The following is a 115,343-nucleotide window of genomic DNA, read 5'->3' as shown; positions in this document are numbered from 1 at the left end:
ACTAGGGGCCATATACACTGGGGCAATCTATGGTGGCGCTTTCGCGGCCATATTGGTAAATACTCCCGGCACACCCTCTGCTATTGCGACTACCTTTGATGGTTATCCTCTGGCAAAACAAGGTAAAGGGGCTTTAGCCATCTCCTTGGCAACCTTAGCTTCTGTTGGCGGTGGTTTAGTCGGTGGTTTAGCTTTGTTATTCCTTGCTCCCCCTCTTGCCGAAGTCGCATTGGCATTTGGCCCATCTGAATATTTCTGGATGGCCGTATTTGGCCTTACATTGATTTCCGCATTATCCGTTGGCAACACGCTAAAAGGCTTAATAGGCGCTTGTATCGGCTTATTGCTTTCTGCCGTTGGCGTTGCCGTTGTTGGCGGTGATGTACGCTTTACTTTTGATCAAGTTTCCTTACTTGGCGGCATTGATCTTACCTCTGCCATCATTGGTTTATACTGTATCCCAGTCATCATTGATTTGGTGGCTACCAAAGCGCCACACTTAAAATTTGAATCCATCAAGGGCCAATCTTCATTAGCGGAAGCCTTTGGGCTGATTTTAAAACGTAAATTTAATCTGTTACGCAGTTCTGTCATTGGTACTGTGGTGGGTATTCTACCTGGCGCAGGTGGTTCCATTGCGGGTTTGGTGGCGTACACCGAGGCGCGTCGTAGTTCAAAAGAGTCTGAAACATTTGGTAAGGGTGCTCCAGAAGGCATAGTGGCAACGGAATCTGCCAATAACGCCACGGTTGGCGGTGGCTTCATCCCTACTTTGGTTTTGGGTATTCCAGGAACACCACCAGACGCCATTATTTTGGGTGCATTGCTGGTACAAGGTATCAAAACAGGGCCTTCTTTGTTTACCGATCAAGGCAGCATTGTTTATACCTTTATTTATGGCTTAATCATTGCCACCTTACTCATGCTCCCCGTGGGATTGATCTTAGGTAAATACGCCTATAAATCCATCTCTAAAACCCCAAAAGAGCTTTTGGTTCCTTGTGTGGCCTTCCTGACCGTGATAGGTAGTTATGCCATCCACAGCAACCCACATGATACTTTCGTAATGTTTGTATTGGGTATTGTCGCATGGTTCTTAGCGAAACTTGGCTTCAGCGCTTCGCCAATCGTATTGGGTTTGGTGTTAGGTAAAATCGCCGAACAAGGCTTTGTACAAACCTACTTAATTGGCTCTGCTCAAGGTCGCACATTAGAAATGTTCTTTGGTCGTCCTATCTCGATCGGCATCATTATCTGTTGTGTTATTGCCTTGTTGTTCCCAATTTTAGCAGCACGAAAACAGCAAAAACGCGAAGTCATTGAAGAACCAAGCAATAAACCCAGTGTTCTTATCTTTATACTGGCATTGGTTGCCGCGGGTGTGGTGTTATTCAATGATACGAAAAACATGTCCATTTTAGGCGCTGTTTTCCCATCCTACATTGCTGGTGCTATGATTTTCTTATCCATAGTATTATTTGTAAAACTGGCAATTAAGAAGGACGGATTTAATCAAAATGCTAGGCTTCTGCCGAATAAAAGACAAGCAGGCGTTTCCTTGGTCATTTTATTGTGGACAATTTCCATGGCAAAATTAGGTTTTGGCGTAGCAGCTACAATCGCTTTTATTACCATCATGTTCATATCCACTTTTGAAAAGCAAAGGCCCATACGCATTATATTAAATATAATAATCTCCATACTCATTGTTTTATTATTCTATTTTGTTATGAAAGAAATATTATTATTAAGATTACCTAGCGGGTTGCTTTTCTAATATAAATTAAGAAATAAAACTTTTCTTACAGCATTAAGAGTGACTTGTTTACCAGAAAGATCGTGTATTATCACCCCCGATAAAGCTGTCTTTTAAATAATCTAAAAAACAAGTCACTCTCGCTGATATATTTAATTTTTCCATATATACCGCATATATATCTGCATTGGGTGTTTCGTATTCTTCTAATGCTATTTCTAACTTTCCTTGTCGTATGTATTTTGCCAAATCCCACTCAGCTCTCATGACCACACCATGACCATCCAAAGCCCATCGCAAAGCGATTTCACCATCATTGGTAACCAGATTACCTTTCACCTTGATAACCTCCTCATTATCATCTGAATTAAATCGCCATGCAGTGGCAACTTGTTGACTTTGTTTGATAACAATACAGTTGTGTTCCAATAAATCCGATGGAAAATCAGGTTTACCGCGTTTTTCAAAATAGCTAGGAGAGGCGCAAATAAGACGACGATTAGGGGCAATTTTTCGAGCGAATGCACGTGAATCAGGCACAGTTCCAAAACGTATGCAGACATCAATCGACTCATCAGGAAGGCTGATAGGCCTATCAGTCAACATCAACTGCACTTCAATGTCAGGGTATTCATTAATAAATTCAGACACTATGGGAGCGATATAATTTCGTCCAAAACCCAAAGGTGCATTGACTCTTAATAACCCCTTTGGGGAATCACGCCTTTTCGAAACAACAGATTCCATTTCATCAATTTGACTAACAATGTTTTTAACATATTTTAAATATATCTCACCTTCGTTCGTTAAACTTAATCGTCGGGTGGTTCTATTGATTAAACGCACTCCCAAACGCGACTCTAAATTTGAAAGACGCTTTGTAACAGCCGAAGGCGTTAAATTTAATTCACGTGCTGTGGAAGATAAACTCCCATTACGAGATAAGGTAATGAAAAAAGTAAATTCTGATAAGGTATCCACTTATTCCTCCGGGGAAAGACTGAATTTCCTTATATTCTAACCTTCCTGATTAATAAATACTAAAATTAATCCATCATTTTTGTAAGAAAGAAGTTAATAAGGAGGCTTTGATGAGTCACGAAAACTCAGTTGAGTATATGTCTGACATCATGACAAAGTTTACAAGTTATATTGGTAAACGTCTTCCACGCGATGTTAAAAACAAGCAAGCCGAACTGCGTAAAAAAGAAAAAAATCCCATGGCCATCGAAATCTATGACACCATGGCAGAGAACCAAGAAGCAGCGGACAAACTAGATCGCCCAAGTTGTCAGGACACAGGAGTCATCCAGTACTTTATTAAAGTAGGAGCTAAGTTTCCTTTACTGGGTGAACTGGAAGATATTTTACGCAATGCCACTCTGGAAGCCACACGTAAAGGCCCACTTCGTCACAATGCCGTGGAAACATTTGACGAAAAAAATACCGGTACCAATGCTGGTTCCAAGATCCCTTGGTTAGATTGGGACATAGTGCCCGGTGAAGACACGGCGACAATTGAAGTCTATATGGCCGGTGGTGGTTGCACTTTACCAGGTTCAGCCAAAGTACTGATGCCAGGTGAAGGTTACGAAGGCGTTGCCGACTTTGTATTTGACGTCATTACATCACGCGGCATTAATGCTTGCCCTCCTCTACTGGTGGGTGTGGGTGTCTCCACTTCAGTGGAAACGGCGGCACGTCTTTCAAAAAAAGCCATTTTAAGACCGGTAGATACGCGTAATCCGAATGCCAAAGCAGCACTTATGGAAGACCTTTTAGAGAGCGGTCTAAATGAAGTAGGAATCGGCCCACAGGGCTTAACAGGTGATAACACAGTAATGGGCGTTAATATTGAGTCCTCCGCTCGTCACCCTTCCACTATTGGGGTAGCGGTATCGACTGGTTGTTGGGCACACCGTCGTGGCACCATCAAATTTAATCCAGATTTAAGCTATGAAGTATTGTCTCATGATGGAGTCACCCTATGAGTAAGAAGATTCTAACCACCCCAATTTCTGACGAAGCCTTAGCTGAGCTGAATGTTGGCGACATTGTGTATCTAACGGGTCATCTTGTCACTTGTCGTGATGTTGCTCATCGCCGTTTGATTGAGCTAAAACAAAAATTACCCGTTGATATTAAAAACGGTGCCATTTTTCACGCAGGCCCCATCGTCCGAGAAAAAGAAGACGGTTCTTATGAAATGGTTTCCATTGGTCCTACAACGAGTATGCGTATGGAAAAATTTGAGCGCCAATTTATCGCCGAAACCGGTGTCAAACTTATCATAGGTAAAGGTGGCATGGGCGAAGAAACGGCCAAAGGCTGTCTCGAAAACAAAGCGGTTCACGCCGTGTTTCCTGGTGGTTGTGCCGTCGTGGCAGCAACCAAAGTAGAAGAGATTGAACAAGCCGAATGGAAAGACTTGGGTATGCCTGAAACCCTTTGGGTTAGCCGCGTTCGTGAGTTTGGCCCCCTTATTATTTCCATCGATTCAAAAGGTCGTAATATCTTTGAAGAAAATAAGAAAACCTTTAACGAACGTAAAGGTGCCATTTTGCAGAAAATTCATGACCAAGTAAAATTCATCAAGTAACTTAACTCTTTTCACGCCATCTTACTTGATGGCGTATTTTTAAGATTCATCAGCGCTAACTGAATCTTTAACAAGCATACTTTGAAGCCATTCAATTTACCTGACACCAAGCTGTGTTAAAATCTTCCCCTGTTCCAGCCGCAAGAGCGGTGGCCAACAATCATCATTTACTATTTGGAGAAGACAACATGCGTCAATATACGCTGAAATTTGTACTGGCTATGATGGCCACTTTACCTGCTCTTGCTTTCGCCCATCCAGGGCACGAACATACGAACAGTTTTTTGTCTGGTTTTTCTCATCCATTAGGCGGTCTTGATCACTTACTCGCTATGGTTGCCGTTGGTATCTGGGCGGTAAGCCTAGGTGGCCGAGCGGTTTGGACGGTGCCTGCCGCCTTCGTTGTCACTATGTTAATTGGTGGTGGCTTGGCTGTCGCTGGCGTCCACATTCCATTTATCGAACAAGGCATTCTATTATCCGTTGCATTCATGGGTATTATGCTATTGGCCAGCGTAAGATTGTCTATAACAAGCTGCGCAGCCATTGTAGCTGCTTTTGCAATATTTCATGGCGCTGCACACGGTTTGGAAATGCCGCTAAATGCTAACGGCGTTCAATATGCAACTGGCTTTGCCATCGCTACTGCAATGTTACATGCTACGGGCATAGCATTTGGTGCTGTCGTTGCAAGTATCCAAGCGCCTGTTATCAACCGAATTGCAGGCAGCTTGATTACTCTAGCAGGTGCTTTCCTCGCCTTTGCTTAATTCTGTTTCATGAGGTTCATAACCTAGCAAACGGCGATTACCTTCTATTCGGTAATCGCCGTTTTTCATTTACTAAATACATTAATTAACAAAAAGATGGGTTATTAAAGAAAGGAATTAATAATATGCTGTGAGAAGGTTTGAATTGGAAAGGAAGTTGAATTGAAAGGCGCAATCCTCAAGCAACCAATCGCTCTAGGTATTGTCGTAATGACCTTCTGTTTGATTATACTGTTAGGCGGCTATTGGACTCAGACTTCTATTAATACTTTTCGTCACCAACAATCCTCCATATTAAATGGCTTATCTCGCTCACAAGCTTCCGCACTAGAGCGCCGTTTGGCTTCGGCATTCACCTCCGCGCAGATTTTGTCTTATGAAGTGGAGCTTCATAATGGTCAATACGCTTGGTTTGATTCTTACGCTAATCGCTTAATGCAATCTATTGGAGGTATTGAAAATATCCAACTTGCACCACAAGGCATTATCACCAAAATCTTCCCCCTACATGGTAATGAAAAAGCCATTGGTCTGGATATCATAAACAGTGCTCCCTATCACGAAGCCACACAAGATTCTATTGTCAGTAAAAAAATGACTGCTATTGGACCAGTCCCTTTAGTTCAAGGAGGTGTTGCTGTCATCAGTCGCGCGCCCATTTATCTCAACCGAGATACACCCAAAGAGAGCTTTTGGGGCTTTGCTTCTACTCTAGTGTATCTAGACAATTTGCTGAAAGTGACACAACTCAAAGAACTTGCACAAGATGGTTATCAATATGAATTATGGCGCCCTCACAATGATAAAAAAGAACGCATTACCTTATCTTCTTCTCAACAAGCATTAGAAGGCCTTCGCTCCTCCAGCAAAATAGTATTGCCTGTAGGAACTTGGACATTAACCATCAGCCGCAATATTGGCGATGAACTAAGCGCCATTCGAACTAATGGCTATCTGATCACGGGATTAGTCGGCCTCCTCTTGTCTAGCGCATTATATGCCCTATTAATACAACCTTTGAGGCTCGCTAAGCAAGTCCGAGAGAAAACCATTGCACTTCAAGACATGGCTTATCGTGATCCTTTAACAAGCTTACCCAATCGCCGACATTTGCATGATAACTTACCTAATATCCTTTACAAAAATCAATTACTTAGCCGCATATCAGCCTTTATCTACTTTGATCTGGATAACTTTAAACGCATCAATGATACCGTAGGCCATGACATTGGCGACCAAGTATTAGTCATTATCGCCAACCGCCTAAACACCTTAAGAGGAATTTCTGATCAGGTAGTCCGCCTTGGTGGAGATGAATTTGGTATTTTATTGGGAGACGTACAAAGCAAAAAAACGGTACGAGAGTTTGCTGACAAAATTCTGCGCACGGTACACTCCCCCATTAAACTCAATCACAGGGAATTTACCTTAAGCACAAGCTTAGGTGTCGCTATGATTCCAGAACACGGTTATGATCTGGTCACTATTATGCAAAATGCCGATATGGCTCTATATCACGCTAAACAACTGGGTAAAAACCAATACGCTTTTTATACTGAAAGCATGAAAGTCAATACCCACAACACAATCAAAGCAGAAGACGACTTATCTAATGCTATGAAAAATAAAGAGTTTGTATTATTTTATCAACCACAATTTGATCTTGATACGAATCAGATAATAGGTGCAGAAGCCCTTATTCGCTGGCAACACCCTGAGAAGGGACTTATTTTTCCTAACGATTTTGTTCCTCTTGCAGAACACACGGGTGAGATAGTTGAAATGGGCTATTGGGTAATTGAAACCGCTATCCAATATCTTGCAAGACGTAAACAAACCAACCAGCCAAACATTACCATGCACATCAATCTGGCGTCACAACAACTGGCTGATCCTAAGTTTGTTGAACACGTAAAATACTGGCTCAATAAATATCAAGTGGAAGCCAAGTTATTGGGATTTGAAATAACAGAAACAGACATTTTAAAAGACATTGAATTGGCCAAAAGTTTACTGCAAGATCTCAAAAACATGGGCGTTTATATTGCTATAGATGATTTTGGCACAGGCTACTCTTCCCTCGCTCAATTAAAAAACCTACCAGCTGACTTAGTCAAAATTGATAAAAACTTTGTTCGCGAGCTTTTGGACAATGAAGATGACCGCAACATAGTAGAAGCCATCATTGCCATGGCGCACAAACTGAATTTGAACGTCTTAGCAGAAGGCATAGAAACACAACAACAATGGCGAATGTTAGCAGAATTCCAATGCGATTATGGGCAAGGGTTTTATGTTAGTAAAGCGGTGTCAGAAGCTGAATTTAATCGCGCTCCGAATTTGATTCACCATTAATTTTCTCTTTCAGCCCCCCTTACTGTCCAACATAAAAAAGGCTCAAATAGCGAAATATTTGAGCCTTCCATTTAGGGTAATCAACAATTAGGATGCCAAACAGATGGCGCTTCCATGGTTGTGAACTTCCACCAACTCTTTATGTAAACTGCAAATGGCTTTTTCGTAATCTTCTTCATCAATGACAAACTGCATATCCACCTGGCGCATAGATTGGTGCATCGCCAATACGTTTACCTCTTGCTCAGCAATGGCTTTTACTGCTTTCGCCAGCATCCCCGTGGTTTTCATATCACTACCAATCGCCGAGACGATGGCCACTTTGCGTTGCGTGATTTCTGCATCTTCAAATCGTTCGCTCAATACCTTCATGACACGTTTCAAGGTCTTTAGGTTAATGGCCAAGTAATGAGTAATGGTGTTGGCATTAATGTCTTTGGCAATAATGTGTGCATTAAACTGATTCAAGACTTTTAAAATCTCGCCATCAAACTGATCAATCTCACCTGCCATGTCTTGGTCAAATAATTCAACAGCAAACACACCGCGACAACCCGCAATGATCTCAACACAAGGTGCATCGCTAACATAATCACCTGTGATCAAGGTACCAGTATGCTCAGGCTCAAAGGTGTTCTTAACGCGCAGTGAAATACCACTTTGACGTAAACCTTTCGCCGCTTTAGGATGAATGGCTTCCATCCCCAAGTTCGCTAACTGATCTGCCACATCATAGTTAGTTCGACCAATCGGCACAGCATTGGCTTCACCAACCAGACGTGGGTCGGCACTACTCAAGTGAAATTCTTTATGAATAACCGCTTCATGAGCTTTAGTGAGTACAGCAATACGACTGAAAGTCATTTCACTATAGCCACGATCAAAGGTCGACATCAAGCCTGTCTCACTGTGCGCATAGCCTGTCGCAATGGGCAGCTCTTTGTTCAAATCAATGTCTTTAAAAGCATCCACAATCCTTTCATCCAAAGACATGTGAGAAGAAGTGTTCCACCCCGTCAAGTCAACAAACACAGCATTAACACCGTCTCGCTGCAATAAATGAGCAGTATTCCACGCACTGTGCGCTTCACCGATACTGGCCAGCATTTCTCGCACGGTTGCCAAATGCTCACTAATGGAAAAGTGACCGTGCTGACAAAGACGATGTAAGTCTTCCAAACACTCTTGTGCATCCTGTAAACGGCTACCCAAGAAAGCATCGGCTTTATCGCGTAATTCGCCAGCTTCAAACAACTCATGATTGATTGCCATCATGGCGTGACGTACTTCTTGCAATGCCGGGAACCAATGATTTTGCTTGCGCTCTTTGGCAAACAAAGCATACACACCTGCGTCACCCGTTTTCTTATGCTCCAGGAGCTTATCCGTCATACCGCCATAAGCGGACACCACAAAAATTCGGTTGTACAAACTGTTTGTTTGCACTGGTTTAAAAATAATATTATCTCGAACCGAACAGTAGTCACTCATGGACGTACCACCGATCTTCTCAACTGTATGTTGTCCCATTACCAATCCAATATTATGTTGGGGTCACCCCCAAAAGTAACAACGTAAAAAATTGCCGCTATAGTGTCACAAGGCTGTAAAAATTTTAAGCACTTTTTACCATCATTTTTGCGGTTTGTTCACTTTTTCAATCCACCAAGAGTACTTATTATCTGCAACCAAAAGTACTTAGTATTTGCAACCAAGAACGTCTAAGTTTTTGACTGATTTTATCCGTGATTTTGGAATTGAACTCGCAGATGAATCGCAATACTTTACAATATATCAAAGAAACAAAGCGGCTGCCCTAAAACAGAGATTAAAGGTGATCTTTTTTTGAGCAAAAAAATAAAAACGCACCACATCATTACTTTCCCTTGTTCAGAGGCGTATGGAAATTCTCTAAAAGCTCTAAAAAAATAGATTTTTATAACGATTCACTCATCAAAAAAATGCACAAAAAAGAGTCGAAAAATAGACATCATGACAAAAAAGACGCTTTTTCTATTGCATCTAGTCGTTAAAATTCGGAGAATCCGCCCCCTAATCGAAGATGAGAAAAATTGATCACTCGACTTGTATCAATGAATCTCGTTTTGCCTTGCTCCATTGAGGTCAAGACATCAACACTCTTCCTTCGATAAGCGAAATAGGTTTTAACAAAATAGAGATAACTATGAATAATAAAACATCAATCCAAGGCTCTTGGGCTAGCCGTTGGATTTTCATTCTGGCAGCAACAGGCTCAGCGGTGGGTCTAGGTAATATCTGGAAATTCCCTTACATCACAGGTGAGAATGGTGGCGGTGCATTTGTATTAGTTTACCTAGCCTGCATTCTGTTAGTGGGTATCCCAATCATGATGGCAGAAGTTTTCATCGGTCGTCGTGCACGTAAAAATCCAATTAACGCACTAACCGACGTGGCTGCCGAATCAGCCGGCTCTAAATCTTGGAGCATCATTGGTATGATGGGCATGTTGTCTGGCGTCTTGATTTTTTCTTTCTATTCTGTTGTTGGCGGCTGGGTGCTGCATTACATCAAAATCATGCTAACAGGCGAAATGCTTGACATTACCTCAGATCAAGCAGGCGCAGCATTTGGTCGTTTGCTTGAAGACCCTGCAACATTACTATTATGGCACACCCTGTTTAGCATCATGACAGTGGCCGTAGTGGCGGCAGGTGTCAACAAAGGTATTGAAACAGTAACTCGCATTATGATGCCTGCTCTATTTGTTTTATTGCTTATCCTTTTAGGTTACGCGACAACAACGGGTAGCTTCGGTGACGGCTGGAACTTCATGTTCCACTTTGACTTCAGTGCGTTAACATGGAACTCTGCTCTGATCGCTCTAGGCCATTCATTCTTTACCCTATCCTTAGGCATGGGAACCATCATGGCATACGGTTCTTATATGACAAAACAAGCGTCTATTGGTAAAACCGTATTGACCATAGGAGCTTTGGATACTTTGGTCGCATTAATTGCTGGTCTTGCGATCTTTCCAATCATCTTCTCAAATAACATGGATCCAGGTTCGGGCCCAGGCCTAATGTTCATTTCCTTGCCAGTTGCTTTCGGTCAAATGCCATTTGGTCAGTTGTTCGGTACTTTATTCTTTGTGCTGGTGGGTGTTGCTGCCTGGACATCCGCTATCTCACTACTAGAACCCACTGTGGCTTTCTTGGTAGAGAAGTTCAAATTGAGCCGACTGACCGCGTCTATCAGTTTAGGTATCCTGGTTTGGGCATTGGGTATTGCGTGCCTAGGTTCATTCAACTTCATGTCTGAAGTGACCTTCTTCGGTAAAAACACGTTCGACTTCTTAGATTACATCACAGCTAACATCATGCTACCGCTTGGTGGTATTTTGATTTCACTGTTTGCTGGTTGGGTAGTAAAAGATAAGTTCGCTCAAGAAGAACTGCAATTATCAACAGGCATTTACAAGCTATGGAACATCTCAATGAAGTTTACAGCCCCTGTCGCCGTTGCCGTTGTTCTCTATTTCTTGATCAATCCACTGAGTTAATCAACCAGATACCTGGTAAAAAATGCCGCTTATCTTTCTTGATAGCGGCATTTTATACTTGATTGTTGATATTCATATTGAGCGCAACGCGTAGCTTTCACTGGCATTTTGTATGGACTGTTTAAAGTCTGCCGCCGTTTTAGACTGGGACAGTTTAGTCCAAATCATTTCATGAAAGTAAAAAGCCACTGTATTGATAGCGGGTTCCACCACGGCAACCAAACCACCCACTAGAAAACTTCCAGTAATCAGGTATGCCACAGTAAAGGCGATCGAAAAATGCATCACAGCAAATGTAATAGTTTTAGTCATAACAATTCCTCCCATTTGATTTAATTTTTATATTAGAAGGAAAAATAAAATTCTTAAAATTTATTAATTAAATTACTTTGATAGTTTTTATTGTATCTTAGATAAACAAGTTTGCACTCCATCCCAAACCTCAGAAACCACTTTCACCCATTCTACTGGTTTGCTATCTTGCGTTGCCAGCCAAAATCCAGCCCCCAACGCCACGGTATGTCGCCGCCAAGCAGCCATTTCCATTATCAACTCTTCAGCACGGCTTGATGAATCGTTTTCACAAAAAGCCAGTATGGTGTTTGCTTCTAGGTTCTCCACCAATGATGACCACTCAACAGTATTAGCACACGACATCACCACTTGACATCGCACACCTTTATCCAGAAATATGGCTGCAGCCAAATACCCCCAAAGCAGCTTTTGGTTACTTAAACCAAGTATCAAAACACTCTTCTGTGCCTTATTTTGCTGCCCCTTCAAACTGCTAACTCGATCCAATAAACAAGCAGTCAAAACCGCTTCAACAAAAGATAAGGATGCGCCTCTATTCATTCTTTCCAAAGCAGGCAATAGCCAATCGCGAATAGCGATCTCCGCTGGATATTGAGAAAAAACTTGCCGATATAATTGTTCTATCTTGGTTGCATTCATCCTTTGCGCCGCCTGAATAAGCTGAATTCTGAACGCTTGCCATTCGCTGTCCGATGAGAGAGTTGAGGGAATAGAATCTTGTTCATTACTTTGATCCAACAAAGCTCGCACCTTACTAACCGCTACCCCCTGTTGAATCCATTTCAGAATCGCTTCAACTCTTAGTATGTGGCTGTGGTCGTAAAGACGATGGCCTTTCGTTGTCCGTTTCGGTTTCAACAAGCCATAGCGGCGCTCCCAAGCGCGCAAGGTCACTGAATTCACCCCAGTTTGTTGAGATAACTCTCGAATAGGAAATAAACCGCTTGCCGATGCCTCTGCTAACTTATTGTCCTGCAGTTTCTTTTCGGAAGGTTTTCCATCTGCTTCATTCATTTCACTGTCCACGGGTCTCATACTCATTGTTTCAGTTGGGAAGACCGCTCATAACGAGCAAACTTCCCATACTGGTCTAAACTTAAAACACCAACAAAAACTATACAATTTCTTTTTTGTATAAGTTTATTGATTTTCCTATACAAAAAACTATATTGTATAAGAAAATATTTTGCAGAGGCAAAAATTCATGGATACATCAGCCACTCAACAACCAGAACTTAAGCAATATGATGTCGCCATTATCGGCGCTGGTTTAGCAGGCAGCTTGTGCGCCGAACAATTGACCAGAGCGGGTTTATCTGTTTGCGTGTTAGACAAGAGTAGAGGATCAGGTGGGCGAGCAGGCAGTAAACGCATTAATGATACAGATAGCTGTGAATTGGGAACGCCCTTTATTCTCGCCAGCCAAGCTTCTACACAAAGACTATTTGAGCAATTAAGTAAACAAAATCTAGCAAGCCCTTGGCAGCAAGCCAGCTCAAAAGAAGCAATCGCCTACGTTGGTACCCCTAAAATGAGTAGCATTACGCGTCATTGGTTACACCATGCTCATCTCATTACCAACACCAAGGTACATCAGCTGGATAGAATCAATAAAAATGGTGAACGGTACTGGGTACTTCGCAATGATAAATACCAAAGTTGTGTATTAGCACCTAATCTCATTATCGCCACACCGGCACATCAGGCAGCCATGTTACTTGCCACCAATGCTGACCTAGCAGTGTTGTTATTGCGTGCTAATCAGGCTTGTAAAGACTATTTTTCTCAGTGGTCCATATGGTTGGAAACGCAAGCAAGTGATTTAAAGGCATTAGTAGAGCCCAAAAAATCTTTTATTCAACGTATGGTCAAAGACAACCATAAGCCTGCTCGTAACGGTCAGCATAATGATCGTTGGGTCATTCAAACTTCAGCCGATTGGACGGCTGAACACCTTGATCAAGATAAGGAGTGGATTGCTCAACAAATTTGTAAAGAATTTGCGGAACATACAGAACAGAGAATTTTGCAGCGCGGTGAACCGCATCGCTGGTTCTTCAGCCGTTATGCGGAAAATCGCGGCAATAAAACCTTCGCCTGGTCGCCAGAAAATCAAGTTGGTCTTGCCGGCGATTGGCTTTGTCAAGGAGACGCTGAAGGCGCATTGATAAGCGCCCTAACTTTAACGGATTGGATCATTGAAAGCTCAAAAGGCCAGAACAGCAAGCTTTAAGGAGAGTTAATATGTCTCATTCAGTTACTCATTCAACCCAAGATCACAAAATACCAGTTGGCATCAGTGCTTGCTTACTGGGCGACAATGTACGCTTTAATGGTGGTCACAGTCGCTCCTATTACTGCGACCAAGTGTTGGGAGACTATTTTGACTACCAAACCTTCTGTCCAGAAGTGGCGGCTGGATTTGGCACTCCACGTCCAACCGTTCGTTTAGAAGGCGATCCAAATCATCCAACCATGACCTTCACCAAAGACATGAGTGAGGATCTAACCGATCGTTTTGTAAAAGGCAGCGCCGATTATCTTGATAAATTGTCTCATTTAGACGGTTACATAGTGATGAAAAATTCTCCTAGCTGTGGCATGGAGCGTATCAAGGTATACCAAGCAAATGGCCACCCTCACATGCAGCGCAGTGCTGGCTTGTTTACCAAGGCCTTAATGGAAAAATACCCATTATTACCGATTGAGGAAGATGGTCGTTTGAATGACGCTCATTTGCGAGAAAACTTCTTGCTGCGCGTATTTACGCATCATGACTTTCGACACAGTGTGCCTGAAGAACCCAGCATGCATGATTTGATTGCCTTTCACAGTCGTTATAAATACATGGTGATGGCGCACTCTCAACCCGTTTATCGCGAATTAGGTCGATTATTATCAGGCAATGATCCAAGGCCAATCCAGGAACTAAAAGAGATGTATTTTACCAGGCTCATGACTTGCCTTTCTAAACCCGCAAAACGTAAAAACCATTGCAATGTTTTAATGCACCTAGTGGGCTATTTAAAACACAGTGTGGATGTATCCGTACGAAAAGACATTCTTGATGTTGTAGAGCAATATCGTCGTGGCGAAGTGAATTTAGCAACACCGATTGCCTTATTACACCACTATCTAAAACATCACGGCAGCGAATACATTAGAAAACAAAGCTATTTAACACCTTACCCAAGCCCATTGGGCATTCGTAATACAGTATAACTCTGCCTAATGAGCACAAGAGGAACGCAAAGTAGTATGAAGATCCAACATCTTGTTTGGCTAAGAAACGATCTGAGAATGTTGGATAACCCAGCACTTTTCAATGCATCCTTACAAGGAAATGTGGCTGTGTTATTCACAATCACCCAAGCACAATGGCAAAAACACAATGAGTCAGCGGCTAAAACTGGCTTACGCCTTGGTTTGATGGACAATCTTTGCAAAGATTTGGCGCAGTTAGGGATTCCGGTTCACTATATTGTCGCGGACTACTTCACCGAACTGATTGATAAAATTTACACTCTATGTGAGCAACTTAGTATACAACACTTATGGTATAACCAAGAGCTTGCCCTCGATGAAGCCAACCGTGATAAAACGGTGCAACAAGAGCTGCTTGAACTCAGTATCACTTGCCATCCACAAGCTGCCGATTTAATTGTGTCGCAGGCGGTGCTGAGCCAACAAAACACCTCCTTTAAAGTCTTTACGCCCTTCTTTAAACGCTGGCTGAGTCTGTTGTCTCAACAAGACCCAACCCCTCTTCCGGCTCCTGCACAACAGGGCAATGCGTTATCGGTCCAGCCTATACCAAAGCTTGATAAGTACAGCTTTCGAGATGACCTATGGCCTGCGGACCTAACCATTGCTCAACAAAAACTCTGGCAATTCTGTCGTCACAAAGAACGGCATTATGATAGTGACCGTGACTTTCCAGCCTTACCTGCTACCAGCACATTGTCACCTTATCTCGCCCTAGGTGCACTCGGGCCAAGACAATGTCTGCAAGCCATACATGATACTTGTGCTCGTGAAAATAGAGCATGGCAAGACAGCACTTGGTTAAAAGAGCTAGCTTGGCGAGACTTTTACAGACAACTCATGCACCACTTTCCAAACCTCAATAAAGGCATGCCATTTAAACCAGAAACCAATGCCATTATTTGGCAAGATGATGTTCAATCGTATCAAGCTTGGTGTCAGGGCAATACTGGCTTCCCTATTGTGGATGCAGCAATGCGTCAACTCAATCAAACAGGATGGATGCACAATCGTTTACGTATGATAACCGCCAGCTTCTTCTGCAAATTACTCTTTGCGGATTGGCATAAAGGTGAAGCCTATTTTATGCGTCAGCTTATTGATGGAGAGTTTGCTGCCAATAATGGCGGCTGGCAATGGAGCGCCTCTACAGGTTGTGACGCTGCCCCCTATTTCCGCGTCTTTAATCCAACAAGACAGTCAGAGAACTATGATAAAAATGGCGATTTTATTCGTCGCTTTGTACCAGAACTGGCCAAGCTAGACAGCAAGTCCATCCACAATCCGAACTCACAACAAAGAAAAGACTGTCATTATCCAGAGCCAATCCTTGACTATAAACCCGCTCGATTAGCGGCTATTGCAGCCTTTGATAACTTAAAAGAACTCGCATAGCGCTTGCTCAGACAGTATTAACCAAGAGAACCTATAACAGTTCGGCCATACTCTTTCGATTTTTTCATCCAACTTCTATACTTTGAGCTGTAATAATTTTAAACTCGGCTTTCATAGACGCAATGAAACCTCTATAATCCGCTTTTTTCTGGATCCGAAATTATTATGTCAACACCACAACACCTACATGATGTTCTCGTTCATCTAAGACGCATTATTCGCGCAACAGATTTACAATCTAAGCGTGTCGTTAAAGCCTGTGGATTGACGATACCTCAAATCATGGTTTTGCGCTCAATTGAGGAGCTAGGTGATGTAACAGTGCGTCGTATTTCGGACAGCGTTTCTCTAAGCCAAGCCACAGTGACCACCATCTTAAATAGATTAGAAGACCGCAAATACGTGGAACGCGTTCGAGCCCAAAAGGATAAACGTATTGTTAATGCGCGCTTAACTAATCTCGGTAAAGAAGTATTGGAAACCACTCCACCTTTGTTACATGAAAAGTTCATTAATGAATTTGAAGCATTAGAAGGCTGGGAACAAACGCAAGTGCTGTCTTCTTTACAACGCATTGCCATGATGATGGATGCAGAATCTCTTGATGCCGCTCCTTTATTGGACATCAATGCACCGGATTTACAATAAACACATTGCCCACTAAGAAGCTTCAAATCTTAGTCATCTAAATTATTTTGAACCTTAATAAAAAATGGCCACCTTATATCAAGGTGGCCATTTTTCTCTCGGTCGCTATAAGGAAGTCCTTATTTTACAACCGACTATTTCAGGTTCAATACGTCTTGCATGTCATACATACCAGCATTTTTACCTTCTAACCAATGAGCGGCACGAACGGCGCCTTTAGCAAAGGTCATTCGACTGCTGGCTTTATGTACAATTTCAATGCGCTCGCCTTCTGTTGCGAACCACACACTGTGTTCACCGACAACATCTCCTGCACGTATGGTTTCAAAGCCAATTTCTTGCTGAGTACGAGGTCCAATTTGCCCTTCACGACCATACACAGCACATTCTTTTAAATCACGGCCCAATGCATCAGCAACCACTTCTCCCATACGTAAAGCTGTACCAGATGGAGAATCCACTTTATGACGATGATGCGCTTCAACGATTTCCACATCGTAATCATCACCTAAAATTTGCGCTGCGGTAGCAAGCAGTTTTAAGGTCAGGTTCACCCCCACACTCATGTTAGGCGCAAACACAACTGGCGACTGTTCTGCAAAACTTTCTAGGGTGGCTTTTTCATCATCCGTCAGACCCGTTGTCCCCACCACAATGGCTTTTTGATGTTGCGCACAGAAAGCGGCATTTTCCAAGGTTAATGCAGGCGTGGTGAAATCGATCAAGACATCAAAATCATTCACACAATCTGCCAAACTGGCAACAGCAGCTACACCTAATTTTCCAATACCAGCAATTTCACCCGCGTCCGCACCAATTAAGCTACTGCCTGGTTTTAATACAGCTGCGCCAAGTGACACGCCTTGCATATCAGACACAGCCATAACCAGATTTTTCCCCATGCGCCCAGACGCGCCAATTACTGCTACTCGCATTTACTCTACCCTCAAAATTCATTGCGCAAACCATAGCAAAAAAACCTGAAAAACTCAGCCTTTATAATGGCTAAAAAGCCTAAAAAAGGGAGCAAATGCTCCCTTTTTTAGGCTTTTTTTATTAGAAAATTTCATCCGGTGCTAGGTCGTCCAACATAGACTGATCAAACTCGATCACCCCATCAGAAGGAATATCGTCAATAGAATCACGCATCTGAGGGCGCACATCATTTTGTTTAATCACAATTTCTACACGACGATTGGTTGCTCGATTTGCCACACTGTCGTTCGGCACCAAAGGTCGAGTATCGGCAAAGCCCGTTACGGAGAAACGGTTCTGACTTAATTGCCCAGTAGAAAATAATTCTTCTGCAACAGAGATAGCACGTGCCGCCGAAAGCTGCCAATTGGAACGAAACTGTCGACTTTGAATCGGCAGGTTGTCTGTATGACCCTCAACTGAAATGGTCCCTTGAATGCCAACCAAAACATCACGTATCAAATCAATCACAGGAATAAAGTCGTAATTCAGTTCCGCTGACCCAGAATCAAACGACCCTTGATCTTTAATTCGTATGGTAATGGTCTCTTCTTTGGTCTCTATTTCAACCGTTCCTTTAGAAATTTCTTCACGTAACACAGAGGCAATCTGTTGCGCGTCCCCTTCGGTCTCTTGAATCTTCTTCTCACGCTCAATATCCGCTTTGGATTTATCAACAAAAGTTACAGGTGCTGGTTGACCAGAATCTTCCTGCTGATTTAGTTCAGCCGTTTCAGGTTTACACAAGACTTCTAAAGTATTTTCCGGCTTGGAATCAACTTTTTGCCTTACTTCATTAATAGGCGTAGGTTCCGGCTTCGCTGGGCTGAATTCCTGTGCAATGACCGAAGTCCCCATTGGAATAGCGTCGGCTCTAATCTCTCGTTGCACACCAAAAGCCATTCTTAATGAACCAGCGATTTGTTTGAACTTAATGACATCCATTTCTGAGAAAGAAAGCAACAGCACAAAGAAACACATTAACAACGCCATTAAGTCAGCAAAAGTGCCCATGTAGGCAGGAAGGCCTTCTTCGCATTCAGGACAATCTTGTTGTTCTTCATCACTCATGGTGGAATCCATTTACTACTTAAAATTATTCGCGCTCAGCACGTTTACTTTCTGCCAAATAGGTCTTCAATGCGCCATCCAAGATACGCGGATTTTGACCAGACTGAATGGCCAATAGAGCATCGAGTATCATACGCTGACAAATTAACTCTTCATCAGCTCGCGTCATCAATTTCGCTTGGATAGGAAGACACACCATGTTGGCTAACATAGCACCATACATAGTGGTTAGGAGTGCGACAGCCATTGCTGGGCCTATGGCTTTAGGATCATCCATGTTAGCCAACATTTGTACCAGACCAACCAAGGTACCAATCATGCCCATTGCCGGCCCCACATCACCGAACGCTTTAAAGACTTTTGCGCCCTTGGTATGCCGATAATAGGATTGATCCATATCTTTACTGAGCTGACTTTTGACCACATTACTGTCGTGACCGTCCACCAGCATTTGAATGCCTTTTGATAAAAAAGGATGGCTAACTTCTTTGCCTTCCAAAGACAGTAAACCGCCTTTACGAGCTTCATCAGCCAAACCGTAGACTTCATCAATCAAAGTATCCAAAGGAACACTTTTAAACATGAAAGCTTTTGCGGCGACTTTCCCTGCGCCTAGAAATTGTGCTAATGGATATTGCATTAGCACAACAAATGTCGACCCTACTATTACAATCAAAACTGAAGCGGTATCTATAAACATACCGGCGGAGCCACCAACAAAGATGGCTGCGATGACAACAATAAAGGATCCAACAAGTCCTATTAACGTTGCGATATCCACATACGTCTCCTAACAAAAAGCGTTTTTCTAACTGGTACAATCGTGATTCTATATGAAAGAATAAGCTTCAACGGCAACTTCTTGCATAATTTTTGTAATTTTCATCAATTCTCTCTCGAACAGTAAGCTTTTTTCTGTTAAAAAACGTAGGTTTTATCAAGAGTAACTAACATGTCACGTAAAAACAGTGTCCGCTACTTTGAAGAAAACCTTGGCGAGCTTGATGCCTTGGTCACTCAACTTGAGTCAAATCAACTTTCTCTTGAGGAAGCCCTAAAAGCTTTCGAGAAAGGTGTTAAACTCAGTCAAGAATGTCAGTCCGTTCTCACCCAAGCCGAACAAAAAGTTCAGATTTTACTTGAAAAACAAGATGGTGAGCATTTAGAAACTTTTGACCCGGAATCCAGTTCGTGACCCTAGACGATTTTTCACAATTTGCCCGCCGCCGAGTTGATCATTACCTCACACTACATCTTGACCAATATGTCCCTGCCACTCATCTACAAGAAGCCATGGCTTACAGTCTTTTTAATGGTGGCAAACGTGTTCGCCCCATGTTGACCTATGCCGTGGCCAGTTTGTTTGATGAGATAAACGAGCTAACAGATGCTAGCGCCGCGGCCATTGAGTCCATTCATGCCTACTCACTCATTCATGATGACTTACCCGCTATGGATGACGATGATCTGCGTCGTGGCAAACCCACCTGCCATATTCAGTACGATGAAGCGACTGCTATACTAGCTGGTGATGCCTTACAAACCTTCGCCTTCGAACTGCTAAGTCATTCACAACATACCAACGCTAACGTGCAACTTCAATTAATTCAAGAACTTATTCACGCATCTGGGCGACATGGTATGGTAACAGGACAAATGATCGATCTTATAAGTGTAGGTCAAACTATAGACAAAGATGCGCTACAACAAATGCACCAACACAAAACTGGCGCATTAATTCGTGCCAGTATTCGTATGGGCGCCATCAGCGTTGGCATACAGAATTCAGAAAAAATGCAACAACTTGATCAATATGCCAATGCCATTGGTTTGGCTTTTCAAGTACAAGATGACATTATCGATATCACTAGTGACACAACGACTCTTGGTAAAAAGCAATTTTCGGATGAACAAGCCAATAAGCCCACTTACCCTAAATTGCTGGGGTTAGAGGGCGCACAAGCCTTTGCCAATACTTTGCATCAGCAAGCATTAAACGCCATTTCTCCCTTTGGTCAGTCGGCACAACCATTAGTTGAGCTTGCTAACTATATTATTGGGCGTAACCACTGATATACTTATCCGCCTTTTTAGATTAATTTTGTGACCAAACCTGTGCCCATGTTTGAAGAAATACCGACAGCGCGACCCATTACTCCCTTACTTGATCAGGTAAATTCACCTGAAGATTTACGCGCCTTTAGCAAAGACCAACTGCCTCAACTCATTCATGAGCTGAGAGAATTTATGCTTTACAGTGTGGGACAAACAGGGGGCCACTTCGGTGCGGGACTTGGCGTAGTGGAATTAACGGTCGCTCTGCATTATATCTACCATACACCTGAAGACCGTATAGTATGGGATGTTGGTCATCAAGCTTACCCTCATAAGATATTGACTGGGCGACGTGAAGCACTGCTTAAGATCCGACAAGAAAAGGGTATTTCAGGTTTCCCTAAACGTGAAGAAAGCCAGTACGACACCTTTGGTGTCGGACACTCAAGTACTTCCATCGGTGCCGCTTTAGGTATGGCACTGGCCGCCAAACAATTCAATACAGGTCGTAAAGCCGTTGCGGTGATAGGTGATGGCGCCATGTCTGCTGGCATGGCTTTTGAGGCGCTAAACCACGCAGGACACGAAAATGCTGACATGCTAGTCATTCTTAATGATAACGAAATGTCTATCTCCAAACCCGTTGGCGCCCTATCTAGCTACTTTGCCAGAATTTGGGCTAGTAAAACCTATGACAGCATTCGCAAAGGTGGTCAAAAAGTCTTTTCAGGACTTCCGTCGGCGCTTGAGCTAGCTCGCAAAGCAGAAGAACATATGAAAGGCATGGTGTCCCCTGGCATGATGTTTGAAGAGCTTGGCTTTAATTATATTGGCCCAATTGACGGTCATGATATTGATCACCTACTCACCACCATCGCCAATTTAAAAGACCGTGAAGGCCCACAGTTTTTGCATGTGATTACCAAAAAAGGCAAGGGGTTTGAGCCCGCTGAAGGCGACCCAATCGGTTATCATGCCATTAATAAAATCGAACCTGATCCGGTACCAAACAAAGTCAGCAGTAAACTGCCAAAATACTGTAATGTATTTGGTCAATGGGTTTGTGATGCCGCTCAACAAGATGATAAATTGGCCGCGATCACACCCGCCATGAAAGAAGGCTCTGATCTAATTGCCTTCGCTGAACGTTTCCCAGAAAGATACTTTGATGTGGCCATTGCCGAACAGCATGCGGTTACTCTAGCCGCCGGTATGGCTTGTGATGGTGTAAAACCTGTGGTGGCCATTTACTCTACCTTCTTACAACGAGCCTATGATCAATTGATCCACGATGTTGCACTGCAAAACTTAGATGTTTTGTTTGCTATTGATCGCGCAGGCCTGGTTGGTGAAGACGGTCCAACTCACGCAGGCGCTTATGACTTAAGCTATTTGCGTTGTATTCCCAACATGGTGGTTATGGCTCCTTCGGATGAAAACGAATGCCGCAAAATGCTGCAGACTGGTTATCAATATCAAGGCCCAGCAGCCGTTCGCTACCCTCGTGGCACTGGCCCTGGTGTCGACATTGATGAATCACTGGAAACCATTACTATAGGTAAATCTCGACAACTACGCGAAGGCCAATCTGGCGTTGTCATTTGCAGCTTTGGCCGTCCCACATACGATGCCCTCGAGGCTGCTGAGTCACTGGACGCTAGCTTAATCGATATGCGTTTTGTGAAACCTTTAGATGAACAAGTCATATTGGAGAACAAGGCAGCTAAGTTATTGGTCACAGTAGAAGAAAACGCCATTATGGGTGGAGCAGGCTCCGCTGTAAGTGAATTCTTATTAGCGAATAACATTCATGTTCCTGTTTTGCATTTAGGCTTACCGGATCAGTACGAAGAACACGCCAGTCATCAAGCTATGCTGAAACGAGTAGGTCTGGACTCACAAGGTATTATTAATAGCATCAAAACGAAACTGGCCAGTTTCAACTGATGGTTCGTTTCAGTCTGCCCCATCTTAAATAGTCAGTGTTTTAATACTATTGCAACCCCATCAAAAAATCCTCTGCGTCTAAGTACACAGAGGATTTTTTGATGCTTTTGAGCTGTCGTAATCCAATTAACAACAACGGATAACAATTAGAAAGTATCAGAATTCCTTTCTCCCCATTCCCCATTCCCCATTCCCCATTAAACATAATCCTCATTTATGGTATGAACAAACTGACCGCTGCTTTTTATCAGTTTTTATCCAGCTTGAATCCGTTTGGTAAATAAATCCTATACCTGAATAAAGAAATCGTTTGCATTAATACGAATATAAATGATAATTACTTTTATTATACTTAAAGGTTATGAACTTTGCATTTGAATCTACCTCTCGCAAATCATGTTTTTCGCTTAACTCAATTCAATAAGCGTTATCTCATAGTATTAGCCGTGTTAAGCGCGTGGCTGCTCCCAGACTTTCAAACTAGGGTAACGGGTGTACTTTCAGATTCCTTTTTACAGGTATCCGCCTTTGTTGCTGCCACCTTGGCGATTTACTACGGAATGATCCACCATATCAACACAGCCGGATGGCAAAATTGGATCAATCAAAAAACGCATCGAGAAATACTCTATGCTGGGCTCATGGGGATCTTGCCTGGATGCGGTGGTGCCATTGTAGTGATTACCCAATACACCAGAGGAAAAATTGGTTTTGGCGCAGTGGTCACCGTACTCACCAGTACTATGGGAGACGCTGCTTTTCTGCTCATCAGCCAGCGCCCCCAACAAGCCTTTATAGTGTTGCCCATCAGTCTGTTAGTCGGCATTGCGTCGGGAGTTATTACACAGAATTTCTTGCCCTGCCCACGCCCTAAACAAGACTCTTATGATGACAATATGCTAGGTAATCAAACAGACAAAAGCGAAGATATCCAAACAACATCAATGGATATTTGGGTAAGTCGTATCAACATCGCCTTTTGGTGCTTATTGATCCTTCCAGTCACACTGGTGGCACTATTGTTAGCAATGCAATATGACGTCAATCTATTGCTTGGATTTCCAGATCAACTAATCGAAGAAATGGGCGCCATCGCAGGTTTTACTTGCCTTCTATTATGGGTATTGTCAGCAAAAACCGACCATTTCCGTGAACTAACCAAAGAAAACGACAATCGCCTCCCTAAGCACTGGCTACGTAAGGTGGCGCAAGATACTCAATTTGTTACCAGCTGGGTCATCGTCGCTTTTTTAAGCTTTGAACTGTTAAATCACTATTTTGGGAACAACTTCATTGCTTTGATTAAAGACTTCGAAAGTAACAGTGTGTTTTTCGCTGTCATTATTGGATTGTTACCCGGTTGTGGCCCACAGATAATGATAACGGGCTTGTATCTTCAAGGTGCGATTCCGCTGTCAGCCCAATTAGCGAACGCCATAAGCAATGATGGTGATGCCTTGTTTCCCGCTATTGCATTGGCTCCAAAAGCGGCGTTACTGGCTACCCTTTATTCAAGTATTCCAGCGCTAATTGCGGGCTACGGCTACTATTGGTTATTTGAAATATGACGTTATATCAATTCACTTCACAAGAATATTGTAACTCACATCTCAAAATAGGCTGATCTGGGCTTGTGTCAGTTTGAACGGTAAGCGCAAATCACCTCGATTTGGCGATGAAGATACTTGGTTTTACGACCTAAAACACGCTTTCGCCACTTCCTAAAACGGGAGGCTTGCATTTCTGAGCGCATTAATTCGATTACTTCTGATTCAGACAAGCCGTACTCTTTAATAATGGCTTCAAATGGCGTTCTGCCTTCCCACGCCATTGCTATGACCTAGGAGATATCAGGTTCAAACAAATTCATCATAAAGAGCCCAACGTTCTCTGTGAAATAGCTTAAAAATGGCAAATATTCTTGAATCAACTTAGCAACACCAGCTTTTTACATCCATCAATATAACAATCCGAAAAAACACCTAGGAACAGAATCTCTTGCCCATAATTTGAAACTTAAAATAATCATTCTCGTCCTACCCTAAAGTCATCAGCCACTTATCATCTTAATGAACTCATCCTTCATCGCTTCTTAAGCGCATCCCATAAACCACTACAATTCTTCTGGAAGCCTTTCTATCACTCAGCTTGAAGCTTAAAGCTTAAAGCTTAAAGAAAAACATTACAGCTCTAAACTAGAAGTCTAGTTAAAAGTGATAACATCCGCTCAAAATGCTCTTTAAATCAAATAAATAAGCCATTTTAGATACATATAATCACAACAAAACCCGTCAAATATTTGATATATAAAGATTAGAGATGTAAATTAATAGTCATCACTCCATAAAAACGAACCTAATATTTCATAAGAAATTTTCACTAAAGGACACAAAAAATGAAAAGTAAATTACTGCTTTCTGTCGCCTTTTCTTTGGGCACGACAGGTGCATTTTCGGCTCACCACGAATGTGGCAAAGTCACGATTGCAGACATGAATTGGAGCTCAGCTTCTCTCATCGCGAATGTCGACAAATTCATTCTTAGTAATGGTTTTGATTGTGATGCAGAGTTGGTGCCTGGCGACACCATGCCAACGGGTACTTCCATGATAGAAAAAGGTCAGCCTGACATTGCCCCAGAACTTTGGACTAACTCCTTTAACGCCGTGCTGAACCAAGGTGTTGAAGAAGGTCGTTTAAAGCTGGCAGGCAAATCTCTCTCTGATGGCGGTGAAGAAGGTTTTTGGGTTCCTGCCTACATGGTGGAAGAAGACCCTGAACTGGCGACCATTGAAGGCGTCATCAAACACGCAAAAGAATTCCCTCACCCAGAAAACGATGAGGTTTCTGGCTTTTATGGCTGTCCTGCGGGTTGGGGTTGCCAAATTTCTGGTGGTAACTTATTCCGCGCCCTTAAGCTTGAAGAAGCGGGTTTTGAACTGATTGATCCAGGTTCCGGTGCAGGTCTTGCGGGTTCCATTGCCAAAGCTTATGAGCGTAAAGCGCCTTGGTTTGGTTACTACTGGGCACCAACAGCCGTATTAGGTAAATACAAAATGGTCAAAGTCGACTTTGGCTCTGGTGTCAACAAAGATGACTTCATTAACTGTATCGCGTTGGCCGATTGTTTAGAACCTAAAGTCTCCATGTATCCACCTTCTCCTGTGTATACCATCACCACAGATGAATTTGCTAACAAAGCACCTGAGGCCTATGAATACCTTAGCAAACGTTCTTTCACCAACGAGCAAATGAATGGCTTATTGGCATGGGTTGAAGAAAACCAAGCTGACGGTCAATACGCTGCTGAAAACTTCATGTTTGAACATGAAGACATCTGGTCTCAGTGGGTCAGCAATGATGTAAAAGACAAGCTGCTAAAAGCACTTGATGATTTATAAGTTTTCCTGATGCAAACCATCACGAGCAAGCCTACTCCTTGCTCGTGATTTTTCCTTCCTGTTTTAATCAAAAGAATACACTATGGCAGATCAATCATGGCTCACTGAATTTCCCGATATGAGCCGCAGAGAACTTTTGGGAATACGTAAAACCTTGGACGGTGCTTACCGTGACTTTTCTCGCACCTATGGCGATCAGATTGAAGCTTTCTTCGATCCCTTACTGAGTTTCCTAGTATGGTTTGAAAACCTATTACTCAATACACCTTGGTGGTTGGTGCTGGGGATACTTACAGGTCTAGTGTACTTTATGAGCCGTTCTTGGAAACTGAGTCTTGGCATCACCCTTTCTATGTTGCTGATTGGCTATTTTGGCATGTGGGATGACACCATGCGCACCCTCAGCATCATCACCGTCTGTACCTTCTTGGCCATCATATTAGGCATTCCGGTCGGGATTTTGATGGCTCGTTCCAAAAGGGCACAATCCATTATCACCCCCTTATTGGATATCATGCAGACCATGCCGGCCTTTGTTTACTTAATTCCTGTCGTCATGCTGTTAGGTATAGGCAAAATCCCAGGCTTAATTGCTGTGGTAATCTATGCTATCCCCCCCGTTATTCGCTTGACCAATCTCGGTATCCGCTTAGTGCCCCATGAGACTTTGGAAGCCGCAACCGCCTATGGTGCAACGCCAACACAGCGTTTGTTTGGTGTTCAGCTACCACTTGCTATGCCTACCATAATGGCAGGCATTAACCAGACCATTATGATGGCGCTGGCTATGGTTGTCATCGCTTCTATGATTGGCGTGAAAGGATTGGGACAACCAGTTCTACAATCCATCAACAATCAGTATTTTACCGTTGGCTTACTTAATGGATTGGCCATTGTCGCTCTCGCCATCATGTTTGACCGCGTGTCTCAAAGCTACGCTAAACGTACCCAAAAACACCTAGGAGGCGATCAAAATGGACATTAATACAACGCCATTGATTGAAATCGAATCCTTATATCAAATATTTGGTACCCATTCTGAAAAAGTCTTACCCAAAGTAAAAGACGGCATGAGCAAAAGCGATGTGCTAGCGGAAACGGGTCACACTGTAGGTTTACGAGATATCAACTTGTCAGTAAACCGTGGAGAAATCTTCGTTATCATGGGTCTATCCGGCTCAGGTAAGTCAACTCTTATTCGCCATTTCAATCGTCTAATCGACCCAACGGCCGGTAAGATCAAAGTAGAAGGAGACGATATTCTCACTTTGAGTCCGAAAGACTTAATTGAATTTCGACGCCATAAAATGTCTATGGTATTCCAACACTTTGGTTTAATGCCGCACCATTGCGTTCTGGATAACGTGGGTTATGGCTTGTCTATTCAAGGCGAAAAATCTGCAATATGGAAAGAAAAGGCTAAACACTGGTTAGAAGCAGTTGGCTTAGAAGGCTATGAAGATCAATATCCCTCGCAGCTATCAGGCGGTCAACAGCAACGTGTCGGTCTGGCGCGAGCACTTTGCACCGATGCAGAAATTCTCTTGATGGACGAAGCCTTTTCGGCACTGGATCCATTAATTCGATTTGAAATGCAAACACAACTGATTGAACTACAAGCTACACTTCAGAAAACCATCATCTTCATTACTCACGACCTTGATGAAGCACTGCGACTTGGTGACCGCATTGCGGTATTAAAAGACGGCGAGATGATTCAAGTCGGCACGCCAGAAGACATCATACTGAACCCTGTCGACGATTATGTACGCGACTTCGCTAAGGACGTTAATCGTGCAAAAGCACTCAAAGTCAGCCACATAATGAATAAAGATTTAAGCTTAGTCATTGACTGTGAAAAGGCAGAAGATCTCATGCCTGCCTTTACCAACCATGAGTTTATCATTTGGACCCAACAACAAACACTGCAAGGTGTGATTAGCCAGAATCGATTACAGGCCTATTTAGCACGGCAAGTAAACTCTCCTTTATTGCATCAAACCAGTGTGACAAAGAAAGAGTACCTGCAATTTGTCTTACCACTGGCATTGAAAGCCGATCACGATTTATTGCCAGTACTGGATGCAGACAACAAGGTCATAGGCAGTTTATCAAACGAAGCCTTATCCCATGTTCTTAGTCCGAGTTTTGATGCTTCTTAAAGCACAGAGCTAGGCAATGTTTCGATCATAAAGATACCAAGCATAAAAAAGGAAGCGCATGCTTCCTTTTTTGAGGCTTTCATAATTACAGGCTGATTAAAGCCAAACCAAATCCGAAATGATGTTGTATCTCGTTGGTTATAAAATCCGTTGGGGTTTCTTTTGAAAGCCTGGCTTAGACAAGCGCCACACAATGCCCACCAGCAAAAACACCACATGAAAGGCAATTAACAATAAATAAGCATCGCCAAAACCGGTTTCTCTGGTTACTAAATTAGAACTTAAAAAGGAGGCGTTAATAATATTGATGCCAAAAGTAATGGCAGCTAAGGTAGGTTGAGATCGAAATGCAATCATAGCCAACAGGCTACTGAACATGGCTATAAAAATACCACCCATAGGCAAAAAAATGGACAATGTTCCAGACACCAATGCCACGATAGATAAAGTACTCATAGTTTTCCGTCCCTATTTTCTTACTTCTACTTCAAAAGATATTAACCTTGACACAAAAACGATTAATGTAAGTCAACTTTTGCATGTTTTGAGCACATTTACTTGAAAAAGCTAACCTAAATCAACGAATTGTTCAAAATTAATACAATCGATACTACTGCGAACGTTTTACATTTGCAACTTTAATTCATAATTAAGCCATTATTGCAATATATCGATACATATTATTACGAAATAATTAGAAAACGGAGATAAAACAATGCCCTTTACAAAACGTAAAAGGAGTAGTCGTATCTTATAGGGTTTGCAAAGCCGAAATTAACGCCTGCATTTCTTCATCAGTACCAATTGTGATACGCAGATAGTTACCAATACGCGGCTTATTTCCAAAGTAACGAACCAATATCCCCTGCTCTTTTAGGGACAAATAAACATGCTCTGCTGACTTATCAGGATGAGTCGCAAACACAAAATTGGTCGCCGAAGGTAACAACTCGTAACCCAATTCACTAAGCGCTTTAACCGTATATTCGCGGGTCGCAATAGTCTTATCACAGATTTCTTGCAAGTAAGCAGTATCTTGTACCGCTGCGGTTGCACCCGCCAAAGCAATACGATCAATTGGGTAGGAGTTAAAAGAGTTTTTCAGACGCTCCAAACCTTCGATCAAATCTGCGTGTCCAAAAGCATAACCGACGCGAATCCCCGCCAAAGCACGAGATTTTGACATGGTTTGCACCACCAAAAGGTTAGGATATTGATTCACCAAACTCACCGCACTTTGCGCCCCAAAGTCCACATAGGCTTCGTCCACCAAGACCATGACATCTGGATTGGCTTGCAAAATCACTTCGATATCCGCCAATGGCAACGCTTTTCCAGTTGGCGCATTAGGGTTCGTCACCACCACTCCCGATACATCTAAGCCTTGATAATCCTCTGCGACAATATCAAAACGATCGTTCAATGGAATTAATTTAGGTTCGATACCATATAAGCCCGCGTAGACTTTATAGAAACTGTAAGTGATGTCCGCAAACGCCAGTGGCTTACCGCCAGCAAAATAGCCCATAAAAGCCAAAGCCAAGACTTCATCCGAACCATTACCGACAAACACTTGATTGCTCTCAAGTTGGTATTGCTCAGCAAGCGATTGTTTTAAGCTCATGCAATTTGGGTCTGGGTAAAGTCGTAGGCTTTCATTCACCTCAGCCGCCATAGCTTGCAAGGCTTTTGGAGACGGCGAGTAAGGGCTTTCATTAGTATTAAGCTTAATGTACTTCTTATCTTGTGGCTGCTCACCCGGCACATAAGGGTCAAGGGTAGCAATTTTATCTGTCCAAAAACGACTCATTCCAGTCTCCAATTCAAAGGCCATCGCCTTATCAACATCAACACCATAAAAATAAGGCCTCAATTGAGGCCTTATTCATTATCTTACTCTAACGCAGGCCAAACTCAGTCTTGAGGACGCATATGCGGGAACAACAAGACATCACGAATGGATGGCGCGTCAGTAAACAGCATCACCAAACGGTCAATACCAATACCTTCACCAGCGGTTGGCGGCAAACCGTATTCCAACGCATTGATGTAGTCGGCATCGTAATGCATGGCTTCATCATCACCCGCGTCTTTCTCTTCCACCTGACGACGGAAACGCTCTGCTTGATCTTCAGGGTCATTTAACTCTGAGAATCCATTTGCAATCTCACGACCACCTACGAAGAACTCAAAACGGTCAGTGATGAATTCATTATCATCGTTACGACGCGCCAATGGCGATACTTCCGCAGGATATTCTGTAATGAATGTCGGCTGATCTAACTTATGCTCAGCAGTTTCTTCGAAGATTTCCGTCCACAGCTTGCCCAAGCCCCAAATCGGTTTCACATCGATTTTCAGTTTTTTCGCCACTTCAGTGGCTTTCTCAACGGTTTCTAGATCGTCTGCGGTCAATTCTGGATTGTAATGCAGAATCGATTCCAACATAGTCATTCGCACAAATGGCGCACCGAAATCGTATTCTGAACCTTGGTAAGTCACCTTAGTTGTGCTCAAAACTTGCTGAGCCACTGTGCGCAACATGTCTTCTGTCAAATCCATTAGATCTTTGTAGTCCGCGTAAGCTTGGTAAAACTCGATCATGGTGAACTCAGGGTTGTGACGAGTCGATACCCCTTCGTTACGGAAATTACGGTTAATTTCGAAAACACGCTCAAAGCCACCCACGACCAAACGCTTCAAATACAGCTCAGGAGCAATACGCAAGTACATATTCATGTCCATCGCGTTGTGATGTGTAATGAAAGGACGCGCTGTGGCACCACCAGGAATGGTTTGCAACATAGGCGTCTCCACTTCCATGAAACGACGATCTTCTAAGAAGCGACGAATGGTCGAAATGATTTTTGAACGCACTTGGAAGGTGTCACGTGATTCTTCATTCACGATCAAGTCCACATAACGCTGGCGATAACGCATCTCCATGTCAGACAAGCCATGATGCTTATCCGGCAATGGACGCAAAGATTTGGTCAACAACTCAGCCGACTGCATATCAATGTACAGATCGCCTTTACCAGATTTGTGCACTGGCCCTGTGACACCTATGATGTCACCCAAATCCCAGGTTTTTTGCTCTGCTAACAGCTCAGGACTCAAGGCTTTGCGGTTTACATACGCCTGAATCTGACCAGACATATCTTGTAGTAACATGAAGGCACCACGATTACGTACGATACGACCAGCAATGCTGACGTTATGATCTTTCTCTTCCAATTCCGCCTTTTCTAGATCAGCAAATTCCGCTTGCAAATCCACTGCATAAGCATCACGTCGGAATGTGTTAGGGAAGGCGTTACGCTGTTCGCGAAGTGCTGCTAGCTTACCACGTCGTTCCGCCACAAGACGATTATCTTCAGATTGTAAACTGCTTTCTGTGTTTTCGTTTGCCATGATTTTGCTATCTACTCTTTAAACTTTTTCAAAAATAAGTAAGGGCGCTGGTTACAGGCCTTGTTTCAAACTTGCGACGATAAACTGGTCCAAATTACCATCCAACACCGCACCCGTATTCGAGCTTTCCACGCCAGTACGTAAATCCTTAATACGTGATGAATCCAATACGTAAGAGCGAATTTGACTGCCCCAACCTATGTCTGACTTGCTGTCTTCAACCGCTTGCGCTGCTTCGGTACGTTTCATCATTTCCAATTCGTACAACTTGGCACGCAATTGTTTCATCGCAAAGTCTCGGTTAGCGTGCTGTGAACGCTGATTTTGACATTGCACCACAATACCGGTTGGCACGTGGGTAATACGTACCGCAGAATCTGTGGTATTCACATGCTGACCACCCGCTCCAGAGGAACGATAAGTATCTGTACGTAAGTCCGCCGGATTAATATCAATTTCAACATTGTCATCGATCTCAGGAGAGACAAACACAGACGCAAAAGACGTATGACGACGGTTACCTGAGTCAAATGGGGATTTACGTACCAAACGATGCACGCCCGTCTCGGTTCGCAACCAACCAAATGCATACTCACCTTCAAAGCGAATGGTCGCCGACTTGATGCCAGCGACCTCACCGGCAGAGACCTCTACCAGATCCACCTTAAAACCTTTGTCTTCCCCCCAACGCAAATACATACGTAACAACATATTTGCCCAATCTTGGGCTTCTGTACCACCAGAACCCGACTGAATGTCTAGGAAAGCATTGTTGGCATCCATTTCTTTGGAAAACATACGGCGAAACTCTAATTTGCCCAGCAAATTTTCTAGGTCAGCCAATTCAAGTTCAACTGCTTCTACAGAATCTTCATCGTTTTCTTCAACCGCAATGTCTAACAATTCTTTAGCATCAAGCAAACCATTGTCCATACTTTTTAAAGTATTAACGACAGCCTCTAAAGATGAGCGCTCTTTGCCCAGTTTTTGAGCGTATTCTGGATCGTTCCAGACATCGGGATCTTCTAATTCGCGATTAACTTCTTCTAAGCGTTCTTTCTTTGCATCATAGTCAAAGATACCCCCGAAGAGTAAGGGCACGTTCAGTTAGGTCTTTTATTTGTGAAAGTATCGGGTTTATTTCCATATTGGCGTCAATTTGCTATAAACAGTGTGGATAAAATTAATTCGGAATTGTAACGAATTTAGTCGCAGCATAAAATGCCATTCGCTACTCAATGATGGAAAAACTGACCATTTTTTGTGGGCCTTGCTATCAACTGGAGTCAATATGGATAAGCCAACTGTTTCAGTCGCCATACTGGGACAAACTTACAAGATACATTGTCCGAAAGGACATGAGGCAGAATTAAAAGAAGCTGCTGAGTATTTAGACAATCAAATGCGTGAAATCAAAGCCAGCGGTAAAATCGTTGGCCTGGAAAAAATTGCTGTCCTAGCTGCATTGAATATTACTCACGATATGCTTTCAGGCCGCAAATACGCTCGCTCTAATGAACAGCAGCTAAGAGAGTTAACCTCTCAGCTTGATGCCGCACTTGCACATGACGACAAAGTAGCGAACGAGTAAGCGGCCATATATAAAGTAGCGCTTATGTCCTGTTCATTTGAACAGGACATAAGACACAGAAACGAAAATTTTCATACAGCTCAGCAAAGCGAATGGCTCAGCCCGTGATTTTTATTAGCACTTGCTCTATACTTCACTGGTTTCCTGGGTTGTGCGTAGCGGCTTAACGCCCTTGAGCCTATGAGTAATACCCTGGAAAAGGCCTGCTGGTTTGGTGTGCATGTCCGTGCGTCGGAAAGCCTAAAGAATCACAGCTTTTTCCACCTTGAACCACTGGGTTCAAGGCCAATAGTCGAAACGGCAACTTGGGAAACCCTTTCATGACCAACACAACACTTGATCGTCAATCGCTTCGCCAATCCTTACGCCAGGCAAGACGACAATTATCCCCACAGCAGCAAGATCAAGCCGCGCAAACATTACTTGAACAAGCCTTACAGTCGCCTTGGCTGCAAACAGCAAATCGTGTTGCCTTATATCTTGCTAATGATGGAGAAATTTCGCCGCACCTGATATGTGAGTATTGTTGGCAACATAAGATAACAACCTATTTACCTGTGGTTCAGAATGAACACTTACAATTTGCACTATATGACGCTAACAGCTTGTGGCGGGACAATCGTTTTGGCATTGCAGAACCCATCACATCTGAATATGTTAAGCCAGATGAACTTGATCTAGTATTCATGCCATTAGTAGGTTTTGACGCACAAGGGGGTCGTTTAGGCATGGGAGGTGGTTTTTATGACCGCAGTTTTGCCAATAAAAAATCGCAACAAAACCCCTTGCTCATTGGTCTAGCACATGACTGCCAACAAGTAGAAAAACTGCCTTTAGAAAATTGGGATGTTCCATTGGAAGGGATACTGAGCCCCAGTCAACGTATACAAATCTAATCTATTAATTAGCCTAGAAGGCTAAATTGTAAGCAATGGAAAAATACAAGCTACGTGGTAGGTCTTCGCCACTGTTTCGCTGCGTACTATAGGCTAAGTCTAAATCCAAGCGGCGAAACAGTGTTGTGCCCATGGTCATATAACTCAACTTGCTGCCAGCTTCATTTTTTCGATAACCCAAACGAATACCGGGAAAAATAAGATTATCGCTGAAATAGGATAAGGATATTGTATTCCATTGATATTTATCTCCAACGGGATCTGCCACTGAATTTACAGCGTGTGAAACCGCAATGGACCAATTTTGATTGGTAGACATGATCGCGGCATCTACCGTCAACTGAGCTTTCATTTTATAAGTATCATTTAAACTAAGCTGGCCATTCTCTGCTAATCGACCAATGGCGTTGCATTTCGACAAAGCAGATCCTGATAATCCATCACAATTGCCAATCTCATCAAAATCAAATTCCGGTTCATTGATGCTGGTCACCGTTGCACCTAACTGATAATTTTTCGCCGTCCAGATGGCTCCCAGATCAATACTGACATTTGACTGAGCATTCTTGCGACTCATAAAAAAGTCATCAAAAGCATCAGAGACATCGTCGTCCTCGCTATTAAGTAGAGCAACCTCTTGCCCTAATCCCATACTGTGAAAATTCAGCTTCCCTCCCACTACCCAAACACCGCTCACAGGCCGTCCCAGAGATTGGCTATATCCCACACCAAAGCGATAATCAGTTACCTTCTTCACATGAACAGAAGTATCAGAAGCAAGCACAACCTCTGAACCAGAGGTGCCCTGTACAATATCATCCGCTAAAACCCCGACACGATTCACAAATGAGGCATCCGCATCCAAAACAAAAGCCCCACGATTATTCGTTTTATAAATAATGGGAGTGAAAGGAGCTTGTACCGAACCAGAGAATTTCACATAGGCTGTCTTACCTATATCACTTAAAATAGCATTGGCTTGGTTGATAGCAGCCTGAGCATTTGCGGCATCGGTGTAAGTCGCATCAAGAATATCTTCCAAGTCTTCAACTTGATCCTCAAGATCTCCTACATCACCCACCTCAAAACCAATATTTAAAGGCCCCAAAAATCCAGCTCGCAGACTTGAGATATTTGTCATCAAATAAGGGGCAGCAGGATTAAATGAGGAGGTAATTAATGACTGACGGTTAGCATAACTTCCGAGTACAGTACTGCTTCCTGTTGGAGAAGAAGCCATTGCTCCTGTGCTTATTACTCCCATTAATAACAATAAATAGCGCATCAATGTATCGTCCAGTTAGAGAAACATACCTATTTTCGCGCTAAAAAAAAGCCGAAAACCTTAACAGGTTATCGGCTTTTTTCCTGATACTTTACCCATTAAAATGCTGTGTCGTAACTTAATGAAAAGTAAGCACTTCGTGGTATTTCATCACCATCCTCGTCTTCAACAGTATCAGTTGCAACAGCGACATCAAGGTTGAGGCGTTTCAAAATCGTTAAACCAGCAGTAACATAACTTAACTCAGAACCCGCCATATTTTGACGGAAACCTACGCGCAAGCCTGGCAAGAAGTGAGAATCACCATAGTAAGACAAGGAAGCCGCAGCCCATTGATATTCGTCACCCACAGCGTCTTCTACTGGGTTAGTATCGTAAGACATACCTAAAGTTATTTGATCCCCGGCAGTACTAATAGCTAGATCTAGGGTAGTTTGCATTTCCATTACATATTTTTGACCAGATGTCACTTTACCCTGATCAATTAAATTTTTAGCCGCATCACAACTTCTACTTGAGCAACTTGAATCTAATGTGACACCATCAAACTCTGGTTCATTAACATTCGCAAGCGTTACACCAACTTGATAGTGATGAGATACCCAAACAGCCCCTAAATCAATACCTATACCAGTAGATTCAACCGCACCATCATCTATAGCATCTGATATAGCGTCACCAGCATCAGTATCCTCATCATCCAACGAGACTAAAGCTCGACCCATAGATATATTGTGCATTGTCGCTTTAACGCCGCCCACTAGCATACCATGAGAGTTTTCCCATAATGATTGGCTATATCCAAGTCCTACTGCAAGATCTACCGCAGTTTGAGCATTAAACGAAGTATCTGTTGATACATTTGCATCCACATCGTTACCAACCTGTTCAATATTTGTGGTCACATCTCCTGCAATTAGATTCGCTTTTGTTATTAGTGAAAGACTAGCATCTAACATAAACGCGCCATTAGTTTTAGTTTTATATATAACTGGCATAAAAGGCACTTGCGTACTTGCAGAAACTTTCACGTAAGCATCTTCGGATATATCAGCAAGAATATCCTCAACATCCTGAGCAGCTTCCTCTGCTCTAGCTCTAGCCTTAGTTTCTAAGTCATTAACTGAAGTCGCATTATTGACTAAATCAGCATAGTCAATATCAACTATATCTTCAATTTCCTCGGCACGATCAGAGAGATCACTGACATCTCCCATTTCAACACCAGCACCAATAGGACCGACAATACCAAAACGGAAATTGTCATCGTCTTGTTCATTAACCATTAAAAAAGGCGCCGCAGGATTGCCTAATGCCGTAGCAAGCGCACGCTTATTAGGAGAGCTACTGAGAACGAAGCTGGAGCCAATAGGTTGGTTAACTGGCATGGCCGCCATGGCCGCTGTGCTTAATAAACTGGTAGAGAGAACAAGCAATTTTTTCATGATCAAATCCTTCAAAAAATCATACAAGTCATGCAAACTGATTACACATTAATAAGAAAATATTACATTTGAGGAAAAAGTAAACCCAAAATTTACACAATACCGACAAAAATCGCAGTATTTAGGGACTTTTTATGAAAGATATAACAGCTCATAGAAAGGTGACTCAAAGTCCTTCATTCACTCTCTTATATAGAAAATATCACAAAGATATGGATATCAAGCATTATCCAACGTCAGTTGATGACGCAATTTTTCCAAATCTTCCGGCGTATCAACACCGTGGGAAGGCAAACTGTCAGCAATGGCCACTTGAACCTTTATTCCTTGATGCAAAAATCTAAGCTGTTCCAGTTTTTCCCAACGCTCTAAGGGCGACATGGGCAGTTCAGCGTATTTGTTTAGCAAGCTGGCGCGATACACATACAAACCAATATGGCGCATCACAGGTAGATCCAATGGCAAAAAATCTTCCGCCGCTTGATTGCTCTGAGCCATTTTTACCAAGCCATCCCTATCATAAGGAATCGGGGCTCGACTGAAATACAACGCACGTTGTTTGGCATCACACACCACTTTCACCATATTGGGGTTCAAGTAATCTTGCATATCATCAATGCGACAGGCCACCGTCGCCATTTCCGATTGCGCATCTTGTGCCAAGGCGTTCACTGTCGCATGAATTAATGCCACAGGAAGAAAAGGCTCATCCCCTTGCACATTAACAACAATTTCGTCACCAGCCCACCTCATATGAGAGGCCACTTCCGCTAAACGCTCGGTACCATTTTCATGATCATCTCGGGTCATCACCACTTGAGCACCAAAAGCGTTTGCGGCATCAAAAATGCTTTGATGATCTGTCGCAATGGTGACACTTTTAGCGCCTGCTTTTAGAGACAGCTCATGAACCCATTGCAAAACAGGCTTGCCGCCTAGGTCAGCCATTAGCTTTTGCGGAAAACGCTGAGACGCAAAGCGCGCAGGAATCACAATGTGAAAATCAGGTAAACTTGCGGCATCAATCATCATGACGTTCAAACTCCGGTTGTTGGGCTAATTCATAGGCGGCTTCTAAAGGCATTCGTGATGCTAAAATCAAGTCGGCAACCTCTCTTGCCACACCTTGCCCTGCCGCTTTCGTCAGCACCAAAGAACAATGACGCAACAATAAAGTGTGCGCATCCGCTGGACACATGGCTAAGCCAACCTGTGGCATAACTTGCAGATCGATCACATCGTCTCCTACATAGGCAACCTGTGCCGCTTCTAGGTCAAGCTGCTGAATCAACTCTGCGAAAGCAGCGGCTTTGTCGTGGCAACCTGGGTAAAAATGCTCGACCTTTAAATCCTGCATGCGTGCACGCAACGCCGGTGAATCTTTCGCGGTAATGACAGCGACCTTGACGCCCCACTTAGGCAATAACTTCATGGCAACGCCATCTTTAACATTGAAGCGTTTGATACTTTCACCGGCCTCACCATAAAGAAGGCCGCCGTCCGTCAGCACGCCATCCACATCAAATACCACCAGCTTGAGAGTCTGTAAGCGGGTTAGTATAGATGGCTCTGAGGTCAGTATGGGGTATTGCGCAAGCAGAGCGTGATCCATCATGATTTACACACTCGTGTCCAATGTTTCAAAGGTTTTCACTAACTCATCTAGCTGCTTCATTTGCTTCAAGAATGGCGCTAGCTTACTCAGTGGCAAAGCACATGGACCGTCACATTTGGCGATATCTGGGGTTGGGTGAGTTTCCAAGAATAAACTAGACAAGCCAAGCGACATACCTGCGCGAGCTAATTCAGTAACTTGTGCACGACGACCATCCGCCGAATCTTCGCGACCACCAGGACGCTGTAATGAATGGGTCACATCGAACATCACTGGGTAATCGAATTTCTTCATTTCACCAAAGCCCAACATGTCCACTACAAGATTGTTGTAGCCCATCATGGTGCCGCGCTCACACAGCATCAGTTTGTCGTTACCCGCCTCTTCACATTTTTTCAAAATGTGCTTCATTTCATGAGGCGCAAGAAATTGCGCTTTCTTGATGTTAATGACAGCGCCGGTTTGCGCCATGGCGACCACTAGGTCAGTCTGGCGAGACAAGAAAGCAGGCAATTGTATAACATCTGCCACTTCTGCCACAGGAGCGCACTGATAGGCTTCATGCACATCCGTGATCACAGGCACATTAAAAGTGTCCTTGATTTCTTGTAATATTTTCAGTCCCTCTTCCATGCCTGGGCCACGGAAAGAAGTGATGGAAGAACGGTTGGCTTTGTCAAACGAGCCTTTGAACACATAGGGAATGTCCAAGGCTTGAATAACTTTTACGTGTTCTTCGGCCACCTTCATCGCCATATCGCGAGACTCTAATACGTTCATGCCACTAAATAAAACAAATGGCAAATGGTTGGCAACTTGGATGCTATCGCCGATGTTAATGATTTTAGATGTTTGTGACATAAGCACTCCTGTAAAATTCTATTTAGCGCGATTTGGCGCGATCAAGGATCGTAAATTGCGATCAGCGATCGTAAATTTCTAATATACCTGACACCTTCTGTTGGTCATTCACCACCACCAAAAGGGTAATTTTATCCTTCAACATGCGCTCTTCTGCTTCCACTATCATGATATTTTCATTAATGGTTTTCGGGTTCGCGGTCATTAGGCTGCCGATCTGTTTATGCATTATGTCCTGTGTGTCTTGCAGCATAGCACGACGTAAATCCCCGTCAGTAAAGACACCCAAGAGTTCATCCTCTTGTTGAACCAAGACCACCCCTTTGCGTCCCTGTGTCATGATATTAATGGCATCTTTCATGGACGTATCTGGCGAACAAATGGGCAGATTGTCTTTGTGCATTATGTCTTTAACACGGGTCAAAAGCTTGCGACCTAGGCTGCCACCTGGGTGAAAACGGGCAAAATCATGCGGCTGAAAAGAGCGGCACTCCATCAGCGCCACCGCCAAAGCATCTCCCATGGCCGTGGTCATGGTAGTAGAAGTGGTGGGAGCAAGATTGTTTGGACAGGTTTCTTTATCAACAGAGATATCCAGCACACAATCACAATGTTTGGCTAACGTGGATTCCATGTTACCCACTAAAGCGATGCTTGGATTGCCAAAACTCTTAAGGGACGGCAACAAACGCATCAACTCTTCGGTTTCACCAGAATAACTGATCAGAATCAGGGTGTCTTCCGCCTGAATCATCCCTAAATCACCGTGAAACGCTTCACCAGGGTGCAGGAAAAAGCTCGGAGTACCAGTGGAAGCCAAGGTCGCCGCTATTTTCTTACCGATGAGTCCAGATTTTCCCATACCACAGATAATGGTTCTGCCCTTACTGGCGAGAATCATACGCACCGCGTTGGCAAATTCTTCGGTGACTTGCGAAGCAAGGTTGGCAAGCGCTTGTGCCTGAGTGGACAAGGTTCGTTGAGCACTGGCAATCAAAGCATCCGTGTCGGTACTCATAGAAGATGGGACTGTCATAATTCCTCTCTGCTGATCAAGCCGCTAAAAAGTGGCCTTATTATACAGGGTCACAGCAGACAACCAAAACAAAAAGAGCGCCACAAGGGACGCTCTTTATTCTGTCGATTAGGTTGACTAGCGAAGACAATTTGAGAAGGTATCTGCCATGCCTTCTAAGAAATTGTAGTAAGCCTCACTATTCAGGGTAACTTTGCCACCCAAAGGATCCAGAGGTGCAGTGTTAACTTTAGAACCATCCAATAAAGCCTTCACAATAGCTGGGCTGAACTGAGGTTCACTAAACACACACTGCACTTGGTTGTCTTCAATCATATGACGCAATTCAGCGACTTTTTTCGCACCCGGTTTCCGTTCAGGACTGACCGTGATTTCACCAACATGGTGCAAGCCATATTGTTGCTCAAAGTAGCTGTAACCATCGTGAAAAACAATATAAGGAACATCATGCACTTTCGCCAAAGAAGCTTTCACTTGCGCGTCTACCGCTGAAACGCCTTGTTCAAATTTAACTAAGTTGTCCTGATAATAACTGGCGTTTTTGCTGTCGATGGCTGACAAACGTTGCGCCACTGCGGCAGCAAGAACTTTGGCATTATCCGGTGATAACCATACATGAGGATCAACACCTGAGTGGTCGTGTCCTTCATGTCCCTCATGATGTTCATCGTCATGGTCATCATGGTGCTCGTCGTGATCTGCATGGTGCTCGTCGTGATCTGCATGGTCATCGTGATGCTTATCATGATCGTGATCGTCGTGACCATGTTCGTCATGATGTTCATCGTGGTGCTTTTCATGATCATCATGGTGCTTGTCGTGATCATCATGGTGCTTGTCATGATCGTGATCATCATGCTCTTCATCATGGTGATGCTCATGACCTTCAGCAAAATTATGCAGCTTCATACCTTCCAAAGCCAACCATTCGATTGCCGTGTCTTCTTTACCAGCATTTTCTAATGGTTTTTCCAAGAAGCGTTCTAATGACTCCCCCACCCACACCACAGCATCAGCATTATTGATTTTACGTAAATCCGAAGGGCGTAAAGCAAAATCATGTGGCGAAGCAGAATTAGATACGATTTGTTCGATCTCAGCACGATCACCCGCAATGGCCGCAACCACCATAGAAACAGGTTTAATACTGGTAACCACCACGGGTTTTGCTAAAGCCAAAGGAGATAAAGCAGACACACCTAAAGTCAATAAAAGCTTATTCATTTGTAAACACCTCAAAAACGTTATAACGTAACAATACGATATTCATTACTATCTTTCAAGATACTCACTTATTCTATTGAGAAATATTCTTTAAACTGAGATCGCACCACCAAGCCCGCTCTCTGTCCAACAGGTAATTTTGTATTAGGAAACACAATAGCATCGTCTTGCTGCTCAATGTGGTAATGCCCGAAACTTGACTCCGCCAGACAAAATCCTTGCGTAAAAGCGGTAAAATTCGCCACATCATCAGCAATATTCAAACGATAGTCTTGCGCGTCTTTAGTTAATGCCGCGACCACTTGAAACAGCTTAAGTTTGTCCACTTCTTCTTGAGCTAATTCACCACTCACAATTAATTGTAATAAACAGTCTTTTAAGTTTACAAAATTGGCTGGATCATTATCACCAAAAGCTCGCACTTTACCCAACTCAAGCGTAAAGGCTTGCGCTGCGTGATGAGCAAAACTGTAATAGGAGAAAGTCGTGGTCGCCTGATGGGAAAACAACACCGCCTCAACACCGCAGGCCGCTAGGAAAGCTAACTGCTGTTGTCGATATCGACCATTCGAAACATAAGGATGAACAGCAAATTTTTCATGAACTGAATCGCGAATAGCGGTATGTAAATCATAATGTAAGCGCTGAGCATCGCGTCCTTTCTCATCTTCGAAAAAAGCGCTTACAGAGGCTTCCAGCTGTTCAGCTCGTTTTGCTTCATAACCCTGCTGTTGCTGCCAAGCGCCACAAAACAGACGATTAAGGTTCACCTCGCAAAAACGCTCGGCAGTCAAAGCTGCTTGGGGGTTACCAATGATACACAATAAACGAATGCCCAAACTCACTTTTCCAGACAATATGTCCATCACCAAATTATTAAGTAACTCAATTGGCCCCGTTTCATTACCGTGTATGCCAGCCGACAAAACTAAACTGATATTAGCAACGGCCTGTTTAGGTTCAAGACATAGTATGCCTGTACCTTGGTAAAAGGCATGACCACTACAAAACGCAAACTCTGCCCCCTCATCAAGTTTTAACTCTTCTGGATACGCTAGTGTATGGGCCAAAAAATCTTGATCCTTGAATCTTGGAATACCATTGGTTGAGTGTTGCCTTTTCATCGATTATTTTTACCTGCGCTGTATGCCATTTATCCTATGATAACCATTCAGCTCATGAAAAAAGAGCGCTATCACCCATAGAATGAATTCTATAGAAAGAAATCGTAAGTTGAGGTCGCATTTACAACACTTTTCCAACCCCTAATAAAAAAGCGTCAAACAAAGGCATTATCTGTCCTAGATTAAGTATCTAAAGCTTTTCTTTGCAACCAAATGCCGATACCCTTTCACTTTGATTCCACGCCTGTAATTGAGTAATGTATGCCAGAAAATGACGAAGTCATTATTTTAGTCAACCAACACAATCAAATTGTTGGTGATATTCCCCGTCGCTTGATGAACTTTGGTGAGGATTTTCACAGGGTCACTTACATTTTAGTCTTCATGCCAAGCGGTAATCTACTGGTGCAAAAACGTACTGATGATAAAGCATTCTGCCCCGGTTTTTATGGTATTACCACTGGGGGTGTAGTGGCCAAAGGCGAGTCTTATTTGGTTTCTGCACATCGAGAATTACACGAAGAATTAGGATTTGATGCCCCTCTTGAAAGTCAGGGAATATTCTTTACCCAAGGAGAAGGCTTCAAAATCTGGGGAAAGATTTATACTTGTCATTATCTTCCCGAAATACACGGGGATCTCATGCTGCAACCCAAAGAAGTGGCTTCTGTTCACGAAATGAGCATGGAAGATATTTTGCAAAACCCTAACGAATTAGATTTTACACCGGATTCTTTTGATGCTTTACAACATTATGCCAATCAGCTTACTCAACCGCATGCGGACGATCCTCTATAGTCTTATCGGTTTTACTCTTATTATTGGCTCAACAGGACATGCCAAGGAACGTTGGCAAGATGATGACTATATCGAAGAAAGTTTTATTAAAATCGCCCTACAAAGAGAATACAAAGAAACCAATCACCCGAAAATCATTCGCTGGAAAAATCCTATCCAACTTTATTTTGCCAGTGATTTTGGTAATGCCAACCTACAAAAAGAATTACTCAGTGTGCACAGCCAACACCTGTCGCACATCACAAAGCTACCCATCAATTTTACCGATCAAGTATCAGACGCCAATATATTCGTTATTTTCACAGAATACGCCAAGCTGGAAGACAAGGTACGCCAATACATAGGCGACCCAGATACTATTCGTGCCGCGTTGAATGAAGCCATTTGTTTGGGTAATTTTCGCCGCAATGGACGCTATGAAATCACTCGTGGCGTCATTATTATTCCGGTCGATTACGCCCGCAGCAAAGCACGTTTTTTAGACTGTGTGGTCGAAGAAATCACTCAATTACTCGGCCTACCTAATGACTCTAATGACGTTTATCCATCCGTTTTTAATGATGTTAGTGTGGATACCTATTTGAGCCCGCTGGATTACATTTTGCTCAAAGCACTTTATTCAAACACCCTTAAACCCGGCATGAACGTTACTCAAACCCGTGCCTCTTTTGCCAATGTATTATCAGAATTAAAAACCAATGGAGACATTAGATATGCCAATGAACGCGTTCAAGAATTCAGCCTAAAGCACTACCTTGGAGACTAGGATCAAGTTATGTGAAAACTGTTATAAATCAATGTTATTTTAATTTTTTTGCAAAACCCCTCATAAATATTACTTATTCACTCTGAATTCCTGATTAAGTTAGGTAAACTGTAATCAGTTTGTATTTACCCTGGAGAGCTTTAATGTTTCCTGAACTCAAAAACGACCGCTTCTTGCGGGCCCTACTCAAACAACCCGTGGACACAACACCGGTTTGGATGATGAGACAAGCCGGCCGTTACTTGCCTGAATATCGCGCAAGCCGCGCCAACGCTGGGGATTTTTTGAGCCTTTGTAAAAATGATGCTTTTGCATGTGAAGTCACCTTGCAACCCTTGAAGCGATATGACTTAGATGCCGCCATTTTATTTTCTGATATTTTAACCATACCTGATGCCATGGGCATGGGCTTGTACTTTGAAGCCGGTGAAGGACCAAGATTCAAGCACATCATGCGCAGCCAAGCAGACATAGACGCTCTGCCAGTCACCACGGCAAGTGATTTAGATTATGTCATGAAAGCGGTGACTACCATTCGCCATGCCTTGAATGGTGACGTACCATTAATTGGTTTTTCTGGCAGTCCTTGGACCTTAGCCACCTACATGGTTGAAGGCGGTTCCAGTAAAGATTTTCGTCACATAAAAGCCATGATGTACCAATCCCCTAACACCTTACACAGCCTATTAGACAAACTCGCTCAATCTGTCACCCACTATTTAAATGGTCAAATTGAAGCGGGGGCACAAGCCATTCAAATATTTGATACTTGGGGCGGTATCTTAAGTGGTCCTATGTATCAACAATTCTCCTTGCTGTACATGAAACAAATCATGAACGGTTTAATTCGAGAACATAATGGCCAGAAAATTCCAGTTATATTGTTTACTAAAAACGGCGGTCAATGGCTAGAAAACATTGCAGCAACCGGGCCAGATGCTTTGGGTCTAGATTGGACCACAGACATTGGTGAAGCCAGAGCACGAGTTGGTAAACAAGTTGCTCTACAAGGTAACATTGATCCCTGCGTATTATATGCGGACAAACAAGTGATCGAACGAGAAGTAGCAGAGGTATTATCGAGTTTCGGGCACGGTAGTGGTCATGTTTTTAATTTAGGACATGGCATTCATCAATTTGTTGACCCTGATCATCCTAAGTATCTCATTGATGCGGTACATAGATTTGGCCAAGAATATCATGAGACCAAATATGATGATTTAGATGCCCTAAACGGATTGTAATCTACTCATTTAAATAACCACCGCCATTGACGCGAATATGGCGAGTTTGGCAATTGAGTGTTATTTTTATGCTAATAAGTGCTTTAAGGAAGGTATGAACAAGTCCACTGACTTCAGCGTGTGGATAACTCTCTTTTATTCGAGGCAGGTTTCGCTGTTCAATATTGAACATATTGGCAAGAAGCTTAACAAAAAATAAAGAGAGCTTAGCCCGCGCTCGGCAGCAAGCTCCTGCGCTGCCCTAATGCCCTACATCCATGTAGGTCTCCTTCGGGTCTTTCAGAGAAACGGCCTCTCTGTGTTAAGAGTGATTGAAAGGTATTCACATTCCTGCTCACTCTTGCCTTGATAGGCCATTTCTCTGATAAGACTGATGTCCAGAAGACTTATTCGCACCTTCCTTAACAAAATGGAGAGAAAATAATGAAGCTAATCACCGCAATTGTTAAACCTTTCAAACTCGACGAAGTTCGTGAAGCATTATCTGAAATCGGCATTAATGGCATTACCGTTACCGAAGTAAAGGGTTTTGGTCGTCAGCGCGGCCATACAGAATTGTATCGCGGCGCTGAATACGTGGTTGATTTTTTACCTAAGGTCAAATTGGAATTAGCCGTTGAATCCGAGCAAGTTGAACGCGCGATAGAAGTGATTCAACATAGTGCCAACACAGGAAAAATTGGCGACGGTAAAATTTTTGTGACGGCTGTTGAACAGATTATTCGTATTCGTACTGGTGAAACGGGTGCCGAAGCCATCTAGGTTGCGATTAATCACAAAATTATTTCCTAGCCCGCGCCTATTTCGCGGGCTTTTTTATGCTAGCTCCTTGCAAAAACGATCATTCTCAGAAGCGATTTCACTCAACCCATGTCATGATATTTACGATACCTTGTTTCTCTTCCACAATTGGCGCTTTTGACGAGGGACACTCAACTCCTTGCTAGAATTAGTACTTTGTTTATTTCGCTCTTCCCTTGGCGTAATGCCAAAAAAGCCTTTGTATGTGGTGCTAAAGTGTGGCGCCGAACCAAAACCGCAATCTCGTCCTATTTCAGTAATAGACTTATCACTGTTTAATAACCTCTGCTTGGCCTGCTGCAATCGCAATTCAAGATAATAACGTGATGGCACCACTTCTAAATGGGTTTTAAATAAACGCTCCAAATGACGACGAGAAATCCCCAAATGATAAGCAATGTCTTCAGAAGATAAAGGCTCTTCTATATTCGCTTCCATAAGCTGAACCGCCTCCACCAACTTAGGCTGCCCACTCCCAATCCTTGCCTGCAAAGGAATACGTTGCGGATCGTCGTGAGCGCGAATACGTTCACAGACAAACTGCTCAGAAATGTTGCTCGCCAACAACATGCCATGTTGCTTTCCAATCAAAAAGAGCATCATATCCATTGCGGCCGTACCACCACTACAGGTGTATCTGTCCTTATCGACCTCAAACAAATGATCCGAGACTATGGTTTGTGGAAATTCGTCTCGTAAGTTAGCAATACTCCACCAATGAATGGTCGCGCGATAACCCTCTAACAGGCCTGATTTCGCCAAAAGATAACTTCCAGTACAAATCCCACCCAAAGAAATTTGCTTTCCTGCTTGTTTTCTTATCCAATTTTCTAAAGTTTTATTTTCGTTTTTTGTCACAGGCGAAGCACCACAAACAAATATTGCATCCAAACCACTCGGCGCATCACTGGTTAAATAGTCTGCAAGACTCTTAACGCCCGTATTTGAAGACACTTCACGATTTTCATGACTGATTGTACAGAAAGTATAAAGCGTTTTTCCGGTCACCCAGTTGGCCATATGCAAGGTTTCGATGGCAGACGAAAAACCCAACATAGAATAATTGGGTAAGAGCAAAAAACCATATTTTTGTGTTTTTTTGCTCGCCTGCATGATTTCTCTTGATGCGAATTCGCTCTTGTACAAAATATTATCCTGTGAACTATAGGCTAAAAAGATGTTTATTTCGTTTAAAATGGATGACAAAGGTTTTTTTCATATTATGTCTAAGATTTCAGGGTAAGAAAACCTAACATAAAAAACAAATGTCGCAATTAGAAAACTAGACAACTATTAAAGAGGTGAAATTTTCATAATAATCTCAGACAGAGTCCTAACGGAAAACTTTCGTAAAGTGATATTAGCAACTAATTTTATAAAGACAGAAAAACAAACACTCATGTAAGGATTGAGTTCACATGACTGATTACAAAAAAAACGAATTAATTGAACGCGTTGAGTTAGAGATTCACGACCACTTCACTAGCACAGATGCGAATGATTTGATTCAACTGGCCCGCCTTTACTTCAAAGACTCTTTAACGGAAGACTTGACTAACGAAAGTATCGAAAATCTATACGGTACCATTGTTTGCTTGTGGGATTTCTTGAAACAAAAAGCACCGCAAAAGCCAAAAGTTCGTGTTTATAATCCAAACTATGAAGAGCACAGCTGGCAATCGACTCACACAGTCATTGAAATCCTTACCGAAGACATGCCTTTCCTTGTGTCATCTTTCAACATGGCACTGGTACGCCTTGGCCATACCATTCATTTGACCGCTCACCCTGCTATGCCAGTGGAACGCAACAAAAAAGGTGAGCTGCAGAAAATCGACCCAACTTCCAAACAGTTTGAAGCGCTGATCCGCTTTGAAATTGACCGTTTGTCAGATCCTGCTTTGCTGGATCAGATCAAAGAGGAAATCCTAAAAAGTCTAGAAGACGTTCGTAAAACCGTCGCCGACTGGCCACAAATGAAAGCTCATATGAGCGAAGTGATTCGTGAGTCTGAACAATTGGCGCACCTAAAAGACAACGCTGAACACCAAGAAATTTTGGATTTCTTACGCTGGGTGGCGAACGATCACTTCACCTTCATTGGTTTCAGAGCCTATGACCTAGTGGTAGAAAACAAAGCAACACATTTGAAGCTGGTCGAAGGTTCAGGGCTTGGTACTTTCCGTGATTTGAACGATAAAAAAGTCAAACGCGACATTGTCTTACAAGACAACCTAGCGGACCTAGCAGTAGATAATAGCAATATCTTAATCCTCACTAAATCGACTGCCATTTCCACCGTGCACCGCCCAGTGCATTTGGATTATTTGGGCATTAAACGCTTTGACAAGAAAGGCAATGTGATCGGGGAATGGCGTTTCTTTGGTTTGTACTCATCTGCCGCTTATATTGCTCGCCTGCAAGACATTCCTTTGTTGCGTAAGAAGCTTGACGTCATTGTTGAAAAAGCCAATGTGGATCCGAACAGTCACAAAGGGAAAAACCTCAAACACATATTGAACAGTTACCCTCGTGATGAAATGCTTCAAGCTCCGGTTGAAGAACTGTTTGGCACCATTGAAAGCATTCTGGCCATTCAAGAACGCCGACAGTTACGTGTCTTCTTGCGTAAAGATATTTATGGTCGCTTCTTAAACGCTTTGGTTTATGTCCCTAGAGACAGATACAACACAGAATTGCGTATTAAGATGCAAGACATCTTGATGACAGCCTGTAATGGCACCAGTTCCGAGTTCAACGTACAGTTTTCGCAACTTGTTTTGGCTCGCGTCAACTTCACCATTCAAATTGCTGACCCTAAACAAAGTCCAACCATAGATGCCGAAGACATTCAGCGCAAAATGCAGGATGCTATGAGCTCATGGGAAGACAAGCTTTTAGCAGCACTTCACAAAAGCCATGGCGAAGAAGCGGGTAATCAACTGTACACAGAATACGTACCTTATTTACCAGCCGCTTATCGTGAAGATTTCTCTCCAAATGCCGCAGTAGTGGATATTGAACGCCTCAACCAATTGGCTGAAGTTGGCGATATTTCAACACACATCTACCGTCAAGTTGGGCAAGCCAAAAACAACTATTTCTTTAAAGTTTATGGAGCTGGTACCACTTTAATTCTATCGGATGTATTACCGATTTTGGAATGCATGGGGTTACGTGTATTAGAAGCACGTCCCTACGAGCTGGATCAGAATGGTGACGGTACGGCGAATACTTGGGTAGTAGAATTTGCCATCAGTGTGGATGCGGATGTCAATCTGGATAAAAACTCTCAACGCGAGGCCTTTCAGGACGCTTTCAATCAAGTGTTTGTTCGTCGTGTCGAAAATGACCGTTTCAATGCCTTGGTATTAAGTGCTTCCTTAACTTGGCGCCAGGTCACCATGTTGCGCGCATTAACCAAATATTTGATGCAACTTCAATTGCCTTTCTCTTTACAATACATGCAGCAGACTTTAGAGAAAAACGCCGATATTGCTCGCCATTTAGTGCAACTGTTTGAACAAAGGTTTGCTCCTACGCAAACAGCAAAACGTGATGATAAAGTTGCTAAACTTCTAGAGAAAATTGATCTGGAACTGGATCAAGTTGCCAATCTGGATGAAGACCGCATCTTAAAACACTACTTGTCTGTCATTCAGGCTATGTTGCGTACCAACTTCTATCAAGAAGATGCAGACGGTAAAGTCAAAGGCTATGTATCGTTCAAATTGGATCCATCAAAAATCCCTGCGGTACCACTGCCTCGTCCTAAATTCGAAATTTTTGTCTACGCTCCTTGGGTCGAAGGCGTTCACATGCGAGGCGGCAAAGTAGCTCGGGGGGGGTTACGTTGGTCTGACCGAATGGAAGATTTCCGTACTGAAGTGTTGGGCTTAGTAAAAGCGCAAATGGTGAAAAACGCCGTTATCGTTCCTGCCGGAGCAAAAGGTGGCTTTGTCGCTAAACAATTGAAGAAAAACGCCTCTCGCGAGGAAGTTCAAGCGGAAGTGGTACATTGCTATACCACATTCATTAGTGGTTTGCTCGACATCACCGACAACTTGGTACAAAACCAAGTCGTTCCCCCCGTGTCGGTAGAGCGCTACGACGAAGACGATCCGTACTTAGTGGTTGCTGCCGATAAAGGTACCGCCACCTTCTCTGATTTAGCCAACAGCATCTCGGAGCAATACGGCTTCTGGCTAGGTGATGCTTTTGCCTCAGGTGGCTCAAACGGTTACGACCATAAGAAAATGGGCATCACGGCACGTGGCGCTTGGGAATCTGTTAAACGCCAATTCAAAGAGATAGGCATCGATTGCCAAACGACTGACTTTTCCGCAGTGGGTGTGGGTGACATGGCGGGAGACGTATTTGGTAATGGTATGTTGCTGTCTGAGCACACTTGCTTGGTGGCGGCATTTAACCACTTGCACATTTTTATCGACCCAACACCTGATGCTGCAGGCTCATTTGCTGAACGTCAACGCTTGTTTAACTTGCCTCGTTCTTCTTGGGAAGACTACAACAAAGAACTGATTTCAAAAGGTGGCGGTATCTTTAGCCGTGCTGCGAAATCGGTTCCCATTAACGCCGACATCCGTAAGGCTCTGGGCATCGAAGGCAATGTGAAATCCATGGCACCAACGGATTTGATCAACGCCATTCTTAAAGCGCCAGTGGATCTTTTATGGAACGGTGGCATAGGTACTTATGTGAAGGCAGAGTCAGAGTCTCATGCTGACGCAGGTGACAGCGCCAATAATGGCTTGCGTGTTAACGGTAAAGAACTACGCTGCAAAATCGTAGGGGAAGGCGGTAACCTAGGTTTGACACAATTGGGTCGTATCGAATTTGCGCAAAAAGGCGGATTAATCAGCACAGACGCCATTGATAACTCGGCTGGTGTAGACAGTTCTGACCACGAAGTAAACATTAAAATTTTACTTAACCGTGTGGTTGAAAATGGTGACATGACTGAGAAACAACGTAATACCTTGTTAGCAAAAATGACCGACGAAGTGGCGGATTTGGTATTAGCTCATAATCGTGGCCAAAGTCATGTATTGTCCTTGATCAACTCCCGTGCGCCTGAGAAGTTGGCAGATCACTGGCGTTTGATTCAATCACTGGTTCGCGAAGGCCGCTTGAATCGTGAAATCGAATTTTTACCGACCGACGGTCAGATTCGTAAACGTCTCAATAAAGGTCTAGGCTTGACGCGCCCAGAAATCTCAGTGCTACTGGCTTACTCTAAGATCAAGCTATCTGAACAGTTGGTTGAAGATGGTATTGGTGAAGACGCGGATTTGATCACGCAAATCAACCAGTACTTCCCACGCGAGCTGACCAAGCGTTTCGGTGATCAAATGGCGTCACACCCATTGGCACAAGAAATCATCGCAGGTCACGTAACCAATAACCTCGGCAATCGCATGGGCGCCTCGTTCTCCACTTACATGCAAGAAGAAACCAGCGCCTCTGCCTTAAATGTGGTGCGTGCTTATATGGCGGCGGAAACCATCTTTGATATTCCGTCTCTTTGGGATGCCATTAACCGTTTAGACTTTGTCGTGCCAAACTCGGTATTAAACAAACTGTTAATTCGCATTCAAGGTTTACTAGAACGTGCTACTTTGTGGTTATTGCGAAACACTCGTGAGAGCTTGTCTATTCAGCGCTTGATTGAAACCTACCAACCTGGTGTGAACGTCATTGCAGCAAACATTCAGGCTATCCTAACGGAATCGAGCCAAGAGCATTTGGCGCAAACCAATGAAGAACTTGTTGCCCAAGGCATTCCACAAGACTTAGCAGACAAATTAGCCGCATTGCAATATCTATTCTATGGTTTGGACATTATCCGAGTGGCCAGCAACACCGACAGCGAAGTACTCGACGTTGCCCAAACCTACTTTGCCTTGGAAATGGAGCTGGAACTGCACTGGTTACGTCAGCGCGCTGCGCAATTACCAGCCCAAGACATGTGGCAACGTCGTGCGAAAGCCGGTCTAGGTGATGAAGTCGACAACAGTTTGCGCACCTTAACGCAAGAGGTGATCCAATCAAATGCCGACATCAAAGCTTTGGAGCAAAGATTGGCGAGCTGGCAAGAAACAAACCTAGACAGCATCCATCATTACCGTGCTACTTTCAGCGAAATTAAGCTGGAAAGTGAATTATCATTGGCGATGGTAACCGTTGCTATTCGTGAGCTTAGAAATTTGATATAAAATCATCAGGTGGCCGACGGTTCGGCCACCTTTTTTAATGAGGATTTAAAAGTGACACAAGAAATAACGAGAGCAACCTTTGATGAAGTAATGGTTCCCACTTACGCACCTTCAGCAATCATTCCTGTGCGTGGTGAAGGCTCTCGCGTATGGGACAAAGAGGGCAAAGAATACATTGATTTTGCAGGCGGTATTGCCGTGACTGCACTAGGGCATTCCAATCCGACTCTGGTCAAGGTCATGCGCGAACAAGCTGGACAAATTTGGCACCTTTCTAACGTTATGACCAATGAGCCAGCCCTACGACTTGCGAAAAAGCTGACCTCTAAAACTTTTGCTGACCGCGTTTTCTTCGCCAATAGCGGTGCAGAAGCCAACGAAGCCGCTTTTAAGTTAGCGCGTCGTTATGCATACGATCATTTTGGCCCAGAAAAACATGAAATTATTGCCTTTTACAAATCCTTCCATGGTCGTACCTTGTTCACTGTCTCTGTGGGTGGACAGGCAAAATACAAAGAAGGCTTTGAGCCAACCCCTGCAGGCATCAAACATTGTGATTACAACAACATTGAACAACTTAAAACCATAATCAGCGATAAAACCTGTGCTGTTGTTATGGAACCCATTCAAGGAGAAGGCGGCATCATTCCTGCCGAACTTGAATTTGCTAAACAAGTTCGAGAACTTTGTGACCAGCACAACGCCTTGTTGGTATTTGATGAAGTTCAATCTGGTGTCGGCCGTACCGGTACCCTGTTCGCTTACCAACAAACTGGCGTAACACCAGACATCATGACCTCGGCAAAATCCTTGGGTAATGGCTTCCCTGTTGGTGCTATGTTGGCGACAGAAAAGGTAGCAAAAAGCTTTGCCTTTGGTACTCACGGTAGCACCTATGGTGGTAACCCAATGGCCTGTGCCATTGCAGAAGCCGTTGTCGACATGATTGATACGCCAGAAGTATTGAATGGTGTGAAAAAGCGTCATGAATTGTTTGTCGCTGGCCTACACGCCATCAATGAAAAATACCATGTGTTTAAAGAAGTGCGTGGCATGGGTTTGTTAATCGGTGCTGAAGTGGTAGACGAATACGCTGGCAATGCGGGTAAATTCCTCGCAGCAGCGTCTAAAGAAGGCTTGTTTGTCCTAGTGGCAGGCCCTGACGTGGTTCGTCTTGCGCCTTCTCTTATCATACCAGAAACAGACATTGCAGAAGGCTTGGCTCGTCTAGAGCGCGCGGTTGCTAAAGTGGTTGAACAATCCAAAGCGGCGTGACTTTTTAGTCTAATCAGTGTTGAAAAAATCGGGCCCAGTGTCCGATTTTTTTATGCAACTTTTTATTTATATTAAGGTCAAATCCGCCCTGCGTATCAATGAGAACCTTTGTCGTCTTTTTTGCAGAATCCTTAAAGGTCAATTAATTGTGCTAGTCCATCGACTAGTTTAAGCTGCTTAGTAATAGGAGATGAGATGCGCTAGGACAGCAAAGGGAAAACAGTTACCATTCACCCAATATGATTAACCTAATACATAGGGAAACCAAAACGTGTTCCATTCTTTTTTTCCAAAACCCAAGCTTTTCTTTTTAAGTTTTGTCGTCTGGGCGCTTATCAGTGTCCTCGGCTGGTATCTGGTTATGCAAAATCTTGGGGCTCAGCTTAGCCTAGGATCCTTGTTTGGCCTAACCTTTCCTGAAGCTTTAGCCGAAGGCGCAGATGCAGCGTCGCAAGCGGCTTTCCAAGATGCATCAAAAGGGGCTGAAACCTTCTGGCTCTACCAGTATTTGGTCATTTGTTATGGCCTGTTTATTGGCGCTTGGATGCTCATAGGCGGACAAAAATGGGCCAAATGGTCGGTTGCAGGTTCAGGACTGATTATTTTTGTCACTTGGTTTAGCGTGCAACTTAACGTCATTTTGAATGAATGGTATGGCAGTTTTTACAATCTGATTCAAAAAGCCCTTTCCGCTCCTAATTCCATAACCCTGCAAGAATACTTTGACCAGCTTAATTTCTTTTTAGGATTGGCTGCCGTCAGCATCTCTGTGGTGGTTCTAAAACATTTCTTTGTCAGCCACTATGTGTTCCGTTGGCGTACTGCTATGACGGAATACTATTCGTCAAAATGGCAACAGGTCAGACACATTGAAGGGGCGTCACAACGTATCCAAGAAGACACCATGCGTTTTGCCAGCATCATGGAAGGTTTGGGCGTCAGATTCATTAGCTCCATCATGACATTACTGGCCTTTTTGCCTGTATTGTGGGGGCTTTCCAGCTACGTAAAAGAGCTGCCTTTTATTGGTGAAGTGCCGCAAGCCTTGGTTTTTGTCGCTCTGTTTTGGTCCATTATCGGTACTGCCCTATTGGCCCTTGCTGGAATCAAATTACCAGGATTGGAATTTAAAAACCAAAAAGTAGAAGCCGCGTATCGTAAAGAACTTGTTTACGGTGAAGATTATGAAGACAGAGCACAACCACTCACCCTCGGTGAATTGTTTGGCAATGTGCGTAAAAACTACTTCACGCTTTACTTTAACTACTTGTATTTTAATATTGTGCGTTACGGCTACTTACAAGCGGGTGTGCTAGTACCTTTAATCGCTTTAGGACCTTCTATTGTGGCGGGAGTCATTACCTTTGGTATTTTCCAACAGATTAATAACGCTTTTAATCAGGTAGAAAACTCATTCCAATTCTTGGTCAACTCTTGGACAACGATTGTTGAATTACTCTCCATCTATAAACGTTTGAAGTCCTTTGAAGCCACGATCGATAATACAGAACTTCCAAGTGAAGACAGCGTATTGGGTTAACGGGACAAACGGTTATTTAACATAAAACGTTTGTCATAAAAAATGCCCCAGTAAATCAAGTTCATTTACTGGGGCATTTATTTAGGTTTAACGCATCAAACATTGATGTTGATGTTCTGACCTAAGTTGTCTGTTGTTGTATGCGAGCCACTGCTGGCGGCTGGCGTGGTCGGCTCGGTTGCTTGCTCAACTAACTCAAGTTTTTGCTGAGCTTCTTGTTGTTGAACCGCTTTGGATAAACTCGCCTGATACACTTCTCGGGCGTAATCCACACCAGGACCACTGACACCATTCACTTCTGCCATTATCTATCCCTCCTACACATGATGCAAATTGCTCAAAAAAGAATCAATATTCCGTAGTATAGAGGTATATTGTTCATTTTACGAACAGTTTTTCCACAATGCCGAATTTTTTGACCATTTTACAGGTCGTTTTTATTCACAAAATTGTCCCATACTTCATTGATAAAACTTTGATTTTGCTGCAATGCCTCATCCTGCACCACACGCCCTTGCTTTTGCAGAGCCTGACGGTGCGTTTTTGAGCGATACAAGGTATAGGTGTTTGTCATATCCTGAACCTGCTCAGGTGTCATTAAGCCAATTTGAGCAATGGCCTCTAACTGACGCACATTGTCAGAGTAAGTCATTAATTCAGGATACTGACATGACCAAGCCAACACAAAGTATTGCACCATAAACTCAATATCTATGATGCCACCCGCGCCTTGTTTTAAGTCAAAACCTTTTTCTTTGCTACCTGTATCCAAATGGGCACGCATTTTTTCACGCATTTTAATGACTTCGGTCTTAAGCTCCTGCCTATCACGAACTTGCGCTATGATACTTTTACGGCATTCTTCAAAACGGTTTAATACTGCAGAATCGCCTGCTAAACCTCGTGCCCGGGTAAGTGCTTGGTGCTCCCAAACCCAAGCCTCTTTTTGCTGATACTCACGAAAGGCCTCCAAGCTACTGACCAACAACCCCGAATTCCCGGAAGGTCGTAAGCGCATGTCCACTTCGTATAAACGGCCTGCCGAGGTAAAACTGGTAATCATGTGAATCAGTCTCTGACCCAGTCGCGTATAAAAAGTGAGATTATCAACGCTACGCTCACCATCAGTTTGTCCATTGGCTTGGGCGTCATGAATAAACACCAAATCAAGATCCGATTCATACCCCAGCTCCCAACCACCCGATTTACCATAACCAATAATGGCTAACTGAGGTTCATGGAAAGCATTCGCATAACTGACTGGAAAACCATGTTTTTTAGTGAGGTGGTACCAAGACTGCTGCAATACCTGTTCTAGCAAAACTTCTGCCAGCCAAGTTAAGTGATCACTTACTTTCATAACCGGCAAAATACCTGTGATATCACAGGCTGCAATTCGCAGTATTATCGAACGACGAAAGCGACGCATAGCATCCATTTGCGCTTCTTCATCCTCCTCTGGCAGACGCAATAAGATTTGCTTTAACTCATCTTCCAACATGGCCTTATCTGGTGGTGAAAATAAGGTATTGGTATCCAGCAATTCATCTAACAAAGCCGGTGTTGCCGAAATGGCATCCGTAAACCAAACACTTTCCCGGCAAAGTCTGATCAAATGAGTCAGCGCATTGTGATTCTCACAAAGTAAAACCAGATAAGCGGTACGACGTAATACAGCTTCGAGAATAGGAAACACGCGCTCCAACACTAAATCTGGATGGTCTTCATTACCGAGTTGACGCATAAAGGCGGCCAAGAAAACCGCCAATCGCTCCTGACCAATCGGTTGCATAAAAGCCACTGTACGGGAGGAAAGCAATTGGGAAATACTTTGTGCTGACCTATGCAAAGACTGCCAAGGTAGGATTGCGATCACATCGCTAATAGCGTCCAAGTCCTCTGGCGTCTTCATTAGAATACGCCATGTCTCCTGCTCGGCTTTATCCGCGTCAGTTTCCTCTTCGTCTTCAATCAACTTGATAAAATAATCATGCACTTGATGACGCGCCGGCCATAAGGCATCATTCAGCGCCTTCCAACTGTCATATCCCACCATAATAGCGACACGAAAACGTGAAAGGTCGTCCTCCGGTAACAACTGGGTTTGTTCATCTTTCATCGCCTGTAAAGCATGTTCAGTGCGGCGCAATAACAAATAAGCCTGAATGAGTTCATTCACTTCTTGTTGGCTTAAATAGTCTTGTTGTGCCAAATAAGGCAGTACTGTTAACAAAGCTTGAGTTTGCAGACCCTGATCTCGACCACCATGCAAAATTTGTAAGGCTTGAGCAATAAACTCAACTTCTCGAATGCCCCCCTGCCCTAATTTAATGTTGTGTTCTATCCCTTTGCGCCTTACTTCTTTGGCGATCATACGCTTTAAATCGCGTAAGGCACCCAGAGCACCAAAATCCAAATATTTGCGGTATACAAAAGGTTTACGTAAGGCTTCAAATTCGGCAATGTCTTGCTCACTGCCAGCCATGACACGCGCCTTTATCATGGCGTACCTTTCCCAATCGCGCCCTTGGTCTTGATAGTAATTTTCTAAGGAGTCGATATTCAGCACTAAGGCCCCAGATTGACCAAAAGGTCGCAAACGCATGTCCACTCGGAACACAAAACCATCCGCGGTAACCTGATCTAAATGCTGAATCAGTTTTTGCCCAAGCTTGGTAAAGTATTCTTGATGAGACAAGGTCTTTTTACCACCTTGCGTGTCACCATGTTCACGAAAGGCAAAGATCAAATCAATATCAGAGGACAAATTCAGTTCATTGCCCCCTAACTTGCCCATCCCAATTACTATCATACTTTGTACTTGACCGCTCGAATCCAAAGCCTGTCCATACAAGCTTGCGTAATTCTGCTGACTCCATAACAAACTGGCATTGACACTTACGTCCGCTAGGGCACTCAAATGTGCGGTCAGCTCTACTAAGGAAATTTTTTGCTGTAAATCCAAGGCAATCAAACGCACCATCCACCATTGTCGATACAGGCGCAAACGTGTTAATAACTCAGCTTCCTCACTTGGTATGTTTGGTTCGTCCGTTACCTCTTGAGCCGCCAAATGAAAACTTTCCTCACCAGCAAACAAAGCTTCTAGGGAAGGTTTTTGTAACTCGGAAAGAGACAATAATTCATCCAGCCAATGAGGATAACGCAACAGATTTTTGTGTAAATAGTCACTCAGTAACCATAATGGCTCCAATTGCTCAATGTGCTCGGCTGTCAAATGGATTAAGCCATGTCTCAGTCTCGCTTCTTGCAACTGCTCCAAGGCCAATGAAGTATTATCTAACTGCTGGCGAAAATAGGCGTAACTCGGGTTTTGATAGGGTGTTACCAAGTGGTCTTCCTTTGCATATTGTTATTTTATCGAAACGACTCTAATGACTCTGCTGATTAAGCCATTGACCAATTTTTAACATCAAACTGCCCACTGGCTTTAGCCCTGCTAACAATTCTAACAGCTGATCTTCCTCAGCTTTATAAAGCTCACCTAAAGTTTGATCTAATTCCACTAATGCTTGATCTAAATGAGACGGTAAAAACGAGCGCATTTGATGCATGGTATGACGAAATGGTTGCAACAAGACTTCGTCCTTCATAAAGAACATTGCCTCCCAATACACCAACCAAACTTCATACCAATAAGCGCCTAACACCAACGCATCAAAGGTGCCAAGTGGGCGCTCCGGAAATTCAATGTGTCCTTGTTTTAAACGCACACCTTTTTGCGCTTTCGATACCACATTAATCTGTACGGGAACGCGCTCTGCTAATTGTAAAGCAAATTCATACAATCCCAGTTCACAACCTGATTTCAATTCAAGTTCTAATTCACAAATACTGTCTTCACCATAAGGCGAGATCACTTTGCCATGATCACAAACCACTTCCATGTAGGTGTCATGCAGCTGAATATTCCACACTTGGCGCTGAAAATCGGTACGATAAGCTTCTTCTAACAGACGACTCCAAGTCATGTCTTGCAAAGCATCTGGCAAAGGTAATTGATTTAGCAAGGTTAAATCTAGACTATCCTGCTCAAGCTGCCATTCCCATTCGCCCCTAGCATGCATACCAATGCGACTGCTACCGCGTGTTTTCACCGTTTGAATGTATTTATCATTGATCGCCCGAATACGCAGCGCCACGCCAGCTTGCATCAAGGCTGCATCTGGCGTGTCAAAATAGGCATTCATCAAATTTAATGTGGGTTGGCGGGACATGCTCTCATCATCAGTTTGAGCACATATTTCATCAAGAAAATCACTTGCAGACTTGAGATACTCAGAATGAAGCATTAACTTAAGTTCTAGTTCAGTTGCCATAATTACAAACCTCTACAGCCTTTGCCAAACATCGGCAAAGAAAAACATCACTGAGCAAGTGTATCAGAAGCCTTAGCAATGTAATATTAGCGAATACTTTGGATTACAGGATGGCCCTATGCCCGCATTACCTTCTCTATTAGATATGATGACACAGCTGATCGCCTCACCTTCCATCAGCTGTAGCCAAGCGCATTGGGATCAATCCAATAAAGGCGTCATCCAGCTACTAGAAAGCTGGCTAAGTTCTCAGGGGTTTCAGTGCGAAGTCATGCCTTTGCCAGACCAACCAAACAAGTACAATCTTATTGCCACTTTAGGGCAAGGAGACGGTGGTTTAGTACTTTCTGGGCATACTGACACCGTACCTTATGATGAAGGACGTTGGCAGTCCGATCCGTTCGCCTTACAGGAACGTGACCAAAAACTTTACGGTTTGGGTTCATGCGACATGAAAGGCTTTTTTGCCATTGTGCTAGACACCATACGCCATATGGAACTCCATGACCTGAAAGAACCCCTTATCATTCTTGCCACCGCCGACGAAGAAAGTTCCATGTCCGGTGCCCGTGCTCTAGTGCAACAGAATACACTCAAGGCGCGCTACGCTTTGATTGGTGAACCCACTTCCTTGACGCCAGTATATGCTCACAAAGGCATTATGATGGAACGCATTCAAGTTACCGGACAAGCAGGACATTCTTCCAACCCGGCATTGGGAAACAACGCTTTGGACGCTATGCATGCGGTAATGTCTGAGCTAATGGACTTTCGTCAGCAATTAAAACGTGATTATCGTGATGCCAGCTTCGTGATTGACTACCCAACCATGAACTTTGGTTGCATTCATGGTGGCGATAATCCAAACCGTATTTGCGGGCGCTGTGAATTGGAATTTGATTTACGGGCATTACCCGGCATGAGCAATCAATCTTTGATGTCAGAAATCGCTCAACGCCTGCCCAGCATCGAAGAGAAAACCAATACTCAAATTCAACTAAATAGCTTGTTCCCAGATGTGCCATCATTTTACACGCCAATTGAATCCGCTATCATAAAGGCGTGTGAAAACTTAACAAAACGCCCGGCACAAACCGTTGCCTTTGCGACTGAAGGACCTTTCTTAAATCAAATGGGAATGGAAACCTTAGTTTTGGGACCAGGTTCGATCGACCAAGCTCATCAACCTAATGAGTTTATGGCGCTAGATCAAATTCAACCTATGGAGAAGGTAATTCGCGGCCTAATTGAACGCTTTTGCCTGCAATCAACTGAGCAATAATACATGAGAAGCAGTGTGCCTGAAGAACTGAATTACGTAGATTGGTTTCGCCATTCTTCCCCTTATATCAATGCCCACCGTGGCAAGACCTTTGTCATTCTTATTCCTGGTGAAGCGGTTGAATGCAACCATTTTTCCAGCATTATTCATGATTTGGCTTTATTGGATTCATTGGGCATTCGCCTCGTATTGGTACAAGGAGCGCGCCCACAAATTAATAGAATTTTGACCAGTCTGAACGCTGCTGCGCCGCTAGAAAATGACTATCGTGTCACACCGCATCATCAATTGACGAATGTCATTCAAGCCTCCTCGGCAGTAAGAGTTCAATTAGAAGCCCAGCTTTCCATGGGGCTTGCCAATACTCCTATGGATGGCGCACGTTTGAAAGTCTGTAGTGGGAACTATGTGATTGCGCGTCCACTTGGTGTAGTCGATGGCATTGATTATGGACACTCGGGCGAGGTGCGTCGTATTGACAGCGATGCTATTTTTCGCTTGCTTGAAGACGACAATATGGTGTTGTTACCCCATCTGGGCTTTTCGCCTACTGGTGAAGTCTTCAACCTTAAAAGCGAAGAGGTGGCAACCCAAGCCGCCATTCAACTAAAAGCCGATAAGTTAATTATTTATACCGACGAAGAAGGTGTTTTTAATGAAGCGGGCGAGCTGTATTCTGAGCTATTAGCCAAGGACGCAGAAGCCATTTTGCAAGATCAGTCTCTGCATAACATTACCCAACATGCTTTAGAAGCCTGCGTTCAGTCAGTTCGTCATGGCGTGCCACGTGCTCACATCATTTCTTATAATGAAAATGGTGGTTTGCTACGAGAGCTTTTCACTCGCGAAGGTTCGGGCACCATGATTGACGAGGACAGTTATGAGCAACTGCGCCCAGCACACATTGACGATGTGGGCGGCATGATGGCGTTATTGGCGCCTTTAGAAGAAAAAGGCGCTTTAGTGCGTCGCTCTCGCGAACTGTTAGAAAACGAAATCGACCGTTTTATCGTCATTGAACGTGATGGCGCCATTGTTGCTTGCGCAGCCCTCTACCCCTTTGAACAAGAGCAGGCAGGCGAGTTGGCTTGTTTAGCTGTGTCACCCAATTATCGAGGTTCAAACCGAGGTGAACGCTTACTTAGAGGCATAGAAAAAGCGGCCAAAAAACTCAAGTTAAACACTCTGTTTTTACTAACCACTCGCACAGCCCATTGGTTTATTGAGCGTGGCTTTAATGAAACCGACCTTGCCAGTTTACCCATGCAAAAACAGGCACTCTACAATTATCAGAGAAACTCTAAAATCTTCTCTAAACATTTATAAACCGGATTCTTGGTAGTAAAAACAAGAACGGCGGCCAATTTAGCCGCCGTTTTTTATTAAGTTATGTTTACTTTCCCAAAGAAAGATTAGTCCATGATCTTAAAGGGAATAAACATAGGATACCCTTGACGGATCACCCGCATAGGTACCGAGCGACCAGACGGAATGTCTTTAGTAATGTCGGTAAAATCAGCCACGCTATTAATAGGTTTGCCGTTTAACATGGTAATCACATCCCCTTGCTGCAAACCATTACGAGCTGCGGTACCACCTAATACCTGTTCGATTACTACACCATTATCAATGTTGTAACGTTTTGCCATTTCAGCAGGCACTTCCCCGACAATCATGCCAAGACGATTTTGGTCCTGTTGAGCTTGCGCCAAGGTCTTAGAATCATCAGGGCGGCTATCTAAAGTGATCTTAATGTCTTGTTCTTTGCCATCACGATACACTTCCGCATTAACCACTTCCCCTGCTTTCATACGGCCAACCACATAAGGCAACTCACCTGAATGTTCAATACTTTTACCATTAAAACTCATGATAATGTCGCCGGAACGAAGGCCTGACTTCTCAGCAGGAGAGTCAGGCAATACTCGACTGATTAACGCACCGCTTGGACGATCTAAACCAAAAGATTCTGCTAAATCATTACTGACGTCTTGAATCAATACTCCCAGCCAAGCACGAGACACTTTACCGTCTTTCTTTAACTGCTCAACCACAGACAAAGCCAAATTGGACGGAATCGCGAATGACACCCCCATAAAACCACCAGAGCGAGTATAGATTTGCGAGTTAATGCCCACTACTTCGCCATCAAGATTAAACAATGGTCCACCAGAATTACCCGGATTGATCGCCACATCGGTTTGAATAAAGGGAACATAGTTATCCGATGGCAAATTACGACCTGTGGCACTCACTACACCCGCTGTTACCGTGTAGTCAAAACCAAACGGAGAACCAATGGCTAGCACCCATTGCCCCGCTTTTAAGTCATCGGAATCCCCCATATCAACAATTGGCAAATCATCCGCTTCGATCTTCAACAGAGCCAAGTCTGTGCGTGGATCCGTACCCACCAGCTTAGCTTGATATTCACGACGATCACTCAAACGCACATGAATCACATCCGCGCCATCGATCACATGGTTATTAGTTAACACATAACCATCATGAGAAATGATAAAACCCGAACCTAAAGAACTACGTTGACCTTGTTGCGGTGGGTTTTGCTGACCAAAAGGTTGTTGGCCAAAGAAGTGCTTAAAAAACTCATTTAACTCTTCATTATTGGGGCTAAATTGACGTCTGCCTTCATTGCCCGTTTTCGTGGTCACCGTTTGTTCCGTACTGATGTTCACGACCGCTGGGGAAGCTTTATCCACTAACTCCGTAAAGTCAGGCAATGAAGCCGCATTGGCTAACATGGCAGTCATCATAACAATACTGACAACCAGATAGTTAGCGTGTTTAAGCAATCTGTTCATTAATTGGTCTCCTTAAAACGTACCAAGTTCATTACAGTGCCAGGTGAAGAAGGTTGGCCGTTAAGGTGAAAACAGCAAAGGACTGGATTCATCGGTAACGGACTCAATTCGTAAAATTTTCGGGTAAAAATCTTGATTACTAGAGGACTGGTTCGCCTTGTGTCTGGCAAACACTAGGCCCATCGCAAATCCCATAATACTTAACACAACCGCAACATGATTTGAGCCAGCCCACAAAGAAGGTATTATGGCGCCAAGCACTAAGCCCAACAAAGGCATAAAATACATCCATAAGGAAGCTTGTAATAAGGTGTCTTCAGGTATGCCGATCACCACTTGCTGCCCAATCTCAACCGATAGAGGGTCAATGGCTTGCATGCGCATACGATTTGCTGGCGACACTTGAGCAATGGCGTGATGACCACAGCCGTGACGTGCTCGACAAGTGGAGCAACTAGAGGTACGAATGGTTTCGACTTCGGCAAAACCGTCACTCACTGCCATGACTTTTCCACTTTCTTCAATCATTTTCTACTCTTGGCATAAATACCGTCATCAGTCGATCAATGGTTTCGCCAGGCACTTCCCCTACCATGGTCAATAGATACAAGTCATCTTTCACTTTAAAGCTGCTCATCCCAGCAACCGTTGCGCCCACCCCCATTACTGAGGAGGATCTTATTATCTGACTGGGTTCGACAAAGACTGAAATCGTCACCATCCCATCAGACAGTAATAACATGTTGGTACCATGATTTAAGGCGCGCGCCTCTGTCCATACTAAACTAAAACCAGCTGGTAACCATTCAAACTGCCAGGCATTTTTCACCTTAACTTTAGGCTGTTTACTCTGCTCTTTTCTTCGCAAACCGTTTTTGGGGACAAAATCTTCCTGTTTCAAGTCAGGCGAAAAATTTATCGAGGTAAATTGCACTCGCTCTAAAAGTTGTCCATCCGACTTAACCACATCATGTTTCAACAAAAAGTGATTTTCTTTATCTAACCAAAAAACGTGACCATAGCGATATTCGTCTTTTGGTTGCAAAAGCAAACGAATAGCATCACGACCCGCCACCCGTTGTGGTTCTTTACTCACCAACAATTCATAACCTAACGCCAAGCGTTCATGAGATACTTTCTTTAATCCTTTAAACGGCGCTCTAAAAGGAGAATTTCGACTCTCCGAAGTCGGATCCGGATGAACACAGATGATTTTGTCATTGACACGCAAGACTTCAACCTTATCACCATCTAAATCCACTAAACTTTCATATTCCATACCACTTATTACACTGTGACGTATGCGCATGCTGTTCATATTAGAAGCTTCAGAATGCACAAATACCCCATCGTAACTTAGGGTATGAAAAGCGTCTGTCATATTACGCAATAATTGCACAGCCTCAGGCGCTTGCGCTATGGCTAAACGCCAAGGCGTCAATATCACAAGTATTAATAGTCCCCTCAGAAGGAATCCCCAAAAACCTCTCATACACTACTCTTGTACTGGATAGTTAACGACTCGTGCCATAGGAATCATGCCTTGCCCTACCGTCATCGTGGCTTGTTCAGCATGTTGACGAAGGTATTGTTGTAATTTGGTATTATCCATCGGCAAGGGTTGTTGATTCACTTCTGCCAAAGATTTTACGTCTCGGCTAGGAGTTGAGTTCAGTTCGGCGGTTAACCCACCGTTAGGTGTAGGGTCACCTTGAAGTAATAGGTTGCCTCCTAACACCACAAAAAATGCGACACTGGCCGCAACAGCCATGCTGGAAAACCACATTTTCCAATGTGTTTTTGTGGCTTCTCCTGACGTGGGCAATTGCTGAGTTGAGATGGGAGTTACGATAGTATTGTCGTCTACAACGACTTCATTTAATTGCTCTAGATCCGCAATGCTGTCGTGAACTCGATCTAACAAACTCATCTTCAGACCTAATTCAGCTTGAGCTTCTTTATGTAAAACCTGTTGGATAGCATGAATGGCTTCTGCCTGTTGTGCCAAAACATCCGTATCTTGAGCCAACAAAGCGTCAATATCTTGCGTCGTAGCCTCCCCATCAAACATGGCAGACAGACTGGCTTTACTGTCAAGCGGAGTAATATTTTCTGATGTCATGACGACTCTCCTGTGCCCATAATAGGACGAATATGTTTTTCCACGGCTTCACGAGCTCGAAATATGCGTGAACGTACCGTACCGACAGGGCATTCCATAATAAGCGCAATGTCTTCGTAACTGAGGCCATCAAATTCTCGAAGGGTCAATGCACTACGAAGTTCCTCAGGCAATTGCTCAATGGCATGATACACCGCTTGCTCAAGTCGACTGGAGTTGAGATTAGCTTCTGGTGTCGCTATATCAGACAAAGATTCATAGGCACTAAACACCTCTTCATTATCCAACTCAACATCCGATTCAGGTGGGCGTCGTGAACGGCTTACCAAATGATTTTTCGCTGTATTAACGGCAATACGATAAAGCCAAGTATAAAAAGCACTGTCACCTCGAAAGTTGTTAATGGAACGGTATGCTTTGATAAAGCTTTCCTGCGCCACGTCGAGAACTTCGCTTTTATCTTGAATATAACGGCCGATTAGCCCCACTACCTTGTACTGGTATTTGATCACCAGCAAATCGAATGCCCGCTTATCACCCTGTTGTACTTTTTCAACTAACGTCTGGTCAGAAGACGTTTCGTGCTGCATAGGCACCTCATGTTAAAACTCCACTGCTTTGTGCCTTTGCTGTATAGAAGGTTCAGACAACAAGGACGTGAGCAAGTTCCTATAAAATCCCCAAAGAATGTTAAATTTCCCAAACTCGAAAGTATTCATTTATTGGCAAGAATAGTAACATTAATTTTTTCGTCAATAATCAGAATTACACTATGAGTCGACAATACCATCATGACATCGTCATCATTGGCGCTGGCGCTGCCGGATTAACCCTTGCCCTCGAGCTGGCAGATCAATATCGGGTAGCCATATTGACCAAGGCCGATATTCGTGAAGGCGCCACCTTGTATGCGCAAGGTGGCGTAGCAGCGGTCTTGTCGGAAACAGACACCATAGAATCTCACATCAAAGATACCATTGGCGCTGGAGTGGAACTAGGTAACCCTGATGCCATTCGTTTTACCGTCGAGAATTCCAAAGCCAGTATTGATTGGCTCATCGATCAAGGCGTCCCTTTTACCCGCTATGGTGAAAGCGATGAATACCACCTGACTAAAGAAGGCGGACACAGCCACAGACGCATTATTCACAGTGCCGATGCGACAGGCTTAGCCATTTCCAAAACCCTCATCAAAAACGCCAGCAATCACCCCAATATTGAGTTCTTCCCTAATCGCGTTGCCATCGATGTCATCACGACAAAAAAGTTAGGTCTAGCGGAACCCAATCGTGCAGTGGGTGTGTATGCGCTGAATCTTGACGACGATGTAACGGAAGTTTTTCGCGGCAATTTTGTTTCCCTCGCTTGTGGTGGTAGCAGCAAGGTATATCTCTACACCAGCAATCCTGATACGGCCTCTGGAGACGGTATTGCCATGGCTTGGCGTGCAGGTTGCCGTGTTGCCAACATGGAATTTAATCAATTTCATCCGACCTGTTTATACGACGCTAAAGCCAAAACTTTTTTGATTTCTGAAGCGGTACGTGGCGAAGGCGGTAAGCTCTTGTTACCCGATGGATCGCCTTTTATGGCCAAATTTGACTCTCGCGCTGAACTGGCACCTCGGGACATTGTCGCTCGCGCCATAGACCATGAAATCAAACGTTTAGGCGTGCGCCATGTATGGTTAGACATTTCTCATAAAGACAGTGACTTCATTAAGGAGCACTTCCCAACTCTCTACAAGCGTTGCTTGGAATATGGTCATGACATGACCAAGGGACCCATTCCAGTGGTACCTGCGGCACACTATACCTGTGGTGGTGTTGTGGTAGATCAACATAGCCTAACGGACATCAGCCATTTATACGCCGTAGGTGAAACCGCTTATACCGGCCTTCACGGTGCAAACCGTTTAGCCAGCAACTCCTTGTTAGAATGTATTGTATTTGCTCGTTCCGCAGCGAAACACATCAAACAGTTTAACGGTAATTTAACCCGTGTCAGCATTCCTGATTGGGACGAAAGCCAAGTAACGGACTCTGATGAAGACGTGGTCATCACCCATAATTGGCAAGAATTACGCCGTTTTATGTGGGACTATGTTGGTATAGTTAGAACCAACAAACGCTTACTGAGAGCCAAGCACAGAGTCGATCTTCTGCAATCTGAGATTCACGAATTTTACGCCAATTATAAAATTTCGAATGACTTGTTAGAATTGCGTAACTTGGCACAAGTAGCTGATCTCATTATCCGTTCAGCCATGTCGCGTAAGGAAAGCCGTGGTTTGCACTTTACTCTGGATTACCCAGAAAAACTTGAGCAAAGCCAACCCACTATCCTTACTCCTGAAAAAAAGTGTCAAGCGACGGCACTTGAAGTGACCGCTCTTTAGGAGCGGCCTTCGCCGCGCGACAACATTTGTTGTGCGGCATAAGAACGCAATGCATCATAGTCTTCAGAAGACAATTGATCCCGATAAATCACCACAAATACAGGCCATAACTGCCCCCAAAAAGAGGGTTTGGCGCCATAAGACTCTTCAGACACTTTTTTCGCAATCAGTTGCAGTGAATTGATGCGCACAAAGAGTAGGGCTTCCCGCTGATTGTTTTGCATTAAGAAGGCACCGTCAAGATCAATACCAACTTGCTTAGCAGATCGCCTAAAAGTCAAAAGAAACAAAATGAATTGCAGCAACACAAAAGCGAGCAGTAATAATAATTGTTGGCCCAACGACCAGAAATACCAAGGTATTAATAGGAAGCAACAAGAGATGGCGACCACCCAGAGGGTGACGCCAAGCCAAGAAGGGTTAAGTTTAGTGGCCTGCAGGCTGAACACGGGTCACAATAATATCAACAATGCGCGCTAGATCCGGATCTTCTGGCACTTCTTTTTGCATAAACCATGGAAAGATTTCTTGATCTTCGCAAGCAATGAGTTTTTGAAAGCGTTGCTTATCCTCATCCTCTAAGGTCAAGTAAATTTCGTCCAAAAATGGTTCAAGTAGAACGTCAAGTTCCAACATACCTCGACGACAATGCCACTTGAGCTTTTTAAAGCTTAATGAATCTGCTGTTTCTGTCATGGAATTACCCCTTAATTTCAATGCCGCCATTATAGCCATTGCCTAGCCAAAATAGAAAAGCGGAAATTGAAAAAGATGATTTCAGTCAGAAGTTTTGTCTTTCACTTGAAAAAAACCGCCTGATCTCCAAATATGACCTTAACTTTATTTATAGACGTTGGAACAGGTTATGTTGTCGTCACAAGAACTTATTAATCAATATCTAACCGATCAAGCTGCCATCTACCCCAAAAACAATATAGGTGTTATCAGCGTCACAGGGCCAGACGCCAAAAAGTTTCTACAAGGCCAAACGACTTGCGACCTAAATAAGGTCACAGAATCCGCTGGTATCTACGGCGCGATTTGTACTAACAAGGGTCGCATTATTTGTAATTTTTTTCTGATTCAACAAAATGACCGCTTGTTATTACTAATGAGTCAAGATTTGGTGGACACGAGTCTAAGTCACCTAAAAAAATACGCTGTTTTCTTTAAAGCGGAACTCACGGATGCCACTCAAGCATTTACTTTGGTTGAAAAAATAACATTAAGTCAGGCGGAAAAAACGGACCAACTTCCAGAACACTTCTCAGTTCAACATCAAGATAATGTCATCTATTTACAGCTCGCCGATTATCCTTTGCATTTGGAATGGCAACTGAGTTCGCAACAAACTCAGTCAACAGAGCAACAGGCGCAGCTATCTGGCTTAAGCTTATTGACCGCTCGACCACTCATCTCACAAACCCAGAGCGAAAGCCTGTTACCGCAATGGCTGAACATGCAAATCAATGGCGGCATCAGCTTTACCAAAGGCTGTTATACCGGCCAAGAAATCGTCGCGCGAATGAAATACCGTGGCAAATCGAAAAAACATTTAGCACTGGCCTACTGGCCCACTGACGTGGTTGATACTCAGCAGAATATTCAAGATGAGCAGGGTAAAACCATAGGAGAAGTGTTTTCTGCCGCCACACTTGGAAAAGGACATATTGCACAAATCATATTGAACCAGGATCCAAGTGAACTCCATGCTTTGTATTTGGGCGATAACAAAATTGACTTGGTTGAACTTCCTTACCAGCTGGATTTAGCCGACTAATCAAGAAACCTTACTAGCTCGAAATCACCAGGGCAATGAAATTTGCCCAGTGCTTTCAGCTTTCTTATCCATCTCAGGCAAGCGCCAATCAATCGGTGTTTCACCTTGCTGCTCTAGATACTGGTTGGTTTTGGAAAAATGCCCACAACCGAAGAAACCTCGATAGGCCGACAAAGGTGAAGGATGAACGGATTCCAAAACGCAATGCTTCTGTCGATCAATAAAACGACCTTTTTGCTGTGCGTAACTGCCCCACAAAAGAAACACCAAGCCCTGCTTTTCTTGGTTCAATAGGGCAATGATTTTATCCGTCAAACGTTCCCAACCTTTATTCTGATGAGAGCCCGCTTGACCTGCTGAAACAGTCAACACACTGTTTAATAACAACACACCCTGCTCCGCCCAACTTTTAAGGTAGCCATGTTGAGCAGGCGTGATGTCCAAATCCTGCTGCAATTCTTTATAGATATTCTGTAATGATGGCGGCACCTTCACCTCTGGCCTGACAGAAAAAGACAAACCGTGCGCTTGCCCTTCACCATGATAAGGATCTTGCCCAATAATCACGACTTTGACCTGAGAAAAAGGCGTCGCTTGCAAAGCCGCCAAATAGTTTTTTGGGGAGGGATAAACCTGATCACTGGGTAAGGTATCCAAAAAGCTTTGTAAGGATTGCATATAATCCTTTTGCCACTCAGCTGAGAGTTTGTCTTGCCAATCGTTGGTTAAGGTCATCCAAGATGTCATACGAGTTCACCAGATTGTGCATTATGAAATGGATTCAAACTTGGGTTTCCTTTAAATTCAAAATAATAATCCAGCGGCAAACTGTCCTCTGGATTGAGCAAATATTTTAACAACAACCACGCCATTTCTCTTAACCCATAAGCCTGACAGTAGCTTTCTAATTTTAGCAAGCTGGACTCTATCGACAATGGCCAACCATATGCCTTGAGTAAGTTCACTCTTTGTACAGGGGTTAAATTGTGAGATTTAGCCACCACAGCTAGATCGAATAACGGATCACCTACTCCTGCGTATTCCCAATCAATTAACCACAGCTTATGATCATCCATCAGTACGTTTTTGGGATTTAAATCGTTATGACATAAAACGAAATCTAGACCACTAGGTTCAATATTAAGATCTTCTAGCTTTTCTTGCAGATACTGGCACTCTTGAGTTAAGCCTGTTTCTTCTAGGCCGCTTTTCGTTTCTATTAGTAGGGAAATGTGGGCTAGATAATGAGCGATTACCTTTTCAACTTGGTAATAATGCGCCACCAGAGGCAGTTGATGCGCTTTTTTCACTTGTTTAGCAATGCGCTCTATGTCCTGCGTTTGATGTTGAATATGCCACTCCAATGAGGTTTGTGATACAAACTCCATCAACATCAGATGGTCATCTTGATACACTAATTCTGGTGACACCAAGCTTTGAGCAGCCTGCTTCAGAGTGGCTAATTCGGCTTGGCGATCAATATAGAAAGCGGTCACATCAATATCCGCCAAGCGCAGCACAAAGGAAGCAGATCCCGGCTTCGATAGCAAATACACTTGGTTGGTAAAGCCTTCTTGTAATTCTCTTACCTGATAAGTGCCAATATCCGGTAAAAAGGCCGAAATTTTCACCAGCGAATCAGATAGTTTGCTCATTTTTCATCATTTTATTGCCAGAATTGTAAGTCGCTGTCAGAATGACTAACTGAACCATTTGAGTCAATAGACAACCTGAAGCAGATCAATGAATAAACACGAAGACATTATTCGTAAGATACAAGAACGCCTGAGCACATTGAGTAAATCAGAGCGTAAAGTCGCGGAAGCTATTTTAGCGGATCCAAAGACCACCATTCACTCCAGTATTGCCAAATTGGCCGCCAGAGCGGAAGTCAGTGAACCAACGGTGAATCGTTTTTGTCGTAGTTTAATCGGCAGTGGCTTTCCAGATTTTAAAGTGTCTTTGGCACAAAGTTTGGCAACAGGTACACCTTATGTAAACCTGAATGTGGAACCGGATGATGCTCCTGGTGCGGTGACTGCGAAAATTTTTGAAGCCGCAAAAAGCAACCTAACCCGTGCTCAAGAATTATTGCCCGAACCTTTGATCAGCCGTGCAGTGGATGTGTTGGCACAAGCACGACGCATCGAATTTTACGGTCTAGGCGCTTCAGGTCCAGTTGCCAAAGACGCGCATCACAAATTTTTCCGTCTCAACATGCCAGTAGTGGCTTATACAGATATATTGGTACAACGCATGGCGGCGGCGGGTACTCATCCTGGTGACGCTGTGGTGCTGATTTCTTACACAGGTCGAACCCTACCCTTAATCGAAACCGCTCGCGTCGCTCGTGAAGCAGGCGCCTCCGTTATTGGCATAACCAATCCAGGCTCTCCTCTAACGGAGCATTGCTCTATTGTCTTGCCAATTGAAGAAACGGAAGATACGGACATCTATACGCCGATGAGTTCGCGAATTGTGTATTTGACCCTGATCGATGCATTGGCAACCGGTGTCTTGCTAAAACGCGGCCCAGAATTCAATGCTCACTTGAAAAAACTCAAGCAAAGCGTGCAAGACACTCGCTTGCCAAAAGTAGATAAGTAATAGCCTCTGTTTTGGCTTTGTTATGATCTTTTAGAAGGTGACACTGATGTCGCCTTCTATGCATTCATAAGAAAGAAAAATTACATTCCCCCTCATTTTCAGAGCTTTTTACAATTTTGAGCGAGTATTTTGCAAGATTATCGCAGCTCAGCCCCCTAGAATCCTTATACGTCTTGAAATAGGTCAAATGACATTCATTTTCTTCATAGAAAAAGAATATTGTAATTATCTAAGATCAATGACTACCACAATAAAAAATTTAACAAATATTCGCTTTCGGATGTGGTCATTACCTGACTTTCTGTATACCACTCTTTACCGTCATCCAGTTATTCGGATGTGCTGTCTTTAAATATCTTCGTGATGTTATCCGCAAGCCCGTCAATTTAGGGGACAAATATGATTGAAAGCAGTTACGCGATCAGCTTTACCTTCCTAGCCTACTTAGTTGTCATGCTGGGCATTGGTTTGTATGCATATAAATTAACTTCCAGCTCTGAGGACTACTTTCTTGGCGGTCGTTCATTAGGACCATGGCCAACAGCCATTTCTGCAGGTGCGTCAGATATGAGCGGCTGGTTGCTACTAGGTTTACCTGGCTACGCATATGCTGCCGGTATGGAATCCATTTGGATTGCGATTGGTCTGTTAGTAGGCACTTGGTTAAACTGGTTAATCTGCGCAAAACGTTTACGTACTTACAGTATTAAAACCGATAATGCGCTTACCCTTCCAGATTTCTTAGCAAAACGCTTTAACGATAAATCATCGCTCGTTCAAACTATTTCAGCACTCTTTATCTTACTCTTCTTCCTTTTCTACACCAGCTCTGGTTTGGTTGCGGGTGGCAAGTTGTTTGAAACTGTATTCGGATTGGATTACACCTATGCTGTGATCATCGGCACTGTCTGTGTTGTTTCCTATACCTTGTTTGGCGGTTTCCTAGCGGTGGCTTGGACAGACTTGGTTCAAGGTCTGATGATGTGTGCCGCTCTTGTTATCGTACCTATCATTGCGCTTGACGGTGGCTTCTCACAACTGACTAGCACTTTAGAAATGAAGAATCCCGCCCTCTTGGATGCTTTCACCAATGCGAAAGGCGAAGCCTTGAGTGTCATTGGTATCATCTCATTGTTAGCTTGGGGCCTAGGTTACTTTGGTCAACCACACATTTTAGCGCGTTTCAAAGCAGCACGTTCTAACAAAGACATCACCACAGCTCGACGTATCGCTGTGTCTTGGACCTTGATTTCTATGGTCGGTGCTCTGTTGATTGGTTTTGTGGGTATTCCTTACGTTGATACTCACCTTGCAGGTCAATTAGATGATGCAGAAAAGATTTTCATGATTCTGGTGAACGCCATCTTCCACCCTGTCGTTGCGGGCATTCTATTGGCGGCAATTCTTGCCGCTATCATGAGTACAGCGGATTCTCAGTTGTTGGTTTCATCTTCTGCCCTGGCTGAAGATTTCTACAAGCAACTGTTCAACAAAAACGCAAGTCAACAACAAATCGTTATTGTGGGTCGTTTAGCGGTTGTGGTGATTTCCATTATTGCCTTGGTGTTAGCACTCAACCCAGAAAGTTCTGTACTTGGTCTAGTGTCTTACGCATGGGCTGGTTTCGGTGCGGCATTTGGTCCTGCTATCATTCTGAGCTTGTTCTGGCGCAACATGAATCGCAACGGCGCTCTAGCAGGCATTATAGTAGGTGGTGTGACGGTAGTGGTGTGGAAACAGCTATCAGGTGGTCTCTTTGATGTTTATGAAATCGTGCCTGGTTTCATTCTATCAACGATTGCTATTTTCACGGCTAGCATCCTATCTGGTGAGCCAGAAGAGTCTGTTACGCAATCATTCGATGATTACGAAAAAGCCTTGGATACAATGGATTAATCCCTAGAGGATTAGACTCAATTCCATAACGAAAGCTCATCATCATGATGGGCTTTTTTGCTACTCGCAAGAAACCTCATACCATCAACAAGCAAGCAATCATCAAACCACAGCATACACTTAAGTGATCGTTATCTATGCATGGAAGTGTGCTCTCGTCCCATTAGAACCGTACGACAAAACAAGTGAAGAAAACCACTTCTTTGCCTTGATTTTGAAAGGAAATAAGAAATAAAAAAAGGGGCTTATAAAAAGCCCCAAACACCATTTACTAACGAAATGTTAGTAGCCAGAGGAAAGGGTTAATCGTTGAACAGGCTACAGGCACCTTGTTCCGCACCGCTTACTAAAATACGTTGCGCACTGAATAGCTCGCGTCCCATACCTTGATGAGAGGCTGTTAAATCTTGTGTCGCCGCTTCACGCTGCTGCAGCTCTTCTTCAGAAACCAATAAAGATAAAGTACCTTCGTTAGCATCCAAGCGCACCATGTCACCATCTTGAATTTTGGCAATTAGGCCACCTGCAAGGGCTTCGGGTGTCAAATGAATGGCGGCAGGCACTTTACCCGACGCACCGGACATACGACCATCCGTCACCAAAGCAACCTTATAGCCTTGATCCTGCAAATTACCGAGGAAAGGCGTTAACTTATGAAGTTCAGGCATGCCCATAGCTTTTGGACCTTGGAAACGAATCACGGCAATACAATCGCGTTTCAATTCACCGCTGCCAATGGCATCCGCTAAATCGTGCTGACTATGAAAAACAGCCGCTGGCGCTTCAATCACACGGTTTTCTTCTTTAACCGCAGAAACCTTGATCACAGAACGACCTAGGTTACCTTTCAGTAAAGACAAACCGCCCTCTTTACTGAACGGGTTATCAATCGGACGAACCACATCCAGATCCAAGCTTTGCGTTGGACCATCACGCCATACCAATTTACCGTCCACCAAAAATGGCTCTTTGGTGTAATGCTCAAGGCCACGACCAGCGATCGTATTCACCTCTTTGTGCAGCAACTCCCCTTTAAGCAGTTGATTCACCAAGAAAGCCATACCACCTGCCGCTTGGAAATGGTTAATATCGGCCTGTCCATTTGGATAAATGCGCGTTAGCAAGGGCACGACTTTCGACAATTCCGCAAAGTCGTCCCAAGTAACAATGATACCCGCCGCACGAGCATAAGCGACGATATGCATAGTATGATTGGTCGAACCACCGGTCGCCAGCAAACCGACAATGGAGTTCACTATGCTGCGCTCATCAATCACTTCATAAAGTGGGCGATAGTCACGTCCTAAAGCGGTAATCTTGGTAGCAAGTTGCGCCGCATGCTCTGTTAACGCTTCGCGTAATGGGTCAGTTGGGTTAACAAAAGAGGAACCTGGTAGCTGCAAGCCCATTATTTCAACTAACAGCTGATTAGAGTTAGCGGTGCCGTAGAAAGTACAAGTACCAGCACTGTGGTATGAAGCAGCTTCTGCTTTTAATAACTCTTCACGGGTTGCATTACCTTGTGCATAACGCTGGCGCACAGCGGCTTTTTCCGCATTGGTAATACCTGATGGCATTGGGCCTGCAGGAATGAACAAAGAAGGGAGATGACCGAAACGCAATGCCGCAATCAGCAGTCCTGGAACGATTTTGTCACAGATACCAAGAAAGATGGCCGAATCAAACATATTATGTGACAAACCAATAGCTGCACCTTGAGCAATATTGTCGCGGCTAAATAAGCTCAGCTCCATACCATCTTGCCCTTGCGTAACCCCATCACACATAGCGGGCACACAACCTGCCACTTGCGCTACGGACCCCATGGCTTTGACCGCCGCACGGATCTTGTCGGGATACCCTTCGTATGGCTGGTGCGCTGACAACATATCATTGTAGGACGAGATAATACCGACATTTGCCGCTTCCATTAGAGTCAAAGCTTGCTTTTCTTGCGGCTGACAGGCAGCAAAACCGTGAGCCAAGTTACCACAGGACAACTTACCTCGGTGGGGCCCCTGTTCCTCGGCTTGTTTCATATCCTTAAGATATTGTTCTCGTAGTGTTTTACTACGCTGAATAATGTCGTTCGTTACCTTAGCAACAATCGAATTCATGACTCTCTCCGGCGTTATAATCTGTTTTCACGTCCCACAACGTGAATTTATTTTGTAATATTACTACATTTTTATTTTATTTCACCCCTAAAAATCCATAAAAACCCAATTCATTCGAGAAATTTTGTAATAAAGTTACATTTAGGGCTAGATATCCCTCTGAAATTCGTTAGAATCCACATCAATTTGTAACATATATCAGTATAGACTCTGATTCATATCAAGACTTGATTAAAAGATGATCATTTCTCAAGGAATTTGTTACAAATCCTTGCTAAAAAAAATACTTATGTAGTATTTTTACGTCAAAGAATAATTATTGAACGTCGCGTGTTCAAAAAACGAACATGGACATTTTTCACACTAGTTAGAGGTGAGTATGACTATTAAGGTAGCTATTAACGGATATGGACGCATTGGACGCAACACACTAAGAGCCCTTTACGAGTCAGGCAAACGTGACCAAATCCAAATTGTAGCCATCAACGATCTTGGTGATTCTAAAACCAATGCCCATTTAACAAAATACGACACGGTACACGGCCGTTTTGCTGAAGAAGTGACGTTTGATGCTGAAGCTTTGTACATCAACCAAGATAAGATTCGCACTTTCTCTGAGCGCAACCCAGCTGACTTACCTTGGGCTGAATTGGGTGTGGATGTGGTTTATGAATGTACTGGTTTCTTTACGACAAAAGAAAAAGCCAGCGCACACATTTCTGCAGGCGCGAAAAAAGTCATCATCTCAGCACCGGGTAAAGAAGTAGACGCCACCGTTGTTTTCGGCGTAAACCAAAATGTGCTAACAGCAGATATGACGGTTATTTCTAACGCTTCTTGTACCACTAACTGTTTAGCACCAGTGGCGAAGCCATTGAGTGACAAACTGGGCATTGAAAGCGGCTTGATGACCACCATTCACGCCTACACCAATGACCAACGTTTATCAGACGTTTACCACGAAGACTTGTACCGTGCTCGTGCTGCGGCGCAAAACATGATCCCAAGTAAAACAGGTGCCGCTGCAGCGGTTGGTTTGGTGGTTCCAGAACTAGTAGGCAAATTCGACGGTATGGCCGTTCGCGTTCCAACCATTAACGTCTCTCTAGTGGACCTTACTTTCTTAGCACCGCGCGAAACAACGAAAGAAGAAGTCAACCAAATTATTGAAGATGCGATCAAAGCGGACCCTGTGTTAGCGCAAGTATTGAGCGTTAACTATGACCCTCTAGTGTCTTCTGACTTCAACCACAACACTTATACATCTAACTTTGATGCGACCCAAACTCGCGTACAAGGAAAGTTGGTTAAGATCATGGCTTGGTATGATAACGAGTGGGGCTTCTCTAACCGTATGCTCGACAATACCATTGCATTAATGAATGCAAAATAATCAAAATACACGAAGGCTGCTGACGCAGCCTTCGTCGTCTCTTATACTTCACTTCAAGCTTTCTAATCTTTGGTAAATAAACATGACACGTAGAACTAAAATTGTTGCCACTTTAGGCCCTGCTTCCAGCTCACCTGAAATGATTGAAAAATTGATTTTGGCAGGCGCTAACGTCTTCCGTCTTAATTTTTCTCATGGTCAACCGGAAGACCACATTAACCGTGCAGAAGTCGTGCGTGCCATGGCGAAGAAAAATAATCGCCATGTGGCGATTCTTGGTGACCTACAGGGACCAAAAATTCGTATCGCCCGTTTCAAAAACACCAAAGTTCAGTTAGAGGAAGGTGCTACCTTCATCCTAGACGTAGGTTTTGATAAAAATGCTGGCGATGAAACTCGTGTTGGTATCGATTACCCCCAGCTTGCAGAAGACTCTAGCCCAGGCAACATTCTATTATTAGATGATGGTCGTGTGGTCTTGGAAGTGTTAGAAGTAAAAGGTACAGAAGTGATTACCAAAGTCATTGTTGGCGGTCCATTGTCCAACAACAAGGGCATTAACCGTCAAGGCGGTGGCTTATCCGCAGCCGCTTTGACCGACAAAGACAAAGAAGACATCAAAACCGCTGCTGCGCTGAAAGCGGATTACCTTGCCGTTTCCTTCCCACGCAGCGCAGATGATCTTCACCTAGCACGTGACTTGGCTTTAGCCGCTGGATTGAAAGCTGGTATCGTATCAAAGGTTGAACGCGCTGAAGCCGTTGCTGACAACGAAACGCTAGATAACATCATTCTTGCTTCTGACGCCGTCATGGTGGCCCGTGGCGATCTAGGCGTTGAAATTGGCGATGCGGAACTGATTGGCGTACAAAAACACATGATCAAGCGTTGTCGTCAGCTAAATCGCCCTGTCATCACCGCCACACAAATGATGGAAACCATGATCACTAGCGCTATGCCAACCCGTGCCGAAGTGTTCGACGTAGCGAACGCCGTACTGGACGGTACGGACGCCGTTATGCTGTCAGCAGAAACGGCTGCAGGCGACTACCCAGAAGAAGTGATCCAAACCATGAACCGTGTTTGCTTGGGTGCCGAGAAGCAACCAGCTATTAACCGTTCTAAGCACCGTATTGATGTGACTTTTAACAGCATTGATGAAACCATTGCCATGTCGGCTATGTACGCTGCAAACCACTTAAAAGGGGTAAAAGCCATCATCAGCTTAACAGAGTCTGGCACCACGCCATTATTGATGTCTCGCATCAGCTCTGGTTTACCTATCTTTGCCTTGTCGCCAAACCAAGAAACATTGAACAAAGCGGCTCTGTACCGTGGTGTAACGCCAGTGGCTTTCTCTTCTCAAGAATACAATGTGGACAACATCATTTCCGGCTTGGTTGATCATGTTAAACAACTTGGCTACATCAAAGATGGCGATCTGGTTATTGTAACCAAGGGCGATCACTTGGTGAGCTATGGTACGACAAATTCTATGAAGATAGTTAAAGTGGGCGATATCGCCTAATTCGAGGATTGTAGATTGCACACAAAAATGGTCACTATGGCCGCCCAAAAGCGCATTGCTTTGGTGGCCCATGACAATATGAAAAGCGAGCTCATTAAATGGGCTCGCCTTCACAAAGACAAACTCATTGCGCACAAACTCCATGCCACCGGCACCACTGGCAATCTGCTACAAAAAGAGTTAGGCGTTAATATCGATGCTCTCATAAGCGGCCCACTGGGTGGTGACCAACAACTCGGTGGCATGATCGCAGAAGGCAAAATTGATGTACTGATCTTTTTTTGGGACCCATTTGAACCAATGCCTCACGACCCAGACATCAAAGCCTTATTGCGTGTTGCTGCGGTATGGAACATTCCCATTGCTTGTAGTGTCGCCTCAGCAAACTTCTTGGTGTCTTCGCCACTCTTCAATAATGAATTTGAACGTCAGATACCCGATTACGAAAGATACTTAAAAGAGCGACTGTAAAGCCTCTCTTTTAAGTATGTTGTGACACTTCCCCACCCACAACAAAAGCCGACTAAGACTCGCTGTTTGACACAAAATCAGCTATATTAGCGTCCTAAATTCGCAGCGTTTTTCTGTGTAGGCTACAAAAAACGTAAAAACTGCGTTAAACCCCATTACCAACGTTATTTGTTACCCCTCAACACCACGTTGGCAGACCAACAGGAGAGATGTTTTGCAAGCTGAAGTCGCATTAATCATGGGATCAAAAAGTGATTGGGCCACAATGGAAGGCGCTACTGAAATCATGGATGCCCTGGGCGTGTCATACCACGTAGAAGTGGTTTCTGCGCATCGTACACCAGTCAAACTTGCAGAATTTTCTGAAAGTGCCGCCGATCAAGGCTTTAAAGTCATCATAGGTGGCGCTGGCGGCGCGGCGCATTTACCCGGCATGGTGGCAGCACACACACATTTGCCAGTACTGGGGGTGCCTGTTCAAAGTAAAGCGCTGAACGGTATGGACAGCTTACTTTCCATTGCCCAAATGCCAAAAGGGGTTGCCGTTGGCACACTGGCGATTGGCACAGCAGGAGCATTCAACGCTGGACTATTGGCTTGCCAAATTCTCGCCACTTCTAACCCTGAATTGGCTGAGCGCATTAAAGCTTTCCGTCAGCAACAGACCGCTACCGTATTGGCTAACCCTGACCCAAGAGAGGTATAAGCCATGTCTGTATTATGGGTATTGGGTGCAGGTCAATTGGGCGCCATGTTAAAACACGCGGGCACACCACTTGGTTTGGACATTCGCCCTGTTGATATTGAAAGCCACGACACCTTGCCTTTGCAAGCGGAAGATATCGTCACCGCAGAGCGTGAAGATTGGCCAGAAACCGTGGCGACCAAACAACTGGCCTCTCATGCAAATTTCGTTAATCTAGCGACCTTTCCTCAGTTGGCTGACCGTCTAACGCAAAAGCAATGGATTGATAAGCTGGAATTAGCCACGTCACCTTGGTTTGCAGTAGAAGATGACAGCACAGCCAATTATGCCTACCAAACCCTTGGCGAGCGTGTGCTCATGAAACGCCGTCGTGGTGGCTACGATGGCAAAGGGCAATATTGGTTGAAGCAAGCTGAAGACACACAAATCCCAGACGATTGGAAAGGCCAGGCTATTGCCGAACAAGCCATTAATTTTGATGAAGAAGTGTCTCTCGTAGGCGTGCGTGGTGCCAATGGTGAAACACACTTTTACCCACTGACGTTAAACCTGCACATCAATGGCATTCTTTATGCGTCCATTTCTCCCCTTGCACGTCTCGCACCCTTGCAAAATAAAGCCGAAGCCATGCTAGGCAAACTGATGGAGGCACTGGACTACGTGGGTGTAATGGCAATGGAATGCTTTCGTGTTGGCGAGGAACTGCTTATCAATGAATTGGCCCCGCGTGTTCATAATAGCGGACACTGGACACAAGCAGGAGCCAGTGTCAGCCAATTTGAAAATCACGTTCGAGCGGTCTCAGGCTTGCCTTTGGCCCCAGCTGAAATCAAGGGCCAAAGCATGATGGTCAATTTGATTGGCGTGCCTGTAGACTATGATTGGCTCAACATTAAAGGGCTAGAACTCTACTGGTATCAAAAAGAAGTCCGACCTGGTAGAAAAGTCGGTCACCTAAATTTCAGCAGCAACCAACTTGATGTTCTCAATAGCGCATTAAAAGCCTTGTCTTTACCTGAGCCTTATCCTCAAGCCCTGACTTGGCTTGCAGACAACCTGCCCAATGATCTTTAAAACACCAGACCGTTAACATTTAGAACGAACTCAAAAATAATATTTCACTGTCCAAATGCCGCTGGTTTCAGCGGCATTTTCTCCCCCTCACTTACAAAAATACACATTAAACCTGAAATTATGCAAAAAAGAGTCTAGAATTTAGCAAATAAAGTAAAATACGACTTGTTTAGTTTTAAAAACTCCTTATTCTATAAGCATAAACTTCGTGTGATTTTCTGCCCCAAAATTATGCATAGAAAATGCGGCCAAATGATACAAATACGGCACTCTAGGATACTGATAAGGAATCTGGAATGAATCAAATAGAACTGGATAGTTACGACTGGCGACTGCTACGAGCCTTACAACAAAATGCGCGCTTAACCAATGTTGCCTTATCGGAACAAGTTAATCTATCGCCTTCACAATGTTCTAGACGTCTGCAAAGACTGGAGCAGAGCAACCTGATTGAAGCCTATTTCACACAACTTAACGCCAATGAACTGGGCTTTCAAGTGACGGCATTTGTCAGCGTCACCCTGGAAAAAGGCAGTCAACTGAGCGATTACCAATTCAAGCAAGCGATCAATGATCTGCCAAAAGTGCTGGAGTGCTATTCCGTGAGTGGTGAAGCCGACTATTGGTTACGCGTCATTAGCGAAGACCTACCGTCTTTGTCTATTTTTTTAAACGAAACCATTGCCGCTTTGGAATGCGTAAAACATCTTACCTCCACCTTAGTGTTAAACCGAGTCAAAAACGCACCCGCCATTCCGCTGCCTAACTGACCCATTGGCTGAGTGTATGCAGCTTGCCAACACTCAGCCTTGACCACGCTTCCTCATCAAGCCTCAGGTAAACGCATTACCACCACAACCCCCAGCAAGGCCAACAAAGAATAAACAAGTACCAAAGTAGACAAAGAGACAACCCCAGTCAGCAGGCCAAATACACTCATTAACAACAACATCACACCAATCACCGTATTACTGACTGCCACGTATTGCGTTCTGTCGTTACCTTCGGCCAAATCCACCAGATAGGTTTTTCGCCCTATACGCACGCCCTGATGCGCCACACACAACACAAAATACAAAAGCGGCATCAACCAAATGCTTTGCACCCAAACGGCATAAAAGCTTGTCAATACAAAGAGCAATAAGCCAACGCCAACCCCTAACAAAGTGGCCATCATCATCACCTGACGGCTCGAATAGTCCGAAAAACGCCCCCAAAAAGGGGAAGAGATGAGAGAGGCAAAACCGCTTGCCGCCATAAACGCCCCTAATACCCAAAGCCCATTGCCCAGGTTTTGTTGTGCAATCAATACATAATAAGGCGCACTCAATGCCGTACAGAGCAACAAAGAACGAGCAATCACAAAACGACGAAAGTCAGCATGAGTTCGTAACAATGACAAACCGCTGAATAAATCGACAAGGCGCACCTTTGTCTTATCAACCGGACTACTTGGCTCCTTAAGCTGAGCATAAATCAAAGCGGCAACACACCACACCAAAGCGCCAACCATCAAACAAACTGCATAGAGTATGGTGCTGCCCTGCAAATCAAAGAAGCCGCTAAACACCATCACCAGAGCAACCCCCAAAGTAATCAAACCCGCTGCACTGGACGCCCACCCAGAGACCCGACCACGATGCCCTTTGGAAATCGTCTTACCCAGCACATCCTTTGACGTAATCGAATTTAACCCTCGCGCAAGACTGAACAACACCATCAATCCAATCACACACCAACCCGCCAATGCCCCTTCTAGCAGCAAAGCAACCACACCAATAAAGAGCACACACAAGGATTGCATAATACTGCCACACACCCACAACCACTTGCGCAGCGCTACTCGCTGTATGTAGCTGGCCATCAATAATTGCGGTAACAATGAACCAGACTCCCGAATGGGCACCAACCAACCCAGCAAATACACAGGCACACCCGCACTTTGCAAAATCCACGGCAAAGTCACCTTAGGGTTAATTAACGCATCACCAAGATTGATCAATAACTGTGACCAAACCAGTTTTTTGACACTGTCTGACTCATTTTGCATCGACTCATCATGTTGCTTCGATCTAGGCAAATCTTCCCGCTCTGCACTCACTTGCGACATCCACAAACCCAATATTCCACCTACATCTCAATAGCATAGCATGCCCACACACCCACCTGTTTAAAACAACAAAAGAGCTTGAATCACTCCTCCTAAGTCAAGATAGAATTTGGCAGAAAAGAACCCTATCAAGCTATCCTCTCTGATACAGAAAAACCAAGCTACACCCGATAGACAACAACGAACAAACCGAACCTAACAACTTTTGTTGTATTTTTCTTCTAAGCCGCGTGTGCGGCGGCTAACTTGTAACTCGGCTAACGCTATGTTGCTGATAATTTCTAAGCCGCGTGTGCGGCGGCTAACCTACCCAACGAGAATTTGGCCGGATCACAAGCTTTCTAAGCCGCGTGTGCGGCGGCTAACAATTTCTATATGGCGTCCTTACGTCTGCTCAATTTCTAAGCCGCGTGTGCGGCGGCTAACACTCGAAAGTGCTATTAATTCTGCACGTCAATTTTCTAAGCCGCGTGTGCGGCGGCTAACCTGGCCAAGGCGCTGGATGACATCAAAGATCATTTCTAAGCCGCGTGTGCGGCGGCTAACGCCGTTGGGCTTCTTGATCGATGTTCTAGAGTTTTCTAAGCCGCGTGTGCGGCGGCTAACCTGGCCAAGGCGCTGGATGACATCAAAGATCATTTCTAAGCCGCGTGTGCGGCGGCTAACTGTTTGGTTCGTCTAGTCGTTCCGAAGCGTTATTTCTAAGCCGCGTGTGCGGCGGCTAACAGTTTTGTACGTCCCCACAATCTAGTGCGTGTTTTCTAAGCCGCGTGTGCGGCGGCTAACCTTTCACCCCGCCTCCTTAAATTTTTAAATATTTTCTAAGCCGCGTGTGCGGCGGCTAACACGATGCTGATTTTCAAATCACATTGCTGCTATTTCTAAGCCGCGTGTGCGGCGGCTAACGCTATTGTGACAGACGTAAACGGCATCTCTGCTTTCTAAGCCGCGTGTGCGGCGGCTAACAAAATTTAACTCAACGAATTGCAGAGTTAGAATTTCTAAGCCGCGTGTGCGGCGGCTAACGCTCTGTTAGGTTTAGGGTATCTTTTTTCCAATTTCTAAGCCGCGTGTGCGGCGGCTAACTCGGGTAAGCAGAAAACAGGCTCATCTACTACTTTCTAAGCCGCGTGTGCGGCGGCTAACAGAGAGTCACTGTTCAGAAGTTGCGGAGGTTTTTTCTAAGCCGCGTGTGCGGCGGCTAACTCTGAGGGTGTAGACACTGCCCAAACCCTAAATTTCTAAGCCGCGTGTGCGGCGGCTAACAAACGACCACCAGCAAGGAAATGCCCTGATTTTTCTAAGCCGCGTGTGCGGCGGCTAACACAATCCGTGACCACTGTGGTGACCGGAAAGGTTTCTAAGCCGCGTGTGCGGCGGCTAACAACAAGCCGCAAATAACAAGGCGTTTTTGGAATTTCTAAGCCGCGTGTGCGGCGGCTAACCAGTACAACCCAAGTAACCCACCTATGTCTCATTTCTAAGCCGCGTGTGCGGCGGCTAACAACGCAGTCACTCCCGCTGCCGTGTTCATAAATTTCTAAGCCGCGTGTGCGGCGGCTAACATAAAACCCCATCTGGGCAAAAAAATCACTTGTTTCTAAGCCGCGTGTGCGGCGGCTAACGCATCTACGTTAAAACCGGCTTGCTGAATTAATTTCTAAGCCGCGTGTGCGGCGGCTAACTGTCATAGATAAAACCATTGACACCTTGGTCATTTCTAAGCCGCGTGTGCGGCGGCTAACACTATATCGAAATAACAAACATGAACTGGTAATTTCTAAGCCGCGTGTGCGGCGGCTAACCTGATGCGCGTATCGATGCGGCGATTGCTGCTTTTCTAAGCCGCGTGTGCGGCGGCTAACCTGGTACGTTTGTTCTATTATTGATTCATGTATTTCTAAGCCGCGTGTGCGGCGGCTAACAAAAGTATTACTTAATCCTGGAATTGCGACAATTTCTAAGCCGCGTGTGCGGCGGCTAACTAGACTTTAATGGATTAAACTCATTTTTTTTATTTCTAAGCCGCGTGTGCGGCGGCTAACATCATGACCACGCACGATGAAGTAGTGGCGGATTTCTAAGCCGCGTGTGCGGCGGCTAACACATGGCCGCGCTATTTACTAAGCATTTTGGATTTCTAAGCCGCGTGTGCGGCGGCTAACGCTTTTCAATGGACTGGATTTTGACCGGACACTTTCTAAGCCGCGTGTGCGGCGGCTAACATCAACAGAACCTTTCAACTTTTGTACACGACTTTCTAAGCCGCGTGTGCGGCGGCTAACTAGGGCCGTATGCTTTAATGATAATGTCTGTATTTCTAAGCCGCGTGTGCGGCGGCTAACCATTGGGCCTACCAAACCACCCGCACCAAAGCTTTCTAAGCCGCGTGTGCGGCGGCTAACGATTTTTCTCATTCCAACTTACAAGTCGAGTTTTTCTAAGCCGCGTGTGCGGCGGCTAACCGAGAACGTGAACAAATGATTAAGGCCTTGGATTTCTAAGCCGCGTGTGCGGCGGCTAACCATCAATCGCTTCTAAATTTTCAACTTCAATCTTTCTAAGCCGCGTGTGCGGCGGCTAACTATATGGTCGCTCGCCCTTACAGCATCCCCAATTTCTAAGCCGCGTGTGCGGCGGCTAACATGGGCTTTTTAAACGCTCAAAACGAAGCAGTTTTCTAAGCCGCGTGTGCGGCGGCTAACGACGGTTACAGCATACAAGCACCAAACGGCATTTTCTAAGCCGCGTGTGCGGCGGCTAACGTAACGTCATATCCAACGCAGATACGGCAAGCTTTCTAAGCCGCGTGTGCGGCGGCTAACAATAGTTTATCAGCAAAAAAACGAGTCACACTATAGAGTTAGGTAAAAATAGTCTGTTTTACCAAAGTATTTTCTCTATATTGCAACTCGTTGTTTTAAAATTACTTTTTTAAAGAACGAAATTTATTGGTTAAAACTTAGGTAAAGCAATGTCTTTATTTAACCCATAAGTACTAAACACAAAGTCTGCCTCAATGGGTTGCTGTAAGGTTTTACGTTTAATCACCAAACGAAACTCTCGATCTTTCTCTAAGCTTTTCATTTGAATAAAAGGCAATTGCTTCATGTCTTCATTCAATTTGTAACCTTTGAAATGAGCAGCTGCTTCCTCATAAGTTTTGCCCAAGCCTGTCATTCGGCGACGAATTAAGTAATCGACGTTTCCCGGCTTGCGCAATCGGCTGAAGGATTCATAACCCAGCACTTTGCTTTGATCTACCGCTGAGATGGATTTGATGTGCAAGTAGTCCTCTAGGCGACTCATCCATTTTTGGATATTGAGGCGTTCAAGGTCTGCTTGGTTCATCGCAAAGAGTCTGAGCTTGTTGCCCACATTCGCTGCGTTCGTGTCTTTCGCTTCACGATAATTTGGAAAACTTACTGCAACAGGCGCGTGTTTGTTTGCATCTTGTATTTCTACTAATGCCAGATGCAACTGCATCATGACTTTCGACCATAGAAAGTGCATGCCAATATCGTCGCTCGGCAAAAGGGTTATGTCTTGGTAATAGTTCATAGACTGTCCTTGTGTTTATTTGTCGCTTTCACCAAATACGCCACCACGAACTAGGGTTGCCATAACATAGTGTTCGTCTTCTTCTCGTGTCAGCTCTTCTCCACGAGCCCAAGCATCGAAGAAACTGTAAAAGTCTTGTTTGTCTTTAGGCGTACGGAAAGCTTTGCCTAGGTTGGTTACTGCACCATAAGGCTCAATGGCGATAGGGCCAACGGAGAGTTCAGGGTCTTGGAAGTCTGTATACCATGTGTCTATAGTGCGAAGGGCGTTACCAATTTTTTGAGAGTGCATTGCAGCAACACCATCTACATCATAAAGAATCTTACTTTTTTCGCCTTTGCCTTTATCAAGCACCAATTCTTCGCTTGGATACACTTCTTGGGCACGGCCCATTTGCACAAAGCAGTTAATGTCGAGTAGTAGAAAGTCGTCTTCGCTGGCTAGGGCTTGAGCAATCAGTGCTGCAAGTGCTTCGGTCTTTTCCGATGCTGAATCAAAGTGGCGAGTGCTAAATCCACTTGCATCAAAGGTAAATTCCGTTTGCGTTTCGCCGTTTCGAGCCAACACATTGACTTCAATTTGTTCTGCGCCGACGCGGTTACGCCATAAAAAACGGCCATTGGCGATGTTTATCGCATAACGACGCGCCAGTTCTTTAAAGCCATGTTTCTCAATATAGGCTTTCGCAGCAGTTTCGTAGCTTTGTTTGAAATTGGCGTTGTTACAGGCAGACGGTTTGAAAATACCACCAAGGACTTTTACGGTAAATTGTAGATTAAGTGTGTCTTGGTCAGTGCCTAGAGAGCAGGCATCGACACGTTGAAGATTGGCTTTTTCCACTTCCGCATTTAATTTAGCAGGGTCATTTTTTACCGCCGCTTTGAGTCGGTTTGAAATGGTGCCTCGTACGGATTTTTCTTGTAGTTTTAGTGCGGTTACTTGGTTAGCATCCTTTCTTGTTGCCCAGCTTGTTCCATATAAATAACCATCACTTGGGACGAGTTTTTTTTCAAATGCCAATACGGATGCAATGGTGTTGTCTTGTTTAGCCATGTTAAATATTCCTTTTTCTAATGTTCAATGTGTTCGTGTTTAAGGTTTACAACTTTTTAAAACTCTGAGTATTCTTCGTCTTCCATGAAGGAAGATAAGAGGTGTTCGTGTGACGATTGAGTGCAGAGATACAAATCTCCGTCTACGCGATAACGCCACAATATTTCTTCAATTCTGTTTATACGATGGGGCATTTTAAACTCCCCTAAGGTCACTACACTTTCAGCAAAACGATGAGGTGTATCAGGGTCTCTCTGGTTCTTAGCTTCACCCAATTCACTAATACCTTGAAAACCTGTTGCTATTGGCACGAGCCAGCCTAATGATTTGCCATCTCTAGTTTTACGGTGAGTCTTCCACTCTACTTTTTCCCTAGGTTCACCTTCTTCGGTTTCTTCTTGTGTCACCAAACAAGTGTGGTGTATGGCTAGGTGATCAATCAGAGCTTCAAGCGCGTCTGCGCCTTCATCCATAGCCTGTGCAATCAGTTCTCGACGTTCAATCAATGCATAACCTGGCATAAGAGCACGTTTAAAACGTCGCATGTCTTCATCCTTACTTTCATCACACACCATGCAAAATGGCGCTTTAAAGGATTGAATGTCGCCACCCGCCAGCTTCATTTGTGCATTAAGTATTTGAGAGCAAGTTGAAACAAGTCTGTCGTGGTCATCTGATTGCAACTCTGGACACTCGAGAACGAGAGAAACGTCTAAATGACAACGTGCTTCTTCTATGAAAGAAGAACGTTCGCCTGATTTGTCCAGTGGATTTCCTGTCCCCACTATCGACGATACAAAGTCGTTACGCCCTTTGTAGGTTTGCAAATTAAGCTCATGACTCACGACACCAATACCATCGAAGCGGATTGGAATGTCTTGTTGATTGAGTTTTCGTTGCAGCGCATGAACGGCACCCAGCCAAGCCGTCATCGCAGGAAAACCTATGGTGTAAGGACTCGATAATGCATTCGCGTTATGAACTTTGATATGAGGAAGAATAAGCAAAGCTTTGGTCATACTCATCGTAGCATCTCCTTATTTTGCTCGACTATGCTGAACATACGTTGCCACTCAGCTTCTCCGAGCTTCTCGGCTTTTTTGCCAAGCACTTTTTCATAGCCATGAAAAATAAACTGCGTGATGGAAGCGAGAATATCGTCTAACCAATCGTTCTCTATGTTTCTTCCCTCTGCTTTTTCATGACATAACCATATGGTTTGAGATGATTTAAGCTGACTACTGGAGGCTATATATTGCTCGCTTGCCACCGCGCGTACTTGCCACATTATCTCGATGATATAGTCCACAATTTCTTGGTACATCTCGTCCCTATCCGCTCGAATCTGCATATTGTTACCATCGTTTTGATACAACTTGTGTAAGCGAAGAAAAATATCGCGACAAGCAAAGTGACGAATAGATTGAGAAAAGAAGTCCGCTTTAGGGAAGTGGGTATCCCGTTTATGAATTGCTGGAGGGGCGCTTATAAACAAGTGCGCTTTTCCACCATTTTGATTGTTTAGGACGCTGATATTCTGTGGTTTTGTTCCACCGTAGCCAATTGTCGTGAGGTCGTAGATTTCTCTAAAACTCGCGTGCTGTTGGTTATTTTTACGCTTATCTCTGGCCTCTTTTACCGCGTCACCAAAACGCATGCTATCAAGGCGTTTTCTCATATCGAAAACAATGCCAGAGGGCGTAAGAATAGAAAGCTGATGGTATCCCGGCTCTTGAGCAGTCGAAACGGGGAAATACACTTGTTTTATTTTTGAGCTGGTAACAACATTTTCATCCGTGGCTGTCATGGCAAGAAAACCTTGTTTAAGTTGTTCACAGGCTTCTTCAGCGGCGTTAGGTATCTTAAGCAGAGACTTTGATAACTCTGAGTCTTGCTCAATATGCTGTATTAAGCTCTGGCCATCTTCCATTTTAAGGGTAAGAAATTTATAAACATCAAGGGCTGCGGCATTACCTAATGCATCCGCTTCAACATCAATGTTGCCTGTTCGCAAGAAACCGTCTTCCCCACGATTTGAATGAGCAATAATTGCACTCGCATAACCATTTTTATTTTTACGCGCACTTGGATGGCTAAAGGTGCAAGGGTGCGTTGAAATGGACATCTGCCCTGCACGCTTAGCAGCATTAGGTAGCCAGTTTTTTAACGCAAAGACTTGTTCACATTCTTGCTCGGCTTCCTTAATCTCTACCTCACTCATCGAGGCTTTTAGGTTCTTTTTTAACCATGCGGCTTTTCTTTCTTCAAAGAAAGCGTTTATATTTTTATCCATTATCGTCCTTTCCTTTCCAGATACCAAACCACTTTAAAAGCTGAGCAATCAGAGTCACTACACTGCTCTTCCAATCAGCTTCTTTCTTCTTTTCATCCAATACACTGATTTCTTGAGTGCGTGTGATCGTCACCGTTTCTGTCTTAACTAATCGTTTAGTCATACCTTGCTTACCTTAATAACTGGCCAGTTATTAAACAGCATAAAACAAGACACTAAACCAATCAACCATACAATAGATTAATAAATTGATATATCAACTCTAAGTATATAAACTAGAAACTCAGCTGAAGAAGCTGCTTAGAAAATACAGTAGATCAATAACTCTACTTACACCTATACACTGCCGTACACGCAGCTTATATAAGGCCAGCTATGCTGGCCTTATATACTTTCACTAGTCCCAACTGGTCACTGTATAAAAATTCTTGCTTATCACTAAAATTGAATCGCACTTCTCCATATCGCAATGAAGTAATGTAAGGCGTTATGCCTTTTTCTTTTGCCAAGATTTCACAACTTTCTTTAAAGTCTCTGTCCAACCATAAGCGTTGTTTTGCGACTTCGCTCAAAACGTCTTTTCGTATATTTAGCGCACTTTCTCGATTGATAGGATGGCCTTCGTCATCTTTTTCACAAAAATAGAGCGATTGCTTATATTCATCATAGACGCGATACACTTTTAACGTGCTGTCATCGCCACGAAATGGGGTTAGCACTTGAGGTAAAGCTGTTAAGAACCATGTTTGAGTCAGCCAACCATTTAATGTGTTCGGTTGCTTGGCTTTATAGTTTGCCAGCCATTGCCAGTTCATAATGTGTTCAAGATCCGCCAACGATTCTGCTACAACCGTTTTACGAATGGTGTCTGCTTGCATATGCTCTGGCTGCTGAATTCGAGGCACGGCATCTAAGCGCTTTTTCGTTTCCTCTATATCTATCAATTGCCCTACATTTTTTGTCCTTAATCTTACGGCACCTTCAAAGCCAGGCTTTTGAAACACCGCTTGATTGTCGTTCTCAACGTTCTGAATACCTTTTATGTTGTATTGCATAATGCCAATATTGGGACTTTCCACTCCCCCCTCTCTATGTCGTTTGACTCGTCCTGCCAACTGAATAAGGGAGCGATACGAAGACGGCTCGATGACCGCCCAATCAAAGTCATGATCGCGACCTACTTCTTCAACGGGGGTTGCCACTAGGATGAACAACACGTTTTTAACTTCTGGCTGGTTGTGCTTGATTTGAGCAAGGTGAGAGCGAATCACAGGGTTAGAAAAAACCATAGGCGCTTCACCCTCTTTCTCTTTGCGCTTTAGCACTTCATCGAGATGTTTTTCCTGTTCGGAGCGCAGCAGCATAAGTTGCTGACTGTGATAAGCCATGACTCGAACTTGAATATCTGGTGTATAGTCTCGCTCTAGTAAATATTTCGCCAACTGAACGCATGGCGTTATATTCGCGATCCGAATGACGCCAAAGGAGACATTCAGCTCGGTTTGCTCCTCTTTTACATGATGAGAGTTATGCAGTTGCCACGCTTGGTCAAACACTGAACGGAAATAAGCGATTTGTTTGCTTTCGCTTACATCAGTATTAGTGGTTCGCGTATGTTGATCGTTTGGGTCTTGCGGAAAAATAGACTGACATTCCACCAGCTCTGCTTTTCTTTTAGCTGGTTGTGTTTTCAGCTGTGCAACACGTTTATCTATGAAATTTTTGTGCTCTATTCGATAATTCGGTATCGCAATTTTTATGTCGCTGTTTGCGACGTTCGTAACTTGAGTCGAAAACTCATCTATCCAAGCACACCCTATCATTGGCTGAGCATCGCGGGTTTGGCAAAACAGATTCCAACCTTCTCGATACGCATTGAAGTAGCCCTCGGCCATGTAAGGTGGAATGGTCGCAGACGAAATCATCACTTTTCTACCTAACATCCCCGCTAGATGAATAAGCCGACCAATGGCAATCAAGTCGTTATCGGTAAAATCATCTATTTCATCGATCACTAAATCAGACGACATTAACCGCAAGGTAGGCAAGATGTAGCGCCCACCACGTTTGGTTTCGGTCGCCCCCATAATATGATCGATTGTGCAGGCTAAAACAGGAGAGTAGAGAAAGCCTTTGTCTTTGTTCGAGGTTAAAACGGTTTTAAAAAAGTCATCAGGAATCGCACACTCATAGTCTACCTCGCTGTCTAATAATGGTTCTTGAGATTCAGAGCCACTCGTTTCATGCTCATTTTGCTCGACCGCTTTATTGTTTCGTTCCTCTAACTCCAGCACCGCGCGCGAGCCGATCTGTACAGCAAGCTCACTTGAATCTAGCCCTACACGCTCTTGGTACTCTCTTCCTGTTTGTAGTGTTAATGAACGCAAACCAAGAGCGAGAATAAATCTCAGACTTTTCTGATCTGATGACAATGCCCTCATCACTTTGGCATTGGCAAAGGTTTTACCACAGCCTGTGCTGGCCATGTTGACCGCAAAGAAACCACACGCAGTATTGGTTTGTTTATTTTTCGATTGCCATGCCTGAATTTTTGTAACGGCTTTGTCTTGCCACTGGAAGGCTTTCGGACTGGGCTTACGAAGACTCTGGACATTTTCCGCAAGTGGCGGCTCTTTCTCAAAGGAAGGCAATAAATGCGCAATTTGCGTTGCGTGATGCGCCACACCAACAAGGTGTTCATCCAATTTTTGTTTATAGTCATTAGATTTGCGATCAGTATTAGCATAAAGACCAATGTCACTTTTCCAGTTTTGCGCTGCATCTTGCGAAGAATAGTAATGATCACCCAACATCAAACATAATCGGGCATGGTTTAGCACTAAGCGATAACTGCCGTTTTCGATACATGACTTGGCTTGCTCTTGATGCTGAATTAACTGTTTAGACCAACGTTTTACTTTAGTGAGCCATTCATTTGAATCACTTAATACGCTGTTAGAAAATCGAAAACAATCGCGAACTCTCTGTTGATATTCCTTTTCATCGTAGCGATTTTCATAACCCCATTCTTGTTGAATTCGATTGAGTGTAGCGGTGAGTGTTTCAGCCTTATCATTTTTAAAAGAGTTTATATCAAGAGGTAAAGGCAATCTGTGATGAGACACCACCAACCATGCAATCAACTGTGCTATGGGTGGTAGATCACCCAATGGAGATTTTATCGCGATAAGCTGAGATTTCAGTGTTTTTTCATCAAGATTTCCTTGGCTCAATTTTTCTAGCCAAGGTTCCGAACAGTGATTTGAAAGACATTTCGTCGCTTTTGCTTCCTCAGACGACTTTACTAGGGAATGGAGCAATAAAACGGATATCCATTCATGACGAATCGGATCGCCTTTGTACTTATTCTTACTTAACGGATTGAGCTTTTCTTGAAAAAGCAGAGTGGATTTTCCCCAATCGTGCAGCAGCGCAGCTATCGCGGTAAGACTTTTAATAAGTGGTAAATAATGCCAATCGTTTTCAATCTCACTTTTTAATAAATTACGTCTTGTGGTATTTACAGGCACAACACCTTCTTCATTAAATTTCCGTCGATTCCCCACCACCCAAAGCAATTGGCTTCTCGATCTTGAGCGTATCCAATGACAACTGACAGCGGTGTTTTTGCTGGCCGTTTGGCGCAGCATTTTCTTAACGGTTATTAATCCGTCTTCGGTAATGAGGGTTTGCCATGTGTTGTCGCCGATGCGGTTGGCAAAGGCATCCAATACGCGGCGCGTTTTCTTAAGAGCACGCTTTTCGCACTGGCTAACAAAGGTGACCATCATAGGCTTTGTTCCTCAATTTGCGTTGAGGTGTAATCCTGAAGTGCAATGCCTTTTACGGTATCGAACATAAAGTCCATGGTTTTGTGGTCAGTAAATTTTTGCAAAATTTGTTGGCGAAACTCTTGTTCGGTGGCATTTTCAGCGGCACAGACAAACGCCCAAGGTAAAACAATCGCGTCTTTGATTAAGTCTGCAACATCAAAGACCAATGCTCCTCTTCGGGTTTTGCCATGCATCACTGCAAAACCGTGAGGAATGCCAAGCACCCACAAGCAACTGGCGGCTAAACCATAGGCTAAATAATTGCCATGATTCAAAAAGTCATTGGCTTTGTCACTGGACTGGTGCTGGCGAGTAAAACCTTCGACATTCATGGTGTTGGCTGCGTATTTATAAAGCACCTTGGTCAATTGGGCTTCGGTGAGTAGCAAGTCGGATTGTTTCTTCGCTTCCTCGGTTCTTTTATGAAAGGTTTCAAACGCGGTGGTTAGCAGCAAATCTTGTGTAGTAAAGCCTTCACTTTTTAGGTCTTTGTCTTTTTGCCAAACCTTCTCAAGGTACTCAATGCGCGCATTCTGAAAGGTTTTGGCAGCAGCAAGGCGTTTTTCATCTTCGAACCAGAATTGCAACCAGCCATGTAGGTATTCCGTTGGCCGATATTCGCTTTGCGGCGTCAGCCATTCGACTTCGCTTGCCATGTGCAGTGGTGTGCCACCACCGCCACAAAAGCCCACCAGCACACCTGCTTGAGAAAGCATTCGCATAGCTGCTTGGGTAATGGAAGTACCTGTTCCAAGTAATAGCACCGTTGTATTGGCTATCGGTATGTTGTAGTACTGGTTTTCTTTTTTCGCCTCAGTTAAATACAGAACTCGACCGTCTTTCTGCATAACACGGCAATACTCAAGGTAATACATATTGGCACGCTTGGAGTGCAATATGGTTTTCATATCCGATGGCGAAAACTGTTCCATATTTCTTTCCTTGGTCGTTTGATAACGTCACTCTCTCACGGCTTTTCCCCGCTCACAACACTGTACATTTGCACACGTAAAGCTTTTTGACAGGTGTTACGGTGTGAGGCTAATTAACAAGCTTTCTTAGTCGTAAAACCATTGTTTTATGTCAGCATAATTGACACAGATGAGCTGCTGCGCTTGTGGATCGGCGTCCACAAATTTGGTTTTGATTTGCCATTCATCAAGGGTGTATTTAACCAAAGCAGCGCGGGTTGTGATGCTCAATTGGCCTTGTTGCATGCCGAAATCTTTTTCCAGCACCTTTTTTTGTGAGGCACTTAATCTAAAATCCGGGGCCAGTATCAATTCCACTTGAGTATGCCAAGCAGTATCTTGCCCTACGGTCATGTGGGCCTTTTCACCATCGTATTCGACACTCTGTAAACGACTTAGCACAAAGTCCAAATACTGCTGGCGCAATTCACAGTAAGCTCTAACATGCCAACGATTGGCAGCTTTGACGAAGGAATGCGGGTAAATCAGACGTTCTTGTGCCTCACCACTGGAAACGGAAAGGTATTCACAATCGACTGCGGTATTATGTTTTACCGCTTTTATCATGGGTCTTATGATGTCTGGTGAGACGTAACGAGATAAAGGCAGAATACGATATTGAGTTGGGTCTTGGGATGGCAGTAATGACGTGGGCAATTTGCCAAAATTCATCCAGTCCAGATATTCGTCTAGGGTTTGATTGATATAGTGAGGAACAAAAGCGTCTGTTCTAAGGTAGGCCTTTTGTTCAGGATGGTAGGTAAGTGAGTCTGGAAATTGTTCAAGATACCGCCCGATTAATGCGCTAACACTTTGACGACTTAGATCAAAGACCTTCATCAAAGGTTTGGTATTCACCTGTCCTTCCCAGTACACAAGCAGTTCGAGCATCCAAAAGCGCTGGTTCAGTTCCATGACTTTCCCTTTTCTAATTGCTTCAATCCAATAGGTTCATCTTAACTCAAACACTCTGTAAAGCATCCATTCCTATGTAAGTTTATGTATTATGTGTTTTGTTCAAAACGCCCGCGAATCATCCAATTTCGCGGAGTCAACGCCGCATCGCAAAAGGCACCAATGTCGACTTGGTAGCCTTGCTCTTGTAGGAAAATAGCACGGTCTAAAATCAGCCAGTATTCCAACGCAGGACGGAATAATTGGCTGATGGCTTGCTGCTTTTGAAAAGCTTGATAGCGCTGTGTTGCGGCCCGTTCAAAATCCTCGAATGGCGATTGCGCTATTAGCTGGGTCAGTTGTTTTTGCTCAGCCGCCCACCGGCAAAAGCCGATGAAGCCTTGATTCAATAAGGTTTTTTGAATGGAAGGTACCGGCAGATACTCATCCACTTGACGCACATGACGCTGCCAAAGGTCAAAGCCCAAGCGATAGGTGAGTTCTTGCTGTTGCAGTCTCTGCTCGCGCGCGCCCGCCGTTGCTATTTGCTTTACCGCTAATTTCAGATCGGCTTTACCTAAGGTTAGCTTAGACTGAGCGGCAAGTTCGGATAAAGGCTGGTAGGTTTCAGCCTGGGTGAGATGATAGCAACAAGGTGCAATACAGACATGAGGGGTTTTATGATGAGCCACTTGTTCCAATAGCACTCGGTGTAAATCCCCACAGGCATGTAAGGCCACGGCCCCTTGCGTTGAGTCTAAGGGTACCTTTGAGGCGTTTTTCAACACATCCACACAGTGAAAGTCTTGTTTCAGGGCAAGCTGTTGCGCTTTTTGCTGCCCTGCATCACACAAGCTTTGTTGCCACTCAACACTGGCTACCGGTTTGTTGCCCTGATACGCCAGATACTTACCCAAGTGCCCCTTGCCAGCGCACCATTCCGTATAATGATCAACCAATGGCGTACAGGCGACGAAGGCTTCAATTTGCGACCATTTACGCCCTTTAATGCCGGCTGAAAAATAGGCAGGCGGTTGTACGGCTTCAAGCCTAGCAGGCTGCTTCGCTAATGTTGGCTGTTGCCAATGAAGGAAGGAGGCCAAACTGGGCACTAAATCGATCATCTCAGACATTTGCTTAGCATCACTCAATAACACTTCACACTGAGTCTTTAGCCAGTTTGCCAGAGCAGAATAATCTTGCTGCCAAGGCAAGGTCAGACTGGCAAAACTATCAAACTGCCATAAGGCTTTATGCTCATGTAGCCAATCATCTATGGCTTGAAATTCGGTTTGCAAAGGGTTCATTATGAGCGCTTTTCGTTCGCGGATAAAAGTGTCTAAATTTTTTGACAGTGAATATGGAATTTCCCATTTTATGGCATTGTATTTTGTCATAATTTCGGCAGAATGGCGTACGGTTTAATGCAATTGGCTAACGCACTTTTTAATGCACTTTTTAATGCAAAAATATAAACACACAAGGACCTCATAAAAATCATGTTTAAGCACCTAAAAGCTGTTCCTGGCGACCCTCTTCTCGCTCTTATCGTGGCACATCAACAAGACCCTAACCCAAAGAAAATTGATTTAGGGGTTGGTGTTTATAAAGACGATTCCGGCCAAACACCCATTTTAAATAGTGTTAAAAAAGCCGAAGCCATGATGGTTGAGAATGAAGTCACCAAAAGCTACTTGGGTGTGTATGGTGCGGCGGAGTTTTCGCCTATTATTCAGGAACTATTATTAGGTAAAGACAGCGACATTATTAAGCAAGGTCGCATTCAGTCAACACAAACACCTGGTGGTACTGGCGCACTTAAAGTAGCAGCGGACTTCATCAGCGCAAACCTGCAAGGCGCTCGCTTGTGGGTGAGCGATCCTACTTGGGGTAACCACGAGTCTATCTTTCACTCAGCCGGTGTCGAAGTCATCGCCTACCCTTACTACGATGCTGTGACTAACGGTGTTCGCTTTGACGATATGATGGCGAAACTGGAAGCCGAAACCAAAGAAGGCGATGTACTTCTGCTGCATGCATGCTGCCATAACCCAACAGGTGTGGATCTGAAAATGGAGCACTGGGAAGCCTTGACGGATTTGGTCAACAAGCGTGGTTTACTCCCCCTCATCGACGCCGCTTATCAAGGCTTTGGCGACGGTTTAGAAGAAGACATGGCGGGTCTTCGTTATATGGCTGAACGCGTGCCTAGCATGTTGATTGCCAACTCCTTCTCTAAGAATTTCGGCATTTATCGAGATCGTTGCGGTGGCCTAAGCGTTATCGCAGAAACTGGCGAAGAAGCAAAAAATGCCTTTTCGATTATCGGCCAAGCGATTCGTGCCAACTATTCTATGCCACCAGCACATGGCGCGACATTGGTTCACACCATTATGTCTAGCCCTGAGTTGAAAGCAGAATGGGAAGTGGAAGTAACCCAAATGCGTGATCGCATTAATGGTCTTCGCTCTAAGTTAGTCGAAAAGCTTGCAGCGTCTGGCGTCAGTAAAGACTTCAGCTTTATTCAAGAACAGCGTGGTATGTTTTCATACTCAGGCTTAACGCTTGAGCAAGTGCGCAAACTTCGTTCTGAATATGCTATCTATATTGCAGATACGGGGCGTATGTCTATCGCTGGGGTGAGCGATAACAATATTGATTACTTGTGTGACAGCATTGCCAAGGTCGTTGGTTAGCAACAATCATCTATAGACATAAAAAACGGAGCCATCAAGCTCCGTTTTTTATGTCCGGCTTTTTATACATGACACCTTCTAATGGAGAATCCGCGAATCACTGAGTTTTTCACCAATTTGCATATCAGGATGGTAATGCTGTATGAGTCGCAAAACCGATGGCTCAATCATGTCGCGCCAGAAGTCCACTTCTTCGGTTAACATAAATTCGATTTTCGACAAGCCAGCATCTGTACCAAACAGTCTCACTGGTGCTAAGGCTTCATCGAAAAAGTCTCGATCACCGCCGATGCCAACACCCAATAATTTAGTACCGCGCATGAAACCTGCGCACCATTCTTCAACCAACAAGGTCGACTCGCCTTCGTATTCTTGTTCTAAATAAACAGGACTGAACTCACCGAACAGCAAACTGTTCATGGCTTCCATATACATGATCAAGACTAGGCTGAGGAATTCATCTTCTTGTTCAGAAGATTCCCACACAGGTTGGTCTTCATCCGCTCCCCAAATAGCATTCAGCCATAAATCGGGTTCTAACTCTTTAGCAGAACAGCCAAGTGCAGTGAGGAATCCGTCTAACTCAGACACACAAAGTAGCGACCTGTCTGTACCAAATTTCAGCAAGTAGTGATCAATCTTTTCATAGAGCACTTCTTCACTGATCGTTTCATTTGCATTTTCTTCAGACATTCACTTATTCCAATTAATTGGACTTTCGTTAAGTTTAGCTCGCCTTTGCAAAGACGCTTAGTATTTTTATCTGTCGATTTTAGGAAAGCATTTTCAAAACACCTACCTAACTTCTACTTTATTATCAATAGTTTATAATCCATTTTATAGGAGAAGGTTATATAAATTTCTAAAATAATAATTTCAACCTAATCATATCTCAACTGCACTCTTAAGCAAGTGTTGTGGTGTATAAATGAAACTGGACACGGTTTTAGCTGGGTAGAATAAAGTCTAAAAATATATTGCGAAAAGAAATGATTAATACTAGCTTTTAGATATAACTTTTAAAGGATTAATAAGTATGCCTACTACCAATAAAATTATTGGCTATTCTTATCGGGTGACAAACCTGCCGCGAACATCAACCTTCTCAATTTCTTCTGTTAAAAGCGGCGCTCTATTGTCTCCCTCTGGCCAATGCATTCATCTACGCCACTATCACACACTGGGTCGTGCTATCGAATGCGACACCAACCTGATTGGTGATGACGTGTCGCGCATACATGCCATCGTTTATTGGCAAGACAATAATTGGTATATAGAAGACAAAAGTAAGAACGGTGTTTGGCTTAATCACCATAAAATCCTTAAAGAACAGCCACACCTATTACATGAATCTGACACAATAACACTGTCCTCTAAAACCAATGAAGCTTTCATCATGGCGAAAATCCTTAAGCCCTGTGATGTATTAGTAAATATGGAAATAAATAAAGATGCGATCTATCTCGAAAGCCCTGTCACATCAATAGAAAAAAACATCAATCTTTTTAATGAAAATGGAGGTTGGTACATTATTTATGATGATGGAAGAGAAGAAAGCAAAGCTATTCAAGATGGGGACTGTGTTCGCATTAATGGCTCACTTTACCGTCTACAATGTGATCGAGTTGAATACCAAACCCTCGAAAATAAACCGACCGCACAATCTCTTGATGATATCGAATTAAGACTACATGTTTCTGATAATGAAGAAGAAATTCAACTCTACATAAAAGACAATAAAAGTGTGTCCATCATTGAAGGACATCGAATTCAGAGCCAATTATATTTATTACTTTGTTTAGCTCGCAAATCCATAAGTGATAAAAATCAAGGCTACTCAGAATGCCACTGTGGATGGATTGATCTAAACGATCTATCAAAAGCACTTGGTATCGAACCAGATAACACACGTATTCGACTTCACCGTCTGCGAACAAAAATCCGCGAGACAGTTAATTTTAGCGGTGTAGATGCCTGTCAATTATTACAATTACAAGATGGGGAAGTGAGACTAAATACATCAAAAGTGGAGGTAATCAAAGGCAATTTCTTAGAAACAGCATCAGAGGTTCATTGATTATGTCTTCTGTTGCTATTCAGGATGAATTTGCCTATCTTCACTTCGACACTGAGGGTTACGATCTACAACATAAGATTGGCCAAGGCGGGTTTGGTTCGGTATTTAAAGCTATTCATAAAAAAACCAAACAAACCGTTGCCATAAAATTCCTCCAATTGGCAACACAATCGGCCCCGAAACACAGACAACAGCAACTGGCCCGTTTTGAGCGGGAAAGCAATTTCGTTTGCCAGCTGTCACATCCGCATATCGTTCGTTTACTGGATAAAGGCCGTATTGACGACAACACCCTCTACAGTGTTTTCGAATACGTAGACGGTATTTCACTCAGCGATTATCTAAAACAACATGGCGCCCTAAGTGTGGCAGAAACACACGCCATTATGCTGCAAGTTCTGGACGCCCTAGTACACGCCCACCAGCAAGGCATCATTCATCGCGATATCAAACCATCTAACATCATGATCTTGCAGACTGGGGCAAAGCATCATATAAAACTATTGGATTTTGGCATCAGTACACTCACTCTAGGACAAAGGGCAGAAGACTATAAGGCCCTCACCATCACCCAAGAGTCCATTGGCACACCGACGTATTGCGCACCAGAACAGCTACGCGGTGAGCTCACTACTTTCAGCGCGGACCTCTACATGTGGGGACTCGTCTTCATTGAATGTTTAACCGGTGTCCCAGCCATTAATGGTGCCAGCGTCGCTGAAATTTATCATAAACACCTCAACGACATTCCTGTGCCAATACCAGCGGCCCTTCATTCCCATCCACTGGGCCAACTACTGCAAAGAAGCTTGCGCAAAAATGCCAGTGCGCGTATCAACAGTGCTCAAGCCCTTTACAATGAATTAAATGAACTGATTACCCATAATCTAGAAGGTCGTTTTCTGCCCGTCACCTCACCAACTCAAGAGCATGAAGACACTCTAATAATGCGTCAAGACGACCCAAACCATCTAGCCGTCAACACCATTCAAACCACAGAACGCAAGCAGATTACCACACTCGCCTTGCGTATTCGCATTAAAAATCATAAGAAAGATACCACTAGCACAGATTCCGATGCAGATGTTATTGAAAGCCTATTTCAAGCGACTCGTAACCAATGCATCGATGTCGCCCAACGCTATGGTGGCTTCCATGTGGGAAATTTAACTGGACTTTCTGTATTTTATTTTGGCTACCCCATTGCCAGTGATCAAGATGCACGTTTAGCAGCACGAACCGCACTGGAAATCATCAGCTTAACGCACAAACAACAGTCCTATATGAGCACCCGCTACGGCTACGAATTTGAAATCAATATCGGCATTCATACTGGCATAATGTTAAGACGCAGCAACTCGGTACCCGATGGTTTTGCCAGTCATCACGCCTATGAGCTTGCATTACAGGCACAAGGACAAAGCATTCTTTGCTCCCTTGACACCAAAACCATGCTGGATAACTACTATCATTTTGCCGAGCATCAGTTTTCTGAACACAAAAGCGCACAGCAAGACTGCACTCAACTCATCGCCGAGCGCACTTTAGAAGCATTTGGCTTTATTCGTGGCGTACGCAACAATCATCCACTAATCGGTCGAGCCACAGAACTCGATATTTTACGCAGCTCACTCGAAAACACTGCCAACGACAACATAATCATTCATTTACACGGTGAAGCGGGTATCGGTAAATCACGACTGATCCATGAGTTCCGACACCTAGAATCCAAGCGAACGCATCATGTCTTCCAAGCACTACCAGAGCACCAAAATAATGCTCTTTTTCCTATTCTATCCGTTGTAAAACGATTGCTGACGTCGATTTTTAACCAGAAAAAAACAGACCAGCAACAAAGCCAAGGAAAACAACTCACGCAATTAATAGGACAAGGCAATTTATCTGGACCCACAGCGGAAATCATCACTATTTTAGCCGCATGGTTAAACATTAACGACATTGAAAACCATCAGTTATCCAGTCTTGAACCCTGTGTACAAAAAGCCCTCTTATTTGAAGGATTGACTTATATTCTTACTTGCTCTCAGCATCAAACGGCTCAATCCAGCAAGTCCGCAGAAGCGGTTTATATTTTTGAAGATATTCACTGGGCAGACGCCACCACAGCCGAATTCATTGCTCATTTAGCAAAACAAGGCAAGATACAATGCATTATCACCACCTCGCGCCAGCCGGCCCCCGCCGCCTTTGCAAATAATCTGTTAACCCATATTCCACTTGAACAACTAACTGAGACCGCTACAGAAGAATTCGTTCATACTCTGTTTGAAGGAGCCAATATTGCCAGCCAAGTAATGACGCTACTGGTAACTCGCACTGATGGCATTCCGCTTTTCATTGAAGAACTGGTCTCCATGCTAAAACGTCGTCATTTAGTTCAGCTAACAAAAGGCGTCATCCACTTTGTTGACCCACAAAAAATCGATGACATACCCGGCAGCTTGCGCGAATCTATACAAAATAAAATCGACGGTCTAATCTATGCTAAAGACACCTTGCAACTTGCCTCGGCTATTGGTCGTCAATTTGATTACAACCTATTGATCGCCGCATCTCACTTTAGTGAATTACAAGTTCAAAACGATGTCTCTGAGATGATCGACAACCAACTTATTATTCAACAACGTCATGTGGAGGGTGACCGTTATCTGTTCAAACACGCCTTAGTTCGAGAAGCAGGCTATGACAGTATTGAACAAAAAACACGACTAGATTTACATGAACGTATTGCTGAATCCATCCTCAGTATGACAAAAGATCTGGATGGTTTTATTGCTTCAGACCTCGCACAGCACTATGAAAAAGCTCAGCAATATGACAAAGCCAGCAGATACTACTATCAAGCCGCCAGCGAAGCCGAAACCACCTTTGTCGTCGATGATGCGATACATCTGTATCAAAGCGCCCTTCAGTGTTATCTAACAAGCAATGAATTAACGGCAGGAAATGAGTCTGATAAAAAAGAGCAAGCGCAGCAAGAACAACTCAAAGCCATATTAAAAGGCCTTGCCAACTGCCTCGCTCGGGATGGACAACACGACAATGCCAGAAAAGCACTACAAGAATTCATTAGTCTACTAGAACAAGCGAATGACTACGAAACTCTAGCCTCTGCACAAATCGCCTTTGGTAAAACATACGAAGTGGTTCACCAACATGATGATGCTCTCAAGTACTATCAAGCGGCTCATGCTTCGCTATTAAAAGCGCCTCATTCAGACACACCGGAAAAATCGAATTGGTGGAAAATTTGGCTGGAAATTAAAAGTGCCATCTTGTATGTACATTATTGGCTGGGGCAGCCGACATTAATGAAGCCAATTTTATTAGAAATAGAACCCACTATGCTAATAATGAATGAAAAAACACAATTGGTAGAGTTTTATCATAATCAGTTTCAATTCACGCTAAGGAGCAAACGCTATGCCCTCACAGTTAAAGATTTAACCATTCCTAAAAAGGCAGTTGAAATTGCAAAACAATGTGGAAATGAATCAACTTTATCAGATTCATATTGTTTACTTGGAGTGGGCTATATCCAAGCCCATACTCCTGAAAAATCTTGTAAGCAGCTAAAAAGCGCTTTGGATATAGCAGAAAAACTACAAGATAAAATACGACAAACACGATGTCACACCTATCTTTCTGTCGCACATCGTCTATTGCACAACATTTTACTAGTGCAAACCTATGCAGAAAAATCGCTCAGGCTTGCTGATGAAGTCAACATGCAAGATTATATTGCTGTCGCCTTAGCCAATCTAGCTTGGCATCATTTTGCACAAAAAAAATATCAGCGAGCAAGTAATTATATAGAGCAAAGCTTAGCCCGGTGGGAAGAAGTAACAACACGCTTTGAATATCCCTTTTTATGGTTATCTCATTTACAGGCCATTGCACTATGTGGTTTGCATAATGATTTTGCGAATAAATACATGCATCAGGTTCCCGATTTTGCGGCAATATTACTTGATCCTAGACAAGTTCCTCTGCCACAAGCAATCGAACAGTTACTCTTACAACTTTCCGATATTGATAATGTTTCTCAACGAGTTTCTCTTATTAAGAAACTCACACAAACCGCGGCCGAATATCGGCTTCTTTAATGGAAATAGCAAAAGGAGAAAGCTATGTCAGATTTACAAACTCTCAGCGATGATCTCATTAATACGATGAATGACATTTATGTCATGCTATCAGAAGACCATGTTGCGCACCTAACCTATGAGCTTTACTCAGACGAATCCCGTATTATCGAAAAAGTTGATGCTGACGGTACCTTTATTAAACGCTTCTTCTTAAATGAGGAAGGTGATTACCCTATAAATCTAGCAGGGCCTGCTGTTACTAAAGTGATTCCGTGGAATTTAGAACAAGCCTCAGGAAATTCTGGAAGCAACACCGAAGAAACCTTCGAACCTGGTTATTTTCTCGATTTACGCCAGCTAAAAATGAGCCGTCTTAATATGATAAGAATCTCCGACGACTCTCCCGCCATCGCCGACACGCCTATCCCTAATGACACTCTGCCAATAGCCACCAACACTTTTATGCCTGTGCCAAAAGACAAACAAAACCAGCTAAAAACTGTGCCAAAAGAGGCGAATTTATACGTGGCCTTTTTTCAAAAACCGGACGACACACGCTCTAGCTCAGAATGTTACAGCTACTGTGTCAGTTACATTAGTGCAGAGGAAGTTAACCAACATCTCACAACAACCCAAAGCACTACCATTGAACATCTTCAAACCTATTATGGTAATACCCGAGTACAAGCAGGTGCCCTTAACCCTAATGATTTCTTCTACAAGAGTATTACCTCTCAAGATGAAATTGAGTCAAGTCCTTATCAATTAATGGTTGTTACTTGCTATGTAGCTAATTTACAAACATTTAAATCTTAATTTGATATCAAGCCCCCAAGGCGGGCTCCATTTAGCGAGTCTGCCTGTATTCAATGAAAAAATTGGCTCTTTTTAAATAAAAAAACATGAGTAAATGGAAAGATAATGATAAAGGATGATTCATTACGAATGCCACACACCTTAATAAAAAGCTGCTTCCAAACAGCATGCCTAAATACCTCCCTTTCCAATATTGACCTTAGGCAGGATGATTCTCTCCAAAATCTAGCAAAGCGATACCATTTCCCAAATAACCTAGGTAGAAGATAAATGTCTAAGCAGTTTTCACTACAAGGATACAGGCTATGAAAACCTATCATACTGGAACCCATCGCACGGTTTCTCCTGAAGAAACACTTAATAAAATACAACCCCATTTGGCAGCCATGGGCATTACTCGTCTCGCCAATGTCACAGGGCTGGATGATATTGGTATTCCGGTGATTACCGCTTGTCGACCTAATGCCAAAGCAGTCGCCGTTTCCCAAGGCAAGGGCATTTCTGTGGCGGCGGCTAAAGCCTCGGCAGCCATGGAAGCCATCGAAACCTATCATGCGGAACACATAGATCTGCCAGTGCGATTTACCAACTTCACCGAGTTGTCCAAGTATCATACTGTGGTGGATGTGAACCTAGTCCCTAAAATGAATGTCATGCCCTTTTCCCCAGAGACTCGTCGCCCTTGGGTTGCCGGAAAAGAGTTAGAATCCGGGACAGAGGTTTATGTTCCCTATGATCTGGTGCATTGTGATTTCACCATACCACTACCACCCGGCAGTGGGTGCTTTCAGTTAAGTACCAATGGGTTGGCATCAGGCAATACACGTGAAGAAGCAACCAGCCATGCCTTATGTGAATTAATTGAACGAGATGCCTTGACGCTTTGGTCTTTGCTTTCCAAGCAACAACAAGCACAAAAAAAAGTCCATTTGTCCAGCATTACCGACCCAACCATTCAGGCGTTGATCAAGCAAATCGAAGACGCCGACGTCATGGTGAGTGTGTGGAATGTCACCTCAGATCTGAATATTCCAACTTTCTTTTGCACCATTATGAATCGACATGAAAGCCAATATAGGCCTCTTTACCCTATGTCTGGCTCTGGCACTCATCTTGATAAACATGTGGCCATCATGCGTGCCATCACAGAGGCGGTGCAAACTCGCTTAACCCTGATCTCCGGCTCCCGTGACGATGCCAGTTTACAAGACTATCAATCTCGCCAAAACATGACCTACCAAGGGTTAGTTCGTACAAAGTTAATGGATTCACCTGCCTATGTTGATTTCAATCACATAGACTCTTGGTTACATGACACCGTAGAAGAAGATGTGGCTTTGCTGGTTTCTCAACTTAAAAAACATCATCTTCCTAGCCCAATTAGAATCGATCTCACCAAGCCCGAATTCGACATTCCTGTCGTGCGCGTCATCGCCCCTGGCTTGGAAGGCATACACGATGTACTGGGTTATGTATTTGGGCAACGGGCTATGAACATTTCTTTAAAACAAGAAAACCAAGAACAACAAAATCGCCGAGAACAAATCATTAATAGCCAAAGTAAGGAACCCATTCTATGAGCGTGATTGTCTTTGCAGGCCCTTCCCTGAGCCGAGAAAAAGCCCTAGAAATCCTGCCCAATGCGGATGTTCGCCCACCAGCGAAACAAGGCGATCTTTACCTTGCCACCTTAGACAAGCCGCAAATCATCGTCTTAATTGATGGCTTTTTTGAGTCAGTGCCAGCGGTATGGCATAAAGAAATTCTCCACGCAATGTCCATTGGTATTCATGTTTATGGCAGCTCCAGTATGGGGGCATTAAGGGCTGCTGAGTTGAATGTGTTTGGTATGGTTGGCTCAGGGCAAATATATGAACGCTACGCCAGCGGTGAATACGAAGACGACGATGAAGTGGCTCTTACACACGGCCCAGCCGAGTTGAACTATATTTTGGTTTCAAGAGCCATGGTGGATTTACGCTACGATCTTGCTGGTGCTTGTGTCAAGGGAATACTCATCCATGCACAGGCAGAGATACTTGAAAAACAACTCAAAGCCCTCTGGTATCCAGAACGCACACATGTGCAACTGTGTTCTTTTGCTCAAGATCTGTTCTCCAACCAAGACATGGCCTCTGATAAGCTAGAAGCATTACGCCTATTTTTAAAGCATCACAGCCAATCTCTTAAAGAACTAGACGCCATTAATTTACTCAAAGACATTGCTAAGATAGACCTGAAGGCTCTAGAAACAAAAAACGTAAATTATGTGCTGCAAGAAAACGATGCTTGGTACACCCTAATCCATGATGTGGTTAAACAGCGTCAAACACGAATCGGGGTCAACCTTCCCAACTTAGGTGAGCATATAGAGCTATTGGAAGAAGATAAACTTCCTGCCAAATTAAGAGCCCTTGCCTTAGAACACGCTCAGGAGCTTGGTATAGACGTAAAACCTTGGATTCAACCCGCCTTTCATAAAGTGGCCTTAGCTTGGCAATGTGTCTCAAAAGATGGCAGGGTAGAGTTTGAGAAGATGAGTCAGAAAATCCAGACATTAAAACTCACCACCCAGCAATTTGACCAATGGATCGAACGCGAAGCATTGCTAATGGCCTATGCCGACAAAATCAGTATTCAAGAAGAGCATATCTTAGATGAAAGGCTCATTAAAACTGGCATGGACATATCATCGACGATTTCTGTTACTTAATAATGCCAACTTCAATATGATCGGCAAACAAGCCCACCAAAAACCACACACAACACTTTGATTTAGGTTAACCAAGGAGTAATGATTTCTTTTTCTTAAAAAGTCATTACTCATTTTTACATTTTCTCCCCAAGTATCCATTACCTTTATTTATAACACAATGAAGCAACCTCCAAACGAGACTCTGACAACCACCACGAAGACCAGCTTCCTAGCAATATACACTCCAAAGTGTGGTTACTCATACGCCTCTACCACTGTTATGCGACGATTAAAAACCACTTGTTGAGTCAACCTAGAAAAAGGAGTGGTATGTTTTTGGGTTTAAGTAGCCGCTCACTATAAGGTGTGTCCGAACTCAACCAAATCAGGGTACCACCAACTGGTGATTGGGTTGTTTTCAGCTTGAGACTGTGAACAATGTAATTAGGTGACAGCTCTAGCCAAACAGAGAGTGTCGGCTCTAAAAAAAAACGAACTTTGCCCGTCTCTTCGTTACGCCCCCCCATAAAACCACCAACAAGTAGAGTTTTCTCTATCTGACCCTGTTCGTCTCCTAATGCTTTTACCAGATCATCCACTGGAAAGCTGTTTTCCATTTTCGCGTTCATATTACCCCCAATGCGCTTCCGTTTCTTTAATAAGGTTTAAAAGGTTGACACCGATTGGCGAGCCCAAGCCAGTACAAGGATCCCATCCCGGCATAGAAGGAAGTCCATTAGATCCCGGAATGTTAGAGTTAAACGCACTAGACCCCATAAGCTGGTATAGGAAGTTATTAATAAAGCCAAGACGATAGCCTAATGCGGTATTGAGTCGAGCAATCAAACCAGCAATGATTGGCGTCGCAGCACTGGTTCCAGCGGCCATAAAAGGTTTACCATTTACAATCATGATATTGTGCTGACTGGTACTGGCATTCGCTGCAAGGTCGGGGGTCGCACAAGTTTGTTTGGCATATTGAGGGTATTGTCTGGCGAATTGCCCAATCGCCTCATATTGAAATGCCGGAGCCGGAAACATCACACTAAATGAGCCGCCTGAAGCATTCTGCATTTCGTTCCAAACCTGTTCACTGCCATTTCGAAACAAAGTCGTGCCACCGCAGGCAATTACTTGTGGAAAGCCAGCAGGAAGGTTAATTCCAACGACACGATTATTCGCGCTAACCTGATACAGTCCATGATCTCCCGACGCTGCCAAAACCGTGATTCCTCTTAAGCTAAGTTGTCGAATCAAAGTGATTTGTTGCTGTCTGGAGCTGGCAGAAGTATAGCTCTCACCGTTCGCCCAACTGGTACTCACTACTGAGACTTTATTTTTATGATCGTTAAGTACTGCCTGAAAGCCTTCGCTAAATGTTCTGGCATAATAGAGAACAATTTTGGCTTTTGGCGCCATTCCCACTGCCATCTGCACATCCATATTCACTTCGATATCATTGACGATTTTTGACTGAGGCGCTTGCCACGGTTCAGTGCCGATGACTTCTATGTCTGGCGTTGGCAAATTAAACGTTTTACAAAACACATCCAGATCAGCCGGTTTATACGTTCCTCCCAATGCGATAATACCAATGGTTTGTCCTTCCCCAAGGTTATCAGGATAGCGGTACATTTCCGCTAGATCTTGTGGAGAATATCCCTGTTCCTGAGATTCTTGCGGCCCCCCTAAAGACGCTCCATCTCCAGCGAGAGTCCGGTTTGCAGCAAAGCGTTTTGCTGGAGACGTGTCGCTAAGCCTATCCATTAGAAGGAGATTTTTAGACGGGATTTTACCTGCCTGTAATCCTTCATTAAGCCCCTCTATGTGAGCAATATCCTGACGAATATCCTCTGGTAATTGAATTGTGCCGTGGTAAGCCAGAAAGCTTCCCAGTTCTTCGTCCTCATACAAATGGAAACTTATAGTAAATAACTGAGCGAACTGTTTAAGTGTTCCTGAAATCACTACTTCGCGCTTTTCCTGACAGTGGCTCATCGCATTTAGTCCAGCCTTCTTGACAAAATCGACGATTTTTTGGATTTTAATATCCGAGGTCGCACAGCGTTTTTCTTGTTCTTCTGGGTCGAAGTAACGACGCTTTTTCGGGTGTGTGTTATAGATTTCCATTTCTTGCTGCTCAAGTGCAGTGTCTGCCTCAGGATGTAGTAATATAGTGACGGTTAACTGCGCATCATTATCAGCGGGTAACTGATACACAGCTGTATCCGGAATGCTTTGAAAGTGATCTTGCGTAGCGATATTCATTGTTTCCTTGCCTCTTTTTGCTTAACGAATGTGCAGTACAGTCTCAACTCTCTGCGGGTCAAATAATCTAAGGTAAAACAGTCCTGTTCCAGCTAGCCCTAGCATCAGTCCTGGCGTTTCCTGACCGGATTCACCAAGTCCACTTGGATCATGAACGCCGCTTGGAAAAGGGGTATCGAACCGGAGGTACTTTTCAATACCAAATGTAGCAATCTGATGAGCGATTTGTGCGAAGTCTGGTCGCTGAGCTAGTGCCGCTCCCATCATCAAGATTTCACTGTTCCCTCCCCCGCCATGACACAAGCTGAAATTGATTCTATCCGGCTGGGTCGTCAATTCATGGGACAAATGTTGGTAAGTCGTACTAAGCGCAATCAACGCTTCTTGTAATAGAGACGGCTCTTGAATCAACTCATAAGCTCGAATGCGAGAAAGTGCGATACCTGGTGCACCATGACACCACATGGCGTTATATTGCGGTGTTTGATTAATTAGGCGTAAGTCTGGCCAGTTTTGATGCTGTGGGCTAAAATGTTCACGCTCATAATTAAACGCATACAAGCCAGCTTCAATATAAACTTGTCGCTGCGTAACCACACCTAATTCCAATAACGCAATTCCAAAACCTGCTGCACCATGTGAGTACCCAGTTAAACCTTGTTCATTACCGGGGGTAATCCAGTGCATGGAGGTTGTGCTTCTTACCGCTTTATCAAGCAAAAAGTCAGCAAAACGGATAGCAGTGTTCAGCCAACGTTCATCGTCCTCTGCCTGATAAATTTTCAGCAACACAGGGATCGCTCCCGCCACACCACTAATAATGTCCATCTCTTCATCTGGTATCGGCATAGTGTGAATATGTTCAAGCAGGTTTAGTCCTTGCTGCACCCAATCTTTTCGATCAAGCAGATAACCAATACGCCACATGGCATAGGCGACCCCTAATTTTCCGGAATGAACACTAAATGTACTAAGTTGATTCGGATGTCCAATCATATGACGAATATTATTGATAGCCTGTTCCAACGTTGAAAACAGATGCTCATCAGGACGTTGCCTGTGCAGTTCAGCTAGAAACAGCGCGATACCTGACAATCCGTTATATAAACTTGCATCGAAAGTACGTTCAACAACCTGAAATTGACCATTCACAGAATCAACCACCGCACCTTGCCAATTGGCTCGGTTGTCGTAACAAATGCACTCTCTTTGTAATACTCGGCCGATATTAATTGCAGCATCTAGATATAGTTGTGAGCTCATTGTTCAATCTCCTTTAAATCTTCATTAGAAGTCGATAAAGGCAGTGAAACAGGCAAACTCAATGTCGTAGCATTTAAATGAAGTCGATCAAGAGTGATTCCCTTACTTTCTAAGAGCTCTAAAATGCTGGTTAGTCTTATTGATTTTGCCTCTTTTTTTTCTGGTGCTACAAGACTCTTTTCGTAAGCCACCAATAAAGCTCGGGCAATAAGTTGACTTCGATGCAACCCGAAGCTTTGCCCGTCACCAGGATCTTCGGCAAACGAAACGCCCTTATATAATGGCAAAGTAAAAAGTGGGTGACCCGGTTTGAAATAGTCTTCCAATGAAGGCAGATGGGGACGGATCAATCTTACGACATAGTCGAAGTACCGTTTCTCAACATATAAAACTGCGCTATCCTTGCGCACGAAGAGATCTGGATGATTTAAGCACTTAAAATTAAAGGCCACTTTGTGTTCATTCAGCACTCGTGTTAACAACTCAATTAGAGGAGCCGCACCGTCGGGCTGGATATGCCAATATATGCGAACTTGAGGTGCATCATGCTCAACAAAATGATTCCCGTATACATAGTAAAAGACTTGCTGAATATGTCGGTTTTCTTTCGCTCGCAGAAAATGTACGCTCTGATTTACGGCTATCGGAGCATTTGGTATCGCTGGAACAAAAGTATTCGGAATTAATTGGCGAAGTTTGCCTCCTTTCGACGCCCAGGCACCATTGGCATCAACATGATAGATTTTCCAGTTTGCATCTGGTTGATCTGTCGACTGGTTCACTTGTGAAAGACGGTTCATAAAACGTATCCGCTCTTTTAGTTGCGGCAAACGTAATATGTCCTCTGTCGCAGGCGCTCCGCAATAGAGCTGTGTGTATATGACATTACACAAGTTCATTTCCAATAACTGTTTTTTCTCAAATGAATCGCCTGTCTGATTGTGACCAAACTGTTGTAATGGTCCAACATAATCATTCCAAGCTTGCTTTTGAAATACGCGTTTTGTTTTTCCTTCAATCCGGTAACTGTCCACTCCAGTTACTTCTAAATTTGCAGCGATGTATTCAAGTTGCTGACTAAAGTTTATCATCTTGTCCTCCCAATAAGTCACGAGTCCAAGCCTCTGGAGACTTGATGATTTGACTGGCAATTTGCAACACTCTATTGCTAGGAGGTTGAATATCCGTTGCTTGCATGTTAGCTTCACAAGCCGTTTGCAGCATACGCGCTGCAGTGAATTTAACTACTTTTTCGCGAGCAGCTGACGTGTTTAAAGAAGTGTCTGGAACTAAAGATTGCCTCACCTCGATATAGTGCTTCCAAACATGTTTACATGTACTTTGCACCGTATCCCACGATAAAAATTCCATGCCACTTTGCGGTTGATCCTGCAACATAGGATTTGGGTTTTGAGAAAAGACCCACAAAGTGATCACACTCTGCATCAATCCAGCTAGGTCCCAAAGCGGATCTCCCAAATCGGCTATTTCCCAGTCGATTAACTTCAAGCCATTACTATGTGTCGCGTCAGCTTGAATAAAATTGATGAGTTTAACATCGCCATGAACTAGGTAATTGCCATGCCATTCATATCGAAGCTCCTCTAAAAATTCCACCAAAGCAGGTTGCTGTAAAATAGCCTGAGCAACGCTCCCAGTAGCTTGGCCGGAATTTTTTATTTGTGGATTATCTGGATCGCCATATTGCATAATCCAAGGCGTCTGACGATTAAAGAAGGCTAAACTTGGAAAGGTCTCGGTCAGATCTCCAAGATCTTTATGAAAGGTTGCTAAAATTCGCGCCATCTCTTCGAAGACACCAGAATTCAACTCTTTTTTAAGAAGAATTTCTTCGTGAACACTGATAGCATTAGAAAAAAACTCAGTGACAAAAACATGATTCTTAGGCTCATAGCCAAAATAACGTGGTATATATTGGCGCAATTCGGTAAACAACTCTGTCTCCTGAACTAGGTAATGCAAGGTCGCATCCTTTTGCATTAGATATCCGTTTACCGGATCTAACGACAAAAGCTGTTTGACAAACAGACCGCTGGGGTGATTTTCAAGATAGATCTGAAAGATATTGTTTCGGCTCTGGCGTTGACTGAACTTGAATTGTCCATTCACCAAATATTCAGGGTTCATAAAACCCTTGTCGACTAAATAGTGAGCCAGATTATGCTTTGTCAAACGCATAGCAAGTATCCTTATCCGATTCAAAGTGCTGGCACGCGTATGCGCGCCAGCAGTCCTTTGCCCCTAGGGGCTACGCTGTCACAGTGGTAGTAATCGTTATGCAAGCAACACTTAACGTCGGGAATTGAGCTTGCGCCGCTCCCGTTGTCGTTGTCGTTGTCGTTGGATAGCATTGCGCTACGGTTGGGCAAGGATAAGAAGAAAGCAAACCATGGCCTGCCGCCGGAGCAACTGCCTGAGCAGCGGCACCATTACAGCCTGCAACCTGAGTCAAGACTCTTGTCCCACACTCAAGACTCAGAGTCGGAAACTGAGCCTGAGCTGGACCCGCGCCGCAGTTCCAACTCACACCACAATCGGCAGGAATTGTAATTGGAGGAAGAGTTTGTGCCGCCGGAGCAACTGCCTGAGCAGCGGCACCATTACAGCCTGCAACCTGAGTCAAGACTCTTGTCGCAGGACCTATACACGCAAGACTCAGAGTCGGAAACTGAGCCTGAGCTGGACCCGCGCCGCAGTTCCAACTCACACCACAATCGGCAGGAATTGTAATTGGAGGAAG

95 protein-coding genes, 1 other RNA gene and 1 CRISPR repeat array (1 of these 97 running past the window's edge) are annotated in these 115,343 nt (G+C 43.9%); of the genes, 45 read left to right on the top strand and 51 right to left on the bottom strand.

Features of this window, described 5'->3' with window-relative positions; genetic code table 11:
* Nucleotides 1-1,777: the 3' portion of a tripartite tricarboxylate transporter permease gene (locus tag ACXAH2_RS07840; protein WP_475077674.1), read on the top strand. It extends 176 nt beyond the left edge of the window; the window shows 1,777 of its 1,953 coding nt (coding positions 177-1,953); its start codon lies off the left edge, out of view; the stop codon is at nt 1,775-1,777.
* A 48-nt stretch (nt 1,778-1,825) separates the two neighbouring features.
* Here the strand turns inward: ACXAH2_RS07840 and ACXAH2_RS07835 are convergent, their stop codons facing one another.
* The gene (locus ACXAH2_RS07835) at nt 1,826-2,737 is read right to left on the bottom strand and encodes a LysR family transcriptional regulator (RefSeq protein WP_475077673.1); all 912 of its coding nucleotides are present in this window, start codon (nt 2,735-2,737) and stop codon (nt 1,826-1,828) included.
* A gap of 110 nt (nt 2,738-2,847) precedes the next feature.
* On the opposite strand from ACXAH2_RS07835, the gene ttdA reads away from it, so the two are divergent.
* The 4 genes from ttdA (at nt 2,848) to ACXAH2_RS07815 (ending at nt 7,480) form a co-directional block, all read left to right on the top strand.
* Nucleotides 2,848-3,747, top strand: coding sequence for a L(+)-tartrate dehydratase subunit alpha (ttdA, locus tag ACXAH2_RS07830; protein ID WP_475077671.1), 900 nt, complete (start codon nt 2,848-2,850; stop codon nt 3,745-3,747).
* Nucleotides 3,744-4,355: a L(+)-tartrate dehydratase subunit beta gene (gene ttdB, locus ACXAH2_RS07825; protein WP_475077670.1), complete on the top strand. Its 612-nt coding sequence runs from the start codon at nt 3,744-3,746 to the stop codon at nt 4,353-4,355. The genes ttdA and ttdB overlap by 4 nt, the downstream gene beginning before the upstream one ends.
* Nucleotides 4,356-4,543: 188 nt before the next feature.
* The gene (locus ACXAH2_RS07820; RefSeq protein WP_475077669.1) at nt 4,544-5,125 is read left to right on the top strand and encodes a HupE/UreJ family protein; all 582 of its coding nucleotides are present in this window, start codon (nt 4,544-4,546) and stop codon (nt 5,123-5,125) included.
* Nucleotides 5,126-5,287: 162 nt separating this feature from the next.
* Nucleotides 5,288-7,480 (top strand): bifunctional diguanylate cyclase/phosphodiesterase, encoded by a 2,193-nt coding sequence (locus ACXAH2_RS07815; protein ID WP_475077668.1) that lies wholly within the window; start codon nt 5,288-5,290, stop codon nt 7,478-7,480.
* Between the two features lie 87 nt (nt 7,481-7,567).
* On the opposite strand, the gene ACXAH2_RS07810 is transcribed toward ACXAH2_RS07815, so the two are convergent.
* The gene (locus tag ACXAH2_RS07810; protein ID WP_475077666.1) at nt 7,568-9,010 is read right to left on the bottom strand and encodes an aspartate kinase; all 1,443 of its coding nucleotides are present in this window, start codon (nt 9,008-9,010) and stop codon (nt 7,568-7,570) included.
* 655 nt (nt 9,011-9,665) lie between these two features.
* Between ACXAH2_RS07810 and ACXAH2_RS07805 the strand changes: the two genes are divergently transcribed.
* Nucleotides 9,666-11,024, top strand: coding sequence for a sodium-dependent transporter (locus tag ACXAH2_RS07805; protein ID WP_475077665.1), 1,359 nt, complete (start codon nt 9,666-9,668; stop codon nt 11,022-11,024).
* A gap of 72 nt (nt 11,025-11,096) precedes the next feature.
* Here ACXAH2_RS07805 and ACXAH2_RS07800 read toward each other — a convergent pair whose 3' ends face one another.
* Together ACXAH2_RS07800 and ACXAH2_RS07795 are read right to left on the bottom strand one after the other, a co-directional pair.
* Nucleotides 11,097-11,336 (bottom strand): DUF2061 domain-containing protein, encoded by a 240-nt coding sequence (locus ACXAH2_RS07800; protein ID WP_475077663.1) that lies wholly within the window; start codon nt 11,334-11,336, stop codon nt 11,097-11,099.
* An 87-nt stretch (nt 11,337-11,423) separates the two neighbouring features.
* Nucleotides 11,424-12,353 carry a MerR family transcriptional regulator gene (locus ACXAH2_RS07795; RefSeq protein WP_475077661.1) on the bottom strand — a complete coding sequence of 310 codons (930 nt, stop codon included), beginning with the start codon at nt 12,351-12,353 and terminating at the stop codon, nt 11,424-11,426.
* A 190-nt stretch (nt 12,354-12,543) separates the two neighbouring features.
* Between ACXAH2_RS07795 and ACXAH2_RS07790 the strand changes: the two genes are divergently transcribed.
* From ACXAH2_RS07790 to ACXAH2_RS07775, 4 genes are all read left to right on the top strand, one after another.
* Complete coding sequence (locus tag ACXAH2_RS07790; protein WP_475077659.1) at nt 12,544-13,572, top strand: NAD(P)/FAD-dependent oxidoreductase; 1,029 nt, start codon at nt 12,544-12,546, stop codon at nt 13,570-13,572.
* 11 nt (nt 13,573-13,583) lie between these two features.
* Complete coding sequence (locus ACXAH2_RS07785) at nt 13,584-14,561, top strand: YbgA family protein (protein ID WP_475077657.1); 978 nt, start codon at nt 13,584-13,586, stop codon at nt 14,559-14,561.
* Nucleotides 14,562-14,597: 36 nt separating this feature from the next.
* Nucleotides 14,598-15,998, top strand: coding sequence for a deoxyribodipyrimidine photo-lyase (gene phrB, locus ACXAH2_RS07780; protein WP_475077655.1), 1,401 nt, complete (start codon nt 14,598-14,600; stop codon nt 15,996-15,998).
* 165 nt (nt 15,999-16,163) lie between these two features.
* A complete protein-coding gene (locus tag ACXAH2_RS07775; protein ID WP_475077654.1) occupies nt 16,164-16,646 on the top strand; it encodes a MarR family winged helix-turn-helix transcriptional regulator in 483 nt (160 codons plus the stop codon).
* Between the two features lie 134 nt (nt 16,647-16,780).
* Here ACXAH2_RS07775 and dapB read toward each other — a convergent pair whose 3' ends face one another.
* From dapB to pomA, 3 genes are all read right to left on the bottom strand, one after another.
* Entirely contained in the window at nt 16,781-17,581 is an 801-nt protein-coding gene (dapB, locus tag ACXAH2_RS07770) for a 4-hydroxy-tetrahydrodipicolinate reductase (protein ID WP_475077653.1), read from the bottom strand.
* A 121-nt stretch (nt 17,582-17,702) separates the two neighbouring features.
* The gene (locus tag ACXAH2_RS07765) at nt 17,703-18,692 is read right to left on the bottom strand and encodes a flagellar motor protein MotB (RefSeq protein WP_475077652.1); all 990 of its coding nucleotides are present in this window, start codon (nt 18,690-18,692) and stop codon (nt 17,703-17,705) included.
* Between the two features lie 25 nt (nt 18,693-18,717).
* Nucleotides 18,718-19,473 carry a flagellar motor protein PomA gene (gene pomA, locus ACXAH2_RS07760; protein WP_475077651.1) on the bottom strand — a complete coding sequence of 252 codons (756 nt, stop codon included), beginning with the start codon at nt 19,471-19,473 and terminating at the stop codon, nt 18,718-18,720.
* A gap of 171 nt (nt 19,474-19,644) precedes the next feature.
* On the opposite strand from pomA, the gene ACXAH2_RS07755 reads away from it, so the two are divergent.
* From ACXAH2_RS07755 to ACXAH2_RS07740, 4 genes are all read left to right on the top strand, one after another.
* Complete coding sequence (locus ACXAH2_RS07755) at nt 19,645-19,887, top strand: exodeoxyribonuclease VII small subunit (RefSeq protein WP_353667528.1); 243 nt, start codon at nt 19,645-19,647, stop codon at nt 19,885-19,887.
* Entirely contained in the window at nt 19,884-20,765 is an 882-nt protein-coding gene (ispA, locus tag ACXAH2_RS07750; RefSeq protein WP_475077649.1) for a (2E,6E)-farnesyl diphosphate synthase, read from the top strand. Before ACXAH2_RS07755 ends, ispA begins: the two co-directional genes overlap by 4 nt.
* Nucleotides 20,766-20,813: 48 nt before the next feature.
* Nucleotides 20,814-22,694 (top strand): 1-deoxy-D-xylulose-5-phosphate synthase, encoded by a 1,881-nt coding sequence (dxs, locus tag ACXAH2_RS07745; RefSeq protein ID WP_475077823.1) that lies wholly within the window; start codon nt 20,814-20,816, stop codon nt 22,692-22,694.
* 368 nt (nt 22,695-23,062) lie between these two features.
* Nucleotides 23,063-24,262, top strand: a complete 1,200-nt coding sequence (locus ACXAH2_RS07740; protein WP_475077647.1) for a putative manganese transporter — start codon at nt 23,063-23,065, stop codon at nt 24,260-24,262.
* Nucleotides 24,263-24,330: 68 nt separating this feature from the next.
* Here ACXAH2_RS07740 and ACXAH2_RS07735 read toward each other — a convergent pair whose 3' ends face one another.
* Nucleotides 24,331-24,525 (bottom strand): TIGR03643 family protein, encoded by a 195-nt coding sequence (locus ACXAH2_RS07735; protein ID WP_475077646.1) that lies wholly within the window; start codon nt 24,523-24,525, stop codon nt 24,331-24,333.
* Between the two features lie 564 nt (nt 24,526-25,089).
* Here ACXAH2_RS07735 and ACXAH2_RS07730 point away from each other — a divergent pair.
* The 3 genes from ACXAH2_RS07730 (at nt 25,090) to ACXAH2_RS07720 (ending at nt 28,256) form a co-directional block, all read left to right on the top strand.
* Nucleotides 25,090-26,094, top strand: a complete 1,005-nt coding sequence (locus tag ACXAH2_RS07730) for an ABC transporter substrate-binding protein (RefSeq protein ID WP_475077645.1) — start codon at nt 25,090-25,092, stop codon at nt 26,092-26,094.
* A gap of 82 nt (nt 26,095-26,176) precedes the next feature.
* The gene (locus ACXAH2_RS07725) at nt 26,177-27,079 is read left to right on the top strand and encodes an ABC transporter permease (protein WP_475077643.1); all 903 of its coding nucleotides are present in this window, start codon (nt 26,177-26,179) and stop codon (nt 27,077-27,079) included.
* Nucleotides 27,069-28,256 carry a quaternary amine ABC transporter ATP-binding protein gene (locus ACXAH2_RS07720; RefSeq protein WP_475077641.1) on the top strand — a complete coding sequence of 396 codons (1,188 nt, stop codon included), beginning with the start codon at nt 27,069-27,071 and terminating at the stop codon, nt 28,254-28,256. Before ACXAH2_RS07725 ends, ACXAH2_RS07720 begins: the two co-directional genes overlap by 11 nt.
* 138 nt (nt 28,257-28,394) lie before the next feature.
* Here ACXAH2_RS07720 and ACXAH2_RS07715 read toward each other — a convergent pair whose 3' ends face one another.
* The 4 genes from ACXAH2_RS07715 to prfB form a co-directional block, all read right to left on the bottom strand.
* Entirely contained in the window at nt 28,395-28,712 is a 318-nt protein-coding gene (locus ACXAH2_RS07715; RefSeq protein ID WP_475077639.1) for a hypothetical protein, read from the bottom strand.
* Nucleotides 28,713-29,007: 295 nt separating this feature from the next.
* Nucleotides 29,008-30,066, bottom strand: coding sequence for a histidinol-phosphate transaminase (hisC, locus tag ACXAH2_RS07710; protein WP_475077637.1), 1,059 nt, complete (start codon nt 30,064-30,066; stop codon nt 29,008-29,010).
* Between the two features lie 104 nt (nt 30,067-30,170).
* Entirely contained in the window at nt 30,171-31,670 is a 1,500-nt protein-coding gene (lysS, locus tag ACXAH2_RS07705) for a lysine--tRNA ligase (RefSeq protein WP_475077636.1), read from the bottom strand.
* 51 nt (nt 31,671-31,721) lie between these two features.
* Nucleotides 31,722-32,817 (bottom strand): peptide chain release factor 2 gene (gene prfB / locus ACXAH2_RS07700; RefSeq protein WP_475077635.1). Its coding sequence is split into 2 segments (ribosomal slippage): nt 31,722-32,744 and nt 32,746-32,817, totalling 1,095 coding nucleotides; the frame shifts between segments, so codons are not numbered across the junction.
* Between the two features lie 144 nt (nt 32,818-32,961).
* On the opposite strand from prfB, the gene ACXAH2_RS07695 reads away from it, so the two are divergent.
* The 3 genes from ACXAH2_RS07695 (at nt 32,962) to ACXAH2_RS07685 (ending at nt 34,157) form a co-directional block, all read left to right on the top strand.
* Complete coding sequence (locus ACXAH2_RS07695; RefSeq protein WP_353667517.1) at nt 32,962-33,261, top strand: cell division protein ZapA; 300 nt, start codon at nt 32,962-32,964, stop codon at nt 33,259-33,261.
* A gap of 138 nt (nt 33,262-33,399) precedes the next feature.
* Nucleotides 33,400-33,577: non-coding RNA, 6S RNA (gene ssrS / locus ACXAH2_RS07690), on the top strand.
* Nucleotides 33,578-33,581: 4 nt separating this feature from the next.
* Entirely contained in the window at nt 33,582-34,157 is a 576-nt protein-coding gene (locus ACXAH2_RS07685) for a 5-formyltetrahydrofolate cyclo-ligase (RefSeq protein ID WP_475077634.1), read from the top strand.
* A gap of 13 nt (nt 34,158-34,170) precedes the next feature.
* Here the strand turns inward: ACXAH2_RS07685 and traF (ACXAH2_RS07680) are convergent, their stop codons facing one another.
* The 8 genes from traF (ACXAH2_RS07680) to astE all read right to left on the bottom strand — a co-directional run bounded on the left by traF (ACXAH2_RS07680) (nt 34,171) and on the right by astE (nt 42,693).
* Nucleotides 34,171-35,442, bottom strand: coding sequence for a conjugal transfer protein TraF (gene traF, locus ACXAH2_RS07680; protein ID WP_475077632.1), 1,272 nt, complete (start codon nt 35,440-35,442; stop codon nt 34,171-34,173).
* Nucleotides 35,443-35,540: 98 nt separating this feature from the next.
* Nucleotides 35,541-36,887: a conjugal transfer protein TraF gene (gene traF / locus ACXAH2_RS07675; RefSeq protein ID WP_475077631.1), complete on the bottom strand. Its 1,347-nt coding sequence runs from the start codon at nt 36,885-36,887 to the stop codon at nt 35,541-35,543.
* A gap of 219 nt (nt 36,888-37,106) precedes the next feature.
* Nucleotides 37,107-37,919: a 3-deoxy-manno-octulosonate cytidylyltransferase gene (kdsB, locus tag ACXAH2_RS07670; protein ID WP_475077630.1), complete on the bottom strand. Its 813-nt coding sequence runs from the start codon at nt 37,917-37,919 to the stop codon at nt 37,107-37,109.
* Nucleotides 37,909-38,502 (bottom strand): KdsC family phosphatase, encoded by a 594-nt coding sequence (locus ACXAH2_RS07665; RefSeq protein WP_475077628.1) that lies wholly within the window; start codon nt 38,500-38,502, stop codon nt 37,909-37,911. Before ACXAH2_RS07665 ends, kdsB begins: the two co-directional genes overlap by 11 nt.
* 3 nt (nt 38,503-38,505) lie before the next feature.
* On the bottom strand, nt 38,506-39,363 hold the full coding sequence (kdsA, locus tag ACXAH2_RS07660; protein ID WP_475077627.1) for a 3-deoxy-8-phosphooctulonate synthase: 858 nt from the start codon (nt 39,361-39,363) through the stop codon (nt 38,506-38,508).
* Nucleotides 39,364-39,424: 61 nt separating this feature from the next.
* The gene (locus tag ACXAH2_RS07655; RefSeq protein ID WP_475077626.1) at nt 39,425-40,399 is read right to left on the bottom strand and encodes a KpsF/GutQ family sugar-phosphate isomerase; all 975 of its coding nucleotides are present in this window, start codon (nt 40,397-40,399) and stop codon (nt 39,425-39,427) included.
* Between the two features lie 117 nt (nt 40,400-40,516).
* The gene (locus ACXAH2_RS07650) at nt 40,517-41,623 is read right to left on the bottom strand and encodes a zinc ABC transporter substrate-binding protein (RefSeq protein WP_475077625.1); all 1,107 of its coding nucleotides are present in this window, start codon (nt 41,621-41,623) and stop codon (nt 40,517-40,519) included.
* 68 nt (nt 41,624-41,691) lie between these two features.
* Nucleotides 41,692-42,693: a succinylglutamate desuccinylase gene (gene astE, locus ACXAH2_RS07645; RefSeq protein WP_475077624.1), complete on the bottom strand. Its 1,002-nt coding sequence runs from the start codon at nt 42,691-42,693 to the stop codon at nt 41,692-41,694.
* Between the two features lie 315 nt (nt 42,694-43,008).
* Between astE and ACXAH2_RS07640 the strand changes: the two genes are divergently transcribed.
* The 4 genes from ACXAH2_RS07640 (at nt 43,009) to ACXAH2_RS07625 (ending at nt 46,317) form a co-directional block, all read left to right on the top strand.
* Nucleotides 43,009-43,545 carry an NUDIX hydrolase gene (locus ACXAH2_RS07640; protein ID WP_475077623.1) on the top strand — a complete coding sequence of 179 codons (537 nt, stop codon included), beginning with the start codon at nt 43,009-43,011 and terminating at the stop codon, nt 43,543-43,545.
* Nucleotides 43,487-44,311, top strand: coding sequence for a DUF2927 domain-containing protein (locus ACXAH2_RS07635; RefSeq protein WP_475077621.1), 825 nt, complete (start codon nt 43,487-43,489; stop codon nt 44,309-44,311). The genes ACXAH2_RS07640 and ACXAH2_RS07635 overlap by 59 nt, the downstream gene beginning before the upstream one ends.
* Nucleotides 44,312-44,454: 143 nt before the next feature.
* Entirely contained in the window at nt 44,455-45,555 is a 1,101-nt protein-coding gene (hemE, locus tag ACXAH2_RS07630) for a uroporphyrinogen decarboxylase (protein WP_475077619.1), read from the top strand.
* Between the two features lie 423 nt (nt 45,556-45,978).
* Nucleotides 45,979-46,317 carry a P-II family nitrogen regulator gene (locus ACXAH2_RS07625; RefSeq protein WP_353667504.1) on the top strand — a complete coding sequence of 113 codons (339 nt, stop codon included), beginning with the start codon at nt 45,979-45,981 and terminating at the stop codon, nt 46,315-46,317.
* 120 nt (nt 46,318-46,437) lie between these two features.
* Here ACXAH2_RS07625 and ACXAH2_RS07620 read toward each other — a convergent pair whose 3' ends face one another.
* Nucleotides 46,438-47,469 carry a GlxA family transcriptional regulator gene (locus ACXAH2_RS07620; RefSeq protein ID WP_475077617.1) on the bottom strand — a complete coding sequence of 344 codons (1,032 nt, stop codon included), beginning with the start codon at nt 47,467-47,469 and terminating at the stop codon, nt 46,438-46,440.
* Nucleotides 47,470-47,774: 305 nt separating this feature from the next.
* On the opposite strand from ACXAH2_RS07620, the gene ACXAH2_RS07615 reads away from it, so the two are divergent.
* The 3 genes from ACXAH2_RS07615 to sbmA all read left to right on the top strand — a co-directional run bounded on the left by ACXAH2_RS07615 (nt 47,775) and on the right by sbmA (nt 55,407).
* A complete protein-coding gene (locus tag ACXAH2_RS07615; protein ID WP_475077616.1) occupies nt 47,775-52,592 on the top strand; it encodes an NAD-glutamate dehydrogenase in 4,818 nt (1,605 codons plus the stop codon).
* A 51-nt stretch (nt 52,593-52,643) separates the two neighbouring features.
* On the top strand, nt 52,644-53,867 hold the full coding sequence (locus ACXAH2_RS07610) for an aspartate aminotransferase family protein (protein WP_475077615.1): 1,224 nt from the start codon (nt 52,644-52,646) through the stop codon (nt 53,865-53,867).
* A gap of 271 nt (nt 53,868-54,138) precedes the next feature.
* Nucleotides 54,139-55,407, top strand: a complete 1,269-nt coding sequence (sbmA, locus tag ACXAH2_RS07605; protein WP_475077614.1) for a peptide antibiotic transporter SbmA — start codon at nt 54,139-54,141, stop codon at nt 55,405-55,407.
* Nucleotides 55,408-55,502: 95 nt separating this feature from the next.
* On the opposite strand, the gene ACXAH2_RS07600 is transcribed toward sbmA, so the two are convergent.
* The 3 genes from ACXAH2_RS07600 to ACXAH2_RS07590 form a co-directional block, all read right to left on the bottom strand.
* Nucleotides 55,503-55,712 carry a hypothetical protein gene (locus ACXAH2_RS07600; RefSeq protein ID WP_475077613.1) on the bottom strand — a complete coding sequence of 70 codons (210 nt, stop codon included), beginning with the start codon at nt 55,710-55,712 and terminating at the stop codon, nt 55,503-55,505.
* A 119-nt stretch (nt 55,713-55,831) separates the two neighbouring features.
* A complete protein-coding gene (gene glnE, locus ACXAH2_RS07595; protein ID WP_475077612.1) occupies nt 55,832-58,759 on the bottom strand; it encodes a bifunctional [glutamate--ammonia ligase]-adenylyl-L-tyrosine phosphorylase/[glutamate--ammonia-ligase] adenylyltransferase in 2,928 nt (975 codons plus the stop codon).
* A 40-nt stretch (nt 58,760-58,799) separates the two neighbouring features.
* Nucleotides 58,800-59,747, bottom strand: coding sequence for a CYTH domain-containing protein (locus ACXAH2_RS07590; RefSeq protein ID WP_475077611.1), 948 nt, complete (start codon nt 59,745-59,747; stop codon nt 58,800-58,802).
* Nucleotides 59,748-59,865: 118 nt separating this feature from the next.
* On the opposite strand from ACXAH2_RS07590, the gene argE reads away from it, so the two are divergent.
* A complete protein-coding gene (gene argE / locus ACXAH2_RS07585) occupies nt 59,866-61,029 on the top strand; it encodes an acetylornithine deacetylase (protein ID WP_475077609.1) in 1,164 nt (387 codons plus the stop codon).
* Between the two features lie 3 nt (nt 61,030-61,032).
* Nucleotides 61,033-62,355 (top strand): amino-acid N-acetyltransferase, encoded by a 1,323-nt coding sequence (gene argA, locus ACXAH2_RS07580; RefSeq protein WP_475077607.1) that lies wholly within the window; start codon nt 61,033-61,035, stop codon nt 62,353-62,355.
* Between the two features lie 86 nt (nt 62,356-62,441).
* Here the strand turns inward: argA and ACXAH2_RS07575 are convergent, their stop codons facing one another.
* The 5 genes from ACXAH2_RS07575 to rpoE are packed head-to-tail and all read right to left on the bottom strand — an operon-like array spanning nt 62,442 to nt 66,563.
* Complete coding sequence (locus ACXAH2_RS07575) at nt 62,442-63,851, bottom strand: DegQ family serine endoprotease (protein WP_475077606.1); 1,410 nt, start codon at nt 63,849-63,851, stop codon at nt 62,442-62,444.
* Nucleotides 63,852-63,911: 60 nt separating this feature from the next.
* Nucleotides 63,912-64,379, bottom strand: coding sequence for a SoxR reducing system RseC family protein (locus ACXAH2_RS07570; RefSeq protein WP_475077604.1), 468 nt, complete (start codon nt 64,377-64,379; stop codon nt 63,912-63,914).
* Nucleotides 64,372-65,298 (bottom strand): MucB/RseB C-terminal domain-containing protein, encoded by a 927-nt coding sequence (locus tag ACXAH2_RS07565; RefSeq protein WP_475077603.1) that lies wholly within the window; start codon nt 65,296-65,298, stop codon nt 64,372-64,374. The genes ACXAH2_RS07570 and ACXAH2_RS07565 overlap by 8 nt, the downstream gene beginning before the upstream one ends.
* Nucleotides 65,299-65,346: 48 nt before the next feature.
* Nucleotides 65,347-65,973 carry a sigma-E factor negative regulatory protein gene (locus ACXAH2_RS07560; protein ID WP_475077601.1) on the bottom strand — a complete coding sequence of 209 codons (627 nt, stop codon included), beginning with the start codon at nt 65,971-65,973 and terminating at the stop codon, nt 65,347-65,349.
* Nucleotides 65,970-66,563: an RNA polymerase sigma factor RpoE gene (gene rpoE, locus ACXAH2_RS07555; protein ID WP_475077600.1), complete on the bottom strand. Its 594-nt coding sequence runs from the start codon at nt 66,561-66,563 to the stop codon at nt 65,970-65,972. Before rpoE ends, ACXAH2_RS07560 begins: the two co-directional genes overlap by 4 nt.
* Nucleotides 66,564-66,745: 182 nt before the next feature.
* On the opposite strand from rpoE, the gene nadB reads away from it, so the two are divergent.
* Nucleotides 66,746-68,371 (top strand): L-aspartate oxidase, encoded by a 1,626-nt coding sequence (gene nadB / locus ACXAH2_RS07550; RefSeq protein WP_475077599.1) that lies wholly within the window; start codon nt 66,746-66,748, stop codon nt 68,369-68,371.
* On the opposite strand, the gene ACXAH2_RS07545 is transcribed toward nadB, so the two are convergent.
* Together ACXAH2_RS07545 and ACXAH2_RS07540 are read right to left on the bottom strand one after the other, a co-directional pair.
* Entirely contained in the window at nt 68,368-68,820 is a 453-nt protein-coding gene (locus tag ACXAH2_RS07545; protein WP_475077598.1) for a hypothetical protein, read from the bottom strand. The two genes, nadB and ACXAH2_RS07545, sit on opposite strands and share 4 nt — an antisense overlap.
* The gene (locus ACXAH2_RS07540) at nt 68,798-69,067 is read right to left on the bottom strand and encodes an FAD assembly factor SdhE (protein ID WP_475077597.1); all 270 of its coding nucleotides are present in this window, start codon (nt 69,065-69,067) and stop codon (nt 68,798-68,800) included. The genes ACXAH2_RS07545 and ACXAH2_RS07540 overlap by 23 nt, the downstream gene beginning before the upstream one ends.
* Nucleotides 69,068-69,236: 169 nt before the next feature.
* Here ACXAH2_RS07540 and ygfZ point away from each other — a divergent pair, with 169 nt between their 5' ends.
* Nucleotides 69,237-70,151, top strand: coding sequence for a CAF17-like 4Fe-4S cluster assembly/insertion protein YgfZ (ygfZ, locus tag ACXAH2_RS07535; protein WP_475077596.1), 915 nt, complete (start codon nt 69,237-69,239; stop codon nt 70,149-70,151).
* A gap of 24 nt (nt 70,152-70,175) precedes the next feature.
* Here the strand turns inward: ygfZ and ung are convergent, their stop codons facing one another.
* Entirely contained in the window at nt 70,176-70,898 is a 723-nt protein-coding gene (gene ung, locus ACXAH2_RS07530; RefSeq protein ID WP_475077595.1) for a uracil-DNA glycosylase, read from the bottom strand.
* Nucleotides 70,895-71,806, bottom strand: coding sequence for a phosphotransferase (locus tag ACXAH2_RS07525; protein WP_475077594.1), 912 nt, complete (start codon nt 71,804-71,806; stop codon nt 70,895-70,897). The genes ung and ACXAH2_RS07525 overlap by 4 nt, the downstream gene beginning before the upstream one ends.
* Nucleotides 71,807-71,894: 88 nt before the next feature.
* Here ACXAH2_RS07525 and hexR point away from each other — a divergent pair, with 88 nt between their 5' ends.
* Together hexR and putP are read left to right on the top strand one after the other, a co-directional pair.
* Entirely contained in the window at nt 71,895-72,758 is an 864-nt protein-coding gene (gene hexR, locus ACXAH2_RS07520) for a transcriptional regulator HexR (protein WP_475077593.1), read from the top strand.
* Nucleotides 72,759-73,157: 399 nt separating this feature from the next.
* Complete coding sequence (gene putP / locus ACXAH2_RS07515; protein ID WP_475077591.1) at nt 73,158-74,654, top strand: sodium/proline symporter PutP; 1,497 nt, start codon at nt 73,158-73,160, stop codon at nt 74,652-74,654.
* A gap of 302 nt (nt 74,655-74,956) precedes the next feature.
* Here putP and edd read toward each other — a convergent pair whose 3' ends face one another.
* Nucleotides 74,957-76,771: a phosphogluconate dehydratase gene (gene edd, locus ACXAH2_RS07510; RefSeq protein WP_475077590.1), complete on the bottom strand. Its 1,815-nt coding sequence runs from the start codon at nt 76,769-76,771 to the stop codon at nt 74,957-74,959.
* A gap of 379 nt (nt 76,772-77,150) precedes the next feature.
* Here edd and gap point away from each other — a divergent pair, with 379 nt between their 5' ends.
* The 6 genes from gap (at nt 77,151) to ACXAH2_RS07480 (ending at nt 82,713) form a co-directional block, all read left to right on the top strand.
* Nucleotides 77,151-78,164, top strand: coding sequence for a type I glyceraldehyde-3-phosphate dehydrogenase (gene gap, locus ACXAH2_RS07505; protein WP_475077588.1), 1,014 nt, complete (start codon nt 77,151-77,153; stop codon nt 78,162-78,164).
* An 82-nt stretch (nt 78,165-78,246) separates the two neighbouring features.
* A complete protein-coding gene (pyk, locus tag ACXAH2_RS07500) occupies nt 78,247-79,692 on the top strand; it encodes a pyruvate kinase (protein ID WP_475077587.1) in 1,446 nt (481 codons plus the stop codon).
* A 27-nt stretch (nt 79,693-79,719) separates the two neighbouring features.
* On the top strand, nt 79,720-80,163 hold the full coding sequence (locus tag ACXAH2_RS07495; RefSeq protein WP_475077821.1) for a methylglyoxal synthase: 444 nt from the start codon (nt 79,720-79,722) through the stop codon (nt 80,161-80,163).
* Nucleotides 80,164-80,377: 214 nt separating this feature from the next.
* Nucleotides 80,378-80,869, top strand: a complete 492-nt coding sequence (gene purE / locus ACXAH2_RS07490) for a 5-(carboxyamino)imidazole ribonucleotide mutase (protein WP_475077585.1) — start codon at nt 80,378-80,380, stop codon at nt 80,867-80,869.
* A gap of 3 nt (nt 80,870-80,872) precedes the next feature.
* Nucleotides 80,873-81,943, top strand: coding sequence for a 5-(carboxyamino)imidazole ribonucleotide synthase (gene purK / locus ACXAH2_RS07485; protein WP_475077584.1), 1,071 nt, complete (start codon nt 80,873-80,875; stop codon nt 81,941-81,943).
* A gap of 296 nt (nt 81,944-82,239) precedes the next feature.
* Nucleotides 82,240-82,713, top strand: coding sequence for an Lrp/AsnC family transcriptional regulator (locus ACXAH2_RS07480; RefSeq protein ID WP_475077582.1), 474 nt, complete (start codon nt 82,240-82,242; stop codon nt 82,711-82,713).
* A 56-nt stretch (nt 82,714-82,769) separates the two neighbouring features.
* Here the strand turns inward: ACXAH2_RS07480 and ACXAH2_RS07475 are convergent, their stop codons facing one another.
* From ACXAH2_RS07475 to ACXAH2_RS07430, 10 genes are all read right to left on the bottom strand, one after another.
* Nucleotides 82,770-84,053, bottom strand: a complete 1,284-nt coding sequence (locus tag ACXAH2_RS07475) for an MFS transporter (protein WP_475077581.1) — start codon at nt 84,051-84,053, stop codon at nt 82,770-82,772.
* Nucleotides 84,054-84,271: 218 nt separating this feature from the next.
* Nucleotides 84,272-86,878: direct repeats of the CRISPR family, unit length 28 nt; unit sequence TTTCTAAGCCGCGTGTGCGGCGGCTAAC.
* Nucleotides 86,879-87,008: 130 nt separating this feature from the next.
* Nucleotides 87,009-87,614: a type I-F CRISPR-associated endoribonuclease Cas6/Csy4 gene (gene cas6f / locus ACXAH2_RS07470; protein ID WP_475077579.1), complete on the bottom strand. Its 606-nt coding sequence runs from the start codon at nt 87,612-87,614 to the stop codon at nt 87,009-87,011.
* A gap of 15 nt (nt 87,615-87,629) precedes the next feature.
* Nucleotides 87,630-88,667, bottom strand: coding sequence for a type I-F CRISPR-associated protein Csy3 (gene csy3, locus ACXAH2_RS07465; protein WP_475077577.1), 1,038 nt, complete (start codon nt 88,665-88,667; stop codon nt 87,630-87,632).
* A 56-nt stretch (nt 88,668-88,723) separates the two neighbouring features.
* Nucleotides 88,724-89,692, bottom strand: coding sequence for a type I-F CRISPR-associated protein Csy2 (gene csy2 / locus ACXAH2_RS07460; protein WP_475077576.1), 969 nt, complete (start codon nt 89,690-89,692; stop codon nt 88,724-88,726).
* Nucleotides 89,689-90,960 (bottom strand): type I-F CRISPR-associated protein Csy1, encoded by a 1,272-nt coding sequence (csy1, locus tag ACXAH2_RS07455; protein ID WP_475077575.1) that lies wholly within the window; start codon nt 90,958-90,960, stop codon nt 89,689-89,691. Before csy1 ends, csy2 begins: the two co-directional genes overlap by 4 nt.
* Complete coding sequence (locus ACXAH2_RS07450; protein WP_475077574.1) at nt 90,953-91,123, bottom strand: hypothetical protein; 171 nt, start codon at nt 91,121-91,123, stop codon at nt 90,953-90,955. The genes csy1 and ACXAH2_RS07450 overlap by 8 nt, the downstream gene beginning before the upstream one ends.
* 196 nt (nt 91,124-91,319) lie before the next feature.
* Nucleotides 91,320-94,751, bottom strand: a complete 3,432-nt coding sequence (gene cas3f, locus ACXAH2_RS07445) for a type I-F CRISPR-associated helicase Cas3f (protein ID WP_475077573.1) — start codon at nt 94,749-94,751, stop codon at nt 91,320-91,322.
* Nucleotides 94,748-95,725, bottom strand: a complete 978-nt coding sequence (gene cas1f / locus ACXAH2_RS07440; RefSeq protein ID WP_475077572.1) for a type I-F CRISPR-associated endonuclease Cas1f — start codon at nt 95,723-95,725, stop codon at nt 94,748-94,750. The genes cas3f and cas1f overlap by 4 nt, the downstream gene beginning before the upstream one ends.
* Nucleotides 95,726-95,851: 126 nt before the next feature.
* Nucleotides 95,852-96,679, bottom strand: coding sequence for a BrxR family helix-turn-helix transcriptional regulator (locus ACXAH2_RS07435; protein WP_475077571.1), 828 nt, complete (start codon nt 96,677-96,679; stop codon nt 95,852-95,854).
* 89 nt (nt 96,680-96,768) lie between these two features.
* Nucleotides 96,769-97,965 (bottom strand): methyltransferase, encoded by a 1,197-nt coding sequence (locus ACXAH2_RS07430; RefSeq protein WP_475077569.1) that lies wholly within the window; start codon nt 97,963-97,965, stop codon nt 96,769-96,771.
* 192 nt (nt 97,966-98,157) lie between these two features.
* On the opposite strand from ACXAH2_RS07430, the gene ACXAH2_RS07425 reads away from it, so the two are divergent.
* A complete protein-coding gene (locus tag ACXAH2_RS07425; RefSeq protein WP_475077568.1) occupies nt 98,158-99,354 on the top strand; it encodes an amino acid aminotransferase in 1,197 nt (398 codons plus the stop codon).
* A gap of 78 nt (nt 99,355-99,432) precedes the next feature.
* Here ACXAH2_RS07425 and ACXAH2_RS07420 read toward each other — a convergent pair whose 3' ends face one another.
* The gene (locus ACXAH2_RS07420; RefSeq protein WP_475077567.1) at nt 99,433-100,047 is read right to left on the bottom strand and encodes a UPF0149 family protein; all 615 of its coding nucleotides are present in this window, start codon (nt 100,045-100,047) and stop codon (nt 99,433-99,435) included.
* Nucleotides 100,048-100,390: 343 nt separating this feature from the next.
* Between ACXAH2_RS07420 and ACXAH2_RS07415 the strand changes: the two genes are divergently transcribed.
* From ACXAH2_RS07415 to ACXAH2_RS07395, 5 genes are all read left to right on the top strand, one after another.
* A complete protein-coding gene (locus tag ACXAH2_RS07415) occupies nt 100,391-101,431 on the top strand; it encodes an FHA domain-containing protein (RefSeq protein ID WP_475077565.1) in 1,041 nt (346 codons plus the stop codon).
* Nucleotides 101,432-101,433: 2 nt separating this feature from the next.
* A complete protein-coding gene (locus tag ACXAH2_RS07410) occupies nt 101,434-105,558 on the top strand; it encodes a TOMM system kinase/cyclase fusion protein (RefSeq protein ID WP_475077564.1) in 4,125 nt (1,374 codons plus the stop codon).
* 24 nt (nt 105,559-105,582) lie between these two features.
* Nucleotides 105,583-106,356, top strand: coding sequence for a hypothetical protein (locus tag ACXAH2_RS07405; RefSeq protein WP_475077563.1), 774 nt, complete (start codon nt 105,583-105,585; stop codon nt 106,354-106,356).
* A gap of 305 nt (nt 106,357-106,661) precedes the next feature.
* The gene (locus tag ACXAH2_RS07400; RefSeq protein WP_475077562.1) at nt 106,662-107,936 is read left to right on the top strand and encodes a YcaO-like family protein; all 1,275 of its coding nucleotides are present in this window, start codon (nt 106,662-106,664) and stop codon (nt 107,934-107,936) included.
* The gene (locus tag ACXAH2_RS07395) at nt 107,933-109,069 is read left to right on the top strand and encodes a TfuA-like protein (protein ID WP_475077560.1); all 1,137 of its coding nucleotides are present in this window, start codon (nt 107,933-107,935) and stop codon (nt 109,067-109,069) included. The genes ACXAH2_RS07400 and ACXAH2_RS07395 overlap by 4 nt, the downstream gene beginning before the upstream one ends.
* 290 nt (nt 109,070-109,359) lie before the next feature.
* On the opposite strand, the gene ACXAH2_RS07390 is transcribed toward ACXAH2_RS07395, so the two are convergent.
* From ACXAH2_RS07390 to ACXAH2_RS07365, 6 genes are all read right to left on the bottom strand, one after another.
* Entirely contained in the window at nt 109,360-109,680 is a 321-nt protein-coding gene (locus ACXAH2_RS07390; protein ID WP_475077559.1) for a hypothetical protein, read from the bottom strand.
* A gap of 1 nt (nt 109,681) precedes the next feature.
* Nucleotides 109,682-111,319, bottom strand: a complete 1,638-nt coding sequence (locus ACXAH2_RS07385; protein WP_475077558.1) for a S53 family peptidase — start codon at nt 111,317-111,319, stop codon at nt 109,682-109,684.
* A gap of 21 nt (nt 111,320-111,340) precedes the next feature.
* Nucleotides 111,341-112,582, bottom strand: a complete 1,242-nt coding sequence (locus ACXAH2_RS07380) for a lanthionine synthetase LanC family protein (RefSeq protein WP_475077557.1) — start codon at nt 112,580-112,582, stop codon at nt 111,341-111,343.
* The gene (locus ACXAH2_RS07375; RefSeq protein ID WP_475077555.1) at nt 112,579-113,673 is read right to left on the bottom strand and encodes a T3SS effector HopA1 family protein; all 1,095 of its coding nucleotides are present in this window, start codon (nt 113,671-113,673) and stop codon (nt 112,579-112,581) included. Before ACXAH2_RS07375 ends, ACXAH2_RS07380 begins: the two co-directional genes overlap by 4 nt.
* Nucleotides 113,660-114,781: a phosphotransferase family protein gene (locus ACXAH2_RS07370; RefSeq protein WP_475077554.1), complete on the bottom strand. Its 1,122-nt coding sequence runs from the start codon at nt 114,779-114,781 to the stop codon at nt 113,660-113,662. Before ACXAH2_RS07370 ends, ACXAH2_RS07375 begins: the two co-directional genes overlap by 14 nt.
* A gap of 70 nt (nt 114,782-114,851) precedes the next feature.
* On the bottom strand, nt 114,852-115,343 hold a 492-nt coding region (locus ACXAH2_RS07365), incomplete at its 5' end, for a hypothetical protein (RefSeq protein ID WP_475077553.1).

Source organism: Marinomonas sp. ABL3_031 (assembly GCF_056161265.1).
Note: the sequence above shows the minus strand (reverse complement) of the source record. Positions and strands in the feature narration are given on the sequence as shown.

Bases quoted from the DNA above. Each gene is read 5' to 3' on its own strand.
- ttdA (WP_475077671.1), top strand. From the start codon at position 2,848: ATGAGTCACGAAAACTCAGTTGAGTATATGTCTGACATCATGACAAAG.
- ttdB (WP_475077670.1), top strand. From the start codon at position 3,744: ATGAGTAAGAAGATTCTAACCACCCCAATTTCTGACGAAGCCTTAGCT.
- ACXAH2_RS07820 (WP_475077669.1), top strand. From the start codon at position 4,544: ATGCGTCAATATACGCTGAAATTTGTACTGGCTATGATGGCCACTTTA.
- ACXAH2_RS07810 (WP_475077666.1), bottom strand. From the start codon at position 9,010: ATGGGACAACATACAGTTGAGAAGATCGGTGGTACGTCCATGAGTGAC.
- ACXAH2_RS07805 (WP_475077665.1), top strand. From the start codon at position 9,666: ATGAATAATAAAACATCAATCCAAGGCTCTTGGGCTAGCCGTTGGATT.
- ACXAH2_RS07800 (WP_475077663.1), bottom strand. From the start codon at position 11,336: ATGACTAAAACTATTACATTTGCTGTGATGCATTTTTCGATCGCCTTT.
- ACXAH2_RS07795 (WP_475077661.1), bottom strand. From the start codon at position 12,353: ATGAATGAAGCAGATGGAAAACCTTCCGAAAAGAAACTGCAGGACAAT.
- ACXAH2_RS07790 (WP_475077659.1), top strand. From the start codon at position 12,544: ATGGATACATCAGCCACTCAACAACCAGAACTTAAGCAATATGATGTC.
- ACXAH2_RS07785 (WP_475077657.1), top strand. From the start codon at position 13,584: ATGTCTCATTCAGTTACTCATTCAACCCAAGATCACAAAATACCAGTT.
- phrB (WP_475077655.1), top strand. From the start codon at position 14,598: ATGAAGATCCAACATCTTGTTTGGCTAAGAAACGATCTGAGAATGTTG.
- ACXAH2_RS07775 (WP_475077654.1), top strand. From the start codon at position 16,164: ATGTCAACACCACAACACCTACATGATGTTCTCGTTCATCTAAGACGC.
- dapB (WP_475077653.1), bottom strand. From the start codon at position 17,581: ATGCGAGTAGCAGTAATTGGCGCGTCTGGGCGCATGGGGAAAAATCTG.
- ACXAH2_RS07765 (WP_475077652.1), bottom strand. From the start codon at position 18,692: ATGAGTGATGAAGAACAACAAGATTGTCCTGAATGCGAAGAAGGCCTT.
- ACXAH2_RS07755 (WP_353667528.1), top strand. From the start codon at position 19,645: ATGTCACGTAAAAACAGTGTCCGCTACTTTGAAGAAAACCTTGGCGAG.
- dxs (WP_475077823.1), top strand. From the start codon at position 20,814: ATGTTTGAAGAAATACCGACAGCGCGACCCATTACTCCCTTACTTGAT.
- ACXAH2_RS07735 (WP_475077646.1), bottom strand. From the start codon at position 24,525: ATGGCGTGGGAAGGCAGAACGCCATTTGAAGCCATTATTAAAGAGTAC.
- ACXAH2_RS07730 (WP_475077645.1), top strand. From the start codon at position 25,090: ATGAAAAGTAAATTACTGCTTTCTGTCGCCTTTTCTTTGGGCACGACA.
- ACXAH2_RS07725 (WP_475077643.1), top strand. From the start codon at position 26,177: ATGGCAGATCAATCATGGCTCACTGAATTTCCCGATATGAGCCGCAGA.
- ACXAH2_RS07720 (WP_475077641.1), top strand. From the start codon at position 27,069: ATGGACATTAATACAACGCCATTGATTGAAATCGAATCCTTATATCAA.
- ACXAH2_RS07715 (WP_475077639.1), bottom strand. From the start codon at position 28,712: ATGAGTACTTTATCTATCGTGGCATTGGTGTCTGGAACATTGTCCATT.
- hisC (WP_475077637.1), bottom strand. From the start codon at position 30,066: ATGAGTCGTTTTTGGACAGATAAAATTGCTACCCTTGACCCTTATGTG.
- lysS (WP_475077636.1), bottom strand. From the start codon at position 31,670: ATGGCAAACGAAAACACAGAAAGCAGTTTACAATCTGAAGATAATCGT.
- ACXAH2_RS07695 (WP_353667517.1), top strand. From the start codon at position 32,962: ATGGATAAGCCAACTGTTTCAGTCGCCATACTGGGACAAACTTACAAG.
- ACXAH2_RS07685 (WP_475077634.1), top strand. From the start codon at position 33,582: ATGACCAACACAACACTTGATCGTCAATCGCTTCGCCAATCCTTACGC.
- traF (WP_475077632.1), bottom strand. From the start codon at position 35,442: ATGCGCTATTTATTGTTATTAATGGGAGTAATAAGCACAGGAGCAATG.
- traF (WP_475077631.1), bottom strand. From the start codon at position 36,887: ATGAAAAAATTGCTTGTTCTCTCTACCAGTTTATTAAGCACAGCGGCC.
- kdsB (WP_475077630.1), bottom strand. From the start codon at position 37,919: ATGATGATTGATGCCGCAAGTTTACCTGATTTTCACATTGTGATTCCT.
- ACXAH2_RS07665 (WP_475077628.1), bottom strand. From the start codon at position 38,502: ATGATGGATCACGCTCTGCTTGCGCAATACCCCATACTGACCTCAGAG.
- kdsA (WP_475077627.1), bottom strand. From the start codon at position 39,363: ATGTCACAAACATCTAAAATCATTAACATCGGCGATAGCATCCAAGTT.
- ACXAH2_RS07655 (WP_475077626.1), bottom strand. From the start codon at position 40,399: ATGACAGTCCCATCTTCTATGAGTACCGACACGGATGCTTTGATTGCC.
- ACXAH2_RS07650 (WP_475077625.1), bottom strand. From the start codon at position 41,623: ATGAATAAGCTTTTATTGACTTTAGGTGTGTCTGCTTTATCTCCTTTG.
- ACXAH2_RS07640 (WP_475077623.1), top strand. From the start codon at position 43,009: ATGCCAGAAAATGACGAAGTCATTATTTTAGTCAACCAACACAATCAA.
- ACXAH2_RS07635 (WP_475077621.1), top strand. From the start codon at position 43,487: ATGCTTTACAACATTATGCCAATCAGCTTACTCAACCGCATGCGGACG.
- hemE (WP_475077619.1), top strand. From the start codon at position 44,455: ATGTTTCCTGAACTCAAAAACGACCGCTTCTTGCGGGCCCTACTCAAA.
- ACXAH2_RS07625 (WP_353667504.1), top strand. From the start codon at position 45,979: ATGAAGCTAATCACCGCAATTGTTAAACCTTTCAAACTCGACGAAGTT.
- ACXAH2_RS07620 (WP_475077617.1), bottom strand. From the start codon at position 47,469: ATGCAGGCGAGCAAAAAAACACAAAAATATGGTTTTTTGCTCTTACCC.
- ACXAH2_RS07615 (WP_475077616.1), top strand. From the start codon at position 47,775: ATGACTGATTACAAAAAAAACGAATTAATTGAACGCGTTGAGTTAGAG.
- ACXAH2_RS07600 (WP_475077613.1), bottom strand. From the start codon at position 55,712: ATGGCAGAAGTGAATGGTGTCAGTGGTCCTGGTGTGGATTACGCCCGA.
- ACXAH2_RS07590 (WP_475077611.1), bottom strand. From the start codon at position 59,747: ATGGCAACTGAACTAGAACTTAAGTTAATGCTTCATTCTGAGTATCTC.
- argE (WP_475077609.1), top strand. From the start codon at position 59,866: ATGCCCGCATTACCTTCTCTATTAGATATGATGACACAGCTGATCGCC.
- argA (WP_475077607.1), top strand. From the start codon at position 61,033: ATGAGAAGCAGTGTGCCTGAAGAACTGAATTACGTAGATTGGTTTCGC.
- ACXAH2_RS07575 (WP_475077606.1), bottom strand. From the start codon at position 63,851: ATGAACAGATTGCTTAAACACGCTAACTATCTGGTTGTCAGTATTGTT.
- ACXAH2_RS07570 (WP_475077604.1), bottom strand. From the start codon at position 64,379: ATGATTGAAGAAAGTGGAAAAGTCATGGCAGTGAGTGACGGTTTTGCC.
- ACXAH2_RS07560 (WP_475077601.1), bottom strand. From the start codon at position 65,973: ATGACATCAGAAAATATTACTCCGCTTGACAGTAAAGCCAGTCTGTCT.
- rpoE (WP_475077600.1), bottom strand. From the start codon at position 66,563: ATGCAGCACGAAACGTCTTCTGACCAGACGTTAGTTGAAAAAGTACAA.
- nadB (WP_475077599.1), top strand. From the start codon at position 66,746: ATGAGTCGACAATACCATCATGACATCGTCATCATTGGCGCTGGCGCT.
- ACXAH2_RS07540 (WP_475077597.1), bottom strand. From the start codon at position 69,067: ATGACAGAAACAGCAGATTCATTAAGCTTTAAAAAGCTCAAGTGGCAT.
- ygfZ (WP_475077596.1), top strand. From the start codon at position 69,237: ATGTTGTCGTCACAAGAACTTATTAATCAATATCTAACCGATCAAGCT.
- ung (WP_475077595.1), bottom strand. From the start codon at position 70,898: ATGACATCTTGGATGACCTTAACCAACGATTGGCAAGACAAACTCTCA.
- ACXAH2_RS07525 (WP_475077594.1), bottom strand. From the start codon at position 71,806: ATGAGCAAACTATCTGATTCGCTGGTGAAAATTTCGGCCTTTTTACCG.
- hexR (WP_475077593.1), top strand. From the start codon at position 71,895: ATGAATAAACACGAAGACATTATTCGTAAGATACAAGAACGCCTGAGC.
- putP (WP_475077591.1), top strand. From the start codon at position 73,158: ATGATTGAAAGCAGTTACGCGATCAGCTTTACCTTCCTAGCCTACTTA.
- edd (WP_475077590.1), bottom strand. From the start codon at position 76,771: ATGAATTCGATTGTTGCTAAGGTAACGAACGACATTATTCAGCGTAGT.
- gap (WP_475077588.1), top strand. From the start codon at position 77,151: ATGACTATTAAGGTAGCTATTAACGGATATGGACGCATTGGACGCAAC.
- pyk (WP_475077587.1), top strand. From the start codon at position 78,247: ATGACACGTAGAACTAAAATTGTTGCCACTTTAGGCCCTGCTTCCAGC.
- ACXAH2_RS07495 (WP_475077821.1), top strand. From the start codon at position 79,720: ATGGTCACTATGGCCGCCCAAAAGCGCATTGCTTTGGTGGCCCATGAC.
- purK (WP_475077584.1), top strand. From the start codon at position 80,873: ATGTCTGTATTATGGGTATTGGGTGCAGGTCAATTGGGCGCCATGTTA.
- ACXAH2_RS07480 (WP_475077582.1), top strand. From the start codon at position 82,240: ATGAATCAAATAGAACTGGATAGTTACGACTGGCGACTGCTACGAGCC.
- ACXAH2_RS07475 (WP_475077581.1), bottom strand. From the start codon at position 84,053: ATGTCGCAAGTGAGTGCAGAGCGGGAAGATTTGCCTAGATCGAAGCAA.
- cas6f (WP_475077579.1), bottom strand. From the start codon at position 87,614: ATGAACTATTACCAAGACATAACCCTTTTGCCGAGCGACGATATTGGC.
- csy3 (WP_475077577.1), bottom strand. From the start codon at position 88,667: ATGGCTAAACAAGACAACACCATTGCATCCGTATTGGCATTTGAAAAA.
- csy2 (WP_475077576.1), bottom strand. From the start codon at position 89,692: ATGAGTATGACCAAAGCTTTGCTTATTCTTCCTCATATCAAAGTTCAT.
- csy1 (WP_475077575.1), bottom strand. From the start codon at position 90,960: ATGGATAAAAATATAAACGCTTTCTTTGAAGAAAGAAAAGCCGCATGG.
- ACXAH2_RS07450 (WP_475077574.1), bottom strand. From the start codon at position 91,123: ATGACTAAACGATTAGTTAAGACAGAAACGGTGACGATCACACGCACT.
- cas3f (WP_475077573.1), bottom strand. From the start codon at position 94,751: ATGATGGTCACCTTTGTTAGCCAGTGCGAAAAGCGTGCTCTTAAGAAA.
- cas1f (WP_475077572.1), bottom strand. From the start codon at position 95,725: ATGGAACAGTTTTCGCCATCGGATATGAAAACCATATTGCACTCCAAG.
- ACXAH2_RS07435 (WP_475077571.1), bottom strand. From the start codon at position 96,679: ATGGAACTGAACCAGCGCTTTTGGATGCTCGAACTGCTTGTGTACTGG.
- ACXAH2_RS07430 (WP_475077569.1), bottom strand. From the start codon at position 97,965: ATGAACCCTTTGCAAACCGAATTTCAAGCCATAGATGATTGGCTACAT.
- ACXAH2_RS07425 (WP_475077568.1), top strand. From the start codon at position 98,158: ATGTTTAAGCACCTAAAAGCTGTTCCTGGCGACCCTCTTCTCGCTCTT.
- ACXAH2_RS07420 (WP_475077567.1), bottom strand. From the start codon at position 100,047: ATGTCTGAAGAAAATGCAAATGAAACGATCAGTGAAGAAGTGCTCTAT.
- ACXAH2_RS07415 (WP_475077565.1), top strand. From the start codon at position 100,391: ATGCCTACTACCAATAAAATTATTGGCTATTCTTATCGGGTGACAAAC.
- ACXAH2_RS07410 (WP_475077564.1), top strand. From the start codon at position 101,434: ATGTCTTCTGTTGCTATTCAGGATGAATTTGCCTATCTTCACTTCGAC.
- ACXAH2_RS07405 (WP_475077563.1), top strand. From the start codon at position 105,583: ATGTCAGATTTACAAACTCTCAGCGATGATCTCATTAATACGATGAAT.
- ACXAH2_RS07400 (WP_475077562.1), top strand. From the start codon at position 106,662: ATGAAAACCTATCATACTGGAACCCATCGCACGGTTTCTCCTGAAGAA.
- ACXAH2_RS07395 (WP_475077560.1), top strand. From the start codon at position 107,933: ATGAGCGTGATTGTCTTTGCAGGCCCTTCCCTGAGCCGAGAAAAAGCC.
- ACXAH2_RS07390 (WP_475077559.1), bottom strand. From the start codon at position 109,680: ATGAACGCGAAAATGGAAAACAGCTTTCCAGTGGATGATCTGGTAAAA.
- ACXAH2_RS07385 (WP_475077558.1), bottom strand. From the start codon at position 111,319: ATGAATATCGCTACGCAAGATCACTTTCAAAGCATTCCGGATACAGCT.
- ACXAH2_RS07380 (WP_475077557.1), bottom strand. From the start codon at position 112,582: ATGAGCTCACAACTATATCTAGATGCTGCAATTAATATCGGCCGAGTA.
- ACXAH2_RS07375 (WP_475077555.1), bottom strand. From the start codon at position 113,673: ATGATAAACTTTAGTCAGCAACTTGAATACATCGCTGCAAATTTAGAA.
- ACXAH2_RS07370 (WP_475077554.1), bottom strand. From the start codon at position 114,781: ATGCGTTTGACAAAGCATAATCTGGCTCACTATTTAGTCGACAAGGGT.